This window comes from Pelobacter seleniigenes DSM 18267 (assembly GCF_000711225.1).
Classification (GTDB): Bacteria; Desulfobacterota; Desulfuromonadia; order Desulfuromonadales; family Geopsychrobacteraceae; genus Seleniibacterium; species Seleniibacterium seleniigenes.
Map to the genome: position 1 here is coordinate 230,686 of NZ_JOMG01000001.1, position 115,343 is coordinate 346,028.

A 115,343-nucleotide genomic window follows, 5' to 3' on the forward strand; every position below is an offset into this window, starting at 1 on the left:
CAGCGATTCCAGATAGTAATCCACCCCGTCCACGGCCCCGGAACCGGCCAGCAGCGAGCGCACCGCCCGGTTATGGGAGAGGACATAGGGGAGATAGGCATAGCGGCTCAGTGCGGCCCGCAAGGTACTGGAATAAAGGGTCAGCCGTTCCTCACCGGTTTTGACAAAGGAATCCAGCGCTTCACCATAGGCCCAGGTTGAAACCCGCCAGACAATAACGGCAGCCACCAGCAGGCCCGCCAGCACCAGCCAGACCGGTCTGATCCGGTTATGCAACTGAACTTTCCGCTTTTTTACCATGCTCACCCTGTCGCCAAGATCACCACCGGTCAGTTGTTCAGCGGCATCCGTTTTCTCCTCAAAGCCCTTTGACATTGATCACGAATTTGAGATAACGCCCTTCCGGGAACGTCACCGGACAGGGAAAATCCTCCGGCTGTCCGCCGACAAAAATCGTCCGCAGCTCGTCATGGCTTTGTAAAGCACCCCGGCGCAGTTCCTTCAGATAATCTTCGATAGACACCTTCTGATGGTTTGACGAACTCACCAGCAGACCGCCGGGTTCCAAAAGGGGCAAGGTTGCCGCCACCAATTTCGCCGTCCCGCCCTGGGTGGAAAAGCGGCTCTTTCGGGTGGTAGAGAATGAAGGCGGATCAAATAGAATAACATCGAACCGGGTTCCGCTTGCCTGCATTTTCGCCAACTCGGCGAAAACATCGGCGACAATAAAGCGATGTCGACCGCTGGCCAGCTTGTTGAGTTTGAAATTATCCTCGGCAATGCCGAGATATTTCGCAGAGACGTCGACACTGGTGACCGCAGCGGCGCCGGCCGCCGCAGCCGCGACCGAAAAAGCCCCGGTAAACGCGAACAGGTTCAGCACCCGCTTGCCGACAACCCGCGGCATGAGCTCAAGACGATTTCTGCGCTGGTCCGGGAAGATGCCGGTGTTCAGCCCTTCGCTCAGATCAACCAGATAGGAAATGCCGTGCTCCTGCACGATCAACGGCACCGGGGCCGCTGCTCCCCAGCACAGGCTGCTGTATTTCTTACTGTTTGCCTTGGCCTCCAGGGCACGGGTTTCCTGCGGCCGCAGCTTACGGTAGATCCCGCGCGGGGTAAAAACCTTAACCAACGCCGACGTTATCAGCTCCCGATAACGATCCCAGGCGCCGGTATAGAGCTGCAGCATCAGATAGTCGCCGTAGCGGTCGACGGTCAATCCGGGCAGACCGTCGCCTTCGCCGTTGACCAGCCGGTAAACATCGGTTTCCGTCAGTTGGGCGTGTTCCCGCAGAGCCTTTGCCGCGAGAAATTTCTCCTCAAACCAATGGGCTGACAGCTTGACCTGGCCACGCGCCAGCACCCGGGCAATGATCCGGTCGCCGGGGTCGAGCAGAGCCGTTGCCAAAGGCTTGCCGGCCTGGTTCTGCAACAGCACTAGGTCTCCGCTTGCGCCTTTTGTCCAGCCCTTGGTGTAACGATCCGCAATAATCCACGGATGGCCCAATTCCAGCATTCGTTCCGTCTCCGGGCCAACCCGGTATCCGTCCATACATTCTCCTTGAATTTGAGGATCGCCAATTTTGCAATCGCAACCCTCAGAGTAACAGAAATGCTATAGTAGCATCTTTGGCCAGGCGCACCGCATCCTTCTCACTACGGAATGAGGCTGGTCCCTGACCAGGATCCTGATCCGCTCCAAGCTGGGCATCGGCAGCTTTTTTTCGATCGCCTCTTGACTTTCGCGGTAACAGACAAAAATACTGTAAAGGTAAAAAATTGCCAAAACTTTTATTTTTAAATGTATACTACCCGCAAAATCTCTTGAGGAGTTTGCATGGATAGCAAGTTTAAAAACCAGGTCCGCGAACAGTTCGGTAAGACTGCCGCCGCCTATGTCGAAGCAACACATTTTTCAGGTGGCAAAGACCTGGAAGAGGCGGCCAGGCTGCTCAAGCCGACCCACGACGACAACTTGCTGGACGTTGCCTGTGCCGGTGGTCACATGGCGCTATTTTTCGCCCCCTTGGTCAGGCAGGTGGTCGCATCGGACCTGACCATGCAGATGCTGAAGAAGGCGCAGGAACACATTGCGGAAGAAGGTCGCGTCGACAACGTTATCTTTCGCGAGGCCGACGCCGAAGACCTGCCCTTCCCGGCCGGTTCTTTTACCCTGCTCACCTGTCGCATCGCCCCCCATCACTTTCCGGATGTCCCCAGGGCCTTGCGTGAGTTCCATCGGGTGCTCCGGCGTGGCGGTCGAATGGCGATCATCGATACCCTGATGCCTGCCGATCCCGAAATTGCCGATTTTTTCCAGACCATGGAAAAAATGCGCAACCCGACCCATATCAGGGCCTACAGCGAGCAGGAATGGCGGCAAATGGTCGAAGATGCAGAATTGATCCTGCAGGAAACCATCATCATCTCGAAAACCCATGATTTTCAGGAATGGGTCAAAACCGCCGGACTCAACCGTGCCCGGGTTCAGGAACTGAACAAATATTTCATGGATGCCCCACCTAAAGTCCACGATTTTTTCCAGATCGAATCTTTTGCCGGCGAAGTGGAAAGCTACACCGACCAGAAACTGCTGATTTATGCCACCCGCAAAGAGAAAGAGAAAAAATAACCCGGCAGCCGCGCCCGTTTCGATGTGCAATAGGCTCGGCATCAGACCTTCTCCGTTAACTGCATGTGCCTGATTCTATTTGCCTACAAAGCCCACCCGCGCTATCCGCTGGTGGTGGCGGCCAATCGTGACGAAGCCTACAGCCGTCCGACGCAACCGGTCCACTGGTGGCCTGACCGCCCAGCGCTGCTCGCCGGCAAAGATCTTGAAGGTGGCGGCACCTGGCTCGGCATCACCCGCAGTGGCGACTTCGCCGCCCTGACCAATGTCCGCTCAGGCACTCCACCGACCGGAAATTTCCGCAGCCGTGGCGAGCTCCCCCTGCTGTTTCTGGATCAACAACTCTCCACTCTCCGTTTCGTCACCCGGTTGCAGGAATCCCGAACCGCCTATCGTGGTTACAATCTCCTCTTCGGCCATTACACTCAGCTGCAGCATTATTCCAATGCTACCGGCACCGTCACTCCCCTGCAGGCCGGAATTCACGGGCTTAGCAACGCGACCCTGGATACGCCCTGGCCAAAGGTCGCCAAAGGCAAAAAACGCCTTGCCGAAACGCTCCGCAACCCGGAGCCAGACCCTGCAAAGCTGCTGGCCATCCTTGAGGACCGGGACATCGCGCCGGACCACCAGCTCCCCGCCACCGGCATCAGCCTGGAATTGGAGCGTCAGCTATCCCCAGCGTTTATCCACACGCCCAATTACGGAACCCGCAGCTCCTGCCTGCTCCTTATCGACCGGGACGGCCAGGTCAGCCTGCTGGAAAAAGAAAGAGCCCCGCGCGAGGGCTCTCTCTTGAAGCATCAGTTTCGGATAACCAGCAAGTCTGCCGATTAATTGGCTCCGGCATTTTTATTCGGGACCACGAAGATTTCCACTCGGCGGTTCCGGGCTCGTCCATCCGCGGTATCATTACTGGCGATCGGCTCCATTTCACCGTGACCTTCGGTCCCCATCCGCTGTTGTGCCACACCATGGCTGATCAGATAGTTAGCGACCGCATTGGCCCGACGCAGCGACAGGTCGAGATTATACTGTTCGGAACCGACACTGTCGGTATGGCCGACCACCAGGATCTGGGTCTGCGGATAACGGGCCATGATATCGGCAATTTTATTCAGGGATGAGTAAAATGTCGGCTTCAGGCTGGCCGAGTTGAAGTCGAATGAGACCTCACTGCTCATGGTCAGCTTGAGGATTTCATTCTGCTGGCGCTCGATTTCAATCTGATGCTGGGCCTGTTCGGTGGACAGTTGCTGTTCAAACTCGGTCTGTTGCTTGTCCATATAAGCGCCAGCCCCGGCACCAAGAGCGCCACCGGCGGCACCGCCGATCAGAGCCCCGCGCAACGCGCCGCCGGAATGATCGTTCTGGTAGCCGATAATGGCCCCGGAGAGAGCCCCGACCAGAGCGCCGATGCCGGCACCTTTCTTAGTATTTTCATGAGTCGTATTGGTAGCACAGCCGCTCAGACCGACGACAAGAAACAGCACGACAACTAACAGCAATGGATCACGTTTCATTTTTTTACTCCTGAAAACAGATTAAGATGAAAATTCTTTCAAGATTATATCCGGGTTAAGGGAAAATCAACAGCCAAGGAATAAAAAAAGGGAGGCCCAAAGGACCTCCCCATTAGCAACAACAGAAAACAGTAACTTCAAAAGATTGCCATCATTTGATCCCGACAGCGTCTTCCAGCATGGCTGTCGTCACCGACTTCGGCCGCTCGATACCATAACCGAGTGCGCGGTCCCAGGTAATATTGGCCAAGCAGCCAAGGGCGCGGCCGATACCGAACAGGACGGTGTAAAATTCATATTGGGTCACCCCGTAATACCACTGGATAACACCGGACTGAGCATCGACGTTCGGCCAGGGGTTCTTGGCTTTACCATGTTCCTGCAGGACACCCGGAGCAACATCGAAAATCATGCTGATCAACTTGAACAGCGGGTAATCTTTCAACCCCGGAGTCTTGAGGCAGAATTCGCGTTGCGAAGTATACCGCGGGTCGGTTTTGCGCAGCACGGCATGCCCGTAACCCGGAATAACCTGCCCGCTGTTCAGGGTCGCCCAGAGCGCTTCTTTCAACTTCTCCTCGGTCGGAACCTCTCCACCCAGATGGAACATGAAATTCTGGGTCCAGCGCAACACTTCTTCGTTGGCCAGACCGTGTAACGGACCAGCCAGACCGTTGATCCCGGCGCTGTAGGCATAGTAGGCATCCGACAGGGCGGAAGCGACAAGGTGCGTGGCATGGGCCGACACATTGCCGGACTCATGGTCGGAGTGGATGATGAAATACATCCGCGCGACATCGTCATACGGCTTGTCGATGCCCATCATCCGGGCGAAGTTGCCGCCCAAATCCAGATCCGGGTCAGCCGGAATATGGGTGTCGCCTTTGTACTTCATCCGGTAGATGTAAGCACCGATGGAAGGCAACTTTGCCATCAGGTTGCTGGCATCTTCAAACATATCTTCCCAGCAGGTCATTTTGTTGAATTTACCTGAGGAATAGGTGTGGGAGAACACCGAATCCCGCTGCATAGCCAGAATTGCGGAGGAGAACATGGCCATGGGGTGAGAGTCGCGCGGCATGGCACGCAGCACATCGATGACATAGGCCGGAACCTGAGAGCGTTTTTTCCAGTCCTCGACGACCTCAAGAGTCTGCTCCATGGTCGGCACATCGCCGGTCAACAGCATCCACCAGAAGCCCTCGACATAGGGATAATCGCTCCCCGGCACCTTGGGCAGGGCCGCAAAGGTTTCCGGAATCGTTTTGCCACGGAAACGAATCCCCTCAAAAGGATCCAGATAGGAGATATCGGTCACCAGGCACTTGATGCCGCGGGCGCCGCCGATGGCCTGACCAACCGTAACCTCGCCGAGACTGACATCGGAATATTCCTTGACCAGCTTCATCGTACGAGGGCGATGTTCAGCAATCTTTTGAGCCAGTACTTTTTTTAATGACGACATAATCTCTCTCCTTTAAAATGGGTGTTGACACAGTCATTGGCCCTGTCGAGCCGAAATGAAAAACCTGCAACACCGGTAAATGTTGCAGCAATACAGGAAATGATAAAAACAAAAAGCGCCCGCCCGAACGTCATTTTATTTTCATCCCTGCAAACAGTGCCGGGATAGTAAGAAATAGGGGAAAAACGATCCTTAAAAACCTTCCTTCTCTTAAATTTCCAAATATCGTTCTAGCAACTCGAGCCCCTGTTTGTCAAGCTGTAAATTGTATACAATATCCCAGAAGAAAAACTCAGCCAGGGGAATAAAACAGGCCCGATAACGCCATTTTTTCCTTGCTCTTCAGCAAGATACTGATAAGATGCCTAAATATTATGCAAAAAAAGTCTCTCCAGATAAAATCATTAAAGTTAACCAGTCCGGTTATTTTAGCTCCTATGGCAGGAATCAGCAATCTCCCCTACCGTAGAATTATGAAATCTTTCGGAGCAGGATTGGTCTATACGGAGATGGTGAGCGCCAACGGCATGATCCGGGAAGGCAAGAAAACCAGGCAGTTACTAGAGTCTCATGCAAGTGAATTTCCGTTAGGAATTCAGCTGTTCGGGGACGATCCCGAGGTTCTTGGCGAAGCGGCGCAGCTGATTGCCGATGCCGGAGCCCTGCTCGATATCAACATGGGCTGCCCGGTCAAAAAAGTTATCCGCAGTGGCGCCGGAAGTGCCCTGTTAAGGTCTCCGGAGCGGGTTAAAAGGATCATCGGTACGGTTCGCCGGGCCTACTCCGGCCCCCTGACCATAAAAATTCGTTCCGGCTGGGACGAAGAATCCATCAATTTTTTGACGATCGGCCGCATCGCCGAAGCGGAAGGTGCGGATGCCTTGACCCTGCACCCCAGAACCCGCAGCCAGGCCTTTACCGGGCAGGCCCATTGGGAGTTAATTGGCGAGCTGAAAAAAACGGTCAGTATACCGGTGTTTGGAAGTGGCGACATCACCACCCCGGAAGAGGCCCGAAAGATGTTCTCCGAAACCGGTTGCGACGCGGTGATGATCGGCCGGGGCGGTTACGGAAACCCCTGGTTGATCGAGCAGATCAATCAGCTGCTGGCCAACCAGCCGGTGCTGCAGCCGGGCGTCACCGAGAAACTCCGGGTGGCCCTGTTGCACCTGCAGTATCATCAGGACCTGTTCGGCGACCGGAAAACCGTTCTCGACATGCGCAAGCATCTGTGTTGGTATGCCCGCGGACTGCAGGGCGCCAGCCAATTTCGCAAGGAACTGCAACAGTGTGACTGTCTGACCAATGTGATCAGACTCACCGAAGCGTTTTTCACCCAGACTGAAGAAGCGGCATGAACAAAGCAAAAAAACTGACCCAGAAAGAATACCTGATGATTCTGGAGAATATCGACGATGCCGTCATCGCCGTTGACCAGAACGGAGTCATCAACCTGTTTAATCCGGCGGCGCAGAGTTTCACGGGCCGCTCCGAAAAAACCAGCCTGGGCAAATCTTTTTTCGAATGTTTTGACTGGCAGGAAACCCTCTGTTATCTGACCCGCAAGGCGCTTGATGAAGGACGGTCCATTTCCGACCACGAAACAGTGACCCTGAAGCCGACCGGAACCCGGCGGGCGCGGCCGGTCAGTGTCACCGTGTCACCTATTTTTTCGACCCCGGGACCGCAGCAGGGGGCCGTGCTGATCATGCATGATCTGACCCAGGTCAAATCCCTGGAGGACGCCGTGCGCCACGCCGATCGCCTGACCATGGTCGGTACCATGGCCGCCGGTCTGGCCCACGAAATCAAAAATCCCCTCGGCGGTATCAAGGGGTCTGCCCAACTGCTGCAAATGGAACTGGGACAGACCAATGACCTCCATGAATATACCAGCCTGATCGTCCGCGAAACGGAGCGGATCAACCGGATCATCGAAGAGCTCCTCGACCTGGCGAAACCGCGCAAGGCCTGCTTCCAATCGGTCAATGTCAGCAGGCTGCTTGATGAAATCGTGACCCTGCAGAAGAATTCGGTCCGCGAGCGCGGGATTCAATTCAAATGGCAGCTTGACCCCAGCATCCCGGAAATTCCCGGAGACCCGGACCTGCTCACCCGACTGTTCCTGAACCTGCTGAAAAATGCTTGCGAGGCTACCCCCGACAATACGGAAATTTTACTTGAAAGCCGCATTGATGCTGAATATCATCTATCTCTCCCCGGCTCAAGGCCGACCCCGATGGTTCTCATCAGCATCAGCGATCAGGGACCCGGAATCGGCCAGGAGGAACTGGAACAAATTTTCACCCCGTTTTATACGACTAAAACCGGAGGAAACGGTCTCGGTTTGCCGATTTGCCAGAAGATTGTCACCAATCACGGCGGATTGATGCATTTCGAAAAACGCCCTGAAGGCGGCACGACCGTAAATATCTCCTTACCCCTGTTCAATAATCGTTCGTAAGAACTTGGTCAACAACCGGATGATCATGGGAATCCGGTCGCCACTGGTTGCCCGCCTGCGAAATGCGCAGCCGGTGCTTGCTTGCGACATCTGCTGAAAGAGGAAAACTACATGGCAATAGAACGCATCCTGGTTGCCGATGACGAAGAAAGCATTCGCTGGGTCCTGTCCAAAGCTCTTAAAAAACAGGGCTTTTCCGTCGATCTGGCGGAAGATGGGGCGCAGGCCCGCAACATGGCCCGGCGGCATCATTACGACCTCGCGGTCCTCGACATCAAAATGCCGGGCATTCAGGGGCTTGACCTGCTCAAACAGTTTCGTATCGAACATCCGGACACCCTGGTAATCATCATGACCGCTGAAGCCACCATGGAGCATGCGGTGACTGCCATGAAGAACGGGGCCTATGACTACCTGACCAAACCTTTCGACCTGGCTGCTCTCGATGCGATCATTCTCAAGGCGGAAAAAGCCGCGGAAGTCACTGAGCAGATTGATCAGCTCAAGGAAGAACTGCAGGGGCAATTCAGCTTCGGCCGCTCCATTATCGGCAACAGCCAACTGATGCAGGAAGTTTACAAGACCCTGGGGCGGGTTGCAGAATCGGATGTAACCGTGCTGGTCACCGGCGAAAGCGGCACCGGCAAGGAACTGATCGCCAGGGCCATCCACATCAACAGTAAGCGTATCGGCAAACCCTTTATCGCGATCAACTGCGCCGCCATCCCCCATGAGCTGCTGGAAAACGAACTGTTCGGTCACGAACGCGGGGCCTTTACCGGGGCAACGGATCGGAAGAGCGGGAAATTCGAGCAGGCCGACGGCGGTACCCTGTTCCTTGACGAGATCGGCGATATGCCGCTGGAACTGCAGGCCAAACTGTTGCGGGTGTTGCAGGAGAAAGAGATCACCAGAACCGGGGGTAGCCAGACGATCAGGGTGGATGTGCGGATTGTTGCAGCCACCAATCAGGACATCGCCGAGCTGGTCAAGCAGAAGCAATTTCGGGAAGATCTCTACTATCGCCTGAACGTGGTTCCCATCAGCCTGCCACCGCTACGAAAAAGACAGGACGACATTCCGATGCTGGCCGAGTTCTTTCTGCAGCGCGCCAAACAGGATCTCGGCATCGATGCCATGGAGTGCAGTCCGGAAGCGATCAAAATGCTCCAGGCCTACCACTGGCCGGGGAACGTCAGGGAGTTGGAAAATGTCATCAAACGCGCCGCCCTGCTCTCTCCCAACCACGTCCTGACGCCATCCGACTTTCCCGGGCTGATCAATACGGAAGAAAAAGTCCAGAGTCAGGACGAATCACTGGAAGCACTGGTTTCACGGAAGCTGGAAAATTCGCTGGTCCAGATGAACCTGCTGGAAATGAATAATCTCTACGAGATGGTTCTGCATCAGGTCGAGCGGCCGCTGATCAACATCGTCCTCAAAAAAGCCAAGGGCAACCAGGTCCGCACCGCAGAGATTCTCGGCATCAACCGCAACACCCTGCGCAAAAAGATCACCACTCTGAACATCCCGGTCAAACGCGGCAACGGTGAGTAACCCGCCCCCCCCCAGTGGGGAGCGGGATTTGAAATTTATGATCTGAAATCTGAGCTCCCTTGGGGGGCTCAGTATCCCTCTTCCCGTTTCGCCTGGTTCTCGAAGCGGGTGAATTCACCGCGGAAGGTCAGATGAACAGTGCCGATGGGGCCGTTCCGCTGTTTGCCGATGATGATTTCGGCATCTTTGTCATGCCCTTTATCACAGGTCTTCTCACGGCTTTTGCAGTCATCACAATAGACCGCGTCACGATAGACAAACATGATCACGTCGGCATCCTGCTCGATAGCACCGGATTCACGCAAGTCGGCCATCATCGGTCGCTTGTCGGTCCGGCTCTCCAAAGAGCGGTTCAACTGCGACAAGGCCACCACCGGCAGGTCCAGTTCCTTGGCCAGGGCCTTCAGAGACCGCGAGATTTCCGAGATTTCCTGCTGCCGACTTTCCGGATTACTGCCACGCATCAACTGCAGGTAGTCGACGATGATCAGCCCCAGTCCGTGTTCAGCCTTCAGGCGCCGGGCCTTGGAGCGCAGTTCAAGGACGGTGATGGCCGGGGTATCATCAATAAAGATCTGCGCCTCGGTCAACTGCCCCGCAGCCATGGTCAATTTTGGCCAGTCCGACTCGCCGAGGTGGCCGGTCCGCAAGCGACCGGCATCCACCCTTGCGATGGAACAGAGCAGCCGCTGAACCAGCTGTTCCTTGCTCATCTCCAGGGAGAAGATCGCCGCGGTCACCGGCTTTTCTGAGTGGGTGGTGGCATTTTCCAGCAGGTTCAGGGCAAAGGCGGTCTTCCCCATGGAGGGGCGCCCGGCCAGAATGATCAGGTCACTCGGCTGCAAACCGGCGGTCATTTTATCCATATCGTGATAGCCGGTCGGCACCCCGGTCACCAGCTCCTTCCGCTCATAGAGCTTCTCGATCGACTTGAAGGTATCCTTGAGAATGTCGCGAACGGGGTAATAGGATGGCCGAATACGGTTTTCGGAGATCTCAAAGATCGATTTCTCCGCATGGTCGAGAATTTCTTCCATATCGCCGCCCTCGTACCCCCGGGTGGCAATATCCGTGGAGACCTCGATTAACTTCCGTGCAACCGACTTTTCCTTGACCAGTTTGCAGTAGTAGGCGATGTTGGCCGCAGTAGGGACATAATCGACCAGGGTCGCCAGATAGGTACTGCCGCCGACATCGTCCAGTTCCCCCCGGTCCTTGAGGGCCGCGGTCAGGGTTACCAAGTCGGCGGGCTCATTTTTTTCCGAAAGAGCCAGTAGAGCCCCGAAAATTTTACGATGGCTTTCGCGATAAAAATCGCTGACAGTAAGAAACTCCAGCGCTCGACTCAGGGCTTCATTTTCAAGCAACACGCCGCCGAGCACGGACATTTCCGCTTCCAGGTTCTGCGGTGGCAAACGATGGGTATGATGTTCCGACATAGACCTCTTTCCAATCAATCGTGGTGAGGGGAAAAGATAGCAGAGTTGCGCCGGTACGGAAACAAAAAGCCGCTGAAAAATACTTCATTAACTCGCAAACGGATACGCGCCTCACAGGCTCTTGTGGCACTTGCCCCTGGCCACCGAAAAGAAGGGTCCCCGACATTCAGCGTGGCAGAGAAAACAGTTGCATTCAAAAAAAAACCGTTTATACCTGTATCCTTTTGTTAACATTTCACAACAGCATGACCAATTCCAGCAAGCGCTGTTTTTGACAAGAGGCAGAAAATCATGACTTTTTTGACCAATAACCCGTACTTCCCGCTGCTGATACTTCCGCTGCTGGTCTTTCTGGCGCGGATCATCGATGTCTCCATCGGCACCCTGAGGATTATATTCGTTTCCAAGGGGCTTAAAAACTTTGCTGCAATCCTGGGCTTTTTCGAGTCGTTGATCTGGTTGCTGGCCGTAACCCAGGTCATGCAGAACCTCAACTCCTGGCAGACCTATGTCGCCTTTGCGCTGGGTTTTGCAGCCGGAAACTACGTCGGAGTCGCGCTGGAAGAGAGAATTGCCATCGGCAATATGCTGATCCGGGTGATCACCCGCAAAGAGGCGGATGAGCTGGTCAATGTTCTCTGGCAGGCCGGATACGGGGTCACCAGCGTCGACGCACTGGGTGAGTCAGGCCCGGTCAAGCTGATTTTCACCATCGCCAAGCGGAAAAATCTGGCTAAGATTCTCGCGATTATTAAAAAATATAACCCGAACGCATTCTACACCATCGAAGATATGCGCTTTGTGAATGAAACCTATCTGCCAGCGCTGACCAAACGCACCCTGTTCCCGCGTCTGGCCCTGGGCAAACGCAAATGATCCTGACTCCGGCCGGGGGGCCGTGCCGGACTGAGCGGAGCTGAAGCTCCTGCCCCGAGAGGACTGATGACCAAAGAAATTACCATTATTCTGTATCGCAGAAACTTTACCAGCGCTTGGCGCTACGCCATCTGCAGTGAGGAGCTGGCGGCTCTGGCCACCGAACTGGACGCGGAATTCAGGCTGGCCGGGGTCGGCGTCAGCTTTGCCGGAGAAGCGGAAACCGGCGTCGATGTGCGTGGCTACGGTGACCTGTTGAATGCCGTGCGCCTGCGCTCATCCGAACCGGGCAGCGGCACCCCATGCCTGGGGCACATCATCGGCGCCAGCACAGACTGTGAGCTGCTTGCCGACATTCGCAAAGGCGTCAGCAGGTTGGCCTTTGCCCCGGAAACCATTCGGCCCGAAGACGCCCACCGCAAGGTTTGCCACAACTGTGGCTGCGGCTGCTGAACGGCAGGCCTGCGTCCACTTAGCAGGGTGTTGAAAAACGTTTTCGAGGCAGTAAGTACAAGGCAAAAATTGCCGAAGAAGCACAGTTTACATTCAGTAAATGAGCATTTTGAGGCTATTTTTAACGCAGTAATTGCAACGCAGATAGTTTTTCAACAGCCTGTTAGGCGTTCCCCTTTTCCGGCCGCTGGTCGAAGGAGGGAAGTGCCGTAATATCTTTGACCCAGGGCAGCATCGTTTCGCAGAAAACGTTGATGGTTGGTTGCACGGCTGTCGGGTCGCTCAAGGAGCCGAGCTGTAGCAGGCAACTGGCCGGGAATTTTTTATGCAGGACATAGACGGCCGAGCCGCAGTTGCGACAGAAATGTTTGCGGGCATTCTCGGTCATCTGATAGCTGCTGAGGATCTCTTTTCCGGCCGTGATCTCAAAAGCATCGCGGTCAACAATGACCACGGTCTGAAACGCCGCCCCGGATATTTTCTTGCAGGTATTGCAATGACAGTTGGCCACCGCCTTGACCGGCTGATTCAATTGATATTGCACCGCCCCGCACAGACATGCTCCTGTCATGGTCTCCGCCATAGGTCCTCCCCGTCAATGTCACTGGTAAGCGTTCACGATGGTTTATTTTAGCAGAGTGGAGCGTTTTTTTCTGTTCCCCCGAGCAGGGGCAAACCGTAGGGTCGTCGCCTTGCACAAGAGCACGACATGAGGAGAATAAAGAAGAGAGAAGAAGTGCCGGGTCCGGCGGGAAGTTTCCTCCCCGCCGAACCCGGCCGATGGTTATTGCCAGATGAAGGCTCAGCAGGCCGGTTGCCGGCAGCTAAGCTTTTTTCCGGGCCTTTTGCGCCCGTTTAATGGAGCGCTCGTAAATCTCCACCACCGGGTGGGTGGTCTGCAGCCGATTGCCTTCGGTCAGGTTGGCGTCGGTCAGGTTCATCGCACAGCCGGGGCAGGCGGTGAACAGGTTGGCGAAGCCGCGCTGCTTGATTTCCTCGGCCTTCAACTTGCCTATCTGCTTGGTGTGGGCATAATTCTTCATGGAGAAAGTCCCGCCGAACCCGCAGCAGCTCTGGTTTTTCAGCTCCTGAAAATCGGTGTCAAAGTTGGCCCGGATGAAGTCACGCAGGACCCCTTCTTTCCCAGTTTTGTAATGACAGGGGACATGCAGGGAAGAACCGCCGACCAATGGTATTTTTTCCGGCAATTTGACTTTCAACACCTCGGCCAGATAGAGCACGACATCCATGACCTTTTTACCGCCGGAACGGCCGGTTTCCTGCTCACCCATGGTGCCCAGTCCGTATTCACAGGTCGGGCAACACATCAACACGGTGTCGGCATCGCTGATCGAATCGAAGTAATCGAAATTGCTGTTGACCTGATCGCGATAGATGCCCATTTCGCCCATGGTTGCCGAAGGGATCCCGCAGCATTTGTTGGTCTCCGGAACATAAACCGACACCCCGTAATGGAGCAGGGTTTCAACGATGGCCACACCCCAGTGCACGTAAATCAGCGTGGTTGCACAGCCGGGGTAGAAGATGACCCGGTGTTTTTCATTTTCCGCCTGATTGAAGCCGCCGTAGAGGCTGGTCAGGGCCTTGCTCGGCATGTCCACCACATGCCGCTTGGTCATATCGCCGATAAACGGGCTGTAGAGGCCGTAGGGCTTGAAGACTCCGTTATCAACCTTGCGGGTTCCCAGACGCAGACCGATATGAAAAAGCGGACTCATGGCCGCCAGGAACTGGGGCTTGCCCATGGCTATCTTCAGGGCCAATTTCTGCCACGCCGGCATCTTCTTCACCTGCCGCAGAATTCCCTTGGCCTTCAGGAAGATCTGATCGGTGGCCACCCCGGAAGGGCAGTTCTTTTTACAGCGTCCGCAGAGCAGACAATAATCGATATATTTGAAGATTTCCTCGGCTTTATCGAGCTTCCCTTCGTAGAGAGCCTCAATGAGATACATCTTGCCGCGGGCAACCGCAGATTCCTGCCAGTCCTTCTTGTACAGCGGACAGACCGACTGACAGGTTCCGCAGCGACTGCACTGGATCAGCAGGTCCTCCAGTTCCTTCAGCTCTTCGACACATTTTGCTACCGCATCACGATTCATGGCTCGATCCCCTTAAATGGACTGCTTGTGCGGATTCAACAAATTCTTCGGGTCGACCCCACGCTTGATGGACTTCATGTAATTGATGGTCCCTTCACCGACTTCATCAACCATGAAACGCTGCTTGGCCAGACCGATGCCGTGCTCGCCGGAACAGGTGCCGTCCAGGCGAAGCGCCGCGGCAAACATATCGGCAACCGCGGCATGAACCCGCTGCATCTCTTCAGCATCGCGCTTGTCACACAGAATGGTCGGATGCAGATTGCCGTCCCCGGCGTGACCGAAGGTGCCGATATCGAGCTTGTACTTGTTCTTGATCTCATCCAAGGCCATGAGAAAGTCGGGGATCTTGGTCCGTGGCACCGTGGTGTCTTCCAGCACCAGGGTCGGGCGCAAGCGGGCCAATGACGACAAGGCTTTACGCCGCCCTTCCCAAAGCGCTTCCCGCTCCTCAGCGGTGGCGGCAATTTTGATCTCGCCGTTATTCGCCGCGCAGACTTTCTGCACGATGGCATACTCTTCCTCGACCACGGCGGGATGGCCATCGACTTCGATCAGCAGCAACGCCGCAGCATCCGTCGGCAACGGTACGCCGGTAGCTTCATGGACGGTGCGAATGGTGAAATTGTCCATCAGTTCCATGGTCGCAGGAAGCACATGGCCACGAATGATTCCGGACACCGTATTGCCGGCATCAATGATGTCCTTAAAAGAGACCAGCATCGCTTTGTGGGCCTTGGTCGGCGGCACCAGCTTGAGGATACACTCGGTCATTACCCCCAGTTGGCCTTCGGATTGTGACATCAGCCCGGTCAGGTTGAACCCGGTACAGAGTTTGACCGTCTTCCCCCCGGCCTTGACGATGTTCCCGGCCATGTCGCAAAAGGTCACGCCCATCACATAATCTTTGGTAACCCCGTATTTAAGCCCGCGCAGGCCGCCGGCATTTTCAGCCACATTGCCGCCGATGGTGGACATTTTCTGCGAGCCCGGATCGGGCGGATAAAATAACCCGGCTTCCTGTACTGCGGTTGCAAAATCCAGGGTAATCACCCCCGGCTGCACCACCGCATACATGTCATCGGTATTAATTTCGAGGATCTTATTCATTTTGGTCATCAGCAGCACACAGCCGCCGGCGACGGGGATGGTTGAACCGGCCAGGTTGGTGCCGGAACCGCGGGTAATCAGGGGAATATCATAATCGCTACAGAGCCGACAGATAGCGGCAACCTCGTCCGTGCTTTCCGGACGCACGACAACATCAGGTAGGGCCGGATTTTCCACCGAAGAATCAAAACTGTACAGCACCAGGTCGGTCGGCTGATCCCAATAATCCTCCTCGCCGACAATTCCTTTGAACTTTGCCAACACATCTTTCGCAATCATCCCAAACCCCTTTCTGTCGATAACTCTATCGTATTTATGCAAATAATTTTGCGTGAATGGCGAGTAGAAACCGAAGATGAAACCTGTTTGACGGCCTTATGTTTAGTGCTGTGCCCGCTCTGACCACAGCGTGATTGTGGTGGACATCCTTTACTTATGGTGTTCCGATTACCCTGCAAGACCGGGCTCGGCTAGCAACCGCTAACAACAAAAATTTACAGCGGTCCCGCTAAAATCGGCCGCGCCGCTCTGGATCCTGAATCAATGTCGTCACTGCAGCTATAGCAACCGCTAACTTTTGCTCTCACTTCACTCGCTAACCCCGTCAATCCGAAATAGTGAATCGAACATTGTTAGGCCCTAGCGTTTCCGGCCTTCGTCAGCACAAACGCTATTCGCGACAGCAAGGCAAGATCTCAAATAAACACCCAAAAAACCATGGTGTTGTTTTATTGGTCTGACCATTATGCTGGGCTATAAAATATGATTTTATCCAGGAAATTGTCAAGCTTTTATGATTTATTAAATAAATCAGCTATTTACAATAAAAAAAATGGTCAATCCATTTTCTACTAGCAATAAAATTCGCTTTCGTGTAAAAAATTCCCAGCTCAGTAATGGTATTTTATTTTACCAATGCGATAAGGTATTTTGTTTTTCAAGTATGGCAGGTCAGACCAATTTTTCATGATTTAAAAGGGCTTTTGGTCACCAGGGCTGGAGTGAACAATATTTGGGAAGCCTCGCGAATGGGGTTGGAATCAGGCATCGGCAAAGTGCTGTTTGAAAGATTTTCCCCTCTTCCTCATTTTCACGACACCAAGACACCTGCGGTAACTTCAGGGTTGAGTGAAAACATCTGTCTAGCAACGTAAGAGGTCACAAATTTCGCCAAACAAATTCATTCAGATCGTCCAGCTGATAGATAAGTTATGAAGGCTGTCTGCTTGGTCATGCCTTTCCCAGGGAGCACAACAGTGAAGCGGATGGCTGTTGTGGCCAGACACACCAGAGCAGGTTCAGGCGGCAACAGAGGAATTCTTTCCGATATTTCGGAAGAATGAATTAGGAATTAATGTAATTCAGGGCTTAGCACGAGCTTTGAATTCTTTTAAGTAACCGTTCTTGTTTTCAGTTTCTATAACCGTTTTCGTTGGTCGAATACGGTCGGAGGAAACCTTTTTTACCTTGAAGGAGCTACTTAATGGCAACCGCGATTTCCCTGTTCCCGATTATTTTGCTAATCTGGCTGATGACAAAAAAAAGCAGTATGCCTTCGTTTCAGGCTCTCCCCCTGGTCGCCCTGATCCTGTACGTTGTCAAACTGGTTTATTTTGACATTGACGCCAACCTCGTCAACGCGACAGTGGTCAACGGTCTGTTGACGGCCTGGGTGCCGATTTCCATCGTGTTCGGCGCCATCTTCCTGTTCAAAACCATGGAATATACCGGGGCAATGGACACCATCCGAACCTGGCTTAACGGTATCACCACCAACCAGGTTGCCCAGGCCATGATCATCGGCTGGGCCTTTGCTTTTCTCATTGAAGGTGCTTCCGGATTCGGCACCCCCGCTGCCATTGCCGCACCGATCCTGGTCGGCCTCGGCTTTAAACCGGTCCGGGTCGCGATCCTCTGCCTGATCATGAACTCGGTTCCGGTCCACTTTGGAGCGGTCGGCACTCCCGGCTGGTTCGGCCTCGGTAAAGGCGCCAACCTGACTGACCCGGAATTGTTGGCCGTCGGTCAGCAGGCCGCCCTGATTCACGGGGTCGCAGCATTAATTATTCCGGTGATCGCCCTGACCTTCGCTCTGAACTGGAAAATGGTGAAACGCAACCTCGGCTTTGTCTACCTGAGTATTTTCGCAACGATCATCCCCTACTATGCCTCAGCTCAGGTCAACTATGAGTTTCCGTCGGTTGTTGCTGGCGCAATCGGCACCGTTGCCTCGATCTTCTTTGCCGTCAAAGGTTACGGTCTGTGCAAGGAAGATGGAGTCGGCGCACCGCATAGTGCCATCTCCTTCGGCAAAATCTTCAAGGCCTCTTTCCCGCTTTGGGGAACGGTCGCCATGCTCCTTATCACCCGGATCAAACCCATCGGTATCAATGCCCTGCTGAAAAGCAACGCACCGATGTTCCACGCCGGCCTTGGTTCCTTCGGGGATCTGGATGTCAGCCGGGCCCTGGTGATTAATGTCAGCGGGATCTTCGGGACCGGGGTCAACTTTTCGTTCGCCAGTCTGTACATTCCCTTCCTGATCCCGTTTATCTTCATTTCGCTGGTGGCCTTCTGTGTCTTCCAGGCAAAAGGCGAGGTGATTCAGCGGGTCTCTTCCGAGTCCATCAGCCAGATGAGAAACCCCACCCTGGCCTTGCTCGGAGCGCTGGTTTTTGTCAAGCTGCTGATGCTCGGAACTCCTGAAGTCAAAGCCAACACCATCATTATCGGAACCGCCTTCGCAGACGTTTTCGGTGGGGCATGGTCGTTCCTGGCCGCTTACCTTGGGGCGCTGGGTGCATTTTTCTCCGGCTCCAATACGGTTTCCAACCTGACCTTCGGCGGCATTCAGGCCTCCATTGCCAACCAGCTGGGGCTCAATAAGATTACCGTTCTGGCCATGCAGTCGGTCGGCGGCGGCATGGGCAATATGACCTGTATTCACAATATCGTCGCAGTTTGCTCGGTGTTGGGTTTAAAGAACTCGGAAGGTTATATCCTCAAGCGGACGGCCATCCCCATGGTGATCTACGGGGTAATCGCCGGCGCCGTCGGTTATATCCTGTTATCCTTGGGCTAATCGATTTCTAAACCGGCCGGGCTCTCTCTGCCCGGGCCACAACAACAAAAAAGCAGAGCCATCCCCGAGGGTGGCTCTGCTTTTTCAGTTATGTCACTGCAAGTCTTGGTGTAACAAACAGATAGCTACAGCGGCTTTAACTCTTTGCTGGCCAGATCAAGGCTGCGGTAAAAACAACTCGGCCGCGTTTTTCCGCTGACCGGATCCTTGGTGTGACAGGCGCCACCGCCTTGTGGGGCGACTCGGTAAACCAGGGCATCCTGATCACAATCGGTGAGGATCTCGACAATCTTGAGAAAATCCCCGGAGGTTTCGCCCTTGGTCCAGAGTTCATTGCGCGAGGTCGACCAGAACGTGGCCATTCCTTTTTCCAGGGTCGTGGTCAAGGCCAGCTCATTGACATAGGCCAGCATCAGAATGCGACCATCCGCCACATCCTGAACCACGGTCGGCACCAGCCCGCCGCGCTTGACAAAATCGATCTGTAACATACTCCCCTCTTCCAGTGTTTTTTTATCCACTCTCAATCTCCTTGTTGAATTTCACGAACTCGCTAAAAACCTCAACGGCAGCCGGAGCGCCGCCACCTTCAGAAATGCCGCGCCCGGATCATATCCTGGGTAAAAACCTTCGGTGCGGGGATCGGCACGATGCCGTCCACGCCCAACCGTAACAGTTTCGGGGCAAGAATATTCAATTCCGATTCACGGATCACCACGGTCACGCTGACCCAGGCCGCATCGACCACCGGGCTCACCGTCGGCGAGACAACGGACGGCAAGAGTTGCTCCACTTCCTTCAGCACGCGGGTCGGGACATCCATAAACACCATGAATACCGGCTCGCGCTCGGCTTGCAGCACCGCGTCGATACAGATGCGGATATCCTCCATCTTCTCAAGTTTGGCCGGATTTTTGATGGCCTCCCGATTGGCAATCAGCTGGGGATTGGAGGTGAACAGCTCACCGACAATGATATTGCCGTTGGCCTTGAGAGTCGCCCCGGTCTCGGTAATATCGGTGAAGGCATCGGATTCACCCATCATCACCTTAGCCTCGGTTTTCCCTTCGCTTTTCAGAATGCGCAGATCCTCGACCCCGTACAACTCAGCCATCCGCCGACGGGTCAGGTTGGGCAGCTCAGTAGCAATGATTTTGCCCGCACAGTCGGGCGGATTGACAATGCCCGATTCCGGCCGGGTAGCCAGCACCAGCCGCGACGGCTGGTTGGTGTACTTGGAGAAGATAAAATCACCCAGGACTTCGACGTCCTGCTCCATTCCGGCTTCAAAAACGTAATCCTTGCCGGTAATCCCGCAGTCGACGATACCGTCCCGCACCTTCTGCGGCATTTCCTTGCGGTCCAGGACCCGAAAGACCACATCCTTGTCATAAGGCCCCATCATTTCGTACTGGCGCCCTTTTTTCAGCGGCCGCCCTGATTTTTCCAGCAGGCGCAGCACCTGCTCATTGAGACTTCCGGAAGGGATACCAAAATAGAGCACCCCGTCTTCTTTTCCATACGGCATGGCAACATCCTCTGTCATTGGCAAAGTTAAGGTGAATAGAATCCGCCACATTCTGCCAGCTTGCCGGCAAAACCACAACGACAGATTCCCCTGGACATTGCTTCGCCCGCACAGCAGCCCCCTTGGCCGCTGCCGACCGAAGAAGCTTCCCTGCGCCCAGCCACGGATTGGGGCAGGGTTCGCTTGACAAAGCGGCCGGTCCGTGGCACACCGGTAAAGGAACAGATATTCAGCCATTTAAACAAAGCAGCGGTTCTGTCAGCACATGTCAACATCTGATCACCATCCCCCGATAGCACCAATCAGCCCGGGCAAGCGGGCACTGTCCCTCCCGGTGCTCGGCTTCATCCTGGCCAGCCTGTTACTCGCCTCTGTGCTGGCGGTCCTGACCGGGCTCAATATGAACCGTGAACAACAATTCATGGAAAAATTCCTGCTCCAGGAAGCGGAGACCTTGGTCAGAGCCTTCGAAGCGGGGGCACGTGCGTCAATGATGATGGATTCTGCGAACGGCAACCTGACCACCCTGGTGAGGGAAACCGCTCGGGAAAAAAATGTTGCCTACATCCTGATTCTGGATGAACAGGGGCAGACCATTGCCAGCGCCGGACAGCCGCCGGACCGTGCCCACTTGCCGGCGGGCGCGACGATACTGGAAACAGACACCCCCCAGGTTCGTTTCCTGACCAGCCCGGCAGGCCAGCGGATTTATGAAATTGCCAAGGAATTCAATCCGCTGACCATGATGCCCCAGCGGATGGGCATGATGTCACGCTGGCAAAATTGGTGCGGCAATTCACCGGGCAACAGCAGCAGTGACTGCCGCCAGATCATCTACCTCGGGTTGTATACAGAAAGTTTTGATGCCGCTCGTAAAGAAGATATCAAGCAGAGCCTGCTCCTGCTGGGGATCCTGTTTTTACTGAGCAGCGGCGGCCTGTACGCCCTGCTGCTGGCCAATAAATCCCGGGCGGCCAAAGAAGCTCTGGAGAATATGGAACTCTACACCAACAATGTGATTAACAGCATGCCGGCCGGACTGATCAGTCTTGATCCTGAACAGCGGATCGTCACCGCCAACAGAGCCGCCCTGACGATCTTCGGTTACAGTGAGGCCGACCTTCGTGACAAGAGCATGACTCAGCTCGATGAGGTCGGAGCAGGCGCCCTGAGCGCCCTGCTGCGTTCCGACCGGGAACTTATCGAACAGCCCCTGAATTGCCTGAGCCGCAACGGTGAGTCGATTCCCTTGAAAGTAAGCGCGTCCCAGCTCCGTGATCGGGAAGGACGCCTGCGCGGGAGGGTACTGATTCTACGCGACCAGCGTGAAATCAAAGCCATGGAAGAAGCCTTGGAACGCTCCCGGCGCCATGCCGCCCTCGGCCGGATGGCAGCAGGAGTCGCCCATGAAATCCGCAACCCCCTCGGTACCCTGCGCGGTTTTGCCCAATACTTTTCCCGCAGTGCCAAAGAGGATCCCCAGGCCAAAGAATATGCGGAACTGATGGTTGGCGAGGTTGACCGCCTCAATCGCACGGTTTCTGCCCTGCTGCAGTTCTCCAGGCCACGCGAACCGGAATATGCGCGAATCGACCTGCTCAGGATAGCTGAAAAATCATTGACCTTCATCCAGGAGGAAGCGGACAGTCAAGGGATTGCGCTGGAGCTGCAGATAGCCGCCCCGGACCTGCAGCTTTATGCGGACCCGGATCTTTTACAGCAGGTGTTGTTCAACTTACTCCAGAACAGCCTGGCGGCTACCGACTCCGGCGGCAGAATTGTGCTTGGCGGACAGGAGACGGCCGACATGATTCAGCTGTGGGTCGAAGATTCCGGCAAAGGTCTTTCCCAGGAGGAGCAGGCAAAAATGTTTGATCCTTTCTATACCACCAGAAAAGATGGCACCGGCCTCGGCCTCTCTCTGGTACAGCAGATCATTGAACAGCATCAGGGGCATATCGAGGTCGTCAGCGAACCCGGCCAAGGTTGTCGGATTACCATTATGCTGCCCCGGCGGAAGGAACAGTCATGAAACAGGTTCAGCCGACTCTGCTGCTGGTCGATGACGATACCGCTCATCGGACTATGCTGAAAGCTCACCTCGCGGGATCGGGATATGCCATCATCGAAGCGGATGACGGCGATGTCGGCGCCCATCTGGCCAGGGAGCTAGCGGTTGACCTTGTCCTACTCGATCTGAAAATGAAACGCATGGACGGCATGGAAGCGCTGGTGGAAATCCACCAGCACAAACCGGAGCTGCCGGTCATTATCATCACCGCCTTTTCTTCGGTGGAGAATGCCGTAGCGGCAATGAAGCAAGGAGCCTTCGATTATGTCACCAAACCGGTCGACAGCGACGCGTTACGAATGACGGTCAAGCGGGCCCTCGACTTCAAGTCCCTGGAACAGGAAAACCTTTCCCTCCGCCAGAGGCTGGGAGAAACCTTTGATCTCGGCAACCTGATCGGCAGCAGTCAACCGATGCAGGAACTGGCTGAAACCCTGGCCCTGGTCGCACCTTCCGACGCGACCGTGTTGATTACCGGCGAATCGGGAACCGGCAAAGAGCTGGTCGCCGGAGCGGTTCACCACAACAGCCGGCGCAAGGACGCTCCCTTTATCAAGGTCAACTGCGCGGCCCTGCATGAGAACCTGCTGGAAAGCGAACTGTTCGGCCATGAAAAAGGGGCCTTTACCGGTGCCGCCGAACAGCGCAAAGGGCGCTTTGAACTGGCCGACCGGGGAACCCTGTTCCTGGATGAAATTGGCGATATGAGCCCGACCACCCAGGCCAAGATCCTGCGTGTGCTCCAGGAAGGAGAATTTGAACGGCTTGGCGGCAGCACGACCATCAAGGTCGATGTCCGCCTGCTGGCTGCCACCCACAAGGACCTGGAGCAGATGGTCGCCGCCGGCAGCTTTCGCCAGGATCTCTTCTTTCGCCTCAGCGTTGTGCCCCTGCACCTGCCGCCATTGCGGGAACGTACCATGGACATCCCGGCCCTGGCGGAGCATTTCCTTCACCGCTACAGTCACAAGAACCGCAAGGATATCCGCAGCATCCAGGCCGACGCCATGGAGGCCCTGCTGGCCTATCAATGGCCGGGCAACATCCGCGAACTGGAAAATGCCATCGAACGTGCTGTCATCCTCTGCCTGGAGGAAAAAATCGCCCTGCAGCACCTGCCGCAACAGGTCCGCCAGGCCTTTGCCGAAACGACTGAGCGCCCCTTTGCCATCCGTCCGGGCTTGACCCTGAAAGACATGGAGAAAGAACTGATTCTCTCCACCCTGCGGCAAACCGGCGAAAACCGGACTAAAGCAGCCGAAATCCTGGGCATCACCCGGCAGACCCTGCAAAACAAACTCAAGGAATACGGTCTGACCTGAAGTCGATCATTTTTTCGCCCACCGGCCAGCAAACCGACCCGGCCCCAAAACATCCCCCTTCCCCACCAACCTGAGCAGCGCTCGTGGCTCTTTGCGGAGAAATATCCGACCAGTAAGCGCTACAAAAAGAGGGGCCTGATGTGTCGTTGCAATAAATTCTCCGTCACATTTTGGGAAACTCTGGGCGCGGCCTCGTCCAGGGCCGTCAGGTAAGCAGCGCCCATTTCCGCTGCGATCTTGAAGCCGACATGCAACAACTGGCGCAAATGCGGATTATATTCGGGGCAGGTTTGGTCATGCCGCAACGCGGCTGCAAACCGCTCGCCAGACCAGGATTGCACCACGCTCGGCAGCGGCAGTGCCGTGGATTCAATGGCAAGCACCGCAGCGTAAGGTGCGCATAATTCGGTAGAACGGGTGTAAGCAGCGGCATAGATCTGCTTGACAAGATCGAGCCCTCTCCCACCATGTTCAGCCAGACCGAGCAGTTCCTCGAGCCAAGTTGTCCCCGCTGTTTTGATATGCAGGCCGACATCGTGACAACGGATCAGTTCCCGAATCGGCCGGTAGATGGAAAACTTATCACTGCCTGAATGAACGCTGAGTTTGAGCGTCGGCGGCAGACCGAAGGTCTTGATTGCGTATTTGACCACACAGATATCGGCTTCGAACTCATCCCTGAACTGATGGACGTTACCGCGGTAATCGACCCCCTTGTTGAAACGCCCGGAAAACTTCGGCGCGATAGTCTGCAGCGGAATGTGTTCATCAGCCAGCGCGGCCAGGATGAAAAGCAGTTCGGCAGGGCTTTGCGGATCATCGGTTTCATCGATGGAGACTTCGGCAACAAAAGAACCGGCGCCTTTTCCGTGGCGAATATGCCGGTAAATTTCGCCAGCCTGCTGCGTGGCGAACAGGTATTTCTCGGCCACATGACGCAGCAGGTCAAAGCTGATCGACAACGGCCGGGGCAAGCCGGGGATGGCGAGGTCTCCGCTGAAGGCCCGATATTTGTCAACAAACGCGTTCAGGTCGGACTCTGCCGCTGGCTGGCCGATGGCATCGGCGACATCCAGGGTAAAAAAATCACAATAAGGAAGAAAATGGTCGACGGTTTCCAGGCCGATATGGTCTGCATCGACCCAATACTGCCCTTGCCAACCCAGGGCTTGCACGGCCTGCTCGGCAGCTTCGCGCTGGGCGCGGGGGTCGGTTTTGATAAGCTGATGCTCACGGTGGGATTTATTCCAGGCAATGGCCAGTTCCACCCCGCCTGTGCAAGCCTGCTGCACGGCGGCCAACTGGGCCGGACCTTGGCGCCCGAAACGATCTCCGGTACCGATTGAGTACTTGGCCAGTTCCATAAGTTCTTGCTCCATATTCATTATCAGGCGGTTAAAAACAACCTGCTACGCGCACGGACGGACGATCAAAATCGCTGTCAAGCGGCTCCCGCATTGATTTTGGGAAACAGTGAAAAACTCTCTTTCTCGCTCTGCTTGAAAAAACCAGGATTTTTTGTCAAGCACTTGCCAGATCAACTTTAATTGTCGCATGCCTGACTGGTGCAGGAAAAGGGGGCAGCCAGCCCCTCCCCCCCACGCTTTCCGGTTGTTCTCAGCCATCCGGGGCCACTGCTTCATTCGACCTGACCATTGAGCTCCTGAAAAATCAGCTTGCGGCGGCGACTGAGGATATCGACATGGTCGTCCTCGGCAAAGGCGTGAAACACGATCTTTTCCGGGTCCAGTTGAGCCAGTTCCCGCCCCATGGCGATGGGCAGAGTGGTATCCCGTCCGCCATGTAAGATAATAATCCGCGGAGGCTGCGGCTCGGCCAGCAGCTGTCTGATCAGTAGGCGGTTATCGATCTGGCTTGGCATAAGCAGGGAGAGCAGCCAGGACTGTCTCCTGACGGCTTGTTTCAGGTCGTTGAAAGGGGCAACCAAAACCACCCGTTCCGCTGGCCGCAGACAGGCGAACTGCAAAGCTGCACCGGTCCCGAAGGAGTGCCCCAACAGGCGGAGGGAGGCCGATAGTTGCGTCACGCCAAAATGTTCGGCCAGGGCCTTGAGGGCACCCAGGCTGTTGCGATAATTCTCCTCCGGCCGCATCACCCCTGCCGATAAGCCGCGCCCCGGATAGTCGATGAGCAGATAGGCGGTGTTCGGATAGTCCTCCAGATTGATGAAGCGCAACCAGCCGAGGGCCAGGCTGTTGATCCCCGGATAAAGGATGGCAATGCGCTGCGGCGGAGCATCCGGATTCTGCAAGGGGGGGAGATAATAGGCGACCTGGCGACCTTGCTCGGTGGTAAATTCCAGCCTCAGGTTTTGCGGCCGCTGCTGAAATTGTGCCAGCAACTGCGGATCATTGGGCAGCGGCTTCAAACAACCGCCCAGGGGCAAAATCACGACCAACAGAAGCAGGGTTGCAATACGCATCATACCACCTTGGTGATTGGAGCGAGTTCAACGGCACCGCATTGGCCGGATCGCTCTGTCAGGGGATCAGGGCAATGCGGTGCTGGCGGCAACCCCGCCAGCGCAAACCAGATGCCGAATGTGCTAAGCTGAAACAAGAAATATAGTTCGCCGTTCAAGCGTTGGTTAAAACTTACCACGGAACCCGCTTCCCCGCACAACCGGGCCGAGTGCGCTATGCTGTTAGGAACAGCAGGTAAAGCGTTCTTGCCCAGCAACGACATAAAAGGAGCACAAGATGGTGCGAAGGATGACCGCAGGACTGATCTTTCTGGTAGCCGGACTCGTTCTGGCATCGCCGAGCCTGGCCCGGGAGGTTTACGTCAAGGACTGGGGAATGGTGGAGGTGGATACGGAACATTTCGTCGATCTGCAGGACCAGATGAAATCATCCAGTCAGATTTCCAGAATGTTTTACGACCCGACCAACGCATATCTGCTGGTCAGCTTCCAGGGCAATTTCTACCAGTACTGCGGCATCACCTCGGACACGATCGATACCTGGCTGGCCGCCCCGTCGCTCAGCCAGTACTATCTCGATGAGGTGCAGAACAACTATGACTGCCGGACCAATCCCGGCCCCGACTATCGAAAATAACAGCTGGCGAAGACCTCCCTGCAAAAACGCCGGGCAGCCGCCTGAGCAACAGGCCCTTCCCCTGGTCAGCAGAGATTCAACAGCCCAGCCACGATTGGGCATAATATAAACAAAACGGAGAGCCTCGGGCTCTCCGTTTTGTTGTTGCTACGGTAAATGTGCGGTTCAGTGGCCGGCCATGATGGCAGCCACATCGCTTTCGACATCGCCGACCGGCTTGATGTCAAAGTTTTCCACAAGAACTTTGGCCACGTTGGGCGACAGGAAGGCCGGCAATGTCGGCCCCAGGCGGATGTGCTTGACTCCCAGGGAGAGCAAGGCCAGCAGAACCACCACTGCCTTCTGTTCGTACCAGGCGATATCGTAAGAGATTGGCAGGTCGTTGATATCGTCCAGGCCGAAGACTTCTTTCAGCTGCAGGGCAATATAGGCCAGCGAATAGGAATCGTTGCACTGACCGGCATCGAGCACCCGCGGGATTCCGCCAATGTCGCCCAGAGCGAGCTTGTTATAGCGATACTTGGCGCAACCGGCGGTCAGGATAACCGTATCCTGCGGCAGGGCTTCGGCCACCTCGGTAAAATAGCTCCGATTCTTCTGACGACCGTCACAGCCGGCCATAACCACAAAGCGCTTGATGGCACCGGATTTGACTGCGTCAACCACCTTGTCGGCCAGCGCCATGACCTGGGCATGGGCAAAGCCACCGACAATTTCCCCGGTTTCAATTTCCACCGGCGGCGCACAGGTTTTGGCCTGTTCGATCAGCGCGGAGAAATCCTTGCTGCCACCTTCGGGACGCTCGCCGATATGCTTGGCGCCCGGCCAGCCGGCCATGCCGGTAGTGTAGATGCGCTCCCGGTAGGCTTCTTTAACCGGGGTGATACAGTTGGTGGTCATGAGAATCGGCCCGTTGAAGGAGGCGAACTCTTTGTCCTGCAGCCACCAGGCATTGCCGTAGTTGCCGACAAAATGGTCGTATTTTTTGAAGGCGGGGTAATAGTTAGCCGGCAGCATTTCACTGTGGGTATAGACATCGACGCCGGTCCCTTCGGTCTGCTTGAGCAGTTCTTCCATATCCTTGAGGTCATGACCTGAAATCAGGATGCCCGGATTATTGCGCACGCCGATATTGACCTTGCTGATTTCCGGATTGCCATAAGCGGAGGTGTTGGCCTCATCCAGCAGAGCCATGGCGGTCACGGCCACTTCTCCGCACTTGAGGACCTGTCCGACCATCTCCTCGACACTCAGATCGCGGGTGGTGGTGGCCAGCGCAGAGATCATGAAATCATAAATGTCCTGGTTCTGCTTACCGAGCATAGCGGCATGATCGGTATAGGCGGCCATCCCTTTCAGGCCGTAGATCAGCAGTTCACGCAATGAGCGCACATCTTCGTTGGCTTGGGAAAGCACCCCGACCTCGGCCGCTTTGGCGGCGTAATCGGCTTCGCTGCCGTTCCAGTTAACACAGTCGAGGTCACTGCTGAAGCCCGTGGCCAGTTTGAGGCCGTCGCGACGGCTGATGGTGGCCTTGATCAGTTCAACCATCCGGGTGTTATCGAAATTGGCGTTGGTAATGGTGGCAAACAGAGCCTGGCAGACGAACAGTCCGGTTTCCAGATCAAAGCGTCCCTGCTGGCGAGCGGCATCAGCGACCACGGCGAGCCCTTTGAGATTATAGACCAACAGATCCTGCAACCCGGCGGTGTCTTCCTTTTTGCCGCAAACCCCGGCGATGGTGCAACCGGTACCTTTGGCGGTTTCCTGACACTGAAAACAAAACATGCTCATAATCGATCTCCTTGGATAATGAATGATTAAGGTTCCTGGGATGCCCGACTGTCGCACAGGTGGTTGCTGAAAAAATTGACCTAGATCAAATCGGAGAAAAAAAGTAATATTTTCTCCTTTCCGACCGCTGTCTAATTGGCAACAAGTTACGCGGCCAATATGACGGTCCGCCAGACCGACTTCAAAATATCCAACCATAAAAGTTACAATTAAAATGTCATTTTTGACCTGGATCAATTTAAATACTACCACAGGGCTTTATAGTCAGCGTCACAAGCAAGGAGAGAAACCATGACAACCGAAACCATTCATAAAGACATGACTGTCAAAGAGGTGCTTGACCGCTGGCCGGAAACCCTCGATGTATTTATCGCCAACGGTTTTGCCAATTTCCGCGATGAACGGCAGCGCAATGCGGTTGCCACATTTTTAAAACTGGAACGAGCCGCCCAGACCAAAAACTATGATCTGGACAACTTCCTCGGGCTGTTGCAGCAGAAAATTTCTGAACAGCTGCACCAGGCCGATGTCACCATGAAGCAGACCCAGAAGGCCGGCAGCCAGATCAATGTCAGTGGGCTGCTCCCCTGCCCGGTGCGCTTGCCGCTGCTGGAAGGGTTCGATGCCTTTATCGAAGACTTTACCCGGCAGACCGGACACCAGGTCAGCTACAAACTGGAAGCGGCTTCGGTCGGTGCCGACTGGATCGAGGACAATATCAAGGGGATCGAAGACGCCGAACAGCTGCCCGACATCTTTGTCTCGGCCGGTTTCGAAACTTTTTTCGACCGCCAGACCATCGGCCGTTTCAAGGAACAAGGTGTCTTTACCGACATCACCCCGACCGAGGTCAATAGCGATTTCAGCGGGATCGACATCAAAGATCCGAAACGGGACTATTCCATCATTGCGGCAGTCCCGGCGGTGTTTATGATCAATCATGAGGTTCGCGGCGACTTGCCGATTCCTCGCCGCTGGTCCGATCTGCTGCAGCCAGAGTTTGCCCAGCAAGTCGCCCTGCCGGTCGGCGATTTCGACCTGTTCAACGCGATTCTGCTGGCTCTGCATAAGGAGCATGGCCAGGCTGGGGTCGAAGCCCTGGGGCGCTGCATGCTGAAATCGATGCACCCGTCGCAAATGGTCAAGAACGCCAAGCGGGTCGCGGAAGAGAAGCCTTACGTCACCATCATGCCCTACTTTTTCACCAAGATGGCGCGGATGGTCAAAAGTCTGGAGATTATCTGGCCCGAGGACGGGGCTATCGTCAGTCCGATCTTCATGTTGACCAGGCAGGACAGTCTGGCCCGGGTCAAACCGATTGCCGAGTTTCTGTGCGGCCAGCAGGTCGGCGAGATCCTTGCCCAGAAGGGGCTGTTTCCGTCCCTGCACCCTGCGGTCGACAACGGGCTGGATTTCCCCCACCCCTGGAAATGGATCGGCTGGGACTACATTTACAACAACGATATCGGGGCCTTGATCAGGCAGACCAATGCCCTGTTCGAAGCTTCCATGAATGCCGCCTGAACGGCTCTTTGCAAAAGGATAGGCTCATGCGTTTTCTGACTGTCTCCGGACCACCGTCGTCCGGTAAAACTTCCGTCATCCTCCGGGTCATCGAAGCCCTGCAGGCCCGCCAGCGCAAGATCGGCGTGGTCAAGTTCGACTGCCTGCTGACCGAAGACGACCAGCGCTATGCGCAAAAAGGAGTGCTGGTCCAGAAAGGGCTTTCCGGTGCGCTCTGCCCCGACCATTATTTTGTCAGCAATATCGAATCTTGTGTCAAATGGGGAATGGAGCATGAATGCGAATACCTTATCAGCGAGAGCGCCGGTCTCTGCAATCGCTGCTCTCCCCATATCAATGAGATCACCGCGGTTTGCGTCATCGACAACCTCAGCGGCATCAATACGCCACGCAAGATCGGTCCGATGCTCAAGTCGGCGGATATCGTCGTCATCACCAAAGGAGATATCGTCTCTCAGGCAGAACGCGAAGTGTTCGCTTCACGCGTCAAGCAGGTCAACCCCGGCGCGGTGATTATGCACGTCAACGGGATCACCGGACAGGGAGCATTCGAACTGACCAGCCTCTTTGAAGAAGCCTCGGATATCGCCACCCTGAAGGGAAAAACGCTGCGCTTTTCAATGCCCTCGGCGCTCTGTTCCTACTGCCTCGGGGAAACCCGGATCGGTGAAGAGCACCAGACCGGCAATGTCCGCAAAATGGATATCTGACAGGAAAGAAAACCATGAAACAAACCTCTATATATCAACAATCGCTCCAGCAACTGCTGGCAGATCATCCTTATATCGAAGATTTCCTGACCTCTTTCGGCCTGGAGGTCACCCCTGGCCCGGAAAGCCTTGAGGAATATCTACGCGGGCTCGATCTGGACCAGCTGGAGGACCTCGGCATTGATCAGGCCCGCCTGCGCCAGAGCTTGGACGATTTTCTTACCGGCATGCTGGCCCTTCAAGAGCCTCATGATCGAGTCGATGCCCTGACCATCATCGGCGGCCAGGACAAATCAGGGCAGCCCGAAGCCCTTGAAATCACCCTTAAACCGGGTCAGGTGATCTGCATCGTCGGCCCAACCGGGTCCGGCAAGAGCCGGTTGCTCGCCGATATCGAGTGGGTTGCCCAAGGCGATACCCCGACCGGCCGAAGAATCCTCATCAACGGCGAAGTTCCGGACAGTAAATGGCGGTTTTCCACCGAGCACAAGCTGGTCGCCCAGTTGTCCCAAAACATGAACTTTGTCATGGACCTGAGCGCGGAAGAGTTTATCCGCATGCACGCGGAAAGCCGCCTGGTGCCGGACCCGGAAGAGAAAGTCCGGCAGATCCTCGCCCAGGCCAATGAACTGGCCGGAGAACGCTTTACCCCGCAGACCCCGGTGACCTCGCTCAGCGGCGGCCAGTCCCGCGCCCTGATGATCGCGGACATGGCTTTTTTGAGCAAGTCACCCATCGCCCTGATCGATGAGATCGAAAATGCCGGGATCGACCGCAAAAAGGCCTTGGATCTGCTGGTCAAGGAGGAAAAAATCATCCTCATGGCCACTCACGACCCGATCCTGGCCCTGATGGGGGACCGACGGTTGGTGATTAAAAACGGCGGCATCGCCAAAATTATCGAATCGAGCCAGGCGGAACGGATCAACCTGAAACAGCTGGAAGAATTGGATAACCGTCTGTTGGCGCTCAGAAACCGGATTCGTGCCGGCGAGACGCTGGAACAGCTTTGAGCGAAAAAGGAGAAAAACAGGATGCATGAAGGATGCGCAGGAAGTTTTAGCGGTGGCGAGCAGATCGTCGATAAACTGAGGCAAATGGGGTTCGGCCGGATGGCCCTGCCGGTTCCGGTCGAGATCGACTGCGAGGGCTGTGGCGAAACCTTTCCCATGGCGACCCTGGAGGCCCGCTGTCCCCAGTGCGGGATGGTCTACGGCGTAACCCCCTGCCATGCCCACGATCGCGCCAGTATCCGGGCCGCAGGCATCGATTATTGAACCGGAAAAATACAGCCCGCTAACCCCTGAAGGGGCTGTTCAGTAAAAAGTTAAACGGATACTTTGGTGGCCACCTGGGAAATATAGAGCCATAAATCGTTGCGGGTTACCTGATCCAGCGGCGCGAAATTGATGCCAACCCGGTGGCCGTCTGCAGCTTTCTCCTTGGCGGTTTCGGTCCAGCAAACCCGGCCGCCCAGCTCATAGCTGCGCTCCTGCCCCGGCAACTGGAACTTCAGCTGCATTTGCCCCTTGACCCGCGGCAGCGGCTGGGACGGCGGCAATAAGACACAGGCACCGGTCATGCTGAGGTTATAAAAAATACAGCTCGCCCGGTGCTGTTCATATGCCAGATGAACCTTGATCGGATCAGCAAACAGGCAGCGGAAATTATCCCTGGCGCCGGTCATCATCCCCTGCAGAATCGTCAGGAACTGCTGCATACTGCGCTTGCTCTCAGCAGAGACCGCGGCGCTCTCAGCCAGGGTGTTTCGCTCATCGATCACCTCGTCGAGGAGCTTACGATAGCGAAAAAAGCGCTTCAGCAGATCATCGCGATCGAAAGTGAAACCATTGGAGGAGACCAGGATGTTCTTGACCGCGACCTCGCTGCCACAGTGTTCGCAGACAATCCTGGGGATTTCCGCCAGCAGGGCCGAACTGATATATTTCTGGCATTCGGGGCATTTCATGATCAACATATCCTGCTCCTGCAACGATAGTCAGCAAAGTGTTTACAAAGCCCCCCTCCGCGGGCTACTCCGCTTGCAGCTTCAAGCCGGGCCGGACAACTTTTAGTGTTGCGGTTCCACCCAGCCATCATAAACCTCAGTATCCAGATAGGATGCTTTGATCTCCAGGATCTCCGGCAGGTTGGCGATGAAAAGCTCCACCAAGGCCGGTTCAAAATGTTTACCTGATTCCTCTTCCAAAACGGCGACCGCTTGCTCCACGCTCCAGGCCTTCTTATAGGGGCGCTCTGAGGTCAAAGCATCAAAAACATCGCAGATTGCGGCGATTCTGGCCGCGATCGGAATGGCGTTACCGGCGATGCCGTGAGGATAACCGCTGCCGTCCCATTTTTCGTGGTGAAACAGAGCTGTCTCCCGTGCCAGGGAAATCAGCTTGGCTTTATGATCGCCGATGATCCGCGCCCCGATCAACGGATGCTGTTTCATAATCTGCCATTCTTCAGCACTCAGTCGCCCGGGTTTGAGCAGGATACTGTCGGGAATGCCGATTTTACCGACATCATGCATGGTGCTGGCATAGAGTAACAGTTCCGCAAACTCTCGGCCGAGCTTTCGTTTGGACGCCAGCAGCGAGCACATATGGCTCATCCGTTTCACGTGGGCTCCGGTCTCATTGTCGCGCAGTTCTCCGGCCGCGCCGAGCCGCTGTACGATCTCGAACTGGGTTTCCCTGATTTCCTGGGTGCTCTTGATAATTTCCCGTTCCAGCAGATCAGCCCGCATCACCTGGCGGGTATAGAACAGCCGCGACTGCAGGGTGTTTTCAATCCGCAGCAGGACCTCCCAATCTTCGAAAGGCTTGGTCACAAAATCCTTGGCCCCGGAGGCCAGAGCCTGCTGCCTGGTTTCCTGGTCGGTCTGCGCGGTCAGGACAATAACCGGCACAAAATCATCACTAAGAACCTCGGTCAACTGCTCCAGGACTTCAATACCCGACATCTCCGGCATGCGGATATCGAGCAGGATCAAATCAAAATGATGCTGCCGGTAGAGTGGCAGAACCTGACGAGGGTCGGTGGTAGAGAACAACTGGGTGAAATCATCCTCTTCCAGAATAGCTTCCAGCAGGGCAACATTGGCCATATTATCATCCACAATCAGGATTTTTGCATCATGGATATCGGCCAGAGCATTGACTGTGCCGAGCCCGCTTAAATCGACACTAGTGTTTAACATACTGCCTCCAATAAATCGGTCACGGTTTTTCTGAGGATATCAACATCAACAGGTTTGGTCAGGAAACCTTTGAAACCTGCTTTTTCAGCTTTTTTAGACGTACTCTCCATGGCATCGGCGCTGATGGCGACAACCGGAATACTCTGCGTCGCCCGGGTCGTTTTAAGCTGACTGAAGGCTTCAAAGCCATTCATTCCTGCCATGTTTAAATCCATTAGAATCAGATCCGGTTTTTCCCGGACAGCTATTTCAAGACCCGTGGCAGCGCAATTTGCCACCAGTAATTCATAGGCCGACATCTCTGCAAAGACACCCTCCATGAACACTGCATTGACAATATTATCTTCAACATAGAGAACCCTCTTGGCAACAGAACCCGATTGAGAAAAACCAGGCCTGCCGCCATCTGTTGCAGCAGGCGAGGCCACCTCAAGCTGCTGGCCGTCCTTTGCAACGGGTAATACAAACCAGAACGAACTACCTTTCCCGGGCTCACTGGCGAAACCGATACTGCCGTTCATCGCTTCAACCAGCTGTTTGGTAATGGTCATCCCGATCCCGGTTCCCTCAATCTCTTCGGGATTCTCCAGGACCCGGGTAAACGGGGTGAAGATATCCTGCTGCTTTTCCAGCGGGATGCCGATACCGGTATCATTGACAATAAACTTGAGATAGTCATCGTTTTCAGGCTGGGTTTTGATTTCAACCCTGCCGCCGGGACAATTGTATTTGATGGCATTTGACAGCAGGTTCAGCAGTACCTGCTTCACCCGCGTCAAGTCCGCCTGCAACTGCGGCAGGATCTGGTCGCCGCAGTAAATCAGCTGCACATCGTACTGCTCGGCCTGGGGACGTGACAGTGCAAGGCAGTCTTCAATCAAAGAACTGGGCTCGACATTTTCGATGGACATGGAAAACTGCCCCGATTCAATACGGGCCAGGTCCAGAACCTCGTTGATCAGCTGCAACAGATGCTGTCCGGCGTTATGAATCTGCTCCACCATACCCTGCTGTTTGTCGTTAAGGCTGTGCTTTTTACTTTTCAGCAGCAATTGGGAAAACCCATTGATGGCATTCAAGGGGGTTCTCAGTTCATGGCTCATATGGGACAGGAAGACGGACTTGGCGCGATTAGCCTCTTCGGCCTGCTGCCGGGCCAGTTTCAGCTCGGTGACATTTTCCTTGACCGCCACAAAATGAGTAATATCGCCGTTAAAATTGCGAATCGGGATAACCAGAACGTTTTCAGAATAGATTTCACCATTTTTTTTCTGGTTGATAAATTCACCCTGCCAGATATGTCCTGCGCTGATGGTAGTCCAGAGCTGCGCAAAGATCCCCGCCGGATTTAATCCTGAATTGAGAATTTTGGGATTCTGACCAAGAGCTTCACTGATACTGTAACCGGTAATTGCAACAAACGCCGGATTGACATATTCGATCCGCCCCGCAGTATCAGTGATCACGACGCTACTCGGGGATTGTTCAACAACCATTTTCAATTTATGCAATTCTTCTTCGGCATGTTTGCGTAATGAGATATCGCGCGAGCTGAACAGATACCGAACCTCCTCCGTATCGTTTTTGAATTGCTGAATCGAGGATTCCAACACCCGGTAGCTGCCATTGGCCATCTGCACCCGGTATTCGAAAGGCCCGGTTTGTGCGTATTGCTGTGCCAGCTCGGCAATGGAAATATCTTGCAGATCGTCCTGACACACCAGTTCGCGGATGTTCCTGCCGACCAGAGCGCCGGGTTCCATGCCAAGGGTTCTATTCACCGCCGAGCTGATTTCAAGAATCGTCCCCTGCGCGTCGGTAATGGTAATCACATCAGAGATGTTTTCCATGAGGCGGCGATAATGCCGTTCGCTCATCCTCAGCTTGAACCCGGCTAGTTCCCCTTGGGCCTGCAGCTCCGCCAGGGCGGTGGCGTGTTCCGCGGCCTGGGCTTTAAGTTGATCGTAAACCTGGGTCAGTTCAAGGGCCTGGGCACTGGCCAAGGCCTCAAGAGAATTCCGGGCCAAAGAACCTTGCCCTTTTGGGGTGCGCTGCCAGCCAAGCAGCGAAAGTAGAATCATAGTGGCAACGATAATACTGAGTTCGACATGACTGACCAATTCATTCAAGGACTTGGCGGATTCACGGGTCTGCTTCAAGCGCAGCGACTGCTGCCGGTACAGTCCGGCCAGTTTGCTGGTGAGGTCGTGAAAAATGGAATCAACACTGCGCAGGTATCGCTGCGCATCGGCAGTTGCGGCGTGCATAGCGGCGACCGACCCGGAGTCCTGAGCTTGAACCAGAGCTCTGGCCAGGGGCTCAAATTGCTTGATCAGCCCCTGAGTGGCGATTATTTCAGCTTGCAGTTCCAGGCCGGTATGCGGCCTTTGTTCCTGCGTTATTGTACCCGGAGAGTCTTCTGGGGAATCGACATCGATCATCTCGGCCCAAAAACCGGCGAGGTCCCGGCCCGACTGCTCCAGGCTGCTGACCCGGGCATCGATTTCGACGCTGGACCGGACCCTGTCGAGCAACTGTAAAGCGAGACTTATGTTAAGAAGTTTATTTTGCAGAGAATGCAACGATTCCAACCGGCTTTGCCCGGTCCGCTGCTGGTAGTGAAAAAGTTCTTGCCGCTGAGTGGCCAGGCTGTGGCAGGCGGCCAGGGTTATAATCGCGATAAAAACTAAAGCCAGGACAAGAATGTTGTGCAGACTCATCCGATTTTTGGAGGAATTATTCATCAGGGAATCAATCCGAAAAACGGTTCGGCCGGAAAATTATCGGACATTTCAATTAGCGAGTTGCCATCCGGAAACTCCGCAGGACAACGGCTAAGTTTTCAGATTGGAAACGAGAAATTTTCCGTTGTGGCAAGGAAATCAAGGGGTTGCGCGAAGGCGTAGTCCTTTACGCCGCACGAGAAACCCACAGATTGACACCGCCACAGCGGAAAAGGGCCATTTCCGGATGAAAACTAGCTAAATAACCTGTTGTGAACAGACACAGTCGCTCCGGGAGCGATCACCGACCTCAATAGTTAGCCTATTCAAATAAACAATACTATTAGCAGTAATTTATTACAACTCTTAAATTTTCATTACAACAGCGACAAACGCAGTCACAACAAAGTTTCCATGTAAAACGAAACAGACAGATGAACAACTGCCGAGGGACCATCGATAAAAAAAGGCGGCAAAGCTCCCAAAGGAATTCTGCCGCCTTTATTTCAACTGAATAACCGCTTAAAAAACGATTATTCTTCTTCTTTGTTAACCACCACTTTGAGCTCTGCAACCACTCCGGCGTCAAGTTTGACTGAAATTGTATGCTCACCAAGGGATTTTACCGGTTCGCTCAACTGAATTTTTTTACGGTCAATGTCGATACCGGCAGCATTCAATTTGGCCTCGATATCCATCGAAGTCACGGAACCGAAAAGCTTTCCTTCTTCACTGGCGCGCTGAGTAAACTCGCAGGTCACTTTTTCGATGCGGGCTTTGACAGCTTCGGCATCCTTGGTGACTTTTTCAAGCTTCCGAGCCAGTTGGCGTTTTTGATGCTCCAGTTCCTTGACATTGCGGTCATCAGCAATACTGGCAAATCCCTGGGGGACAAGGTAATTACGGGCATAGCCGACCTTGACGCTGACGACATCGCCGATCGTTCCCAGACCATCGACATTTTCTCTTAAAATAACATTGGTATTCATCTATCTCCTCCGTATCGGATCGAGTTTCAAATTTGTTTTTGCCTGGGCCGGCGAAAATCGATCCAAAGATCGAAGACCCCGACGCTGGTGACAATCACTGGCAACGGGTTAAATATCAGCAGCAGCAGATAAATAACCCCTTTAACCGGTGAGGGATACTTTTTCCGTTGTAAAAAATGATGAACAACGGCCATCCCTTGAAAAAAGTACAACGGCAAAACCACCACCAGCAGGTTCCAACCGACCACAGACAACCCGGCCAACGGAACCAACTGGAGAAAGCCCCCTGCGATCAGAACCCAGATCAACGGTGCAGGCAAACGCCAGCGCGCAAATGATGGGCCCACAATCTGCTCTTTGCTCTGTTTGAAGCGCTGCAAAAAAACCATGGTCAGCGCCTGGACACCAAACAGCACCGCCAGATAAAGACCGTAAAAGCTTCGGCTGATAAAACCAGCCATGCTCTCGACGGCCGCCTTCATATCCTGAAGTTGGCTGCCGTTAAAGCCAGCGTCACGATAAACCTGCATGGCCTGATCAACTTCGGAACGGACCATCTGGTCGACAAGCGTCGCCATATTGAGATCCTGAGCGACAACCGTTCCGATCATCATCACGGCAGTTACCACGGCTGCGCCCAGCGTGGCGTAAAAAACAGCCCGATCCCAGGGAATGCGACGCAACAGGCAGTACGGTAACAGCAAAGAGCCAACCCCGAATAACCCGAGGTAGGCCATCAGGGTATAGGTCGTGGTCAGTTGCGCCAGAATCAGGCAGACCACCGTGACCACAACCATACCACTGCGAATTCCAAACCGTAGCGTGAGATAAGCAGCAGGCAGTGCACTGAAAAGGTTCAGAAAAGCCCCCATCGGTCCAAGCCAACTGACCCCCAGCAGGCAAAACAGGGTGATTCCGATACCAATTGCGGTAAATAAAACTGCCTGTGCTTTCATCTCTTCGCTATTGAAACCACAAATTTACAGGGAATGCGACGCGGTATAAGGCAACAGCGCAATTTGCCGGGCGTTTTTAATCGCTTCTGCGATCTGCCGCTGATGTGCTGCACAGGTACCGGAAATCCGCCGCGGAACAATCTTGCCCCGTTCCGTCAGATAATAGCGCAGGTTGTCGATATCCTTGTAATTGATCTTCTGATTTTTATCAGCACAGTAACGACAAATTTTACGCCGGCCAAAACGACGACGGGGTGCCGCAGATGACGCTGAAGGACGACCTGAATTTTCATATGCCATGGTAATTATCTCCTGATTGTTATGTAGTTATTCTTCTTCATCCGCGATTTCGTCATCGTCATCCTCGACCCGGGCAGAAGCCTCGGTAGAAGGCTCGGCACTGGCGAAATCCCCTTCGATCTTAACGGTCAAAAAGCGCAGGATATTTTCGTCCAGACGCAAGCGCCGCTCATATTCGGCAATGACCTCCGGCTCAGCGGAAAAAAGAACCTGAACATAACAGCCACGTTCAACTTTTTTGATGGGATACGCCAATTTACGGACGCCCCAGTTATCCAGCTTATAGATTTCAGCCGCTTGATCGGTCAAAATCGTCTGGAATTTTTCCACCACGGCTGTCAGGCCATCGCCGACAATATCCGGGTGAATGATATAGAGTGATTCATAGTTTCTCATCTGTGATTCTCCTCGTGGGTATGCAGCCCCGAATCCGTTCCGGAGCAAGGACGATACATCTGGAATCCCATCGATTCCAGATCAAACCAAAGTTTCTAGCATAAGAGTTAAATTGTTTCAAGCTTTTTAGCAGCTTTTTAAAACTGTGCCGACCGACCGGAAAGAAGCATGCTAAGGGTACTTTCAAAAGGCTCAGACGTTGAACCGGAAATGCATAATATCCCCATCAATGACTCGGTAATCTTTCCCTTCCAAACGCAGCAGGCCTTTCTCCTTGGCGCCCGACTCACCACCGGACTTGAGATAATCCTCGTAAGCAGTCACTTCAGCGCGAATGAAACCTTTTTCGAAATCGCTGTGGATCACACCGGCAGCCTGGGGGGCCAGCGCCCCATCGGGAATGGTCCATGCTCGAACCTCTTTCACCCCGGCGGTGAAATAGGTAATCAGACCGAGAAGTTTATAACCGGCATGGATCATCCGGTCGAGTCCTGATTCATCCAACCCAAGCTCCTGCAAAAATTCAAGCTTTTCCTCATTGTCGAGTTCGGCGATTTCCGCTTCGATCTTGCCACAGATGGTGACCATTTCCGCCCCCTCGGCAACAGCGTGGGCACGAACCTTGTCAACAAAGGGATGCTCTCCGGCCAAGTCGTCTTCAGCGACATTGGCAACGTAGAGCACCGGCTTGATGGTGATCAGGTGCAGATCGGAAATGGCCTTGCGCTCCTCAGGCTCCAGCTGAACGGCACGCGCCGGCAGCCCTTCATTCAGTGCGGCAGCGATTTTTTCCAGCACTTCCAATTCGGCCTGGAGCTTCTTATCACCGCTTTTGGCCTGTTTTTTCCCGCGCAGGATGCGTTTGTCGACGGTATCAAGATCAGCCAGATTAAGTTCGGTCTGAATGACCTCAATATCGCGCAACGGGTCCACGGAGCCGTCCACATGCACAACATTGTCATCATTGAAGCAACGTACAATGTGGGCAATGGCATCGACTTGGCGGATGTGGCCGAGGAACTGGTTTCCCAACCCCTCCCCCTTGCTGGCTCCCCGAACCAGACCGGCGATATCGACAAATTCCATGCTGGTCGGCAAGATCTGCTGAGGATGCACAATCTCGGCAAGCCGATTAAGGCGCTCGTCAGGCACGGCCACCACGCCGACATTCGGCTCGATGGTACAAAACGGGTAGTTGGCCGATTCCGCGCCTGCCGAAGTAATAGCATTGAAAATTGTCGATTTCCCTACATTCGGCAGGCCGACGATTCCACATTTGAAGCCCATAAACGTCCTTTAAAAAGACCGATAGCCGGGGCAACTGCGCCCCGGCTATCGGAAACAGAAGATGTCAGTCGCGCCGATCAGACAAGGAGCGGTGCGATGACCAAAGAGACAACACTCATCAATTTGATCAGGATATTCATTGCCGGACCGGAAGTATCCTTGAAGGGGTCGCCGACGGTATCGCCGATAACCGCAGCGGCATGTGCTTCGCCACCCTTGCTTTCGCCTTCCAATTGGCCACTTTCGATGTATTTTTTAGCGTTGTCCCAAGCACCGCCACCGTTGGACATCATCAGCGCTAACAGGACCCCGGCCAGAGTTGCACCGGCCAGCATTCCGCCCAGAGCTTCTTTCCCAAGCAGGAAGCCGATCAGCACCGGAGCGACGACGGCAACCACACCCGGCAAGACCATCTCCCGCAGGGCAGCTTTGGCCGAAATATCGATACATTTCTGGGAATCCGGCTTGACGCCTTCTTTACCTTCCAGTAATCCTGGAGTTTCCCGGAACTGGCGGCGGATCTCATCAACCATGGCACCGGCGGCACGGCCGACGCTGGTCATGGTCAGCGCACCGATAAAGAACGGCAGCGCACCACCGATGAGCAGACCGATGACAACCATGGGGTTGATCAGGTTGATCGAGTCAAGACCGACAGTGGTCGCATAAGCGGAGAACAGCGCCAGGGCAGTCAGGGCAGCGGAACCGATGGCAAAACCTTTGCCGATCGCTGCAGTCGTATTGCCAATCGCATCCAAGCCGTCGGTAATTTTACGGACATCCGGACCAAGCCCGGCCATTTCCGAGATACCACCGGCATTATCGGCGATGGGACCATAGGCATCAACAGTCATGGTGACGCCAACAGTAGCCAGCATCCCGACGGCAGCGATGCCGATTCCGTAAAGGCCGGCAAAGTAGTTCGCCACAAAGATACCAATGGCGATGATGATGATCGGCAGAGCGGTCGATTCAAGACCGACAGCCAGGCCATGAATAATATTGGTCGCGGGACCCGTTTTACTGGCATTAGCAATCCGGGCAACCGGTGCATGGGCAGTGTAGTATTCAGTGACCTGCCCGATGGCGATACCGGCCAGGGTTCCGGCGAGAATTGCCCAGAAGATTCCGTTATCCAGATGAGCAAAGCGGATATAAATAAAAGCAGCCACCAGGAAGCCGGCAGCGGCAACAAAGGTGGTGTAATGCAAAGCCTTGGCCGGGTCCATGCTTTTGAGCAGCTTCATGGAAGCGATCCCGAGCAGGGAGAAGACCAGCCCGACCATGGCCAGAGCCAGAGGCAAAAGCATGGCATTGGCCTGGACAGCGGCACCGACGCCCAGTTTGCCAAGCAACTCGGGGCCTGCCGCAGCAGCGATAGCAATAGTGGCAATAATGGAACCGACATAAGATTCAAAGATATCAGCACCCATCCCGGCGGTATCACCAACGCAGTCGCCGACATTGTCGGCAATAACACCCGGGTTACGCGGGTCATCTTCCGGAATCCCGGCTTCGACCTTACCAACCAGGTCAGCGCCAACATCAGCCGCTTTGGTATAGATACCGCCACCGACCCGGGCAAACAGGGCGATAGAAGAGGCCCCCATGGCAAAACCGTTGATATATTTGGCAGTCTCCGGGTCTCCACCGAAGAAGATGAAAGCAACGCCAACCCCGACCAAGCCCAGCGAAGCGACGGCCAGCCCCATAACAGCACCGCCGTTAAAGGAAACTTCCAGCGCCTTGGCCTGACCATGGGCACGAGCAGCTTCAGAGGTCCGCACGTTGGCACGGGTTGCAGCTTTCATGCCGATGAAACCGCAGGTCATTGAACAAATGGCGCCACCCACAAAGGCCAGAGCGGTTTGCAAATTCATGGCAATGGCGATCAGAGCGAACACCAAGACAATGAAAATGGCCAGGACGCGATATTCACGGCCCAGGAACGCCATAGCACCAGCATGGATATCATCAGAAATCTCATGCATTTTCTCATTACCGACCGGCTGTGCCTTGACAATGTTGTAAAGCACAAGCGCGATCACAAATCCGACCACCCCAAAGATAGGAGCCCACATTTGCAGTTGCATCTGTTCCCTGCCTCTCTGTCTGTTTGTGTTGAAAGTTAGTCGATCAGGCTAAAGCCATTAAATATATTCATCGCCTCCAAAACCCCAGCGGCGATAATCTTTTCTACCGCATCGGCCCCGGCATCCAGAAGCTGGGGCAAATGTTTTTGTTCCAGAGCATTAAAATTGCCGAGGACATGACCGGTCACATCACCGAATTCGGGTCGGCCGATCCCGACGCGCAGCCGGATAAAATCTTTGCGGCCAAGAATCGCCAGGATATCGCGAATACCATTGTGGCCACCATGACCGCCCTCCTGCTTGATTCTCAGTCGCCCGAAAGGAAGATCCAGGTCATCGTAAATGACAATCAAATCCCCCGGCACGACACCGAGGGATTGATAGGCAGCATTCACACTGGATCCGCTATTGTTCATGAATTCCTGAGGCAACAGAATTGTGGTTTGTTTACCAGCTACGGTTCCGACTCCATAACGCCCCTGGTAGCCTTTTTTTTTCAAGGCCACCCGATGTCTCTGCGCAACCGTTTCAGCCACCATAAAGCCAACGTTATGGCGCGTCGCCTCATACTTTGCACCGGGGTTTCCCAGCCCGACCAGTAATTTCACTTCAATCCCGAAAATCAGCTCGCTTATTCAGCGGCACCTTCTTCCTCTTCAGAACTGTCAGCATCGTCCGCGGCCTTATGACCGACAACAGTCACGACCGTGAAATTGACATCAAAGACCAATTCCACATTTTCAGGAGCCTTGACTTCCTCGATGTGAATCGTATCACCGATTTCCAGGGCGGAAACATTGATTTCAAGAGCCTGAGGCACGTCGCCCGGCAAACAGCTGACTTCAAGTTCATGACGAATCAGTTGCAGCGAGCCACCCATTTTTTGTCCAGCAGCAGTCCCGACGATATGAACCGGAACCATAAAGGTGGACTTTTCCTGGAGGTTGATCACATGGAAATCAGCACAGATCATCTCCCGCCGCAACGGATGGAGATCGGCCTCTTTCAGAACCACGACCTTGCCTTCAAGACCATTAGCCCCTCTCAGCGTGAGCAGAGTATTCCAACCAGCTTCACCGGCAATCGCGTCTTCGAGCTGACGGGGGTCGACCACGATATTTTTGGGCTCCAGACCTTTGCCATAAACCACCGCCGGGATTTTACCTGCTGCCCGTAGTTTTCGTGCAACGCCTTTACCAGTTTTCTCTCTTAACTCAACATTCAATTCAGCTTCTGGTGCCATCTATTTTTCCTCCATCAATGGGTATTTAAAAATCGGCTATTAATTTATTCTGCTACACAAACAAGGAACTGACCGATTCCGCATTATGAATGCGCCGGATCGCTTCTGCAAGCAAATGGCTGACAGAAAGCATCTCCATCCGATCACATTGCTTCAGTTTATCCGCCGTGGGAATGGTGTCGGTCACAAATACTTTTTTTAATTCACTGCTGGAAATACGGTCCAACGCAGGCCCGGAAAGGACACCATGGGTGGCGCAGGCGTAAACATCGGTTGCGCCTTTTTCAATCAACGCCTTGGCAGCCGTACAGAGGGTCCCTGCCGTATCAATCATGTCGTCAATAATAACACAAGGTTTATCCTTGACATCACCGATGATGTGCATCACCTCCGAAACATTCGGTCCACTCCGGCGCTTGTCAATAATGGCAAGGCCCGCATCCAACCGTTTGGCAAATGCCCTGGCCCGCTCGGTACCCCCTGCATCCGGAGAAACAACCACCATCTCGCCAAGGTTTTGCCGCCGGATCTCTTCCAACATGACCGGTGCGGCATACAGATGATCAACCGGGATATCGAAAAACCCCTGGATTTGTCCAGCATGGAGGTCCATTGTCAGCAGTCGATCAATCCCCGCGACCGACATCAGATCTGCGACAAGCTTTGCCGTAATCGGAGCCCGCGGAGCAACTTTGCGATCCTGCCTGGCATAACCGAAATACGGGACAACGGCATTGATCCGCGCTGCCGAAGCTCTTTTGAGAGCGTCAACCATGACCAGCAACTCCATCAGGTTGTTGTTGGCCGGAGAGCAGGTGGACTGAATGACATAAACATCCCGGCCGCGCACGTTCTCGCCCAACTCCACCATCACTTCGCCGTCGGAGAATGTTCTGACTTTTGCACTCCCCAGAGCAACAGACAGATGTTGACAGATTGCTTGAGCGAGAGGCTCATTGGAATTGCCGGTAAATATTTTGATCATACCCACAGATCTCATACCTTCTCTGGTTTTAAATCGGTTTGCGAATAGTAACGCAACATAAAAAGGCCGGACTGCATTGTTTCATATAGCCGCCCAACCGACGAAAATTTTCAATAACAAACGAACCGCGTCTATCCGGTCCAACCGGTCGCTCTTCTGCAATCCAGTCAGCGCTCGTTCCGCTTCGAATCCTGGGAAGCAGTTAGGTGCTAGTCCTTGTGGCTGGGGCGCCAGGATTCGAACCTGGGGATGCCGGAATCAGAATCCGGTGCCTTACCGCTTGGCGACGCCCCATCAAACAACTAAAACTTTTATTTTTAAATCTAAGCTTTTCTGATACTCAGTCAGCGCTCGCTCCGCTTCGAATCCTGGGAAACAGTAGTTACCAATTATTGTGGCTGGGGCGCCAGGATTCGCCCACTCCGTCACCGCCATCCAGGCGGTTCCTGCGTCGGCTCCCCTGCGCTCGCTGCCGCGGCCATCCCGGCCGCTCTTCTGACATCCAGTCAGCGCTCGCTCCGCTTCGAATCCTGGTGAAACAGTAGTTGCCAATTATTGTGGCTGGGGCGCCAGGATTCGAACCTGGGAATGCCGGAATCAGAATCCGGTGCCTTACCGCTTGGCGACGCCCCATCAAACTTGTTGCCTTAAAAAATTTCCTCTACTTATTTATATGGAGGTCAGAGCCTCACGCAATATAATAAGTAAGAAAAAATACCATCAAGCTGTTTTCATAACGGGCGTACAGGAGAAACAAACCAGTCCGTGTTCTTCGCCAGAACCTCCGCAACCCGACAAGCATCAGGATAATCGGCAAAAACTCCGAAAACCGTTGCCCCACTACCGGACATCAAAGTGCCCGCCGCCCCCAACTCTGCCAGTCGCTGCTTCGCCTCTGCCACTACCGGAAACCTCGGCAAAACAACCTGTTCCAGATCATTATGCAAAGAATCACACAGACTCTCAAGGGTCCCCGCTGAAAACCTCGGAAGGTTAGCCAGTTCACCCCCTTTTGTCAACCGTAAACTTTGGTAAACATCTGCAGTAGATACCGCTATTCCGGGGTTGACCAACACAAAAGAAACCAGCGGAAGCGGTGGAAGAGCCTCCAACTGCACGCCAGTCCCGGTTGCCCAGGCCGGCCGCGCAAAGATAAAAAATGGCACATCCGAACCCAGCTCTGCTCCCATCTCCCGCAGCTGCATTTCACTATAGCCGATAGCAAGCATTTCATTCAAAGCAATCAGAACCGCAGCAGCATCCGAGGACCCACCACCCAGACCAGCGGCCACCGGGATCCGCTTAACAATCGAAATTGTCACGCCGACATCAAGACCAGCCCGCCGCAAAATCAGCCGCGCGGCACGAGCCGCCAGATTCTCCTCCCCCGCAGCCAGTTCCAGACCGGCACAGCAAACAGAAACCCCTCCCGTCGGGCGCAACTCAACGACAACATCATCACAAAGATCCACCCGCTGCATAGCCATTGCCAGCTCATGATAACCGCTTTTCAAGCGACCGCGAACATGGAGACAAAGATTTATTTTTGCCGGAGCATGAAACAGTTTTTTCACTTCCAAGCGACACCCCCCTCAATAGCAACCCCAATCCAAGACACCTCACGCAAATACAAACAGTTTTTCATATTTAACCACCCAAAGAAACACATCAAAACCAGAACCAGGTTATATCAATTCAAAAAAGCACCTACAAAGTGGCCGCTTTTAGCCGCAAATTGGCCAATATTGGCCACACTCCACATATGGAGAACCCCTTAAAATGGAGCACACATCCGAGAAACGCCCAACAATACTAGGTCTACGTAAAAAAATAACAGCATTATAGATATGGCACAGCATTTGCCAGTAACGTTATAATATCGACAAAAACAGCTTTTCTAAAAAATACAAAAACAACCATTTGCGAGACTTTTTAAAACAATGGACAAGCTTTTGATATTTTTCATTCTGCTCGTGCTGGCCACTTCCGTACAGGCCGCCCAGCCCATCCAGATAACCATCAGCACCATGACAGAGGCCTCTTCAACCAAAGCGACGGTGACGGCTTATCTGCAAAAGCTACTGGAAGAAAGATCAAACAAACGGATTCAGGTCCACTTAATCAATAATCCCGCTCTGACCGCCGATCAGCTGGTGCAGTCCCTGCAGACGACTGAAACCCAACTGGCCATCCCGGAGATCAACAAACTGCATGATCAGGCAGTGGCGTTAAAAGCCCTAGAGCTACCATTCCTTTATCGCAGTCGGCAACACCTTCACCAAATTATCGATAGTAATATCGGGACACAGCTGTTGTCCAGCTTAGAGCAAAACAACCTGAAGTTTCTCGGCATCTGGGACGAAGGACCTGAGCAGATTGCCGGAAATCGCGAGCTGCCGGCGGATTCGACCTTGTTTTTCTCTGACCCCGCTGAAAAATGCTGCCTCACCAGTCAGCGCCGGTCACCGGAAGCCGGGCATCAAGTTTCCGGTAGTTGGCAGGAATTGACCCTCGGCGAAATCGAAAGCGCAATCAGCAGACAGGCTTTTTCAGACATTACCCTGACCAATCACCGGCTATCCGGACATGCTTTATTGGTGCAACGCAGCTTCTGGAACGGCCTGCCGGAAGATTTAAAAATCATCATCCAGGAGGCCGTTGTCAATGCAACGGAATACGCCACGGAAATGGCAGACAAAGCCGATCAGGATGCCTATGCCAAACTCCGGCAGCAGGACCGGATCAATATCCATCCGGTCGGCAAAGACTCTCGCAAGCTTTGGCAGAAAAAAGTTTTGCAATACATCGCAGAATGCTGCGGTCCGACCGATACAAACTTGCTCTACCAGGCTGTCTACTGAGCCAGGGAGGCGTTTTCCCGGACCGGCATTCCAGGTCGTCGAAACCACTTATGTTTCCCATGTCACCATGGTGGTGACATTGCACACTTAACCGATTAAAGAGGAGAGCAAGATGAAAAAAAGTCAACTGGTACTGGTAAGTCTGTTGGTTGCAGTCGCCTTTGTTGCGACAGCAACGCTCGCTTCGGCCGCACCGATCGTCATTAAATTCTCCCACGTTGTCGCCGAGAATACCCCAAAAGGACAAATGGCCAACAAATTCAAGGAGCTGGTGGAAAAACGTTTGCCCGGAAAAGTCGTTGTTGAGGTTTTCCCCAACTCCCAGCTGTTTGGCGATGACAATGTTCTTGAAGCCATGTTGCTCGGAGACGTTCAACTGGCAGCGCCGGCCCTTTCCAAGTTTGAAAAATACACCAGTTCCCTGCAAATCTTCGACCTGCCGTTCCTGTTCAAAGACATGGCCGCGGTTGAGCGCTTCCAGCAAAGTGAAGATGGTCAGAAAATGCTTTCTTCGATGAAAAAAAAGGGCCTGATCGGACTAGGTTACCTGCATAACGGTCTCAAGCAGCTGTCCTCCAGCAGTCCGTTGCGGGTTCCGGCCGATGCCGCCGGCAAAAAGTTCCGTATCATGACCTCCGACGTCCTGGCTGCCCAGTTCGAAGCGGTCGATGCAATGCCGTTGAAGAAGCCGTTCTCGGAAGTGTTCACCCTGCTGCAGACCAAAGCCATTGATGGCCAGGAAAACACCTGGTCCAATATTTATTCCAAGAAATTCTATGAAGTTCAGCCCTATATCACCGAGTCCAATCACGGCGTTCTCGATTACCTGGTCGTGACTTCGAGCGAATTCTGGATGGGTCTGCCTGACGACATCCGTGCAGAAGTCAAAAAATCCCTCGACGAGGCAATCGCTTTCGGCAACGACGTCTCCGAGAAGAAAGCCATTGAAGATCGCCAGAAAATCATCGACTCCAAGCGCTCGGAAGTTATCGAACTGACCGATGCCGAGCGTCAGCAGTGGGTCGAAGCCATGAAGCCGGTCTGGAAACAATTCGAAAACGCCATTGGCAAAGATTATATCGAAGCCGCCGCGGCTTCCAACTAAACCGTAGCTCGCTTCACGGGCCTCACTCATGAGGCCCGTGATTGTTTATTTAATTTGATGAGGTCTGACTATGTTCTACCGGATAATCAACAGTCTGGAAGAGTCGATCATTGCTCTGCTTCTGGCCGCCATGACCTTGCTGGTTTTCGTGGAAGTCGTGCTCCGTTTCGGCTTCGGCCAAGGACTGATGTGGGCCCAGGAGTTAACCCTGCACCTCTCTGCCTGGATGGTGCTGTTCGGCGCCTCCTACGGCATCAAGGTCGGTTCCCATATCGGCGTTGACGCTTTGGTCAAAGTGCTGCCGTTAACCGCCCGCAGGATCGTCAGCGGAATCGCGGTGCTGGCCTGCCTGACCTACTGCGGCCTGTTTTCAAAGGGGGCCTGGGTCTATCTCGCCAAAATGTACAAAATCGGAATTGAATTGGATGACATGCCTGTTCCCAAGTGGATAGCCCACAGCATTTTGTTGATCGGGATGATCCTGATGGCCATCCGCCTGATCATCCTGCTTTGGGCCATCATCACCGGCAAGGCCGACGGCTTCAACCTTGCGGATGAGGCCAAGGAAAGCATGCATTTGATCCAGCAAGCAAAAGCTGAAGCAGACAACGGAGGTGACCCGGCATGACGACTGCAGCCCTGTTTATTATCCTTCTGCTTTGCCTGCTCATGGGCATGCCGATCGCTTTTGCACTGGGACTCTCCAGTATTACCACGATCCTGATTTTTTCCAACGACTCACTGGCGTCCATCGCCTTGAAACTGTTTTCGGCGGAGGCCGGCCACTATACCCTGTTGGCCATCCCGTTTTTCATCCTCTCGTCGACCTTCCTGTCCACCGGCGGCGTCGCCACCAGGATCATTAACTTTGCCATCGACTGCGTCGGCTGGATTCGCGGCGGATTGGCCATGGCCTCGGTCCTGGCCTGCATGATCTTTGCCGCGGTTTCCGGGTCGTCTCCGGCAACGGTCGCCGCCATTGGCTCCATCGTCATCGTCGGCATGGTTAAAGCCGGCTATCCCGAAGAACTGGCGGCCGGGGTCATCACCAACGCCGGCACCTTGGGCATCCTGATTCCGCCGTCCATTGTCATGCTGGTCTATGCCGCGGCAACGGAAGAATCGGCGGCGCGACTGTTTATGGCGGGTTTTTTACCCGGCCTGATGATGGGCTCGATGCTGATGGCGGTTATTTACGTCGTTGCCCGCGTCAAAGGGCTTCCCGCGCAACCCTGGGTGGGCTTTAAAAGCCTGGTACAATCGAGTATCAGCGCCGGCTGGGGCCTGATGCTGATCGTTATCGTGCTCGGTTCGATCTACGGCGGCATCGCCAGCCCAACCGAAGCGGCGGCCGTCTCGGCGGTCTATGCCTATTTCATCGCCATTTTCATCTATCGCGACATGGGGCCGCTGAAGGGAATCCCCTGGCGCCAGAGCAAGGATGAATCTATTGGCAAAATTGCTGCCCGCAACCTCACTCTGTGCCTGCTGGCCATCCCCAAATCCGTGGTCCATTCGGATACCCATAAGGTTTTTCGGGACGCCTCCAAGGTGTCGATCATGTTGCTGTTCATCATCGGCAACGCCATGCTCTTCGCCCATGTCCTGACCACGGAACGGATTCCTCATCACCTGGCGGAAATCATCGTCGGTTGGGGATTGCCGGCCTGGGGCTTCCTGATTGTGGTCAATATCCTGTTGCTGATCGCCGGAAACTTCATGGAACCTTCGGCAATCCTGCTGATCATGGCGCCGATCCTGTTCCCCATCGCGGTCAAATTGGGAATCGACCCGATTCACCTGGGCGTCATCATGGTGGTCAACATGGAGATCGGCATGATCACCCCGCCGGTCGGTCTCAACCTGTTCGTCACCGCCGGGATCACTGGCCACAGCATCACCTGGGTCCTCAAGGCGGCCCTGCCCTGGTTGCTGATCCTGCTGGTGTTCCTGATCCTGATCACCTATATCCCGCAGATTTCGCTGTTCCTGCCGGAGTATATCGACTATCTCAAAGGGTACTGATCGCTATCATTAGCGGGCTGTTGAAAAACAGCCCGCTACACCCATAGCTGCACATGTTCAACAACCCGGTAGCGTCAGCTTCCAGAATGACATCACCGTAACCATTTCATCAAGGGTGCCGAAAGGCACCCTTTTTTCAGGCAACAAGGGCGGAGCTACTCTTTTGGAATCACCAGGGGCTGCCCTTCCCCGCCCATGAAGACGGCTAGAATCCTGACTTCATCCGAACCGATATTATGTCCCTGGTGGAATTCCGTCATCGCTTCCATAAAATTGTCCCCGCTGTGATAAATCCGTTTTCCGGCCGGTCCGTAATCCAGTTCCAGATCGCCGGCCAAAAGATAAGCATACAAGGGAACACCGTGCCGGTGCCAAACGGTTCTTTCACCGGGTTCCAAGACCACAACCATGGCCTTGATCCTGGCTTGTCCTCCGCCGGGATAAAGAATGTCTTCCCCGATCACCGTCTGGCTGGTATCAAGCAGGGTTTTGGTCGTTTTGTAGTCAGGAGAGGCGGCTCCAAAAACAACAGTTTGAAATAACAACCCCACGAGCACAAGACAGACAATGGTTCGAATAGAAAATCTCATGGCGAATCCTTTCAAGCAGATATGAAAAATGCACGTTCCATTGGAATAAAACCCGCCGCCGGAGCAGGAGAGAGAACAAACAATCCATGGTGGTTACGGCAAACTCAGGAACAGTTCCTTATCGGCTTCGATCTGGCCGACAATAAAATCGATGGTCGTCCTGACCCGGGCCAATTGTCGGGAATCGGGATTGACCTGCAACCAGAAACCCCGCTGAATGCTGTACTCGGGCAGGACCGGCACCACCTCCTTTTGGCCATGGGCAAGAAAGTACGGGATCGCACCGATACCACCATCGGCGAGCAGCGCGTTGACCTGAGCCAGCATGGTGGAACTGCGAAAATTGGTGGTCAGTCCCGGGGCGACTTCAGTCCAGAAGCTCAAATCCTGATCAAAAAGCAGATCATCGATATAACCGATCAGGCGGTGCTCATGCAGGTCCTCCCTTTTGGTGATCGGTTTGCTCTCAGCCAGGTAATTTTGCGAGGCAAACAGACCGAATCGGTAATTGGTCAGCTTGCGGACAATCAGATTGCCAACGGTCGGCTTTCTGACCGTAATGGAAATATCGATTTCACGCTTGGCCAGACTGTAATACATGGGCACGGCGATCAATTCGATGGCCAGCGAGGGATGACGACTCTGGAACCTGCTCAGCCGCGAAGCCAGATAGCTGTTGCCGATCCCGTCCGGAGCGCCGATCCGCACCGCCCCGGCCAGTTGGTTATCCTTTCCCGAAACTGACTCCTCCAGCCTGATGACCGTACTCTCCAGTTGCTCGGCATAGGGCAGCAGCAGTTCTCCTGCGGGAGTCAGCCTGCACCCCTTTTCGGTCCGCTGGAACAGGAGGGTGTGGAGAGATTCCTCCAGGGCGGTGATCCGCCGGGCCACCGTACTATGAGTCACTTTCAATTCATTGGCTGCGGCCACAAAAGAATTGGTGCGACTCAGGGCCAGAAAATACCTCATATCGTCCCAGTTTTGATTCATATCGACCCCCGGCTCCCCTCCAATATGAACAATCCCTGCGGCTGAACATAAATGCACAGCACGTGACCTCTTTTTCCTGTTCCTGACGAATAATACTTATTCTAAATTGAATAACAAAAAAACAGAACGACAAAGATCGTCCGCAGGTTGGCAAAGGAGAAGGCCATGAAGATGCAACCCAGCGCAGCATCGACCGCTCAGCCCTACGAAAGTCTGGAAGAACGCCTGGAACGCGGCAGACAATTGCAGTCCACAGCCGTTTTTGACGGGCTCGTCCGCCTGTTCGGCAAAACCAGTGTGCCGGCCGCGGCGGAACAATCTTTTCCCCGGGCCAGCCGCAAGCTGAAGCACTCCTGACGATCTGCGTCACCGGTTCCCGCCCGACCCTGTTCCGCGGCCACCTCGATGCCGGGGTCGGGCATGGGATAATCTACAGCCATCAACCAGGAAGCCAAAAACACCCCCGCTTTGTCCCCTGCAGAATCACGTCCTGGCTTGACATTCCTTAGACGCAACCGTCTGAAAACAGGCAACCTGGTCCGGCATCGCCAACCGGCTCAATCCTCAGCGGCTTAAATACAGAAAAATCATTTGCCCGCAAGCGCCGATCAATGCTACAACCAGCGCGCACCCACCACAGGGACCTTCCCTGTGGTTTTTCTTTGTTTTAAAGGACATTATATCAATGATCAGTGCTCATAACGTGGCCCTTGCCTATGGCAAACGGGTCATTTTCAAAGATGTCAATATCAAGTTTATCCCCGGCAACTGTTACGGACTGATTGGCGCCAATGGTGCCGGAAAATCAACTTTTCTGAAGATTCTCGCCGGAGAAGCGGAAGCCGACAAGGGGGAAATCTCCGTCGGCCCCGGCGAACGCATCGCCATGCTCCGCCAGGACCACTTCGCGTTTGATGAACACAGCGTCATCGACACGGTCATGATGGGGCATGAACGCCTCTTCCAGGTCAAAGCCGAGCGCGAAGCGATCTATGCAAAAGCTGAGTTCACCGATGAAGACGGGGTCCGTTCCGGGGAACTGGAAGCCGAATTTGCAGAACTGAACGGCTACGAGGCCGAAGCCGAAGCGGCCGTGCTGCTGAACGGCCTGGGGATTCCGGAAGAGCTGCGCCATAAACCGATGAAGGAACTCGAAGGGGGAGAAAAAGTTCGTGTCCTGCTCGCCCAGGCCCTGTTCGGCAACCCCGACATCCTGCTCCTTGACGAACCGACCAACCACCTTGACCTCAAATCGATCAACTGGCTGGAAGATTTCCTGGCCCGTTTCCAAAATACCGTGATTGTGGTCTCCCATGACCGGCATTTTCTCAACCAGGTCTGTACCCATGTCGCGGACATCGATTTCGGCAAGATCACCGTCTATGTCGGCAACTACGATTTCTGGTATGAAGCCAGCCAGCTGGCCCTGAAGCAACGCCAGGAGGAAAACCGCAAGACCACCGACAAGGCCAACGAGCTCAAGGAATTCATCCAGCGCTTCAGCTCCAACGCCTCCAAGGCCAAGCAGGCGACCTCACGCAAAAAGCTCCTCGAAAAACTGACCATCGAAGACATGCCGGTCTCCTCGCGCAAGTACCCCTTTGTCATCTTCAAACCGGAGCGGTCCTGCGGCGATGTCATCCTCGAGATCAAGGACCTGTGCAAAACCGTGGACGGGGTTAAGGTGCTGGACAACTTCAGCCTGACCCTCAACAAGGGGGACAAGGTCGCCTTTATTGGCGCCGACAGCCTGACCAAAACCACCCTGTTCCAGATCCTGGCCGGGGAACTGCAGCCCGACAGCGGCAGTTTCCGCTGGGGAGTCACCATCACTCCGGCCTTTTTCCCCATCGATAACAGCAGCTACTTTACCAAGGACCTCAGTCTCATCGACTGGCTGCTGCAGTTTGCGCCGACCGAAGGGGAAAGTTTCGCCCGCGGCTTTCTGGGCCGGATGCTGTTCTCCGGCGATGAAGCCAAGAAGAACGCGACGGTCCTCTCCGGTGGCGAGAAAGTTCGCTGCATGCTGGCCAAGATGATGCTGACCGAAGCGAACGCTCTGGTCTTTGACGAACCGACCAACCACCTGGACCTGGAATCGATCACCGCCCTGAACAACGGGCTGATGGCCTTCTCCGAAGTGGTCCTGTTCACCAGCCATGACCACAAGTTCCTGTCCACCGTCGCCAACCGGATCATCGAATTCACCCCGGCCGGTTTTATCGACCGGATGCTGACCTTTGACGAATACCTGGCCAGCAGCGAGGTGGAGCGCATGCGCGCCGAGCATTATCAGGGCGAAGCGGATCTGAAACTCTAACCGGTCGACAGGAGAAGAGCCTATGGCACTACCCTGGCAGGTCCTCGACCGGGTTACGGTTGCAGGCGAAGGGGATCTTGAATTGCGGCGTCGCGGCAAAGACGATTTCCTGATCAGCATCGGCCCGCAGATCCTGATGAACAGCAAGGCGCAACGTTCCGAGCTGGCCCTTGGCCGACTCGGCTGCAGTAAAATCGGCCAGCATCCCGCGCCGCAGGTGCTGGTCGGCGGCCTGGGCATGGCTATCACCCTGCGCGCGGTGCTGGATGCGCTGCCCGCCAGTGCCGCAGTCACGGTTGCCGAATTGAACGCGCAGGTCTACCAGTGGTGCCTCGGTCCCCTGGCCGAACTGACCGACCATGCTTGCGCTGATCCCAGAGTCAAGGTGCAGATCACCGATGTCGCCGAGTTGATCAAAACCGCGCCCGCCGGCAGCTTCGATGCGATCATCCTCGATCTCTATCGCGGGCCCCACCCGCGGACCGACCAGCGCAACGACCCGCTTTACGGCAGCCGGGCCATCGAATATTATCGAACCAGGCTGAAGACCGGCGGAGTCCTTACCGTCTGGGGCGAGAACCCCGATGCCGGCTTTGAACGACGCCTGCGTGCGGCCGGATTTGCGGTGCGCTGTGAACGTCCCGGCAAGGGTGGCTATCGCCATGCCGTCTGGGTGGCGGAAAAGAAAACCGCCTGCAAGCACCCGGGCAACCCCGACAACAATTAACTTCATAACCCTTTTTCCAGTCAGGCCATGAACAAAGAAGCCCTGCGTCAACAAATCATCGACAAACTCCAGGCCGATCGTGCCCTGCTGCTACAGGCGGCCAGAACCGCCCATGCTGCAGCGACTCACGAAGAAAACATTCCTGACAATAAATATGCCACTCTGGCCCTTGAAGCATCGTACATCGCCCAAGGGCAGGCGGATCGGGCCAATGAAATCAGCGCAGCCCTGACCCTGTTCAAACAGTTGGAACTCAAGGAATTCAGCGCCGAGTCAAGCATTCGCCTGAGTGCAGTGGTCACCCTTGAAGACGACGCCGGTCAAACCCGAACCCTGTTCATCGCACCCGCGGCCGGCGGACAGCTGCTCTCCTGCCAGGGAACCGAGGTCAGGGTTATCACCCCAGACTCCCCGCTGGGGAAAAAACTGCTCGGCCGCTGCTGCGGCGATGTGGTCACCATGCCCGGCAATCCACCCCGGGAGTTTGAAATCATCGCAGTTTGCTAACCCGGACCGTGCCGAACCGGGCAAAGGAGCATTTTTTGTTGTTGAGGGAAAAACTCATCAACTGCTCACAATCTGCTATTATAACCAGCCACAAAGATTGCTTCATGCTGTGCTATGGGAGTCATAAATGAGTATTCGTGTCGGTATTAACGGCTTCGGCCGCATGGGCCGGTTGGCACTACGTGCCGCCTGGGACTGGCCAGAGATCGAGATTGTCCATATCAATGAAGTCAAGGGCGGACCGGAAACGGCGGCCCACCTTCTTGAATTCGATTCGGTCCACGGGCGCTGGGACCGGCAGATTACGGCTGCTGCCGACAGCATCAGCATCGCCGAACGGCGAATCGGTTTTTCCGCCGCAGCCATCCCTGGCGACGTCCCCTGGGCCGACTTCGGTGTGGATATCGTCATTGAGGCGTCCGGAAAATTTCGCACCCCTGCCACCCTGGAGCCTTACTTTACCGGCGGCGTCAAAAAAGTGATCGTTGCCGCACCGGTCAAAGAGGGCGCCCTCAATATCGTCATGGGAGTCAACGACCACCTCTATCAACCGGCCGAGCATCACCTGCTGACCGCCGCGTCCTGCACCACCAACTGCCTGGCCCCGGTGGTCAAGGTTCTCCACGAGCAGATCGGTATCGAGCATGGGGTGATCACAACGATTCATGACATGACCAACACTCAAGTTGTGGTTGATGCCCCTCACAAAGACCTGCGCCGGGCTCGCGCCGGCAGCATGTCCCTGATCCCGACCACTACCGGCAGCGCCACCGCCATCACCCTGATCTATCCGGAGCTGAAGGGAAAACTCAATGGCCACGCCATTCGCGTCCCGCTGTTGACCGGTTCCCTCACCGATGCGGTTTTTGAGATGACCAGGAAAGTCAGCGCCACCGAGATCAACGCCCTGTTCGAGCAGGCCGCCGGCAACGAACTCAAAGGGATCCTCGGCATCGAGTATCGGCCCCTGGTCTCCATCGATTTCAAAAGCGATCCCCGCTCCTGCATCATCGACGCACCATCGACCATGGTGGTGAATGAGACCCAGCTGAAAGTTTACGCCTGGTACGACAATGAAATGGGCTACGCCAACCGGCTCATGGAGTTGTGCCGCAAAGTGGCCTTGAGCCTTTAGCACATGACCAGCGACATCCGCAATTATAGCCTGGTGACCGGCGCCTACTGGGGGTTCACCTTAACCGATGGCGCTCTGCGCATGCTGGTATTGCTACATTTTTACCGGCTCGGCTACAGCCCGACCCAGATCGCCCTGCTGTTTCTGCTCTACGAATTCTGCGGCGTGGTCACCAACCTGATCGGAGGCTGGATCGGCTCCCACCTGGGTTTGAAAGTGACCCTGTTTGTTGGCCTGGCCCTGCAGATTGTCGCCTTGGGCGCCCTGGCCCTGCTTAATCCGGCCTGGCCGATAACCTTCTCGGTCGCCTACGTCATGCTGCTGCAGGCACTCTCCGGGATTGCCAAAGACCTGACCAAAATGAGCAGCAAAAGCGCCATCAAGGTTCTGGTTCCGGGAGATCAGGACAATATCCTGTTCAAATGGGTCGCCCTGCTGACCGGCTCGAAAAATGCCCTCAAGGGAGCCGGCTTTTTCCTGGGTGGATTGCTGCTCTCAACGGTCGGATTCCGACCGGCGCTGTTGCTGATGGCCGCCGGGCTCGCTTTCGTGCTGCTGGCCACGGTGCTGGCACTGCCCGGCAATATCGGCATGGCCAAAAAGAAGACCAAATTCAGCGCCATCCTGTCCAAAAGCCGCGACATTAACCTGCTCTCTGCGGCGCGCCTGTTCCTGTTCGGCTCCAGGGATATCTGGTTTGTGGTCGGACTGCCGGTTTTTCTGTCCGTCACCCTTGGCTGGAACAATACCCAGGTCGGCGCTTTTATGGCCCTTTGGGTGATCGGCTACGGCGGCGTGCAGGTCCTGGCTCCCAGGATTCTGAAGCGCTTTTTAAAAGGAGGTACCCCCCAAGGCGGCACAGCCAGTGGCGGAGCCTTTGCTTTAAGTGTTCTGACTGCGGTTATCGCTCTCGGTATTTGGTTCGAGCTATCACCATGGTTGACGGTGGTGACCGGTCTGACGTTGTTCGGGATGGTGTTTGCCATCAACTCCTCGGTCCACTCTTACTTAATCCTTGCCTACAGCGAGACGGATAACACCACCCTGAATGTTGGCTTCTATTATATGGCAAACGCCGCCGGTCGTCTGATCGGTACACTCTTTTCGGGATTGATGTTTCAGGCGGGCGGTCTGGTAGGCTGCCTCTGGCTGTCAGCCGGTTTTCTGGTGATAGCCAGCGGGTTATCTCTCAACTTGCCTCGTGGCAGCAACAGGGTAGGAATTCAGAGAGCTTGAGCTTTCTCACCGGCACAGAAAGATGCCCCAGAACTTCCCCCCTCCCCTCAACCTTTTGCACAATCAATGGAGCCGAGGGGAAGGCGCAGAGTAAATATCGTCCCCTTTCCCAGTTCACTCTCGACAAATATTTCGCCATTGTGCTGTTTGATAATATCATAAGCGATACTCAGCCCGAGTCCGGTCCCCTGGCCGACGTCTTTTGTCGTATAAAAGGGTTCGAATATCCGCCCCAACAGATGCTGAGGGATGCCGGACCCGTTATCAGCAATACTGATATAAACATTCTGTTCAGCAACAGATGTTGATATCTTGATTTCACCATTATTCTCAATAGCATGCGCGGCGTTGATCAGCAAATTCATCACCACCTGATTCAACTGCCCCTGATTACAATAGACTTCAGGCAAAGAGCTGAATTCACGGGTCAGCTTCGCTTTATATTTCAGTTCATTCCAGACCACTCGGATAGTGCTTTCCAGCCCTTCGTTAATATCAGCCAGCTTAAATTCGGCCTCGTCGATTCGAGAAAAGCTCTTCAGGCTTTGCACTATTTGCTTCACCCGCTCGGCGCCATCCAGTGATTCATCAATCAGTTGCTGTTGATCCTCCACAATAAAATCCAGTTTGAGCTGTTTGCGCTGCTGCGCTAAATCCGCAATGATTTCATCCGTGGCACTGTTCGCTGGTAAGGTATCAATAGCCGCACTTTGGGACTGAATAAAATTCTCGGTTTTGCTCAGATATTTTTTCAGCGTGTTAAGATTACTGATGATAAACCCCATTGGATTATTAATCTCATGAGCAACGCCTGCTGCCAGTTGGCCGATAGATGCCATTTTCTCCTGTTGCAGAACCTTTGACTGGGCGGATTTTAGTTCAGCCAAGGTCTTTTCCAACTGAACCGTCAGAGAATGCAATCCCCGATTGGCGGCTTCAAGCTCACTGGTGCGGACTTTAACCCTCTGCTCCAGCTCTTCGTTAAGACTCTGCAATGCGGCTTCAGCCTTCTTACGTTCTGAAATATCCAGAAAAATCCCATCGACCGAAAGAATGTTACCTGTTTCGTCAAGAACAGGTCGAGCCCCGATCTGCACCCAATGTCTGGAACCGTCCCAACGCCAAAGTTCTGCTTCGAAATTATGGACGTTCCGGCCCTGACGCAATTCTACAAAAAGCTCATTCTGTCGTTGCGGGCGAACAAACATCCGCTCTAAAAAATTCACTTTACCGATAACGGCTTGGGGGCACGAGTAGCCGAGAATATTCGCCGCAGCCGGGTTACAACTCAACACCTCACCTGCCCCGGTAATCTGAACAATACCTTCCGAGGCATTTTCAAAAAGATCCCGGAATTTGAGCTCGGCACGGCGCTCCAGCTCAAGAGCTTTTTCCATATTGCCGAAAGAGATAAAATTGTCTACCCGGGACGACAGCAAACCAACCAGATTGCCCAACCGCAACAGGTCGTCTTCACTCTCCTCGACAGGCTGATAGAACCCTGAATTTTCACCTGAGTTGCCGACGACGAGAAAAGCGAAAAACGGCGACTGTGATCCGAGAGGAAAAATAAAAAACTCCTGCATGCAAAATTTTTCCCGGTATGATGCGAGGTCCGAGGAGTCTTTTTTACAGAAATGATACTCGGCTCCAGCCAAAAGGGATTGAAACAGCACATCGTCGTCACTCAGTCTGAGGTTCATCAGGCGCTGTTCATCTGCGGCTTCGTAATAGCCTTCAACGGCAAAGGCACGATAAACACTGTTTTGTGTATCGTGCCTCAGGAAAAAGACTCTTTCGTGTTCGAGATTGTGGACAACATGGTCAACGGCAAACTCGAAGATCTTACCAATATCAAATGTCGAATTGATATTCCGATTAAGCTCATACAACAATTTATAATTTTTTAGCTGAACATCAAGCTTTTCCTGGAGTCCATAAAGCTTTCCCTCAGCCTTGATCAGCATTTTGATCTGCTGCTGAAGAGCATCATTCTCCTGACGCAACTTGATAATTTCGTTTTTCTCGTTAATGCCTTGATCCGTCATCGCTTCTCTCAAATGACAGCAAGAATGACCGAGGTAAAATTATGAAAACAATTCAATCCGCCGACCGGAGCAATCTCTCCGTAGGTGTAAAAACCGAGCCATGGCACATCGGCGCCCACCTCCTGTTGCAACGAGCGAATCAGATCATTTTTCTCCTGTTCGCGGAACACAACCTTGCCCCGTCCGCTGCATTCGAACTGGAGAATAAATTTCGGTTTCTGTCCGGAAAAATCCTGCCTGATTTTTTCTGATACCTCACACAATTCTTTACGAATCAGCTCCTTATCCCGCCGAACGATCCAGAAACGGGTCCCTTCGGCAACCTCCGACTGGATTGTCACGCTGCCGTCCTGATCATTTTTACTCGGCATATAGCGAATAACATACTCGCCATATTCACCTTTGATCTCCGTCGGAGCCGGGAACCCCAGGCATAGATTCAATGATGCTTTACTCCATTGCTCCTGCCAGTCTTCACTTAAATACCCCTGAAGGGCGGAAAGCGCCGGAGTCCCATCAATTTCCTGAATGACATTTTCCCGGCACCTGGTCACCATCCGCTCGCTTCCAACCGGGATACAACCATGACTGACCCCCCAGGAAAGGCGCCCCTGCCCGGAGATAAGAATGCAGGACAGCCCGTTGGACAGGACCAGGTCATCATGATATTGATAGGTCTTTCGGGAGGTCCAATTATCAGCGGCCAGCCCGCCAAAAACAGGGAGCGGCAAGGTCAGGCATCGTTTAAATGAATTGATAAAGGGGTCGAAATTGAACGTCAACCCATCGGCGAACAAAAGACAGGCCAGGGAATCCCGGGCGGCTACAGAATTGAGCTGGCCGGCCAGGGTTTCCCCGGCCGCCGCAGAGTCGGAAATATCTTCAATCAGAAACCGCTCAAAGCGCAGCTCATCCGAGCAAAAAACCATGACGGAAACGCCAAAGTTTGATTCAGTAGCGGTTTCGTGAGTGATGACCCCTTCACCCGAGCAACCACTCACCGGAGCTCCGCCGCTCGCTTTACGGATAGCATTAAGAAGGGCTTCCTGTTTATATCCAACCGTCGCAAAGACCAGGACAAAATCAGGCTGGATGATTGCTGCCTGGGTCAGTGCTCGTTCAACAGCCTCTTCACCAGCTTTAAGCGGGTTCCTGTGATCACTGAAGCCGACACCAACAGTTGTTCCCATTGACAGATTCCTTTGTGAATCGAGTCTATTTCGAGTCAGCGTTAGCAGAGAAGAATCGGCTTTTTTAACCAATTTTCAGCAAAAATAAAGAACGCTTATAATTAGTCAACATTAACATAAAGCCTTTTTTATTTCATCTTTTTTCTGAGCTGCTTGCGTCGCTCCAAATTAAGCTATTTACATAGAGACCGCATGTAATATTCGAACAGCCTGAAATCGTTGCAAGGGTATTTGAATCTTGCAAAGATAAAAAGCTGAAAGTATTGTCTAAAACAAAAGCTTCAATAAATACTGACGGTTCTTTTTATTGATAAAAACTGAATTCCATGTTTCACATCGCTTTTTCAAAGAGGAATAAGTCTATGGAGCATGAATATCGTTTTTCCGGGTACGCTCTTTTCTGGTGGGCCTGCTTGTTGCTGGTTCTGGCCGGACCGGCAGCTGCTGAACCGACCCGGAATCTCACTATTCTAACCTCCTTTCCGCCGCGCTTTTACACCCCTTTTGTGGAACAGTTCGAACGTCTTTACCCGTCCATTCAAGTCTCGGTCCTGAATAAAAAAACCACCGCGGCCCTGGATGAAATTCATCGCGGAAACGCCCGCAACCTGGACATTTTCTGGTCTTCTTCGGCGGATGCCTTTGATCTGCTGAAGTCGGAACAGGCCTTGCAAAAAACCGTTCACCGGCGCGATTTCCCGTTGGTCTCCATCAATAATATCAAGCTTGACGACCCGGACGGCTTCTTTTACGGGTTCGCCCTCTCCGGCGTCGGTTGGATGTGGAACAATCAGTACCTGCGCAAGGAGAGCCTGCCGATCCCGCAGCGCTGGAGCGACCTGACCCGGCCGATCTATTATGGCCACCTCGCCATGTCGACCCCGGCGCGCTCCGGCACCACGCATATGATTGTCGAAAATTTCCTGCAGGAGTTGGGCTGGGAGCAAGGCTGGCAGCAATTACTGCTGCTGTCCGGCAACTTTGCCACGGTCACCGCCCGCAGCTTCAGTGTTCCGGAAGGGATCAGCAGCGGCCGATTCGGCATCGGCCTGGTTATCGATTTCCTGGCCCTGGCCAGACAGTCAGATAATATCCGCTTTCGCTATGGAGCACCGGTTTTCCCGGTGCCGGCCTCCATTGCCCGACTTAAAGGCGGCAGGAATGAGCGGGAAGCCGATCTGTTCATGGACTTCATCCTCAGCCTGGACGGACAACGCATCCTGCTGCAGCCCGATATCAGCCGCCTGCCCGTTGCGGAAGAGCTTTTTCCTCCGGCCGGCGCACGGACTTCGAACCTGCTAGAACTGTTAGGGCACCAGCAAGTGCGGGCGTTTGCGGTGACCCTGTCCCGTCAGCGCTATCACCTGGTCAATGAGCTGTTCGACCGCATGATCACTTTTAAACTGCGGGAAAGGCGGACCCTGTGGCGTCGGCTGATCGAGCTGGAAAAAAATTGGCAGCGGGATCACCAGCAACTGCAAAGCCTGAAACAAAAGGTCTTAGCTCTGCTCGTCGCCCTGCCGGTCACTGCCGCACAGAGCCGTGATCCGGCCTTCATCGCCGGGCTCGGTCTGGAGCAGGACGGAGAGTCCTCCCAGGCCGACCACCGCGCCACCATCCACCGTTGGGACGCTTTCATCGAACAGAACCTGGCCCAAGCCAAAACGCTGCTCGAGGCTGCGGAAAATACTCCGCAGCAACAGGCGGACCGCCCATGAAGCGAACCATCCGATTCGGCATCTGGACCCGTCTGCTGCTGGCCTTCGGGACTATTTCAGCCATCACCATTGTCACCGGCCTGATCAGTTTGCTGATCCTCAATCATTCCAACGACCTGTTCACTTCCATCATGGACAAGCACCTCCCCGAGGTGATTCAGGTGGCCGACTTCTCCGAAATCGGCGGGCAGATCATCGCTGTTGCACCCAGTCTGATTTCCGCGGCCGATGTCCCCAGCCGGGATCGCATCGCCAGCGATCTGGATGTCCTGCTGCAACGCATCAATCGGCAAATCGGCAAAATGGAAATCAATTCGCCACAGCTCAGACACAGTATTGAAGTCCTGGTCGAAGGGCTCAAAGCCAACCTCGCTGCGTTGCAGAGCACCGTCAGCAGACGCCTCACCGATGAGCAGACCCTGACCGAAAAAATGGAACGGTTACGCTGGCTTTATGCAGATCTGCTCGATGAAATCGAACCCCTGAACCAGGATCTGAGCTACAACCTGGATGCAGAAATAGAGCGCCTGATCGGCGCATCCTTAAGCGGCGACAAAACCTTTTCCGCCCGGCGACTGAGGGACAATCGTCTGGACAAAGAAGCGATTGAACGGATCGGCGACAACGGTGTGCTGCTGGTCAGCCTGCTCTTGCAAGCACCGACTTCGGTTAGTAAGGACCAGGTCGATTATCTGCTGGCGCTCTCTGACGATGCCCTGGGCGTGCTGCGTGACAGCATGGAACGGCTGACCAGTCAGGCCAGCTCGGTCACCCTGCGCCAGGTCCTGGCTGAAATCTTCGCCCTCGCCGAAGGGGACAGTTCGGTATTCGGTATCAAAAAGAAAATCATTGCCGAAGAGACCAGCGGCCAGATCATCCTGGCCGAGAACCGGGTGTTGGTCAATCAACTGCGCCAGGTCATCGACCAGGTCGTCAACCAGACCCGAAGCGATGCCTTCGCCGCGGTGACCGGAACCAAAAACACCCTGGGCAGAGCCCGTCTGCTGCTCATTCTGCTCGGGATTTTCAGCCTGCTGACCGCAGCCTCGGTGTCCTGGTTTTACGTCCGCGGCAATATTGTCAAACGCCTGAATCGGCTGGGCACCAGCATGCAGGCCATTGCCGGTGGCAACCTGCAGCATCCCATCCCCCCCATTGAAGACGATGAGATCGGCCGCATGACCCGGGCCCTGGCCGTGTTTCGCGATACCGCCCAGGCCATGGAGGACGCCCAGGCCCAGGCGATTATCGATAACGCCGATGTCGGACTGATTATTGCCGATGCCGGGGGCACGATCCGTTTTTTCAACGCCATGGCGGTCAAGCTGTTCGCTGTGCAACCGGAATGGATGGTCGGCCGCAGCTTGTTTACCCTGATCCTTGCCGACGGTCACGAGCAGTTGCTGCGCATCTGCAGCGATGTCTATACCGGCAAGCTACAGAGCGCGCCGGCGCAGACCTTTCAGGGCTTAAGAAGCGACGGCACCAGTTTTCCCATCGATGTGTCGATCCATCCGGTCCGGCAACGCAACCAGCGCAGCCTGATCATTACCGTCCATGACGTCAGTGAGCGGGCCAAAGCCCAGGAACTGCTGAAAAAACGGGTCCGGCAAAAGACCGATCACTTAAGCCGCATCAACGTCAAACTCAGACAGGAGGTCCAGGAACGGAAAAAGGTTCAGGACGAACTTGTCCAGGCCGGCAAACTGGCCGCGCTGGGGCAGCTGTCGACCGGGATTGCCCATGAGCTGAACCAGCCGCTGGCGGCAATCCGTCACTATCTGCATAACGCCCGACTGCTGCTGGAGCGGGACGACCTGGCGACCCACCAGCAAAACCTGGGCAAGGTCTCCGAACTGATCGAACGCATGGCCAAGATGATCAATCACCTGAAAACCTTTTCCCGCTGGACCACCAACACCCTGGAACCTGTGGTCCTGGCGACCGCGCTGGAAAAAGCGCTGGCCCTGCTCGCCACCCGGATCGACAATCAGCAGATCCGGCTGGATCTTCCCCCCATCGACGGCCGCTGGAAAGTCATGGCCGAGGCGATCCGCCTGGAACAGGTCTTTGTCAACATCATCGGCAACGCGATCGACGCGGTCAGCAGCATGCCCGAAGATCAGCGCAGCATCGCCATCGCCGCCAACATCGCCGGGGACCGGCTCATCATTCATATCAGTGACAGTGGGCCGGGCATTCCGGAGGACTCCATTGATTCGATTTTCGACCCATTTTATACCACCAAGGAAGTCGGCCAGGGGCTGGGCTTGGGCCTCTCCATCTCTTACAATATCATCAAAGATTTCCAGGGGCATATCGAAGCCGGCCCGGCCCCGGGCGGCGGAACCAGGTTCAGCCTGACCCTGCGCAAAGCCGAGGGATAAGACCATGACCGCACCGATTGGAGAAATTTACCTGATTGACGATGAAGTCGAAATTCTGGAGGCCTGCCGGCAAACCTTCGAGCTGGAAGGGTACGCCATCCGCACCTTTAACAAGCCGCATCAGGCCCTTGCCCAGATCCGCCCGGACTGGCTCGGGGTGGTCATTACCGATGTCAAGATGCCGGAGATCGACGGCATTACCCTGCTTGGAAAAATTCACGCCACCGCCCCGGAGATCCCGGTGGTCATTCTGACCGGACACGGTGATGTTCCCATGGCGCTGCGGGCCATGCGCGCCGGAGCCTATGACTTTTTGGAGAAACCGGCCCCGCCGGAATATCTGGTCGATGTCGCCAGGCGGGCTCTGGAAAGCAGACGCCTGGCCCTGGAAAACCGGGCTCTCAAGGAACAGCTGGCGACCGGTAGGAATATCGAAGCCCGGCTGCTCGGCAATGCCGCAGCGACCCGCGAGCTGCGGCAGCGGCTGATTTCGCTGGCGACCATCGATGTCGATGTGCTGTTGATCGGTGAGACCGGCGTCGGCAAGGAGCTCGCGGCCAGGTGCCTGCATGATTTCGGCCATCGCAGTGCCGGCCAGTTTGTCGCGCTCAACTGCGGCGCGATCCCCTCCAGTCTGGTGGAAAGCATGCTCTTCGGCCATGAAAAAGGCTCCTTTACCAGCGCCTCGGATAAGCAGATCGGAAAAATCGAGTATGCCCAGGGCGGCACCCTGTTCCTCGATGAGGTCGAGGCCATGCCCCTCGACACCCAGGTCAAGCTGCTGCGGGCCCTGCAGGAACGGACCATCGAACGGGTCGGCAGCAACCGGCAGATTCCCGTCGATTTCCGGGTCATTGCCGCAACCAAGGTCGAGCTGCGCCAGGCGGTCGATGCGGGCAGTTTCCGCGCCGATCTGTTCTATCGCCTCAATGTGGCCCCGGTCCGCATCCCGCCACTGCGGGAACGCCGTGAAGATCTGCTGCTGCTCCTTGAACATTTCATGGTGCGTTGGGCGGATAAATTCAATTGTGCCGTCCCGAACGTCACCGAGGACCAGCAGCAGCGGCTGCTGGAATACTCCTGGCCGGGAAATGTTCGTGAGCTGAAAAATATCGCTCAGCAATTACTCCTCGACCTGCCCCTCGACCTGCAGGGCGACGCCGCGCAGGGCACCGTGCCAAACGGCGAACACGGGCTTGACGAACAGCTCTGGGCCTTTGAGAAAAAGCTGCTCACCGACGCTCTCGCCGCCAACCACAGCCGCATCGAGAAAACTGCCGAGCAGCTGAAAATTCCCCGCAAGCGCCTCTATCTGCGGATGCAGAAGTTTAACCTCCGCCGCAGCTGAGATCCCTGCTCCCGGTCTGAGCCGACAGACCGGGTCAAACCAGGAACAAAATGGGTCAAAACTGACTCAAAGATCCCGGACCCATCTCTTCAGCATCCCCTCATCCGCCCATAATCCAGACGATTCTCCAGGTTAGCGCAGTTGGTACGATCCTTGTTAATGAATAAGGTCAGGTGTCGACAAGGGGGTCGCTCCGCTGGACTCTCTCTGTGCGCTCTTGTTGCTCCATTGTGTTGCTGCCGGTCAGGCAGGTCGTCAAACCTTTCATTTGGAACAGGAGAAAAAAATGCGCAAGATTATCGTTCTCGCCATGGCCCTCAGTCTGATTGTTCCCGTTTATGTCTTCGCCGCTTATCCGGAAGAACCGATCACCATCATCGTTCCTTCCAAAGCGGGCGGCTCAACCGATGCCTCGGCCCGGCTTTTTGCCAAAGCCGCCAAGAAATACTGGCCGAGTGCCGACTTTGTCATTAAAAACGTCGGCGGTTCCGGCGGGCAAAAAGGATTTGAAGAAATCGCCCGGGCCAAGCCGGACGGCTATACCATCGGCATGGTTTTCACAACTCAGATCGTTGCCCACATCGTCGCCAAACGGGCTCGCTACACCCTGGACAGCTTTCACGTCATGGGGAACTCCATGCAGGACCCGCTGATCGTCGCCGTCCCCGCGGATAGCCCCTATAACAGCCTCAAGGATTTCATCGCTGCCGCCAAACAGAACAGCCTGACCGCAGCGGTCAACGGGATCGGCTCCGATGACTTCGTTGCAGCCAAAAAGTTCGAACTGCAGACCGGCGTCACCTTCAACCTGATGCCGACCAAAGGCTCCACCGAACAGAAAGCCATGATCCTGGGGGGCCATATCGACGCCAGCTTCATGAACCTCTCCCAGCTCCAGGCCCAGCATAAATCCGGCAAGGCCAAGATCATCGCCATCCTCGACACCAAGCGCTCGGACATTCTGCCGGATGTGCAGACCGCAACAGAGCAGGGCTATCCGGTCAGTATGACCGCGACCCGCGGTTTCGTGGCCCCGGCCAAGGTGGACAAGACCATCCTCGCCAAGCTCGATGACCTGCTGCAGAAAGTGAACAGCGATGCCGAATTCATCGCCGATTGTGACAAAGGGGTGATGTTCCGCCTGCCCATGAGCGGTCCCGAGTACCTGAGTTATTTGACCGACCTGCAAGCGGAAACCCAGAAATTCTACGACAAGACCCCCTGGTAACCGATCATGACCAAACGACTTGCTGAATTCTTGATTCTCAGCCTGTTTCTGGTTCTTGCTGTGCTGCTTTACCGCAGCACAGCAAGCTACCCGGCTTCAGTACAAGGCTCCACGGCAATGTACGTCCGCTTTCTGGGGATGGCCCTGGGCCTGCTATGCGCGTTGGAGTTGTTGCTCTGGGTGAAAAACCGGGCCCGGGCTAAAGCGGAGAAAATGCAGCTGGCCGTTGCTCCGGTCAAGTTCTGGGGCCTGCTGATTCTGCTGGTGGGGTATGCCTTCAGTCTGACCCTGGCAGGGTTCTATCTCGCCTCGGCCATCTTTCTGCCCTTGACCATGCTGCTGCTGGGATCACGCAAACCGCTCTCCATCAGCCTGACCACAGCGGGCGTGCTGCTGTTTGTTTTTCTGGTCTTCGTCAAACTGTTGGAGGTTCCGCTGCCTGAAGGCTCCTTGTTCTAAAAGGTCTGGAAGCTATGATTCTACAAGCTCTGCAGGAGTTATTCACTCCGCTTTCACTGTTGGCCATTTTCATCGGCACCACGTCCGGGGTCATCGTCGGCGGCATGCCCGGATTGACTGCGACCATGGCCGTAGCGCTGCTGATCCCGATCACCTTTGCCCTGGAACCGTTGACCGGCCTGCTGCTCATGGGCGGGGTCTACTGCGGCGCCATGTACGGTGGGTCGATTCCGGCCATCCTGCTCCGCACCCCGGGCACCCCGGCAGCCGTGGCCACGGCCATGGAAGGCTACCCCATGACCCAGAACGGGCGTGGCGGACTGGCGCTGAAGGTCTCGGTGGTCGCCAGTTTTACCGGCGGGATTTTTTCAGCCTTCGTCCTGCTGCTGATCGCCCCGCTCCTGGCAACTTTTGCCCTGACCTTCGGCCCTCCGGAATATTTCCTGTTGGCGATTCTCGGCCTGGCCGGCATCGTCTCCATGGCCGATGATGAAAACCGTTTGGTCAAGGCGCTTATTTCCGGGTTGATCGGCCTGATCCTGGCAGTGGTCGGCACCGATCCCATGTCCGGGATGCTGCGTTACACCATGGGGCTGACCGATCTGTTTGACGGAGTGGCTTTCATGCCCGCCCTGATCGGCATGTTCTCGATCTCGCAAATGCTGGAACTGACCGGCGCCGAGAGCATCGTTGCCGATACCTCCAAGATAACCCGGATCAAGAGCGAACCGCTGCCGAAAGGGATCTTCAGACCCATTGGGCTGGGTTCAGTGGTGGGGACCATCGTCGGCATTCTGCCCGGCGAAGGAGCGACTATCGCGGCATTCCTTTCTTACAATATCGCCCGCCGCCGCTCCAAGAACCCGAAACTGTACGGCAAAGGCAATCCGGAAGGGATCGCTGCGGCCGAAGCCGGCAACAATGGCTGCGTCGGCGGCTCGCTGGTCCCGACCCTGACCCTCGGTATTCCCGGCAACAGCGTTGCCGCCGCGCTGCTCGGCGGCCTGCTGATCCACGGCCTGATTCCCGGGCCGGAACTGTTCACCAAGTACGGCGTCATGACTTATGCCTTCATTCTGTCCCTGTTCATCGCCAACCTGGTGTTCCTGGTGCTGGGACTGTTCATGGCGCCTTATTTCGCCAGAATCGCCTTAACTCCCATTGCCCTGTTGATCCCGGTGGTGTGCCTGTTCTCGGTGTTGGGTTCCTATGCCATGAACAACAGCGTATTGGATATCTTTGTCGCCCTGATCTGCGGTTTTGCCGCCATCCTGTTGCAAAAAACCGGCTTTTCCCTGGGCGCGCTGATTCTCGGGCTGATCCTCGGGCCTATTGCCGAGACCGGCTTCGCCCAGGCCCTGATCATGGGACACGGCAGCTATGCGATCTTTTTTGACCGGCCACAGGCCATCGCCCTGTGGGTGATTATTCTGCTGCTGCTGGTCCCGCCGGTTTATCAGATTTACAAACGCCAGCGGACCGCAGCAACAACCGGCACAGCGCCCGAAAAGAGCAGGGATGAATAAACCGTAAGAGAAGCTTGAACCAACGGAACCATGCTTGCCGAAGCGGTGGCGGCGGCCATTGAGTGACAATTCATGGTTTTTAGCGGCGCAATCACTTTTGCCCGTAACAATGACAAAATTGAGGTGCTTATGCTATTCAGTCCGGAACTTTTTGGCAGTTATGAACTCGTCATTCTGATCAAACTTTTACTGGCCGCTGCTGCGGGCGGGATTATCGGGCTCGAAAGGGAGTGTCACGGCCGCCCGGCCGGGCTGCGCACCCACTTGCTGGTGGCGGCAGGGTCCTGCCTGATGATGATCGTTTCCGAAGCGTTTTTCCTCAAATACGGCGACCTGCCCGGCACCGGCGTGGTCCGCCTCGATCCCGGCCGGTCCGCGGCGCAGATCATCACCGGCATCGGTTTTCTGGGCGCCGGGGTGATTATCAAGGAAGGCTTTATCGTTCGCGGGCTGACCACCGCCGCCAGCCTGTGGATGGTGGCCGGCATCGGGATGGCATTCGGCATGGGGCTGGTCAGCGGCGGGGTGACCGGCACCGTCATCGCCCTGTTTTCCCTGCTGATTCTAAAAAAACTCGAGCCTCATATCAATAAGGACCGCTACCTGCATCTGAACATCACGGCCGCCGCCGAACCGGACCCCTTCCCTCAGCTGCAGGAGATTTTCAAAAGCAGGGCATTGCGCATCTCAAGTATCGAGGCTGATTACAACCTCAAAGATAAACAGATTCAGTATAACTTTGTCCTGACCCGCCATAAACGACGAATCGGCCGCGATCTCAGCAGCGAGATCGCCAACTTGGACGGAGTACAAAAAATACATTTTAAATAATTCCGGGTTCCCACCAGCGGCCTCTGGCCGGAACCGCCATCCTTGGCGGAGACGGTTGAAAAACCACTTGCTGAGCCCATGGAGGAGAGAGCAAAATTGTTGGCACTTTTCTCGCTTATTAATTTTTACAGGAGAAAAGCGCATGATTTCCAGCTGTGTTAAAAATCTCAGGACGGAACTTTCCTTCAACCGACATGACCCTAGCGAGCTACTTATGCCTCTCTCCATCATGGCCATCGTTCTCTGCGCAGCTCTGCTCCACGCCGCCTGGAACTTCATGGTCAAAAGCCTCCCGGACAAATTCATCAGCATGAGCGCGGTGGTTCTCGGCCACATCCCTTTTTGCCTGGCGGCCATCGGCTTTAATCCGTTGCCGGAGTCTGCCGCCATTCCTTATTTATTACTCGGCGCCCTGCTCCACACCGGTTACCAGTTGTTTTTGCTCAATGCCTATCGCATCGGCGATCTGACCCAGGTCTATCCGCTGGCCCGTGGAGTTGCCCCGCTGCTGGTGACGCTGACCTCAGTGCTGTTGCTGGGCGTGAGCCTGTCCGGGACGCAACTGACAGCGACGGCGATGATCGGTTTGGGGATCATGAGCCTCTCCGCGCTGCGAAAAGGTGATGGTCCAAAAGATCTTAAACCGGCTCTGCTGGCTTTGCTGACGGGAGGCTTTATTGCCGCCTATTCCCTGACCGACGGGCTGGGCGCCCGGATGGCCGGAACCGCGGTCGGTTATTACGGCTGGATGTCACTGTTGAATGCGCTCATTTTCGGCGCGCTGGTAGCCAAGGCCAAGCCCGGGATTATCAAAAAGGTCACCCTGCAAAATCTGCCTCTGGCCCTGCTTGGCGGCGGTTTGTCCTTTGCCGCCTATGCGGCGGTGACCTGGGCCTTCACCCGCGCCCCTATTGCCCTGGTCACGGCCTTGCGCGAGACCAGCATCATCTTTGCCCTGTTGCTGGGCAGCATTTTTCTGGGGGAACGCCTGAGTAAAGGAAAGGTCGTCGCTACGTTATTGACCCTGAGCGGGATCATCCTGCTGCGGCTCAGTTACGGCAGGTAAGGTCCAGACTTCGCCTGAAATCAAAATATGCCGGAGCTTCAACCGGCAGGCAGTTTCAAAATGCCGCCAGCCTCCCCGGGTCGGTTACTCGGCGTAGATCATTTTCCGGGTCATGCCGCCGTCAACGATGAAGTTTTGTCCACTGATAAATCCCGCAGCGGGCGAAATCAGGTAGCTGACCATGGCGGCAATGTCACGCGCCTCCCCTACCCGACCAACCGGATGCTGCCGGTGATCTTCGGCAGAGAGCTGCACCGTTTGCCGCCGACTCTGTTTCTTGAGTCCAGTCACCTCGATCCAGCCCGGGCTGACGCAGTTGACGCGAATCTCCGGGCCGAGGCTGACCGCCAAGGCATGGGTCAGAGCGACAATTCCCCCCTTGCTGGCCGAATAAGCCTCGGTATTGGCTTCCGACTGCAGCGCCCGGGTCGAGGCGATATTGACAATGACGCCGTTATTCTGCCGCAGCAGGGGGATCGCATGTTTGCTGCACAGAAAGGTCCCGGTCAGGTTGGTGGACAGCATCCGGTTCCAGTCGGCCAGGGCGAGTTCAGTCAGCGGAACCCTGGCGGTCCCGGTCAGCCCGGCATTGTTGATCAGTGCATCGAGCCGGTCGAAGCGCTCCCCAACGGCAGCAAAGACCGCTTGAATCGCCGCTTCATCGGCCACGTCAGCGCAAAAGACTACGCTCTTATCACCCAGCTCCTGCTCCAGCTCGGCCAGCGCCTCGCCATCGATATCCACGGCCACCACCTGCCGCCCTTCTGCAGCCAGCTGGCGACAGATCCCTCTGCCGATCCCCTGCCCGCCACCGGTCACCAGGACCACCTGCTCAGCTCTATTCTTCATCGCATCATTCCTTCAGGATGGGAAAATTCGTTATACTTAACGAATCAAGGCCCTGCGCGCAGCACAGCACGGGCATGACCGCCAACGACAAGGATTCGACATATGGCTGATTCCTTTTTCCAAAACCGTCCCGCACACTCCGGCCACCCGGTTCTCTGGCGCATTGCCAAAGCAGCTCTGCTGCTGAGTTTGCTGCTCCCCTTGGGCTGCGCCAGTCACACGGCCAAAACCAACGCACTCCTGGAGCGCGAATATCAAACCATGACCGATCAGGACCTGACCCTCTACTATTATCAGCTGCAGGATCAGATTGAAATCGTCGACAACAGCGCCGGCAGTCCGCGGGTCAGCCTGGGTTTCGGTTTTGGCAGTTACGGCCGCCACAGCGGCACCGGGGTCGGCCTCTCTTCGGACCTGCCCCAGCCGGCGCCAAGCCAGGATCTGCGCGAGCGCCGCAATCAGGTTCGCCTGGAAATGCAGCGCCGCGGGCTGACTCTGCCTCAGTGACAGATGCCGCAGCGTCGGCAACCGGGGCGGCAGGGGGGCGTTAGCAGCCCCTGCCGGGCACGCTGGTACTCCTGCCACAGATAGCTGCGACGAACGCCCTGGTCAATGATCTCCCAGGGGAACAGCTCTGCTTCGTCCCGTTCCCGGGTCACATAGAAACCACTGTCGAGGCCGGCCTGCTGACAGACCGGTTTCAGTTTCTCTCCTTGCGCCAGGGTCGGCAACAGCGTTGCGATCCGGCGGTCGCCACGGGACAGGAAGGCCTGCAGGACAGCGGCACGGATTGACTCATGATTGAGCCGGGCATTGGGAATACGGGCGATTCCGCTCTGCAGACGACGGAGCTTTTTCTTCAGCTCCTTTTCACCGGCCATCCCTGCCCACTGCAGCGGCGTAAAGGGTTTGGGGATAAACGGATTAACACTCAGAATCACGCTGCCCAGGCGCCCGCGAGCCCGTCCGGCTTCACGCCAGAGATCATTGATCCGCCTGGTCAGGGTGATGATCGCATCGATGTCCGCATCGCTTTCCGTCGGCAGGCCGATCAGAAAATACAGCTTCAGGTTGATGATCCCGCCGTTCGCCAAGAGCTCGACCGCATGGAGGATCTGCTCTTCATCGATCCCTTTGTTGATGAAATCCCGCAAGCGCTGACTCCCCGCTTCCGGGGCGATAGCCACGGTTTTGTGCCCCGATTGCCGCAGTTGTTCCACTTCCGTGGCGGTCAGGGCGTCAAGCCGCAAACTGGCCACGGAGACCTGCCCACCGCGCTCGAGAATCCCCTGCTGAAGCTGCGTGATAGCGGAATGATCGGCCACTGCCGCTGCCACCAGGCCGATCCGCCGGCGTTCGCACAAGCCCTGTTCGACCTGCTCAAGGAGGTTCTCCAGCCCGCGCTCCCGCGGCGGCTGATAAACATAGCCCGCGGCGCAGAACCGGCAGCCGCGGGAACAGCCGCGGGAAATCTCGGTCAGGGCCATATCCCCGAATTCAGTCGCCTCGGTCTGGATGAAATTACGACTCGGCGAAACGTCCAGATCGACCAGGTACTGACGCCTGACCCGAGCCGGGGCGGCAGCACTCCTGGTGACTTCGGCAACGGTCCCGTCCTCGGCATAGCGGGGCTGATACAGACCGGGGAGATAGATTCCGGGCAGCCGGGCCAGTTCGGCCAGTTGCTCCTGCCTGCCGAGAGCTGTGTTGCCCAGCACCGCCAGCAAGCCCGGCAACAACGGTTCAGCCTCCCCCACCGCCACGACATCGACGACCGGGGCCAGGGGCTCGGGATTGATAAAGGCACACACTCCGCCGAGCAGCACCAGCGGGTCCTGCTCGGTCCGCTGCTCGGCCAACCAGGGAATCTCCCCGGCGGCAAAGATCGGCGGCAGGTTCAGGTAATCATTTTCAAAGGAGATGGACAGGGCCAACACATCGAAGGCCCGCAGCGGCTGACCCGACTCCAGGGAAAGCAGTTGCGTCGGAACGCCCTGCCCCGCTTGCCGGTCAGGCAGAAAAAAACGCTCACACAGACAGTCGTCACGCTGATTCAGCAGTTGATAAACGGTCTGGAAGCCGAGGTTGCTCATCCCCGCGTGGTAGCTGTTGGGATAGATCAATGCCACCCGCAAGCGCTGCTCACGCCAGCTGTGGTTCATGACTCCGGTTTCCAGGGGGGATGAAGTTGTCGTTTTGTGATGTTTTTTGGTTGCCATATGGGCGCCATTTAAACACAGGCGCTAGGCTGCGGCAGCAAAAAAAAGCAGCAGTGGGTTGTCCGCCGAGGTGGCGGAGCCCGCTTTAAGATGGGAACAACGGCGTCAGCTCATCAGCAAAGGCCAGAGGATTGAAATCCAGATAGTGGCGCATAGGAGCAGGGCCAGCAAAACAGCGGCCGAACCGATATCCTTGGCCCGCCCGGACAGTTCATGGCGCTCAGCGCCGATCCGATCAACCACGGCCTCGATGGCCGAATTCATCAATTCGGTGATGAGCACCACAAACAGCGCGGCGATCATCAGCAACCGCTGAGTCGGCTCAACATCGAGCCACAGGGCCAGAGGAATCAGCACCAACGCCAGAAACAGCTCCTGGCGAAAGGCCGCTTCATTGACAAAAGCGGTCCGCAACCCTTTGGCAGAATAACCCGCGGCCAGAACGATCCGCTTGAATCCGGTATTCCCTTTCACTTTAGTTCACTTTGCTCCATGCGTTCAGATGTTGTTTAAAAACCGCCGCCGCCCCCTGATAGTAGCTGATATCGCTTCTAACCAAAGGATCGTCCTTGCTGACGGATTTTTCGTCGACCTGCCCCTGCGCCAGACCGGATTGTTCGCGAATGATTTTGCGCGGCTCCAGAATAGCCATCTTCCGGCCGTTAAACAGCCCCAGGTTCTGGTAGTTGGCAATAAAGGCCCGCCCGTCTTGCGGCGGCAGCCGCCGGATATCCTTACCGAAAAAGACCGACTCATAGCTCATGTTCAGGAGACCGAGCAGAGTCGGCGGCAGATCGATCTGACTGGCCAGGGTATCGATTTTCCCGGGCTGAATCTGCTCTGGAGCATAGATCCACAGTGGGATATGGTAACGCTCAATGGGCAGCGCGCTTTTCCCGGCACTGCCAGCCTGATGGTCTGCGAGAATAACAAAAAGCGTCTCCTTAAACCAGGGCTTTGCCCGGGCCTGACGTAAAAATTCCCCGATCGCATAGTCGGTATATTTGACCGCCCCCTTGCGACCGCTCCCGGAGGGGATATCGATTTTTCCGTCTGGATAGGTATAGGGCCGATGGTTCGAGGTTGTCATCAGATGCATGAAGAACGGTTGTTTTCGCAGAGCGGCCCGGTCAGCGACCTGCAGGGCCTGGTTATAGAGGTCGCCGTCGGACATCCCCCAGGCGTTGGCGAATTCGACCTGGCCACTCGGGACGCTCGACTGATCAACGATCTGGTAACCGTTACCACCGAAAAACGCATTCATGTTCTCAAAATAGCTGCGCCCGCCATAGACGAAATAGGATTGATACCCCTTTTGGTCAAGGACATTGCCGAGGGACCATTGATTGGTTTCCCGGCCGATCCGTTTGACGATAGAACGACCGGGGGTCGGCGGGATCGACAGGGTGACGGCCTCCAGGCCACGGGTGGTGCGGGTTCCGGTCGCGTAAAAGTTGGTAAAAAACAGACTCTTGTCGATCAGCCCGTCCAGCACCGGCGTCAAGCCATCCTGATTGCCGAAATAGCCGAGGAAATCGGAACTCAGGCTTTCGACCATGATCAGAACAATATTCAAATGCTTTTCCGGTCCGGGGTTGTTCACCTCCCGCTTGATATCAAACAGGTCATCACCGATATAGGCACTGTTCGGTTCAGCAACATTCAGGCGCAGCAGCTCTGACGCTTGCCGGGGTGGCAAGGTGGTATAAAATTGCTGATAATCCAGTTCATTATTCCGAAATGCGGCCACAAACTGATAGGGACCGTTGCTGGCCAATTCGTTCTGATAGACATTTTTGGAGATCTGCCGTAACGGCTGTCCCAACAGCACATAGCTGAGAACCGGCAGGCAGAGCAGGACACCAGCAACCAGACTGCGTCGGGGAAAAGATTCCTGGGCCAGCAAAGCCCGTTTGAGCGGCCGCCGCAACAGGTAAAAAATCAGCATGGCAACCACGAACATGCCCGCGAACAACGGCACAACCGGGTAGGATTCCATGATATTGTCCGTCACTTCGCGACGGTAAATCAGGTAATCGATGGAGATGAAGTTAAAACGAACACTGAATTCATCCCAAAACAGGTATTCTGCGACAGCGATAAAACAGCCAACATAGAGGGTTATGAAGAGAGACAACCTGACCCAGCCACGATTAAGCTTATGCGTCCACAGCTTCTGCGGACACAGCCAGAGGTAAAGGGTCGGCACAATCAGGGCATAGCTGAAAAAACCGCTGTCGAAGATCAGTCCGGTGGTGAAAATTTCCAACAAGCTGCCGGCGGAAACCTGAGCATCGGACCAACTGATCAGAAGTAAACCGAGCCGGGTGAGGGTGAAAAATCCCAGGGCCGTCAGGTAGGCCCAGAAAATCAGTTGAAATCGAGAGGTGCGCATAATAATCCATTGTAAATTAAAGGGAAAGAACCACTTTCTATTCAATCCGATATTATGCATACTCAACCTTAAGCCCAGCTTAAGGCGCACCTTGCGCTGTATTTTCACTCTCCACCGCGCCATACCTGGGCAGAAGCCGTGGCGGTCTCCGGAGCGCGGCCCCTGCTTGCGGGACAGGCCTGTGGCTGAGGCGGGAAAGGTTCTCGACAAAAGCGCCGAAACTCCGGATGATGGCGACGCTGCAATAGACTATCTCCATGGATATTAGTGTCCTTAACGTTAACAAGGTTCCTCGCCCAAGGTTGTGACAGATGAACATCCTGTTGGTTGAAGATGATGAAATGATCGGCGTAGCCGTAAAAAAAGGCCTCAGCCAGGAGGGGTTTGTGGTCGATTGGGTCAGGAATGCCGATGAAGCCGGCCTGGCTCTGGAAAGCAAGCGCTATGAAGTCCTGCTCCTTGACCTGGGCCTGCCCGATCGATCCGGGTTGGAGGTGCTGAATGAATTACGGAAAAGAGGCGATACGATTGCCGCCATCATCCTGACTGCCCGCGACGCGGTAGCGGATCGGATTACCGGCCTGGACAGCGGCGCCGATGATTATCTGGTCAAGCCTTTTGATCTGGATGAGCTGAGTGCCCGCATCCGGGCGGTGCAAAGACGGAAACTGGGGCGGGCCGAACCGCTGCTGGAGTCAGGTCAGCTGAGCCTGAACCCAGCCTCCAGAGAATGTTTCTGGCAGGGCCGTGCGGTGATTCTGTCCGCCCGCGAGTTCTCTCTGCTTGAAGCCCTGATCGAGCGGCCCGGTGCGGTGCTTTCCCGTGCGCAGCTGGAAGAACGGCTGTACGGCTGGGGGGAGGAGATTGAAAGCAACACCATTGAAGTCCACATCCATCATCTGCGGAAAAAGCTGGCTGCCGAAGCGATCAAAACCGTCCGTGGGGTCGGCTACATGCTGGGAAATCTGGAATGAATTCAATCCGCAAACGCCTCTTACGCCTGCTTCTGATCGGCCAACTGCTGGCCGTGCTCTTAACCGGGACGATCATCTTCTTCTATGTCCGCGGTGAACTGGAAGCCATCTTTGATGACCGTCTCTATCAGCTGGCCCACAGCGTTCATATGGACAGCGATTCCATCTCCCAGGCTCCCCTGCCCCTGATCAAGGCCCAGGAGAACGATGACGATTTCGTCATTCAGGTCTGGCGGGATGACGGCACTCTGCTGTTGCTGCTCAATAGTGAAGAAGGGACTCCGGCGCGGGCAGCGGAAGGCTTTAGCAATCATATCGACAAGGGCGTCAGCTGGCGCAGTTTCGTGCTGCGCCGCGGGGACCGGCTGATTCAGGCCAGCCAACCCTTATCCGACCGGCTCGAAGTCAGCAGCAGCGTGGCCTGGGGAGCCACGGTCCCGGTCATCATCCTGGTGATTGTACTCGGTCTGCTGGTCAGGGTCAGTATCAATTACGGCCTTGGTCCCCTGAAAAAACTGACCGAGTCCCTGGAGAAAAGACGCCCTTATGCCATGGAGCCCTTGCCCACCGAAGGTTTGCCCGATGAAGTGCTCTCATTGGTCCAGGTCCTGAACAGTCTGTTGCAACGGCTGGATGTCGCCTTGCAAAGCCAGCGCAAATTCGTCGCGGATGCCGCCCATGAACTGCGCACCCCGTTAGCCGCGGTGCAACTGCAAGCCCAGCTGCTACAGAAGATCGACGACCCGGACGAACGACGGCAGGCCTTGGACCAGATGCGCGCCGGAACAGTTCGCGCCAGTCACCTGGCCCAGCAGTTACTGACCCTGGCCCGGCTGGAGCCGGAAGATTGGCAGCGCCCCTTAACCGCCGTGGATCTCGGCGAGTTGATCAAAACGGTGGTTGCCGAATTTGCCCCGGCAGCGTTAAAACGGCAGATCGATCTGGGAATAGCGGAAAATGAACCGGCAACAATCATGGGTGATCAGGAAAGCCTGCGGATCATGCTCGGCAACCTGGTCGATAACGCCCTGCGCTACACACCGCAGAAGGGACGGATTGACCTCGCTCTGCAACGAGCAGGCCGCCTGGCCCGCCTGGAAGTCCTTGATAACGGGCCGGGAATCCCCGCGGCAGAACGGCAGCAGGTCTTTTCCCGCTTCTATCGCTGCCCGGGAACCACCGCCTTGGGCAGCGGATTGGGATTGGCGATTGTCCGGGAAGTGGTCACCCACCATAATGGTGAGATCAGGCTCGCCGCAAGAGTTGGCGGTCCGGGATTGCGCGTCACGATCAACCTGCCCCTGGCAGAGGACAACCCTGCACGGCAAAAAAAGAGCGCGGCTTGAACAGCTTTTCCGGGATGATTCCCTGCCCCGCCCGATCGCTCAATCTTGATCATCCTCAAAAAAATCCGCTTTACTTTTCACGATTCCTGGGAGGTCCTTCAGGATACCGCGCAGATGAATCCTCATCGCCTGCTCCGCGGCAGCAGCGTTTCCTACGGCGATGCCTTCAACAATGGCGCGGTGTTGCTCTACGACATGGGTTCTGGAAAAACAGCGGACACTGATATGGCGGACCCGGTCCATCTGCATTTTGATATTTTCCACCACCTCCCATGCGTAGGACTTACCAGCGGCATCTGCAAGGGTATGGTGGAACAGTTCATCCAGGGCCATAAAAGCATCAGGATCGCTCTCGGCAACCCGCCCCTGCTCGACAATCTGCCATTGCAGCTCGGCCACCAACGCCGTATTGTCCTGGTTCTCAAGCACGGCCCTGACAATATCGGCCTCGATCGCCTCACGCACAAAGCGCGCGTCCATAACCGCGGAAATAACTATCCGGCGAACAAAGGTTCCGCGCTGGGGACGAACCTCCAGCAGCCCCATTTCCACCAGGCGGATAAAAACCTCACGTACCGGTTGCCTGCTGACGAGATATTCGAGGGCAATCGCAGATTCGGAAATCTTCGTCCCGGGTTCCAGATCGCCACGGATAATACGATCACGCAACAGGCGATAAATCTGCGGCCTGACCGCAGCGGAATGATCCAGCCGGTATTCGCTTCGATTGTCTGTCACCTATCTCATCTCCATCCAGGTAAAGGGTTTTCCTATACCATACGTCCATACTTATCAACCAGCCCTCTTTCTTCCTGGCTCTCTCCGCAACTCCGCCGTTGAGCAAGAGAACTTCCGACTGCATCCTGCTTGGGCTTGCTTTTTGCTAGTTCTGCAGGCTGTGCTGCAAAACGACACAACCAACGACCCCAGCCGGGCGAGGTAAGCTGCGTAAGAATGCCGATTCAGTCGCCGGCGAGCTCTTTTCTCGTTTTGCAACAGACTAAGATGATAGTGGAAATTCTCATTTCCATGAAATAAGCTGGGGCGCCGATAACGTCCCGGCCTGTACAGAAACAACGAGCGCGGCCGCTGTCTCAAAATGAGATTAAGGGCCTGCTCATGGCATCTTTTTTCAAATCACCTATTCAAAGCAAGGAGCAACCAATGGCGGTCAAACTGTTAAAATCCAGCGCGGAAGAAGCGGTCTTTACCATCGAAATTGATGCCGTGACGATTGAAAATGCGATCATGGAAGAATTCACCAAAGCGACCAAAGGGCAGCAGCAAAGTCCACATATCCCTTTGAGCAACCGGGCCATGTTGGCCAAACACCCGGAGTTGGACAAAATCGCCGGCCAAGCGCTGAATAATATCCTGCCACGCTATTATATGCAGGCCATTAAGGAACTGGGGCTGACCCCGATGACCTTCCCCCAAATCAAGCCGCGGGAAACCAAACTGGGCGAACCCTGCCTTGTCGAAATCCGCGTCGCCCTGGAACCGAAAATCCCGCTGCAGCAGTATGAAGGATTGCAGGCAACCTACGCGCCGGTGATCGTCACCGAGGACGATGTCACCCAGCAGCTCGCTGGAATCCGCCAACAGCGCGGTGCCGGAGACGATGACGCCAAACTTCTGGCCACCCTGCCCTTTGACTCCATCGAAGCATTCAGCGCCGAAGTGCGCAGTTCGCTGCAAACCATGGCCACGGAAAAAACCGCCGCCAACAAACGGGAAGCCGTCCTTAACAAGCTGGTCGAAGTCAACCCCTGCAGCGTCAGGGAAGAAGTCATCGAACAGCAGACCATGATGATGATCAATCAGTTCCGTCAGCAGGTGGGGGCCAACAATTTCGAGGGTTACCTCAAATCTTCGGGCCGCACCATCGACGATGCAAAAAAGGAGATCCGCCCGGAAGCCGAGGCTGCGGTCAGAAAAAACCTGCTGCTGTCGGCTGTTGCTGACAAAATAGCACCTGAGATCAGTGAAGAAGATATCAAGGCGGTCATCTCAAAGCAGGAAAACTCCATCATGGAGGTTGGAATGAGCTACGCCGACCGGCGCAAACGGATCGAGGAGACCCCCGGCGCCCTCGAACAGCTGACCCATGCCATTCGGCTTGAGAAAGCAGTCGACTTCATCGTTCGGAAAGCGGTCCTGACAGAAACTGAGCCGATGCGAATTCTGGATCAGCTGCCGGAGCATATGAAATAAACCCGAGCCCAGCCGAGCAACCTGCCATGGACCTGAAACCCTGGAGCATGGCGGGTTGTCAATATCCGCAACCGGACTGTTCCTATCTGCTAAATCATTCTCCGATTAAAGAAGGTCTCTTTTTCAAATTCGTCAATACTCATGGTGATGTGCTGAATATCCGGGAACATTTCGGCTAGTTTCACCACGACAGCTTTGCTTAACTGTGCCCGCTGGTCGACGGTGCGACCCGGCATGATCGTTGTGAAGAGATGAATAAAGGCCTCATGTTTGCCGCCGACAGCATAGTCATTGTATGACTTCACGCGTATTTTTATATCCCGCTCATTGAACAGCTGAGAAGCCAGGACTGTCGCATGAACCTGCCTGATCAGTTCTTCTCCGGAATAGCGGGCCAAAATGTCTTCTGCGCTCTCAAGGACAATATGCGGCATAGTTCCTCCTGGTTGCTGGGATGTGAAGGGTCTTTCCAAACGGCACCACTGCAGCGGGCCGACAACGTTGAATGCGGAATCGATGCTCCAACTGGCCCGGGTAGGCTCTTATTTTAGCAGGGTTCCCGCCAACAAAGAGACTGCTCCCCGGGATTTCCTCCACGATCCTTATTTTTCTTCCCCGACACCTGCCGGAGCCGGGTTCGTTTGCCGTAATTGGCGCAGGAACAGCCAGACCACCGGCGGCAGGACCAGGATAAAAGCGTAGCAAAGCAGCAGGAAGGTCTGCTGAACGCCGATGCCGTCCGCCAGTTTGCCAATCAGCGGACCGGTGCAGACAAAGACCAGGCGGAAACAGAGGGACTGCAGCGACAGGATGCCGGCGCGATTGGCCGAGGGGATTTCCCGCTGGGCAAAGTTGAGCAGCATCGGCCCGCGCAGGCCGCGCATACTGGTCAGCAGGTAATAGAAGAGGAATCCCCACAACCCGCCGGCCAGGCCCAGCCCCAGATAGCCGCCGACGATCAGCAGGGCAAACAAAATCACCATGCGCCCGTCCCCCAGTTTCAATTGGGAGCGGTGACTGGCAAAGGCAAACAGAGCCACGCTCAGGTTGGCGACGGCCCAGATCGGTCCAAACCAGGAGACCGGCACCCCACCATCCTGCATATAGGGCTGGATCAGCCAGACCGGGTAAAAAGAGGACAGACCCAGCACCAGATTCAACAGAATGGTATAACGCAGCCGTTTATTGTCCAGCAAGGCGTAGCGGGTCGACCGCCAGGCCTCGGCAACATGGCTGGCTGGCGGATTGCCGGAGCGTTGTGGTTCGACCAGGGTCCGGGTCAGAAAAAAGAGCAGAATCCAGACCAGCACCTGAATAATAAAGGGCAACAATGGTGCCGCCGCGTACATTACCCCGGCAAACAAAGCACCGCAGGCTTCACCAATCTGCCCGGCCCCGCTCATCCGCCCCTGATGGCGGGCGTAAAAAAGCTCCTCGTCGGTTCCCTTAAGGCTTTCGAACAGCAGCGCACTGTCTGAGCCACTGATAAAGGACATGGAAATGCCCAGGAAGATTTCCGCGATCAGCACCCCGCTGAAGGTTTCGGCAATGGTGTACAGCCCCCAGCCGATCACCCCGAGCAGAGCCGCGTAATTGAGCGCTTTACGGTAACCGATCCGGTCGCTGATATAGCCGGATGGGTATTCCATAACCGCCATGGCCACGGCAAAGATACTCTGCAAGAGCAGGATCTGCGTCAGGCTCATCCCGATCTGGTCTTTCCAGAACAGGGTGATGATCGCCATGGGGAACAGACTCATCTCGAGAAAGGAAAAGGCGTAGAGTTTTTTGATGTTGGAGTGGAGTGTCGACATGGCGGAAGCATAGCCTGAAGCGGCTGGAACCGCCATACAGAAATGACTGACATCCCGACAAACAACAGGTGATCCGCCTTATCCATCCTCCCTATCGGAACCGGGTTTAGAAACTGTTACACGTCCAAACAGACCATTCATTATACCCTAACCTCAAATTAACAATATTTCTCTATTGGTTGCCCTTCGTCACGCGCCCGTTAACCGGCGCAACTCGTTTGGCCGGTCTGGCAGGTGGTTGTTCAACAGCCCGCCGGAGCGGGTTCCAGCAATATTTCAGGAGGTAGTCCACATGAGGTATGTAAAACAATTATCAACCCTGTTCCTGGCCCTGGTCCTGGCTGCCGGTATGGCCGGCTGCGACGGCAGCGACAGCAACAACAAAGACAGCTACAGTATCCCGGCCGAGCCGGGCGGTCTCGGCTACGAGCAGACCGTCGCCAATCCTGCCGTCGATTTCCCGTTGCCGGTCGTCGACTATGCCGAAAACAACAGCCCTTCCGATACGAAATACAGCACTCTGACCAACCCGATGGCCTATGCGCTGCGCGGGATCAACCATATCTGGAAAGGCACCACTGACAACTGGCAGGAGAATGCCAGCACCTACAGCGATGCCGTCAACGGCTATGATGGCGGCGACGGTCCTGGGCCTGACGACTATGTGACAGGGAATCCCATCATTGATGCCGAGGCCTGGAAAACCAATATCGAATACGTTGTCAAAGTCACTCGGAATCGGAGCGAAGATCAAGCCCTGCTGGCTTTCCTGGACGATCGCCGCAGCAAAAACTACAGTGTCATCGACGGCTTCGGCCCACTGACTGAAGATTTTGTCGCAGCATCCGGTGCTTATTATAATTTTACCCCGATGAAATTAAGCGATGTCCTGACCAACACCACCTTCCACCCCGAGGACAATGATGATGTCGGCTACGGCGGCTACACCGATTCCGAGTTGGGCGATGTCGTCGACCTGGCCCAGAAGTTCCGCTGGACGGATGCCTCCACCAGCGGCGCCAAATATGTCTTTGGCACGCCCCGGCCATGGCGGATGAACGACGCTGGCGAAATCAATTTCTACGGCGTCACCGCCTATACCTGTTACGACGCCAACGGTGATATTGTCAGCAACGGCGGCGAGGATGTGTTCCGCATCGACAGTTATGAAAGCAGTGTCAGCGTGGTTCCCGGCCTGGCCTGCGCCCGTCGCGCCCACAGTCTCTCCAAAGAAGCTGCCGGACTCTATTCGGCGACTACAGAAAACCGGCGCAAGGATAACGGTTATCCCAGCGGCCACACCAACGCCGGGGTGTTGGCCTCGTTGGCCTATGCCTATGCTTTTCCCCAGCGCTACTCCGAAATGCTGATGCGTGGTTCCGACCTGGGAGAAAATCGGATCATCGCCGGCATGCACTCGCCGGTGGATGTAATCGGCGGCCGGATGCTCGGCCTGATGGTTGCAACCCATACCCTGAATACTTACCCGGAAGTCGCGGCGGCCGCCTACCAGCAGGCCGAGGAATACTTCGGCGCCAAGGCGGAAACAGCAGGCATGGAATTGTACGATTATGCCCACCGCAAGGTCAGCGAAACCGGCAGCTATAAAGACGGCGCTTACCTCAATATCGATGTCTTTGACAACAATTTCTACAGCGATCACACGGCAATCAAAGACCTCTACCTGGAACGGATGACTTATGGCCTGCCGCAAGAAGGCACTCTGGGCCTGGACCCCATTGTTCCGGAAGGCGCGGAACTGTTGCTGGCCACCCGGCTGCCTTACCTGACTGCGGCCCAGCGCCGCGCGGTCCTGGCCAGCACCGAAATCGAATCCGGCTATCCCCTGCTTGACGATTCCAACGGCTGGGGACGAATCAACCTGATGGCAGCTGCCGACGGTTACGGTGCTTTCAACGGCGATGTCACAGTTGAGATGGATGCCAGCCAAGGGGCTTTCAACGCTCGGGACTGGTGGCGAAACGATATCAGCGGGGCGGGCAAACTGACCAAAACCGGCACCGGCACGCTCACCCTGACCGGTCTTAACAGTTATAGCGGCGGAACCGTTATCAACGCAGGAACCCTGGAAGCAGCATCGGCAACGGCCTTCGGAAGCGGGGATGTTTACATGACCGGCGGAACGACCTCCGTCAAAACTCCGGCCGCCCTGGAGCTTGCCGGCAAATACACCCAGCTTGATGGAACCTTACAGCTGCTGATCGGTGCGGATGGACAAGGAACCCTCGCTGTCGGGGGGACGGCGATTATTGTTGATGGTGAGCTGGTGATTGATTTTGCCGCTGACTACACCCCGACAGTCGGTGAACGGATCAAAATCATGACCGCCAACCGGGTTCATGGTGAATTTGCTGAGGTTTCTGCAGCAGGCTACGACATTTCCGCAGATTACGGGAAAAACTCGGTGACCATCACTATCGACGCCATTCTTTAACAAGCGGTTGAAAAACAGCTTGCCGAGCCCAGGGATGGGCGACCAAAATCGATGACGGTTTTCTCATGCATTGCTTTGCAAGGTGAAGGAAATCGGGCATCGCTTCACCGAGCTTGCAAAAGGCCAGGATGGACTTTTTCAACGACCTGAATGTCCTCAACAGGCGCTGAGCCTGTCTTGTTATCAACTTCCCCTCTTGCTTCCCGCAGGAGGGGAAGCCCTTTCCCGGTTCCGCCCCGCTCCTTGCTGCGCTGTCTTTGCTGGTACCTTGATCAGTCTTCAAAAGGCACTTCGGTGAGCTGCTCGCCCAGGGCCAGCTTCAGGGAATTGTCGAGATGGAACGCCAGCGCCTCACGGGCGGCAGCGACATCTCCCTGCTTAAGAGCCTTGAGAATCCGCAAATGCTCTTTGGCAACGCGGTGGATATTCCCCGGCGTCACCTTGATCCGGGACTGAACAGCCATCCGGATCTTGATAGCGGTCACCCGGTAGACATTTTCGACCAGTGCATTCTGCATGGCGGCAACGAACCGTTCATGCATCGACCAGTCAAAACTTTGAAAGTCCTGGGCCAGCGACTCCAGGTCGTCACTGCTGCTCCAGGTCAATGCGTCGCAGTGTCTGTCGATCCATTCTTCCAGGGTGTGCTGATCAAGCCGCCCGAGCAAATCGGGGATGGCGGCCAGTTCGATCATCCGGCGCATCTGATAGGCATCACGCACAAACGACACGTCCAGACTGGGAACCAGCAACCCCCGTTTGGGAAAGGTCTGCAGCAACCCTTCCGCTTCCAGGCGTGGGACAGCCTCCCGCACTGCTCCCAGGGTCAACCCGGTCAACTCGACCAGGCCACGCTGGGTGACCAGTTGCCCCGGCCGCAAAGTCCCGGTGTTAAGCAGTTCTTCAATGCTTTTATAGGCAGCTTCGCGCATGGACATATTCATTGTGTCTTTTTCCGTTGCACCGAGCGTCGGCATGAAAAGCTCCATATAAGGAGATAGCTGTTGACAGTATCCATCTAACATGTTAGCAACATGTTTAAATAAAAATCTCGATATGTCTTCTGTATATCACTGCGTCAAAGCAATGGCAAGCGTCAGGAAACGGCAAGCTTAAGGCTGCGCCGAGTCACCCATAAAAGGAGGAAGTCATGTTGAACAGATCCATCCGCTTTTCCGTACTCATCCTGTCGCTGGTCGGCGTCATGGTCTGCGTTTCCCCGGCCCTGGCCAAAGATAAAGCCAAACTGCGCATGTCGACACCGGCCTCGGCGACTGATCAGCGCTGCATTGCCCTGGCCAAGGTTTTTGGCCCGGCGGTTGCCGATTTTGCGGTCTATGAGCCCCATTACAACGCTTCACTGATCGCCCAGGGGTCCGAACTCGAGTCCATCGCTTCGGGCGATCTGGAAATGTCCATCACCTCGGCCCAGGAACTGGCGACCTTCTTCCCTGAATTTTCCATCTTTGCCACCGGTTACGTCCATCAGGACGCTGCTCATCAGGTGCGCGTTTTCAACGATCCGCTGATGGCCCCCTTCAAGCAGAAGGTTGAAAAGGAGTTGGGTGTCAAACTGCTCACGGTCATGTATCTGGGGCGGCGCCATGTCAACCTGCGCATGCCGAAAAGTGAATTGACGGTCATGAAGCCTGAGGATCTCGCCGGGGTCAACCTGCGCATGCCCGGCAGTGACGCCTGGCAGTTCCTCGGCAAGGCGCTGGGGGCCAATCCCACACCAATGGCCTTTACCGAAGTTTATACCGCCCTGCAGACCGCTTCGGTCGACGGCCAGGACAACCCGTTGCCGACCGTGGTTGATGCCAAATTCTACGAAGTCACCAAGCAGATCGTGCTGACCTCGCACTTGGTCGACCTTAATTATATTGCTTTCTCCAAAGCGGTCTGGGACGAACTGACCCCGCAGCAGCAAACCGAACTGCAGGCCGCCGCCGATGCCGCAGCCGAAAGCAGCCGCAAAAATCAATTGCAGAAGGAGGAAGAACTGGTCTCCTTCCTGCGCCAGCAGGGCCTGGAAATCTACACCCCGGATCTCAAAGCATTCCGCGAGCAGGTTCAGGCCCAATATGTCGGCTCCAAATTCGCCGCTTCCTGGCCGAAAGGGGTCCTGGAAAAAATCAATGCCCTGGGCAACTGAGCGCGGAGAGGATTGAGCTGGTTTTTACTGCACTTTAGGGTAACTCCAGTCGGGAAAAGGTCTCTTTTCCCGACTGGACAAACAGAACCACCCAGGGATCCTGGCGACTCAGCTGTTCCAACGGAGCTGCTGCCAGGCCTCAGGTAAAAGACCTTGCCGAGGAAAGCAATGAAGCAGATCTCTCAATGGTTTATCCGGGCGACGGAAGGAGTGGCGGCCATCATGATGGCTGCCATGTTTCTCACCTTTATTCTGCAGATAACCATTCGTTACACCGGCCACAGCCAGTGGATCGCCGAACACCTGCCATTTCTGGAGTCTTCCCATTTCGGATGGACCCTTGAATTCTGCCTCGCCCTTTGGGTCTGGATCATTTTTTTCGGCAACTCCTTCATTGTCCGCGAGCAGGACCATGTCACCTTCGATCTGCTCTATATGCATGTCAATCCCAAGCTCAGAAAATGGTTCGCCATTATCACTTCCATCCTGGTCTGTGTCGGTTTGCTGTGGTCACTCGAACCAACCTGGGGGAAATTTTATTTTCTGCGCCTGAAAAAAACCGCGTCGCTGTCCGCGTTGTTTGGCGATTGGATCCGCATGCGGCACATTTACCTGGTGTATATCCTGTTTCTGGTCATTGTTGCGCTACGCTATGCCTGGCGCGCCTTGAGTATATTCCGCCTGGGCCCGGAAGCTGACCGGATTCCCCAACAGGGAGAAGTCAGCAAGCATCCTGATACCAGCAGCGGGACGGATGCCTCATGACCCCTGAATTCACCTTTTGCCTGATATCACTTTTCGTACTCGCCGGGATCGGTACGCCGATTGCCTACTCGATTCTGCTCTCCGCCTTTGTCTATCTTGCCGCAGGCGGGCAATCCATCGGTGTCGCCGGAAAAATTCTTATGGACGGCCTCAACCAGAGCTTTGTTCTGCTGGCGGTGCCGCTCTTCATCGTTGCCGCCAACATCATGAACTCAGGGACCATCAGCGATCGGTTGTTGAACTTCTGCGTCGCGCTGGTCGGCAGGTTTCGTGGCGGCCTCGGTCACGTCAATATCGTTGCTTCGCTGATCTTTTCGGGGATGTCCGGGTCAGCGGTCGCCGATGCTGCGGGGATCGGCAAAATCATCATCGACATGATGACCAGGGACGGGCGCTACCCGCGCGGCTACGCTGCAGCCATCACTGCGGCCTCGGCAACCATCGGACCAATCATCCCCCCCTCGATTCCCATGGTGCTCTATGCGCTGGTTTCCAACGCGTCCATCGGCTATCTGTTTTTAGGGGGGATCATTCCCGGGCTGTTCATGGGGCTGGTGCTGATGATCATGAACGGCTGGATTGCACATAAGCGCAACTTTGCCCTCGAGAAGACCGTGCCGTTGCGTGAACTGCCCAAACATACCCTCGACGCCTTCCCCGCGCTGATCATGCCGGCGATTCTGCTTTACGGAATCTACGGCGGGGTGGCCACCCCCACCGAAGCGGCAGCCATTGCCGCCGCTTATGCGTTGCTGCTGTCGGTCTTCCTCTATCGGGTCATGAAGGTCAAGACACTCTACCGGATCCTGGTCGAAAGCGCCCGTTCATCGGCGGCGGTGGGCATTGTCATCGGTGGCGCCCTGATCCTGAATTACATTGTCGCCTCCGAGAACATTCCCGACCAGGTCGCCCATACCATGGTCGGCCTGAATGTGCCGCCCCTGGCGTTCCTGATCGGGGTTAACATTCTCATTCTGTTACTCGGCTGCGTGTTGGATGCGTCAACCATCATCCTGGTCATCATTCCGCTGTTTTTACCCACCTGCACCAATCTCGGTATCGACCTGGTCCATTTCGGCGTGGTTGCCGTGGTCAACTGCATGATTGGTCTGATCACCCCGCCCTACGGCATCCTGCTGTTTGTGCTCAATGCGATTACCCGGATTCCGCTGGCGGAAATCATCCGCGAGGTGTGGCTCTTCCTGGCCGTGCTGGTTCTTGCCCTGCTCGTGCTGATCCTGTTTCCAAGCGCAACACTCTGGTTGCCACGGGTGTTCGGTTATGCAGGTTAAATCGATTGCAACAAGCTTTATTAAAGGAGTTTCAAGTGACTGGTTCCATTACCGGCATCATTCCCGTCATGATCACCCCATTTACGGCGGACAATCACATTGACTGGCCCGCTTACGAACGTTTGATCAACTGGTATATCGACAACGGTGCAGAGGCCCTGTTTGCAGTCTGTCAGTCGTCGGAGATGTACTATCTCTCGCTGGAAGAGCGTCTGGAACTGGCAAGATTCACGGTCAAAACCGTACAGAACCGGGTCCCGGTCGTCGCCTCCGGCCATATTTCCGAACACCTGGCCGAGCAATGTACCGAACTGGCCGCCATGGCTGACAGCGGAGTCGACGGCCTGATTCTGGTCACCAACCGGCTGGCTGCTCCAGACAGCGCCAGCCAGCAGTTACGCACCCATCTCGACAGGCTGCTGGCTGCTTTGCCGAAGGATTTACAGCTCGGCCTTTACGAATGTCCAGCCCCTTATCGGCGCCTGCTGACCGATCAGGAACTCGAATACTGCGCGCAGACCGGCCGTTTTGTCCTGCTTAAAGACGTCTCCTGCGACCTGTCGACCGTTAAACGCCGGATCGCCTTGACCAAGGACACGCCCCTGACCATCAACAACGCCAACGCCGCCATTGCCTGGCCCGCTCTGCAGGCCGGCGCAGCAGGATTCTGCGGGGTGATGAACAATGTTCACCCCGATCTTTATCGCTGGCTGCAGGATCATGGCTCCCGTCATCCCAACCTGGCTGAGGAATTGGCTACTTTTTTGGTCCTGGCAGCAATGAGCGAAACCATGGGTTACCCGAAACTGGCCAAGATTTATCACCAGCGCATCGGCACCTTCGAGCACGATCACAGCCGTGCAGTTCCCTATGATGTCCGCGAAAAGCACTGGGCCTTTGATGAAATTCTGACCCGCATCGAGCTGGGCACGGAACATTTCCGTAGTCGTATCAGCAGGCTTGGAGGTTCAAAATGAGTATCACGGTATTCGGCTCACTCAATATGGACCTGACCGCTTATGTGGCAACACTGCCCCGGCCGGGGGCCACCGCCCATGCTCAAAACTACACAATCGGCCTGGGCGGCAAAGGGGCCAACCAGGCGGTCGCCGCGCAGCGTTTGAGTGAACAACCGGTCCGGCTGGTGGCTGCAATCGGCGCCGATGCTTTCGGAATCAGGGCGCAAGAGCTGTTAGCCGGGTTCAAGGTGTCCACCGAACAGCTCCGCATTATGCCGGAAGAAGACACCGGGATCGCGCTGATCCATGTCGACGCAAATGCTCAGAATACCATCACCGTGGTCGGCGGAGCCAATCTGGCCTGGCCCGACGAGGGGCCTGATCCGGCGGTTTTCAGGGCAACCAGGATAGCTCTGTTTCAATTGGAGACGCCGCTTCCAGCCACTCTTGCGGCCATGCAGCAGGCCCGCAACGCAGGGGCAGGAATTATCCTTGATCCGGCACCTGCTCCGGATCAAACCGGGGACGCTGAGATTCAATCCTTGTTGGAGCTGGCCGACATCGTGACCCCAAATGAAAGCGAAGCGGAATCACTGACCGGGCTTACAGTGGCAGATCGGCGCGGGGCGTTGCAGGCAGCCCACGCCCTGCGTGCCCGTGGCGCTGCTGCGGTTGTTGTCAAGCGCGGTGTCCAAGGGCTGGTCTATGTCGACAAGGATTGGCACGAAGGCGAGATATCGGCATTTAAGGTTGCAACGGTCGATTCCGTTGGTGCCGGCGACTGTTTCAACGGCGCCCTGGCCGTGGCCCTGACCGAAGGTCGCCCGTTCCAGGAGGCTTTGCACTTCGCCGCGGCGGCAGCCGCCCTGTCCACGGAGAAACCGGGCGCAGCGGCAGCCGCCCCGGAACGCACTCAGGTTGAAAGCCTGTTGAGAAAAAAACTGTCCGTTTAATAGTGCAATTTTCCGAGGATCAGGCCGTGACAGTCTCCAGCTCTTCGACCTGGCTCTCTTCATCATTGATCAGTCGTTCAATATTCAGCAGGATCGTGACATTCTGTGCCATTCTGCCCATTCCCTGAATATAAAGGTTCTTGCGATTTCCGTTCGTCGGCGGCGGTTCGATGTCGCTTGCCGGAATATCAACCACTTCATTGACCTTGTCGACCACCAGCCCAACCGAGTTCCCGTCAATGTTGACGACAATGATACAGGTTCGGTCATCAAAGGCCCTCGGCTCCATCTGAAAACGCAGGCGGACATCGATAATCGGAAAAACTTTGCCACGCAGGTTAAGCACCCCGATAACATGTTCCGGCATGTCGGGGATCCAGATGACCGGCTGAACGCCGATAATCTCGATAACATGGCGGATTTCCAGGCCGTAATTCTCCCCGGCCAATTCAAAGGTCAGATACATCCCGTCCATGCTGTCCTGATCGATAGACAGCACTTCGGCCGCCGCTGGTATTGTCGTCATTGTCTGTACTCCCCTGGCACTAAAAAAGCCGTGGTTGAGCAAACTCTCCTGAATCTGTTCAACCACGGCTCTCATTTTCATTTTATTAAGCAAAATTATAATTTGTAAGATATATGAAGTCGCTGCCGACAACAAGCATAATTTTCGGGAAAATGGCATGGCGACAGCGCGACAGGCTGTTTTGCAACAGCCTGTCAGGCCGGTCCTTCAGTTTATGAACTCATTATCTCTCCGCCAGTTGCCAGCAATTCAGTGTCAAGCTGGCTTTTCGGTCTGGCTCTCAGGCTCAGTAACCTCGCCAAGATATTTCGGCAGTTCAATGCCGGCCATCCCGGCGACCTCATGCAGTGGCGGCAGGCTCTTGACCAGCCCGGAAAGAAAGTTGGCTGTGGAAGAGCCATCTTTGCCGCCATCCCAGACCGTGACCTTGTCGATCTTTATATTTCGGATCGCTTCGACCTGCATCTCGACAATTTTCTCAATCTTCTCGGTCATCAGCAGGGTTGCGACAGCCTTGGCGTCGCCGTTGCACCCCTTCACCAGTTCCAGATAACCGGCGGCCTTGCTGTCGAGCACCTTGCGGATACCTTCGGCTTCGGCCTGGTACTTGAGCAGAATAGCGTCGGCAACCCCCCTGGCCTCGCGGCGAGTCTTCTCGGCCTCGGCTTCGGCCGCAATCTCCACCTTCTGTTTGTCGATGGTCTGCCGCACGATCTCGGCGGCGGTCAACCGTTCCTGCTCGGCCTTGGCCTGAGCCTTTTGAATCTCCACCTCGGCCTCGCGTTTAGCCACCTCGCCGCGCTGCAACGCCTCGGCCTGCTTGACGGCAAGTTGAGCGTTATAAGCAGCGATATCCGCCTTGGCCTGGTTTTCACCTTCGATCGCCTGGGCTTCCTGACTCTGCACATAGATCCGCTGGTCAGCCTCGGCTTTCTTTTTACCTTTTTCCGACTCGGCAACATTCTCAGCAACGCGGATCTCTTTCTCCCGATTGGCCTCGGCCTCGCCGATGGTCGCGTGAGTCTCCTGCTGCTGCACAAAAACCCGCTGATCCGCCTCGGCTTGTTTCTTCCCTTTTTCGGACTCAGCGACATTCTCCGCCACCCGGATGGTTTTCTCGCGGGTCGCTTCGGCCTCGCCGATAGCACCTTTTTTATCCTGCTCGGCGACATCGACTTTGGCCTGATTGATCGCCTCAGAGGCCGCTTTTTTACCGATCGAATCAATATAGCCCGACTCGTCGGTGATATCGGTAATATTGACGTTGATCAGGTAGAGGCCGATTTTGTTCAGTTCGGGCGCGACATTCTTGCGAATCGACTCGAGAAAGCTCTCCCGGTCCTGATTGATCTGCTCGATGGTCAATGATGCAACGGTCAGCCGCAGTTGGCCGAAGATGATCTCCCGCGCCATCTCCTCGATCTCCCCCTGGGAGAGATTGAGCAGCCGTTCTGCAGCAGCGTTCATGATCTCCGGTTGGGTGCTGATGCCGACGGTAAAAGTCGAAGGGACATTGATGCGGATGTTCTGCAGGGACAGCGCCTTCTGCAGAGGAATGGGAATCGTCATCGGCGTTAATGACATGTAGGAATAATCCTGAATCAACGGCCAGATCAGCGCGCCGCCACCGTGGACGCAACGGGCCGACTGGCCGACTCCAACCTTTCCGTAAATCACCAGAATCTTATCGGACGGACAACGTTTATAGCGTGAGGCCAGAAACATCAGGGTCGATACGACCAGAATTAAGAACGCGATGACCGGGAGAACCCAGTAATCAAAGACAAAAAACGACATAATCCCTCCTTGAAGTGTTAACTGTTTTGTTTAAAGTGGCTCAACAACCAGAACATTGCCATTGACCCGCACCACCTTGATCGCTATGCCAGTCGGGATTGCCTGGCCATCAGCCGAAACGGCATCAAATTCGCGCAGGCGGTTTTGAAAACTGACACTGACCCGCCCAGAGCCCTGCGCCGGAATGGTCAAATAGACAGATCCGGTACTGCCAAGCGCCATGACCGTCGGCAGAGTGCCGCTCGATTGCAGTCGAGCGGCCGCCCGGAAGAGCTTACCGATCACCCAGACGGCGGCCAGCCCGGCAACCGAACCACCAACCACAGAAAAGGCAAACCCCACCTGGCTCTGCCGGTAAAGGGCCAATCCGACCAAGCCGAACATCATCAGAAATGAGGACAGGCTGTGCAGAGAAAGAACTTTGAAACCAACATCCGAATCAACGTGACCGCCACCTTGATCGATCTCGATATCGGTATCGAAATCCGTCTCGACATCACCACCGAAAAATTGCAGGACCAACTTGACCCCGACAAAGAATCCACCGATCACCGCACAGATCAAAAAAAACAACTCGATGCCGTTAAAATGACTCATCTCAGCCTCCTCATGGTCGGCGCAAGCAGCCCCTTGCCAGGCAAAAACACACAGGCAGCAAAAACGCCCGCCCCGGAAAGATCCGCGACGGGCGAAAATTTAATACACTGCTGACTTCAATCATTGCATTCCTCATCCCGAAACAAATCGAAACGACCTTGTATTACCAAGTTTTGCCATTCTCACAATGCTGCAAATTCCTCTCGAAAAGAAAGGGTCCTTGCACTAACACTTATCAGTAACTCACATTGACATGGTAGCCATTGGCAACATAGACATATTCAGGACGATATTTGAAAGAACCTTTAAATGGAATTATATCGTCAGCAACATTGCCGTCAGTATTTACAAAAATATTTTCTTTAGTGAGGACGACTTTCTCATTGTCGAGAAATAAAAAATATAAATTAATACTGTCAACATCCCACGTAGCAGTAAATTCGGTGCTACTTAGTTGTACGGTACCCACAACCGTCATAATTTTTTGTTTATCATCAATTGAAATATTGTAGTCAAGTAATACCTCTCCGACGCGCCCTTCAATATGTCCTTGATCAATTTTCGGAAGGTTACTATCTGGATACTTGTTACCAACATAAGGAGATGTACAGGCAGTCACAGATAACAAAACGCAAAGACTCAGGGCAGATAAGATTATCTTTTTATACATCGCTCCATCCAATTCTTTTATTAAATGATTAGTCTCAAAAATAGAATTACGAATAGTGATATTCCAGATGTTCAATTAGCGGCATATTTCCCATCAGCTTGAATATATGGGTCGACTTTTTCAGTAGGGAAGATTTGACCGCATAAACCTATGGTATAATTGACAAATTGTTTAACAGTTTCCCTATTTTTCTCTTTCCACAGTTCCTTTGAAGGAACAATACCAACGTTATGATAAATATTCACCCTGATTAATTGCTTATTGTTTATATATTTTCTAGCTTCAACTTCAACAAAGCTGTAAACTTTATCCTTTATAAGATTTGTTGAACAGTAGCCTTTCTTAAATTTTTCAATAAAGAAAGGCTGTTTTTTCAAGGCATCGTCAGTTCCCAAAAAAACATAACCTCCTGAAAAAATTTCTTCTTTTCTTATATAAACCTCTATGGAGGCCTCATCTGTTTTCATCTTATAAAAAGACGCCTTAACATTATCTCCAAACTGAACTTGAGAATCGTCCAAATAAATATTAAATGGAAATATGAGATGAATTTGGGGGTAATTATTATCGGTGAAGCTGTTATTTTCGACTATTGGGGGGCTATTTTTTAAACTAATACAGGCGGGAAGAGTTGAGACCAAGAGCATCAAACTGAGTGCCAGCAACTTCATTAAGACCCCCCCTTGCTAAATTTTGGAGCTACCTTAGTGGCGGTTAGCTACGAGCTGATTTTTTCAGACAGAGCCCATCTGCATACAAGACGAACTATCGCAACGTCCCGGTTACCCTGCTAAAAAATAACATATATCTAACTTATCCTTTGATTTTTAATACTTCAAGAATAAAATGAAATTCTCTCTGAAGTTTGCTCTTCCCCAATAGTCAACAGTTGTTTTCGTACAGCTGGCCACAAAAACCGCTTACTCCAAAGGTTTATGACAGAACCACCAGTCGTAACAATCCGCAGATTGTTTCGCCTCGGCTGCGCCGCTGACATCCAGAGGTGGCGGAATTATGATGCGATCGCCGATCAGGCTGTTGTTGGGCCAGTCGGCCGGCACAGCCCCCTGCTGGTCAGAGATGCGCAATGCTTTGACCGCCCGTAGAATTTCATCAATATTGCGACCGATTTCCATGGGATAGTAGAGCAACAAACGTACATATCCCTGTGGGTCAACGATAAAGACCGCCCTGACGGTCTGGGTTCCCATGCCCGGATGGAGCATTCCCAGTTGCAGGGCCAGGGAATCATTGGCGGCGATAACGGGAAACTGGATCTCCACGTCCAGGTGCTCCTGAATCCATTCGATCCATTTGATATGACAGAAGATCTGATCGACGGATAGTCCAATCAGGGCACAGTCCAATTTCCGAAAGGCCTCATAGCGTTCCTGAAAAGCGACAAACTCAGAGGTACAGACCGGCGTGAAATCTGCTGGATGGCTGAACAGCACAAACCACTGCCCGGCAAAATCATCCGGCAGCGTCATAGGTCCCTGAGTTGTCTGGACCGTCAAAGAGGGGAACTGATCACCGAGCAGGGGGAGCTTGGGTACGTCCATAAAGAAAAACTCCTTTCCGGCCCAAGCGGGCCAGGTTTAGCCAGTTGCGTCACATAAAACGAGGACAGTCTAGAAAATCGGCAATAGGCCCGAGGGGGACTTGTCTGATCCAACCACAGAAAGAAGCAATATATGTTCCCAGGAAAGCTTGGATACATCATGAAAACAACCATCCCATAACTTCCTGTAAAAACAAGTTTTTTATGGACCTAAGAGACAGGAAAACAGCAGGAGCGGTACAATGTAGGGTCTCAATTTAATAACAGTCGTATTTTTTTGAGATTTACGACAGGCAGGCTGCCACTTCTGGGATTGTCATGCAGAAAGTAGCAATTATTGCAATTCCGGGCCTATCGCTGATGTTGTCGGCTCCATGGGCCACACATGGTAAGGCCTTATTGTACGGCGGCGCAGGCCAGGGAAAAGTGATATTCGACGGTCAGCTGCACGCCGCGAAAGGAATGGTTTGTAAACCTTTATTCCCCCTCATAGTTTGCGATCTCAACAAGGTTCCCGTCTGGATCGCGGCAGTAAACCGACAGGATCGGCCCCACGGCTCCGGTTCTGCGCACTGGGCCCTCCAGAACATCGATGTTTTGTGCGTACAACTGCTCCAAGACCTCAGGGATCGGTGTGGTGGTGATAAAACAGAGATCTTCCGAACCGGGGGTCGGAACTTGTGCTTTCGGCTCAAACTCCTGGTGATACTGATGCAGGTTGATCTTCTGCCTTCCAAAGGCCAGAGCCTTGCGCCCGGCCCCGAAGATGACAACCTCCATCCCGAGCACCCGTTCATAAAAAGCACAGCTGGCGTCAATATCCCTGACCGTCAAGACAAGATGATCGATGGACTCGATTTTCACGCAAGACCTCCTCTGGCAGGTTGTTGAAAAAGCCCACCCGGGGACTTTTCAAGCAGAGTGGGGAAAAGACGCTGCCCCACCTGATCAAGTGAGTAGAGAGTCACAATTGATTTTGATCGCCCTTCTATGGGCTTGGCAGGCTGTATTTCAACAGCCTGCCAACTTTGAAGGCAGATTCTTGAGCTCAGCAGACAATTACTGCCGGGACAAAACCAACTCTTTGCCGTTAAGAAGCAGTTTGCGGTCCTTGATTTCCGCCTTATGCACCAATTTGTCGCCGCTCTGTTCAAAAAAGCCACCTTGCATACCGGGAATCACCGGCACCAGAAGTGGGTTCTGGTTCGCAATCAACCCGTCAGGAAGAGACAGGTTCGAAGCAAAGGCAAACTGGTCGACGATCATCTGCGGCTGCTGGCCCAGGGCGATAAAATCGACCATGGACAGATCTTTTTTCAGCCCGAGGGCAAAATTACCGTCGATCTCTCCTTGCGGCAAAGTCACATGCAGCTTGTCGATTGTAATCTGCAGATCCTTTTTCAGCAGTTTTTCAAATTCGCCGGCCAAGCGCATCCCGGCAAAGGCCATCTGCTGCTGCATCATGGCTTTTGCCTGTTCCGGATTGCCCTGAACGGTGGCGAGGTTTGCCATGGCGTCGCTGAGGACCTCCACATAAACCCTGTAGAAATTTTCGAAGGCAGCGGCATCAAGATGGTTAACGCCCATGTCGAGACGCAGATCGGCGATTTTATCTTCACCGGTCGTGATCTGAGCAACGCTCACTTCACTTTTAACAGACATGTTCCTGGTTGTCTCATCAAAACCGATGGCTGAGCGTCCTTTCAGGTCGGAAACGATCACGGGTTCGGGCCCATTGACCGCAATCTGTTCAATGCCATATGACGAGGTCCCGGCCATGAAAAGACTGGAGGTTTGCTGCATATTGGAATGCAACGATATATTTTTCACCTCAACGACATCGGCTACAATAAACCCCTCAAAGATGCCATCCGTTTCGATATTATCTATATTACGATCGCACTTGACGACCAACTTAGCGGGCTTGATGGAAAGATGGGTATCCTGACTGTCAACCAGCTCAAAAGGCTCGACTGACATGGTCACAGTCCCCCCGCTGAGCAACTGATATTCGGTACTGATGGTCAGGGGGTCTTTGCCATCCAGCTCTTTGCTGACAAAATCGTGATACCAGCCGTTCCGGTCCAGACTGGTCGTAGAAGATGCTCCCAGATAGCCATGCTTGACCTTCTCGACAAAAACCAGCGGAGAGATGCCCTCAACGCCCTGAAGATCCGGCAAGACCATGGTCCATTCGATTTCCGATGAGGAGAAACCGCGATCGTAACGGGTAATGACAATTTTAGGGGCAAAGGGATGATCAGCGTAGCGCGCATTGAGATGATCCAGCTGGTTGTAGAGCGTATTTTCTACAATCAGGCCGCTGATAAAAGGAGCGCTCACCAAGCCGATGACGATAATAATCAGGACGCCGAGAAGTACTTTTTTCATTTTTAGTCCGTTCGAAGCTTCAAGGTTGACGATATAAATATAAGAACGCTGTAATTCAGCTTAATTTGAGGGGGGACTGTGGTCCAGCCATGAAACTGTAACGGTTGGCACCGTAAAGGCCCGGGACTGTCCCGGTTCTGCTGCCATTTCTGCTTCGTGGCCAACAAAAAAACCGCACCCTGCAGACTCCCCCAAATCTCACAAACTACGGTTATTTATTTTTTTAAATCAAAAACAATAGGTTACATTCCTACACCTAAATGTGTCCCTTGACAAGGTTTTTATTTGGCCTCATTTCATCAGGAAAAGAATCTGCACTGGCAAACTGTATTCAGTCGACTACAACGTCACTCCGGTTTTAAAGATGGCAATGTCACGGCTATTGCGGAATTCCGCCGAGGTTGGCTTACCATTAATGATGGCAACGATCTCGGTCAAAAAATCACTCAACACCTGGTCCGGATCAGCGGTCGGGTCAGCCAGGGCGCCGGCATTGAAGTCGATCCAGTTCTTTTTCTTCTCAGCCAGGGGGGTATTGGTCGCAATCTTGACGGTGGGGATAAATCCGCCCAAAGGCGTCCCCCGGCCAGTGGAAAACAGGACCAGCTGACACCCGGCCGCTCCGAGAGCGGTCGTCGCGACGATATCGTTGCCCGGCGAATAGAGCAGATTCAGCCCCGGCTCGACCACCCGCTCATCCATTTTGATGACATCGACCACCGGTGATTTCCCGGCTTTGCGGGTGCAACCCAGGGACTTGTCTTCCAGGGTGGTAATACCGCCGGCCTTGTTCCCCGGTGAAGGGTTTTCGTAAATCGGCTGGTCGTGCGCCAGATAGTACTCTTTGAAATCGTTGATCATGGCTACGGTTTTTGCAAACACCTCGGCGTTCCGGCACTGTTCCATCAGGATGTGCTCGGCGCCGAACATTTCCGGCACCTCGGTCAGCACGGTGCTGCCGCCACGGCTCACCACATAATCCGATACCCGGCCGATCAGGGGATTGGCGGTCAAACCGGAAAAGGCATCGGAGCCGCCGCATTCAAGGCCGATGACAATATCCTCCCAGCTGCCGGCTTCGCGCCGGTCCTGAGTGGCCAGCGCATAAAGCTCTTCAAGCAGGGCCACCCCGGCGTCCACCTCATCGCTAACGTCCTGCGCAATCAGATAGCGAAAGCGGCTTTCATCCGCTCCTGCAGGCAGGGTTTTGCGAAAGGTTTCAATCTGGTTGTTCTCACACCCCAAACCCAGGATCAATACGCCGCCGCAGTTGGGATGCAAGGCGATATTCTGCAGCATGACCTTGGTCCGTTCATGGTCGCCACCTAGCTGGGAACAGCCGTAAGGGTGCGGAAAGTGGTAAATCCCGTCAACTCCGCTACGGTCGGCTTCGGCTTTGAACGCCTTGATGATGTTATCGGCAATGCCGTTGACGCACCCGACCGTCGGGATCACCCACAATTCATTACGGATCCCTACCCGGCCATTGCTGCGTCGGTAAACCTGCAGCGGTTGCGCCTGTTGCCACTCGAACTGCTCGGCAACGGCAGCGACTGGCCGATAATGATAGCTCTGCTTATCGGACAGCCCGGTTTTGACATTGTGGGTATGAACATGCCCGCCTTTGCTTATTGCCTGGCTGGCAAAACCGATGGAAGCGCCATACTTGGTGACCTGAGCACCGACCGGGATCTCCTGCAGGGCCAGCTTATGCCCCACAGGAATATCATCGTTCACGGCAAAGGGTTCCATCCCGGGCACCTCGACCAGGGTCCCGGCAGGCAACTCAGCGTAGGTCACAGCCACATTGTCGGCGCTGTCAATTCTGGTGATCTTAACCATCACAGAACCTCCGCAAGCGTCTCCCGCATGCCTTTGCCGGTCATGCTGACGATAAAGGCGGCCACCTGTTCGAGCAGGCCATCGACCTTCAACAGTTCGGCTTCCCAGTGCTGATCAAGGCTCAACACCCGTTTGGCAATGGCCGTTGCGGTAGCGAGGTCGACCGCGCCCATGCCGGCTTCGCCCCAAAGCTCCCGGTACATGTCCAAAAACGGCTGATCGTCCTTGGTCGGGTAGCTGGCGCCATTCAGTTCACCGCGGTAAAAGCAGATCAGGGCCGCCATGGCCAGGCTCATTAGCGGCGGAACCGTGCCGTTGTCCTGACTGTAGCGCAGCAGCTGCGGTAACAGCCGGGTACGGAACTTGGTCATGGAATTCAACGAGATATCAAGCAGTTTGTGTTTGATAAAGGGGTTCTTGAAACGCCCGATAACACTATCGGCAAAGGGTTTCAGTTCCTCCACTGGCAACGGCAGGCAGGGAATAATCTCTCTATCGAGCAACTGCGACAGATAATTTTCCAACTGGGGATCGCTGGTGGCGTCCTTGACGAACTCAATGCCGCATAGCCAGGCCACCGGCGTCAGGGCGGTGTGACAACCGTTGAGAATGCCGACCTTGCGTTGTTTGTAAGGTTTGAGATCGTCGATTATCTCGACATGCAGACCGCTGCCAGCCAGCTTGAGCTCCTCCCCGACCCACTGGGGAGCCTGAATGACGAACAGATGGAAGTATTCACCAGTCACCATAAAACGATCATGGTAGCCCAGCTCCTGCTCCAGTTCGGCCACTTCATCACGCGGATAGCCGGTGACGATGCGGTCGACCAGGGTCGAGCAGAAGGTGTTGGCCTCTTCCAACCAGCTGGTAAAAGCGGCGGACAGGTTCCAGAGTTTGGCATACCTGAGCACATACTCCTTCAGCAGTTCACCGTTGTAATCGAGCAGTTCACAGGGGAAAAGGATGAAGCCCTTGTCCTTGGCACCGCCAAAAGCCTCAAACCGCTCATACAGCAGCCGGGTCAGCTTGGCCGGATAGGTCGCCGGCGGGGTGTCTTCGAAACGGTCCTGATCGCTGTAGGCGATCCCTGCTTCGGTCGTATTGCTGAAAATGAAGCGCAGTTCGGGGTTATGCGCCAGCTGTAGAAATTCGGCGTATTCGCGATAAATGGAAATCTCGCGGGTGACGCTGGAGACGATGCGCTTTTCGTTGCGCAGCTGGTTGTCCTCATCATAACCGCGCAACAAAGTGGTGTAGAGCCCGTCCTGCACGTTGAGCGACGGCGGCAGTTCGCTATCGATGGGCCGGGCGACAACAATCCCGGCGTTGAGGCCGTGTTTTTCATTGAGGATATCCACCTGCCAGCCGATAAAGCAACGCAGGAAATTCCCTTCACCGATTTGCAGAATCCGCTCCGGGTAACTCGGCAGATCCATCAAACTTCTATTCAAGTCATTCATGTGGATATCCTCTCTTTTGGGCAATTTTAGTCGAAAGACACAAGAATTTTTGTGATTGCAGCCGGATTATCACTCCCACAAAAGCCGCCCTTTTTGATGGGCACCAAAATCTGAGTAGCTTTTATCTCCGGTTTCTCTAAATTCCACTTAAGACTAAAACAACCTGGTGTGTCGATAACAAAAGCATGCATCTGCCAAACTCTTCCCAATTCAGTTAACAGGGATTTCTCCCCTTTCATGTAAAACACTCTTCGAGGGACCTGCTACTTAATATCGAATTTGTCAAACAAACCTCCCCCAAAGATTTCGACCTGGCAATCTTAGGAAGATCAACATTGTCTGTCAATTAAAAAACCAACACTAAATTGACAGACAAAAAACATATTATCCCAAAAAAATCATCACCAAACGCGCCAATCCTGCGTGGAAAGCTGTCTTGGGGGGCATTTTTCTTGGAGTGGATGTGAGATTACTAAGTTATTGTCTGATAATTATCGGTAAAGACAATCAATACAAAACCACCAGCCAGGACCAGGCGAAACACTGTCTTAGCTATTGTCAGATTATAATGGCCAAGGTTGCCAGAGGGGAGCCAGACACACGAATAAACAATCCGCAGCAAGGGACAGAGCGAGATTTTTTACCTCAGAGCTTGATTTTGATCAGCAATATCGTCTAGAACCTTCATTTCCGTTACAGTGCAGGAGCAGGACATTGCAGATCGTATTCGCTATCGACTTCGGAACCAGTAATTCAGCCCTTTCGGTCTATCGCAACGGCCAGGTTGAGCTCGTCAATGTCGATGCCGGCAGCAAAACCGCCGGGTTGATGCGTTCAGTGCTCTATTTCAATGAAGACCGTGAGATCTTCACCGGAACCGAAGCGATCAACCAATATGTCGAAGAGGGTGGCAGCGGCCGCTTTATGCAGTCGATCAAAACCTTTCTGCCCAGCAGCAACTTCAGTGGCACGGACATTTTCGGTAAACGCTATGCCATCGACGACCTGATCGCTATCCTCCTTAAAGAGCTAAAAGCAAAAGGTGAAGAACATGTCGGCTGCCAGGTTGACAGTGTTGTTCTTGGCCGCCCGGTGGTTTTCTCGGAAGACAGCAGCAAAGATGCCGCCGCGGAAAAATATTTGGAAAAAGCCGCCCGTAAAGCTGGCTTCAAAAACATCTGCTTCCAGTATGAGCCCGTCGCTGCGGCACAGGCCTACAAGGACAGCCTTCAGCCAGGCCACGAAAAGATCGTCTTTATCGGTGATTTCGGTGGCGGGACATCCGACTTTTCTGTGCTCCGGGTTAACGGAAATTCAGCCGGAAAAAAAGACGGCCACAGTGAAGTTCTTGGCCTTGGTGGGGTTTATATTGCCGGGGACAAATTGGATTCACAGGTCATGTGGGATAAGGTCGCTCATCATTTTGGCCGGAACGCCAGATACAAAGCGTTTGCCACCGAGCAGTGGACAGAAATCCCGGACAGCCTGATCTACACTCTGAGTCAGTGGCACCGTATTCCGCTGCTGCGCACTCGCCAGAACCGGGAGCTGATCCGCGTTATCAAGCGCAGCACCGACAACCCGCAAGCGATTCAGAATCTGGAAAACATCATTGAGGAGAACTTCGGCTTCGCCCTGTTCCAGGCCATCGAACAGGCCAAGTGCGATCTTTCCAGTGCTACGCAAACCAACATCCGTTTCAACGAAACCGATCTGGAACTGGACGAAGCTCTGAGCAAAAGCGAATTTGAACAACTCAATCACAACAACTTCAAAAAGATCGAAGACTGCATCGACGAGGTCTTCAGCCAGTGCGGCTTAAACGCTGCGCAGATCGATACCGTCTCCCTGACCGGCGGCACCTCAAAGATCCCCTACATCCAAAAGCTTTTCACCAACCGTTTCGGCTCAGACAAAACCATAAACCGAAACGCCTTCACCAGTGTCGCTCATGGTTTGGCTCTTAGCGTACCGCTGCTGATTTCCTAGCCGTTAGGAACAGAGCTATTCATGTTCCGTCAGAGAAAGGTAGTGCCCAGCCGTGACTTTTCCAGCAGTCACATTCAACTGCGTTTTCGTTGAGCACATCAATCTTCAACTTTCCGCCAAACCTCCTTCCCGCTGATGGACGACTCCACGGAGACTGAAACCATCGACCATAGCAAGATAAAATCTGTGCAATGAAACTTTTCTATGATATTGAATTTAAGCAGAGGGACTTCATTCGTGAAAGAAACAGGACAAGACTCAAAATTCTCTCTACTTACTCTCTAATCCTGATCGATATATCTAGCTTTAATAGTTAAGAAAATATACATTCATGCCCGAATTACACATAAATAGTCTACCATCGTTCGCTATCCTTCTTCTTATTATTGCCGGTTTTGAGGTTTTCTTTACAGCCCTGGCATTCCATCATCGTAGAGCGGTTGGGGGTCGTTCTTTTTTGTTTCTGATGCTGGCAATGATTGTCTATACAGTGGGGTATGCTTTTGAAATAGCTTCAGCAGATCTACAAACAGCCCTGTTTTTTTCCGATATTCAATATCTTGGCATACCATTTATTCCATTTTTCCTCTATTCTCTTATCAGGAAATATCTGACCAACACAAATACTATTCCCTTAAAATTAACAGCCTCCCTCCTTATCATACCTATATGCACTTTCTTCATGCATTTAACGACTTTTAAGAACAATCTTTTTTATGTTAATCCAAGCCTTATCTTTCATGAAGGAAACTCTATCCTTCTGTTTAAAAAAGGACCATGGTATTACGTCGATTCAGCATATACTATAATTCTTGTTCTCATGTCCTTGGCTTATAGCATTTTCCGTTTTATAAAAAATAAAAAGTATAGAAACAATATTTCACTAATCATTTTAGCAACAGCTTTTCCATTTTTTGGATACATCTTATATCTTTTAGAATTAGCACCTACAAACTTTGACATCAACCCACTAGCGTTTGGTGCATCATGCCCTCTTTTAGCTATAGCAATCTTCCAGCTATCTCTCTTTGAAATTGTTCCTGTTGCAAGAGACCATATTTTTGAAAATTTTGATCAAGGGATTATAGTAACAAATTCAGAAAATAAGCTTGTCGATTACAACAAATCCATACAATCAATTTTTCCAGAAATTGAAAAATATCGCATAGGATCTGATATTAACCATATTCCTCTACAAAATAGAGAACGACAAACAAGTCTTTATAGACTTCTCAATGAAGAAAAGACATTCATTGTCAAAAAGAATGAAGAAGATCATTATTACAATATAAGAAAAAATATCATATCTGACACAAATAAATCTTACGGAGGGATAATTTATATTCTTTCCGACATAACAGAGGAGAAGAAACTCGAGAAGCAACTTCATGCTATGGCCACGACCGATTCGCTAACTGGCATAGAAAACAGGCGAAACATTCTTGAGATTGGAGAAAAAGCACTTGAATATGCCACAAGATACAAGCGAGAGCTGAGTATTATCATCTTTGATATCGATCATTACAAAAAAATAAATGACACCTGGGGACATCAGGCCGGCGATAGCGTGTTGATTGAAATAACTCGACTCTGCAGACGTCAAATTCGTGAAAGCGACTCTTTGGGACGCTACGGTGGTGACGAATTTATTCTTATTCTACCGGAATCTTCCCATCCAACAGCCCTGGTTGTCGCCGAAAAGCTACGTAGCGCAATCGCGGAAACGACCATCTCTCTGGAAAAATGCAAAATCACTGTGACCGCAAGTTTCGGAATCGCGACCCTGAATAAGGGCGAGACCTTCACTGATCTTTTTAATCGCGCTGACCAACGATTATATCAAGTCAAAAAATCGGGGAGGAACCGCGTCTACTAGCAGGTTGTTGAAAAAGTCCATCCTTAGCCTTTTTCAAGCCCGGTGGAGAAAAGTGCGATTTTCTCCACCTTACAAAATCAATGACTTACAAGGCCGCCATTGATTTTGATCGCCCGTCCATGGGCTCATCAGGCTGTTTTTCAACAGCCTGCTGATATGGCTGACAATTACAAGAGTAAACGCACTGCTCCTTGAAAACTGTGGTTAAATCTCTGTCACGAAAAAACGGGGCCGCTTTTTACGACGGTAGATCACGCTGATATTCGCGGGTTGGTTACCGCCTGTCTTGGCTACGTCGTGGAGCTGCCTCTCGCTAGAGCCGGGAGTTCGGCAAATGCCTGATCCCATAACAGGCCCGAGGATTCTCCGTTACCGGGACCGCGCTTTTTCACGACAGAAGCTGGTTCCGTTGTTCCTTGACTCCTTCGCTATGCCGGGCGTGGCACCGTTTGGGCGATGGCCCAGATAAATGCTGATAACTCACGGGCGATGGCCGCAATGACCACCTGACTGCGTTTCCCCTTGGCGGTCAGCAGTCGATAGCGGGAGCAGAGCCTCAATTGTGCTTTCCAGGCGATCTCCCAAACAGCCTGCGGTAGGTGCCTCTGCCGTTCAAGCAGCCGACGACTGACCCGAGCCGGAAGTCGATACGACCAAGCCGCTTCGACCAGCATGCGCCGGGCATGTCCGTTCCCGGTTTTGGTGATCCCGCCACGCTTGACCGTCTCGCCGCTGGAGTGTTCCGAGGGAACCAATCCCAGGTACGCCATGAGCTGTCGAGGATGATCAAAGCGGGTCAGGTCTCCCAATTCGGCAACCGTTGTTGTCGCAACAATCAGGGAGACGCCTCGCAGGGCCTGAATCGCCTCGACGACAGGATTCATGCGCCACTGCTCGGCAAGTTGGCGAATCTGTTCGGTCATGCGTTCAACTCGTTCTGTGCAGGAACGTACGGCATCAATATATTCCTGCAAGGTGATCTGCTGGGCCGGGTGCGGCATCTTGATGCAAGAGATCCAGTTCCAGTGAGCCTTGCTCCAGGGTGTTTTCCCGCTGTAGCGGAACCCGCTGCGCAGGAGAAAGGCCCCCAGTTGTTGGCGCGCTTTGCGTTCAGCACTTTTGCTGTCGATGCGGGCTCTGCACAAGTCGCGCATCGCCTCATCTTCGAGACAAGGGACATAGACCGGAGTCAGTTCTCCAGCACGATGCAGCCGCGCCAGCATCTCAGCGTCGCGGCGATCATTCTTGATGCGGTCGCCGCTTTTTCGCGGAATCAGCGATGGGGCAACCACCTTGCAATCGTATCCTTGCTGTGTCAGATGCCGATAGATTTCATAGCCACAGGGTCCGGCCTCGTAAACAAAGGAGGGTCTGGTTCCCCGTGAGACCAGTTTACGGATCACCTTGTCCAGTGAGGCAAGATCTCCGTTAATGGTGCCGTAATAGCGGATCTCACTCTCGCGGCCAGCATCGGCTAACGCGACATCGATCGAGTTTTTATGAACATCGAAACCAACATAAGTGATAGACTTTGTCATGACCTGTCTCCTTGGTTATGGCTCTGTGCCGGTTGTTTCAACGACTCCAGCATAACCCATGTTTGCAAGGGGCAGGTCTTCTCTTTTTTAACTGTCAGCCATGATGGCTAGTGTCTTGTTCGGTTAGTTGTTTGTATAAATTCTGAGTCATTTTTTCTGCTGCCAAGGCGTGCCACCGCAGGCCTGGCCGAAGCCAAGCCGCGAAGCCAGAACGTAGACAGCAGTAAAAAGGGCCAGGATTGGACTATAGAACTAACCGCACAGGACACTAGGGATAATTTGGCCGATTGAAGGCAGATCTGCCCAAAATAGTCACCCTAAAATTCCATCCAGCTGCCCCAAAGGGTGGCCGGATGGCATAACAGCGGCACAAAATCCAGCGTTGGCTGCGTTACCACTGTGTTGGTTTGGGGTTACGCTGATCGAATCCTTTCTGGTGCCAGTAGGGATAAGTGGGCTCGCGGTGGCTGGCCGCGTCAAGTTTGGCAATATGCGCCTCGTCCAGTTTCCACCCCAGTGCGCCAAGGTTCTGCTTCAACTGGTCGGCATTGCGCGCGCCTACGACCACATTGCAGACCGTGGGCCGTTGCAAAAGCCAGTTGAGCGCCACTTGCGGGATGCTTTTGCCGACCTCGGTCGCCACGTCTTGCAGCGCATCGACCACCCTGAACAGGTATTCGTCTTCCACTGACGGACCGCCCGCAGCGCCACCTTGGGCGATGCGCCCCTCCTTGGGCGGGCTGTTGCGGGTGATTTTACCGGTGAGGCGCCCCCAGCCCAGGGGGCTCCACACCATCAGTCCCACGCCCTGGTCAAGCCCCAGCGGCATCAGTTCCCACTCGTAATCGCGTCCCACCAGCGAGTAGTAGCCCTGGTAGACCACATAGCGTGCCAGCCCGCGTTTTTCAGATATGGCGAGCGACTTCATAAGGTGCCAACCCGAGAAGTTGGAGGCCCCTATGTAGCGCACTTTGCCTGAGGTTATGAGGTTATCAAGTGCGGCCAAGGTTTCTTCGACTGGGGTTAGAGCGTCGAAGCCGTGCATGAAGTAGATGTCGATATGATCGGTGCCGAGCCGCCTCAGGCTGTCTTCCGCTGCGCGAATGATGTGGTAGCGCGACGAGCCGCACTCGTTCGGCCCCTCTCCCATGGGGAAAGTGGTCTTGGTGGAGATGAGCACGTCGTTGCGCCGGTTGCCCACCGCCTTGCCGAGGATTTCTTCGGCTGCGCCGGTGGAATAGAGATCCGCTGTGTCGAAAAAATTCATGCCGTGCTCAAGGCAGATATCCACCAGTTCTGAGGCTTCCTTCACGTCGATGTCGCCCCATTTTTTGAAAAATTCGTTATTTCCCCCGAAGGTCCCCGTGCCCAGGCTGAATGCCGGCACCATAAGGCCCGAGTTTCCAAGTTGACGATATTCCATGGCCATAATAGCTCCCTTCTTTTTGTTATGTGGATGGATCTTATCCAAGACTATAACCGCACGCGCCGTGCGCGCAAGGGGCCGCCGGTTGGCCACCATCAGAACAGGAGAAAGGCATTTTTCCGAGGATAAGGTGAGAGAAGGATGAGAGGCGATCGGAGCAGGCCTGACTTTTTCTTTCGGCAAAGCGCAGATCTTCGTTACGGCCGCGCCCACTTTATCCTGAGAAGGTTTGCTGACAGCCACTGACTCTGCATGCAATTTTTCAGGCTAGCTCCGAACGCCCCATCAGCTTCAAAGGACCAGGAAAGGGTATTTATAAATTGCCCCTTTCCTGGTGAGTTATTTAGATAGCCTGGCCGCCTGACGCTTCTATCCGCTGACCATTGATCCATCCCGCTTCGTCGTCAAGAATGGCCGCGACAACGCCGCCAATATCATCAGGCAAACCGACCCGGCCTAATGCTGTTATGGCTGCGATTTGGGCATTTACATCTTTATTATCGCGCACGGCCCCGCCTCTGAAATCTGTCTCGATCGCGCCTGGTGCGAGAGTATTGACCGCAATCCGCCGTGGCCCCAGTTCTTTGGCCAGATAGAGGGTCAACGCCTCGACCGCCGTTTTCATGATGGCATAAGCCCCATAGCCCGGGTGGATGATGCGGGTCAATCCTGAAGAGACATTCAGAATCCGACCACCATCCGCCATCAGGGGAATCAGTCTTTGAGACAGAAAAAACGGGGCCTTGATGTGCTCATTCATCATTTGCATGAATTGTTCTTCCGTCGTCTCCATCAAATTCTGATGCAGCCCCGAACCGGCATTATTAATGAGGTAGTCAAATTCGCTCCGGTTAAAGGTGTCCCGCAAAACCATTTTGACGGTTTCAGCAAAAGATGAAAATGTTTCCGCTCTGGCTACATCCAATTGCAGTGCGACGGCCCTTTGACCCTTGGCTTTAATCGCCTCGACGACCTCGTCGGCCGAGGCTTTGTCACGCTGATAAGTCAGGATAATATCCCGGCCTTTTCTGGCCAGGTGTAAAGCCATGCTTCTTCCTAGGCCACGACTGCCACCTGTGATTAATGCAAGTTTCGTCATTGTCTGTGTCCTTTCTATAAGAAATATTCAGGTCGGTCGATATCGGCAATCAATCCGACCTCTTTGGGCATCCATCCCAAATCTTTTTGTGTTTTCCGGCTCGATGCCGGCATATCCCTTTGGGCAAAATGGCTGAACCAGCCGAAATGTTCTGCCGCGTCCTGCGGCGTCTTACTCACAACAGGGACATTAAGACGCCGCCCAATGACTCCTGCGATCTCCCGAAAAGCGATTCCTTCTTCGGCAACGCCATGATAAACGCCTCCTTTCGACCCCTTTTCGAGGACAAGTCGATACAACACCGCCGCATCCAATCTGTGGACAGCGGACCAGCAATTTTGTCCTTCTCCAACATAAGCAGACACGCCTGTTCGACGCGCCATATCAATCAGCATGGGAATGAATGCATGATCGCCATTGCCATGCACGGAAGGAGGCAGCCGAACAATGGACGCATTCACCCCCCGAGCGACCGCCGCTGCGACGATCTCTTCCGCAACGGCACGAGGTGGTGCGCCGGAAGCAGGGGTCGGCTTGGCATCTTCATCAAGCAGGCCTTTAGCCTGGATCGCCCCCGTGGCAGAGGTCACAATCAACGGGATGGAGGAGCCGGCCAACGCGTTAACAAAGGTCTCGATAGAGCAGCGGTCTTGTTCGCAACTTTCTTTGATCTTGGAAAAATCATGATTAAAGGCAGTATGGATGATGCCGTCGGCAGAGGCAATCCCTGCGCGCAGGCTAGCCGGATCACCCAGATGACCGAGGAAAACCCCGACACCTGCCGCCCGCAACGATTCAGCTGCCTTGCCGGAACGCGCCAGACCGCTGACCCGGTATCCGGCGGCAAGCAGTTCCTGGGCGACAGCAGACCCGATGAACCCTGTCGCACCGGTGACAAATATATGCATTTTGAAATCTCCTTAAAGATGTTGACCATGGACTCGTTCATCGGTTGCAGTATAAGAAAATACCAGACGATCTGAAATGCACAGGACTCCAGAACACTTGCCTGTTTCTCTAAATGCCTGGACGTTTGGTAGACATACAGCAAGATTCGCCTCTATATTGAGAAAATGGACAAGAAGCGGAGCATGAAGACGATGAGTGAACAGCAAAGAAAAGAGCTGGCTGCTTTAATAGACACCTATGCGCAAAGTGAAGGTTTGTCCAAAACCGCAATTCCCGGGGTATCCCTTTATCGGGCAACAAGAACAGACAAGATCATACCTGGTCTCTATAATCCAGCTTTGTGCTTTCTGGCGCAGGGCCGCAAACAGACAATGCTGAATCAGGAGATTTATCAGTACGGACCATCGGAATATCTGATTGTTTCTGTGGACTTGCCAATCATGGGGCAAGTAACCCAGGCCTCACCAGATGAACCCTATCTTGTTATCAAGGTCGATATCAGTTTGCCACTGCTTACCGACCTCCTGAGCCATACCGAATATCCGCTGCGCTCGAATCGAAAAGCGGAACGAGGGATTTTCGTCGGCAGAGCCGACGCAACCCTGGGAGATAGTGTGCTACGCCTGGCACGGATGCTGGCAACGCCTGAAGATATCCCCGTGCTCGCAACACCAACGATACGGGAGATTTTCTATCGGATTCTACGCGGAGAACATGGCGACAAACTGGCGCAGGTCGCATTTAAAGGGAGTCACACGGAGAGGATCGCCAGCGCTATCCACAAAATCAAAGCTAACTTTCGGGAATCAATCCCGGTAGAAAAACTGGCCGATCTTGCCGGCATGAGCGTCTCAGGCTTTCATGCCCATTTTAAATCCATCACGGCCATGAGCCCGCTGCAATTCCAAAAAAATCTGCGCCTGATCGAAGCGCGAAATCTGATGCTGGCAGGCGATCTGGATGCAGCCACCACAGCCTACCAGGTCGGCTATGAAAGCCCCTCGCAGTTTAATCGTGAATATACCCGCATGTTCGGCAATCCGCCCAGGCGGGATATCGATCTGGTAAAACAACAGAATCTGGCAGCAATGCAACCCTGCATCTAGTTCTCTTCCATCGGTAAAAATTACGCGGGAATTTGTTGACTGGATTTCTTCGGAGTCAAGGCGGGACCAACTGCGTAAAAGGAGAGTTGCCCGAGCCAATGAGGAGCCCTGAGGAGGGGAGGCTTAATGATTCACTGCGATGTGTTATCGCAGATCTTTTTCAGGACGGTAAAAAACGAGGGAGCCCTGCTTGCGGCTCCCTCGTTTGCTGGTTTGTAGCGGATTATTTTTTCAGAGCATATTCCGCAGCATGGGCGCCTGCCCGACGGCCGAAGACAACGGTATCGGCAATGGCGTTACCACCAAGACGGTTAAAGCCATGAACGCCACCGGTTACCTCGCCTGCAGCATAAAGACCGGGAATCGGCCAGCTTTGCAGATCCAGAACTTCGGAGTCGGGGTCAATGGCAACCCCACCCATGGTGTGGTGAATTCCCGGCGCAACCCGGACTGCATAAAATGGCGGTTTGGTCAGGTTCAGCGGCATATCGCTCCGACCAAAGGCCAGATCTTTTCCAGTCGACTGATAAGCGTTATAGGCTTTGATGGTTTCCGGTAAAGCGGACATCCCGGTCATTTTGGCGAGCCCTTCAACCGTATCGGCCTTTTTCAACATCCCCAGGTGTTCGTAGCCGCGGACCATTTTTTTCTTGGCGATCAACTGTTCATCAAAAACCAACCAGGCATAACCTTCCTTTTGCTTAAGGATGGCATCGGAAGCGCGGTCGCGGGTGGTCAGTTCATTGACGAAACGTTTGCCATCGGTATTGACCATAATAGCCCCAACGCCACGGACCGTCTCGGAAATGAGAATACGGCTGTCCTTGCCAACGGTCGGATGGGCCTGAACCCAGTCAATATCCGTCATGCTGGCGCCGATTTCCTTGGCCATGATGATCCCATCGCCGGTTGCGGTAATATTGTTGGAACTGGTCATCTTGGCAAAGGTGGGACGATACCAGGCGATCATCTCTTTGTTCATCCCGTAACCACCGGTGGCAAGGACCACGGCATCCGCAGCAACCATGTAATAGCCGCTGTGCTTGCCATGAACGACCACCCCAACAACCTCTCTATTGTCGTTCAGGACCAACTTTTCAACTCGAGAATTGAGCCGGGTATCCAGATGCTCACGTTTGGCAACTTTCCGCAACGTCTGAATAATCTGGGGACCGGCACTGGCTCCGTTGGCCGGCGCATGGGTGCGTTGAACCCGTGCGCCACCGGAACGCTTCAACCCGTCCAGGTTTACCCCTAAGGATTCCAGCCATTTAACGGCATCAGCAGATTCTTCCGCCATAATCCGCACCAGTTTTTCGTCATTTTTATAGCGACCACCCTTCATGGTGTCTTCAACAAACCAATCGACGCTGTCTTTAATCCCCTTCTTGGCCTGCTGCGGAGTCCCAACAGCATTGATCCCGCCGGCAGCAAGCATTGAATTCCCACCGGTAAAGGGAGCTTTTTCAAACAGAATTATTTTGGCCCCTTTCCGCTCAGCAGTCAGTGCAGCGTTGAATCCGGTACTGCCCGCCCCAACAACGACAACATCGGTCTTTTCGACAGGACCTGCTGCGATGGCTTTTTGAATAGCCTCCTGGTTCCAGTCCCGGTCCCAGGCAGCTTTTTTAGGAACATCGGCAAAAGGCATCGCCTCAATGTTAAAGGAGTGGCAATTGTTGCAATAGAATTGTGGAGCATCGTGGCCTTTATGGCAGGTGGTGCAGTTGATATCCCCAAGATGGGAGGTGTGCGGATCAAACTCCAACGCAGCATTGGCCATTTTTTCGTAACCGCCATGGCAGCTGACACATTGCTCGTTCTCATGATTTTCACTATCACTGACGGTGACTTTGCTCCCGTCAGCGTGACAGGTCTGACAACCGGACATTTCGGCATGAAAAGCCGCCATGGTGGTGATTTCAGCCGCTGGCTCTGT

Annotated in this window: 101 protein-coding genes and 2 tRNA genes (2 of these 103 only partly in view); 46 read left to right on the forward strand and 57 right to left on the reverse strand. The window is 54.4% G+C overall.

Features of this window, described 5'->3' with window-relative positions:
• Both N909_RS0101005 and N909_RS0101010 read right to left on the reverse strand, forming a co-directional pair.
• On the reverse strand, nt 1-375 hold the 5' end (the start) of the coding sequence (locus N909_RS0101005; protein ID WP_051689422.1) for a sensor histidine kinase. The gene continues 1,482 nt to the left of window position 1, outside the view; 375 of the gene's 1,857 nt are visible here — the first part of the coding sequence; its start codon is at nt 373-375; the stop codon falls past the left edge of the window.
• Nucleotides 359-1,555: a class I SAM-dependent rRNA methyltransferase gene (locus N909_RS0101010; RefSeq protein ID WP_029910019.1), complete on the reverse strand. Its 1,197-nt coding sequence runs from the start codon at nt 1,553-1,555 to the stop codon at nt 359-361. Before N909_RS0101010 ends, N909_RS0101005 begins: the two co-directional genes overlap by 17 nt.
• Nucleotides 1,556-1,840: 285 nt before the next feature.
• Here N909_RS0101010 and N909_RS0101015 point away from each other — a divergent pair, with 285 nt between their 5' ends.
• Both N909_RS0101015 and N909_RS0101020 read left to right on the forward strand, forming a co-directional pair.
• A complete protein-coding gene (locus tag N909_RS0101015) occupies nt 1,841-2,635 on the forward strand; it encodes a class I SAM-dependent methyltransferase (protein WP_029910021.1) in 795 nt (264 codons plus the stop codon).
• Nucleotides 2,636-2,698: 63 nt separating this feature from the next.
• Complete coding sequence (locus N909_RS0101020) at nt 2,699-3,472, forward strand: NRDE family protein (RefSeq protein WP_029910023.1); 774 nt, start codon at nt 2,699-2,701, stop codon at nt 3,470-3,472.
• Here the strand turns inward: N909_RS0101020 and N909_RS0101025 are convergent.
• Nucleotides 3,469-4,158 (reverse strand): YiaD family glycine zipper/OmpA-like lipoprotein, encoded by a 690-nt coding sequence (locus N909_RS0101025; protein ID WP_029910024.1) that lies wholly within the window; start codon nt 4,156-4,158, stop codon nt 3,469-3,471. The genes N909_RS0101020 and N909_RS0101025 overlap by 4 nt on opposite strands.
• Nucleotides 4,159-4,309: 151 nt before the next feature.
• Complete coding sequence (locus N909_RS0101030; protein ID WP_029910026.1) at nt 4,310-5,623, reverse strand: citrate (Si)-synthase; 1,314 nt, start codon at nt 5,621-5,623, stop codon at nt 4,310-4,312.
• 374 nt (nt 5,624-5,997) lie between these two features.
• Here N909_RS0101030 and dusB point away from each other — a divergent pair, with 374 nt between their 5' ends.
• From dusB to ntrC, 3 genes are all read left to right on the forward strand, one after another.
• On the forward strand, nt 5,998-6,981 hold the full coding sequence (gene dusB / locus N909_RS0101035; protein WP_029910028.1) for a tRNA dihydrouridine synthase DusB: 984 nt from the start codon (nt 5,998-6,000) through the stop codon (nt 6,979-6,981).
• Nucleotides 6,978-8,087, forward strand: coding sequence for a two-component system sensor histidine kinase NtrB (locus tag N909_RS0101040; RefSeq protein WP_029910030.1), 1,110 nt, complete (start codon nt 6,978-6,980; stop codon nt 8,085-8,087). The genes dusB and N909_RS0101040 overlap by 4 nt, the downstream gene beginning before the upstream one ends.
• A 111-nt stretch (nt 8,088-8,198) precedes the next feature.
• On the forward strand, nt 8,199-9,644 hold the full coding sequence (ntrC, locus tag N909_RS0101045) for a nitrogen regulation protein NR(I) (RefSeq protein WP_029910032.1): 1,446 nt from the start codon (nt 8,199-8,201) through the stop codon (nt 9,642-9,644).
• A 68-nt stretch (nt 9,645-9,712) separates the two neighbouring features.
• Here ntrC and dnaB read toward each other — a convergent pair whose 3' ends face one another.
• A complete protein-coding gene (gene dnaB / locus N909_RS0101050) occupies nt 9,713-11,083 on the reverse strand; it encodes a replicative DNA helicase (RefSeq protein WP_029910034.1) in 1,371 nt (456 codons plus the stop codon).
• Nucleotides 11,084-11,374: 291 nt separating this feature from the next.
• Between dnaB and N909_RS0101055 the strand changes: the two genes are divergently transcribed.
• The gene (locus N909_RS0101055) at nt 11,375-11,959 is read left to right on the forward strand and encodes a DUF2179 domain-containing protein (protein ID WP_029910036.1); all 585 of its coding nucleotides are present in this window, start codon (nt 11,375-11,377) and stop codon (nt 11,957-11,959) included.
• 66 nt (nt 11,960-12,025) lie between these two features.
• Nucleotides 12,026-12,412, forward strand: coding sequence for a hypothetical protein (locus tag N909_RS0101060; RefSeq protein WP_029910038.1), 387 nt, complete (start codon nt 12,026-12,028; stop codon nt 12,410-12,412).
• 163 nt (nt 12,413-12,575) lie between these two features.
• On the opposite strand, the gene N909_RS0101065 is transcribed toward N909_RS0101060, so the two are convergent.
• From N909_RS0101065 to N909_RS0101075, 3 genes are all read right to left on the reverse strand, one after another.
• Nucleotides 12,576-12,995, reverse strand: coding sequence for a GFA family protein (locus N909_RS0101065; protein ID WP_051689423.1), 420 nt, complete (start codon nt 12,993-12,995; stop codon nt 12,576-12,578).
• A 241-nt stretch (nt 12,996-13,236) separates the two neighbouring features.
• A complete protein-coding gene (locus N909_RS0101070) occupies nt 13,237-14,532 on the reverse strand; it encodes a (Fe-S)-binding protein (RefSeq protein WP_029910042.1) in 1,296 nt (431 codons plus the stop codon).
• Nucleotides 14,533-14,544: 12 nt separating this feature from the next.
• Nucleotides 14,545-15,921: an FAD-binding oxidoreductase gene (locus N909_RS0101075; RefSeq protein WP_029910046.1), complete on the reverse strand. Its 1,377-nt coding sequence runs from the start codon at nt 15,919-15,921 to the stop codon at nt 14,545-14,547.
• 1,204 nt (nt 15,922-17,125) lie between these two features.
• Between N909_RS0101075 and N909_RS0101080 the strand changes: the two genes are divergently transcribed.
• Nucleotides 17,126-18,724: an L-lactate permease gene (locus tag N909_RS0101080; protein WP_029910049.1), complete on the forward strand. Its 1,599-nt coding sequence runs from the start codon at nt 17,126-17,128 to the stop codon at nt 18,722-18,724.
• 125 nt (nt 18,725-18,849) lie between these two features.
• Here the strand turns inward: N909_RS0101080 and N909_RS0101085 are convergent, their stop codons facing one another.
• The 3 genes from N909_RS0101085 to N909_RS25890 form a co-directional block, all read right to left on the reverse strand.
• Nucleotides 18,850-19,245, reverse strand: a complete 396-nt coding sequence (locus N909_RS0101085; protein WP_211253902.1) for a phosphoribosyl-AMP cyclohydrolase — start codon at nt 19,243-19,245, stop codon at nt 18,850-18,852.
• Between the two features lie 68 nt (nt 19,246-19,313).
• The gene (gene hisG / locus N909_RS0101090) at nt 19,314-20,252 is read right to left on the reverse strand and encodes an ATP phosphoribosyltransferase (RefSeq protein WP_029910055.1); all 939 of its coding nucleotides are present in this window, start codon (nt 20,250-20,252) and stop codon (nt 19,314-19,316) included.
• A gap of 26 nt (nt 20,253-20,278) precedes the next feature.
• Nucleotides 20,279-20,527, reverse strand: a complete 249-nt coding sequence (locus N909_RS25890; protein WP_029910058.1) for a hypothetical protein — start codon at nt 20,525-20,527, stop codon at nt 20,279-20,281.
• Here N909_RS25890 and N909_RS0101100 point away from each other — a divergent pair.
• Both N909_RS0101100 and N909_RS0101105 read left to right on the forward strand, forming a co-directional pair.
• Nucleotides 20,518-22,284: a two-component system sensor histidine kinase NtrB gene (locus tag N909_RS0101100; RefSeq protein WP_084167323.1), complete on the forward strand. Its 1,767-nt coding sequence runs from the start codon at nt 20,518-20,520 to the stop codon at nt 22,282-22,284. The genes N909_RS25890 and N909_RS0101100 overlap by 10 nt on opposite strands.
• On the forward strand, nt 22,281-23,645 hold the full coding sequence (locus tag N909_RS0101105) for a sigma-54-dependent transcriptional regulator (protein ID WP_029910064.1): 1,365 nt from the start codon (nt 22,281-22,283) through the stop codon (nt 23,643-23,645). Before N909_RS0101100 ends, N909_RS0101105 begins: the two co-directional genes overlap by 4 nt.
• A gap of 119 nt (nt 23,646-23,764) precedes the next feature.
• On the opposite strand, the gene N909_RS0101110 is transcribed toward N909_RS0101105, so the two are convergent.
• Nucleotides 23,765-25,030, reverse strand: coding sequence for a tagaturonate epimerase family protein (locus N909_RS0101110; RefSeq protein WP_342672674.1), 1,266 nt, complete (start codon nt 25,028-25,030; stop codon nt 23,765-23,767).
• A 254-nt stretch (nt 25,031-25,284) separates the two neighbouring features.
• Nucleotides 25,285-26,091: an alpha/beta hydrolase gene (locus N909_RS0101120; protein WP_084167325.1), complete on the reverse strand. Its 807-nt coding sequence runs from the start codon at nt 26,089-26,091 to the stop codon at nt 25,285-25,287.
• A gap of 274 nt (nt 26,092-26,365) precedes the next feature.
• Between N909_RS0101120 and N909_RS0101125 the strand changes: the two genes are divergently transcribed.
• On the forward strand, nt 26,366-26,725 hold the full coding sequence (locus tag N909_RS0101125; RefSeq protein WP_029910075.1) for a KTSC domain-containing protein: 360 nt from the start codon (nt 26,366-26,368) through the stop codon (nt 26,723-26,725).
• Between the two features lie 165 nt (nt 26,726-26,890).
• Here the strand turns inward: N909_RS0101125 and hcp are convergent, their stop codons facing one another.
• Nucleotides 26,891-28,513, reverse strand: a complete 1,623-nt coding sequence (gene hcp / locus N909_RS0101130) for a hydroxylamine reductase (RefSeq protein ID WP_029910078.1) — start codon at nt 28,511-28,513, stop codon at nt 26,891-26,893.
• A 297-nt stretch (nt 28,514-28,810) separates the two neighbouring features.
• On the opposite strand from hcp, the gene N909_RS0101135 reads away from it, so the two are divergent.
• From N909_RS0101135 to N909_RS0101150, 4 genes are read left to right on the forward strand one after another with little or no spacing between them, the layout of a single operon-like run.
• Nucleotides 28,811-30,043, forward strand: a complete 1,233-nt coding sequence (locus N909_RS0101135; RefSeq protein WP_029910081.1) for an ABC transporter substrate-binding protein — start codon at nt 28,811-28,813, stop codon at nt 30,041-30,043.
• 26 nt (nt 30,044-30,069) lie between these two features.
• Nucleotides 30,070-30,753, forward strand: a complete 684-nt coding sequence (locus N909_RS0101140; protein ID WP_029910085.1) for a GTP-binding protein — start codon at nt 30,070-30,072, stop codon at nt 30,751-30,753.
• A gap of 14 nt (nt 30,754-30,767) precedes the next feature.
• Nucleotides 30,768-31,766, forward strand: a complete 999-nt coding sequence (locus tag N909_RS0101145; protein ID WP_029910088.1) for an ATP-binding cassette domain-containing protein — start codon at nt 30,768-30,770, stop codon at nt 31,764-31,766.
• A gap of 21 nt (nt 31,767-31,787) precedes the next feature.
• Nucleotides 31,788-32,030 (forward strand): hypothetical protein, encoded by a 243-nt coding sequence (locus N909_RS0101150; protein ID WP_029910090.1) that lies wholly within the window; start codon nt 31,788-31,790, stop codon nt 32,028-32,030.
• 50 nt (nt 32,031-32,080) lie between these two features.
• Here the strand turns inward: N909_RS0101150 and N909_RS0101155 are convergent, their stop codons facing one another.
• From N909_RS0101155 to ispE, 15 genes are all read right to left on the reverse strand, one after another.
• Nucleotides 32,081-32,731: a PilZ domain-containing protein gene (locus N909_RS0101155; RefSeq protein ID WP_029910093.1), complete on the reverse strand. Its 651-nt coding sequence runs from the start codon at nt 32,729-32,731 to the stop codon at nt 32,081-32,083.
• Nucleotides 32,732-32,824: 93 nt separating this feature from the next.
• Complete coding sequence (locus N909_RS0101160) at nt 32,825-33,958, reverse strand: HD domain-containing phosphohydrolase (RefSeq protein WP_084167327.1); 1,134 nt, start codon at nt 33,956-33,958, stop codon at nt 32,825-32,827.
• Entirely contained in the window at nt 33,952-36,702 is a 2,751-nt protein-coding gene (locus N909_RS0101165) for a hybrid sensor histidine kinase/response regulator (protein ID WP_029910097.1), read from the reverse strand. Before N909_RS0101165 ends, N909_RS0101160 begins: the two co-directional genes overlap by 7 nt.
• Before the next feature lie 512 nt (nt 36,703-37,214).
• Nucleotides 37,215-37,670: a 50S ribosomal protein L9 gene (rplI, locus tag N909_RS0101170; protein WP_029910099.1), complete on the reverse strand. Its 456-nt coding sequence runs from the start codon at nt 37,668-37,670 to the stop codon at nt 37,215-37,217.
• Between the two features lie 26 nt (nt 37,671-37,696).
• Entirely contained in the window at nt 37,697-38,626 is a 930-nt protein-coding gene (locus N909_RS0101175) for a YybS family protein (protein WP_029910101.1), read from the reverse strand.
• 24 nt (nt 38,627-38,650) lie between these two features.
• On the reverse strand, nt 38,651-38,926 hold the full coding sequence (rpsR, locus tag N909_RS0101180) for a 30S ribosomal protein S18 (protein WP_029910103.1): 276 nt from the start codon (nt 38,924-38,926) through the stop codon (nt 38,651-38,653).
• Between the two features lie 27 nt (nt 38,927-38,953).
• Nucleotides 38,954-39,322: a 30S ribosomal protein S6 gene (gene rpsF, locus N909_RS0101185; RefSeq protein ID WP_029910105.1), complete on the reverse strand. Its 369-nt coding sequence runs from the start codon at nt 39,320-39,322 to the stop codon at nt 38,954-38,956.
• 192 nt (nt 39,323-39,514) lie between these two features.
• Nucleotides 39,515-40,609, reverse strand: coding sequence for a redox-regulated ATPase YchF (gene ychF, locus N909_RS0101190; protein ID WP_029910107.1), 1,095 nt, complete (start codon nt 40,607-40,609; stop codon nt 39,515-39,517).
• A gap of 77 nt (nt 40,610-40,686) precedes the next feature.
• Entirely contained in the window at nt 40,687-42,702 is a 2,016-nt protein-coding gene (locus N909_RS0101195) for a sodium-translocating pyrophosphatase (protein WP_029910109.1), read from the reverse strand.
• A 35-nt stretch (nt 42,703-42,737) separates the two neighbouring features.
• On the reverse strand, nt 42,738-43,310 hold the full coding sequence (gene pth / locus N909_RS0101200) for an aminoacyl-tRNA hydrolase (RefSeq protein ID WP_029910126.1): 573 nt from the start codon (nt 43,308-43,310) through the stop codon (nt 42,738-42,740).
• A gap of 23 nt (nt 43,311-43,333) precedes the next feature.
• Nucleotides 43,334-43,945: a 50S ribosomal protein L25 gene (locus N909_RS0101205; RefSeq protein WP_029910128.1), complete on the reverse strand. Its 612-nt coding sequence runs from the start codon at nt 43,943-43,945 to the stop codon at nt 43,334-43,336.
• 52 nt (nt 43,946-43,997) lie between these two features.
• On the reverse strand, nt 43,998-44,930 hold the full coding sequence (locus N909_RS0101210) for a ribose-phosphate pyrophosphokinase (protein ID WP_029910131.1): 933 nt from the start codon (nt 44,928-44,930) through the stop codon (nt 43,998-44,000).
• Nucleotides 44,931-45,149: 219 nt separating this feature from the next.
• A tRNA-Gln gene (locus tag N909_RS0101215) sits at nt 45,150-45,224 on the reverse strand.
• A gap of 264 nt (nt 45,225-45,488) precedes the next feature.
• Nucleotides 45,489-45,563, reverse strand: a tRNA-Gln gene (locus tag N909_RS0101225).
• Between the two features lie 98 nt (nt 45,564-45,661).
• The gene (ispE, locus tag N909_RS0101230) at nt 45,662-46,504 is read right to left on the reverse strand and encodes a 4-(cytidine 5'-diphospho)-2-C-methyl-D-erythritol kinase (RefSeq protein ID WP_029910133.1); all 843 of its coding nucleotides are present in this window, start codon (nt 46,502-46,504) and stop codon (nt 45,662-45,664) included.
• A gap of 378 nt (nt 46,505-46,882) precedes the next feature.
• On the opposite strand from ispE, the gene N909_RS0101235 reads away from it, so the two are divergent.
• The 4 genes from N909_RS0101235 to N909_RS0101250 all read left to right on the forward strand — a co-directional run bounded on the left by N909_RS0101235 (nt 46,883) and on the right by N909_RS0101250 (nt 50,921).
• Entirely contained in the window at nt 46,883-47,791 is a 909-nt protein-coding gene (locus tag N909_RS0101235; protein ID WP_029910135.1) for a type 2 periplasmic-binding domain-containing protein, read from the forward strand.
• 112 nt (nt 47,792-47,903) lie between these two features.
• A complete protein-coding gene (locus tag N909_RS0101240; protein WP_029910137.1) occupies nt 47,904-48,896 on the forward strand; it encodes a TRAP transporter substrate-binding protein in 993 nt (330 codons plus the stop codon).
• A gap of 70 nt (nt 48,897-48,966) precedes the next feature.
• Nucleotides 48,967-49,524 carry a TRAP transporter small permease gene (locus N909_RS0101245; RefSeq protein ID WP_029910139.1) on the forward strand — a complete coding sequence of 186 codons (558 nt, stop codon included), beginning with the start codon at nt 48,967-48,969 and terminating at the stop codon, nt 49,522-49,524.
• The gene (locus N909_RS0101250; protein WP_029910141.1) at nt 49,521-50,921 is read left to right on the forward strand and encodes a TRAP transporter large permease; all 1,401 of its coding nucleotides are present in this window, start codon (nt 49,521-49,523) and stop codon (nt 50,919-50,921) included. The genes N909_RS0101245 and N909_RS0101250 overlap by 4 nt, the downstream gene beginning before the upstream one ends.
• Nucleotides 50,922-51,076: 155 nt before the next feature.
• On the opposite strand, the gene N909_RS0101255 is transcribed toward N909_RS0101250, so the two are convergent.
• Both N909_RS0101255 and N909_RS0101260 read right to left on the reverse strand, forming a co-directional pair.
• Entirely contained in the window at nt 51,077-51,511 is a 435-nt protein-coding gene (locus tag N909_RS0101255) for a cupin domain-containing protein (RefSeq protein ID WP_029910143.1), read from the reverse strand.
• 93 nt (nt 51,512-51,604) lie between these two features.
• Nucleotides 51,605-52,501, reverse strand: coding sequence for a LysR family transcriptional regulator (locus N909_RS0101260; protein WP_029910145.1), 897 nt, complete (start codon nt 52,499-52,501; stop codon nt 51,605-51,607).
• Nucleotides 52,502-52,666: 165 nt separating this feature from the next.
• Here N909_RS0101260 and N909_RS0101265 point away from each other — a divergent pair, with 165 nt between their 5' ends.
• The 6 genes from N909_RS0101265 to arsJ all read left to right on the forward strand — a co-directional run bounded on the left by N909_RS0101265 (nt 52,667) and on the right by arsJ (nt 58,426).
• Complete coding sequence (locus tag N909_RS0101265; protein WP_029910149.1) at nt 52,667-52,858, forward strand: hypothetical protein; 192 nt, start codon at nt 52,667-52,669, stop codon at nt 52,856-52,858.
• A 328-nt stretch (nt 52,859-53,186) separates the two neighbouring features.
• Entirely contained in the window at nt 53,187-54,821 is a 1,635-nt protein-coding gene (locus tag N909_RS0101270; RefSeq protein WP_029910151.1) for an ABC-F family ATP-binding cassette domain-containing protein, read from the forward strand.
• Nucleotides 54,822-54,843: 22 nt separating this feature from the next.
• Nucleotides 54,844-55,548 (forward strand): spermidine synthase, encoded by a 705-nt coding sequence (locus tag N909_RS0101275; protein WP_029910156.1) that lies wholly within the window; start codon nt 54,844-54,846, stop codon nt 55,546-55,548.
• Nucleotides 55,549-55,575: 27 nt separating this feature from the next.
• Nucleotides 55,576-56,055, forward strand: coding sequence for a GreA/GreB family elongation factor (locus N909_RS0101280; protein WP_029910158.1), 480 nt, complete (start codon nt 55,576-55,578; stop codon nt 56,053-56,055).
• A 127-nt stretch (nt 56,056-56,182) separates the two neighbouring features.
• A complete protein-coding gene (locus tag N909_RS0101285; protein ID WP_029910161.1) occupies nt 56,183-57,190 on the forward strand; it encodes an ArsJ-associated glyceraldehyde-3-phosphate dehydrogenase in 1,008 nt (335 codons plus the stop codon).
• A 3-nt stretch (nt 57,191-57,193) separates the two neighbouring features.
• Nucleotides 57,194-58,426, forward strand: coding sequence for an organoarsenical effux MFS transporter ArsJ (gene arsJ, locus N909_RS0101290; protein ID WP_029910165.1), 1,233 nt, complete (start codon nt 57,194-57,196; stop codon nt 58,424-58,426).
• 47 nt (nt 58,427-58,473) lie between these two features.
• Here arsJ and N909_RS24270 read toward each other — a convergent pair whose 3' ends face one another.
• Together N909_RS24270 and N909_RS0101300 are read right to left on the reverse strand one after the other, a co-directional pair.
• Nucleotides 58,474-60,393: an ATP-binding protein gene (locus N909_RS24270; protein WP_162179096.1), complete on the reverse strand. Its 1,920-nt coding sequence runs from the start codon at nt 60,391-60,393 to the stop codon at nt 58,474-58,476.
• Between the two features lie 89 nt (nt 60,394-60,482).
• Nucleotides 60,483-61,664: an FIST signal transduction protein gene (locus N909_RS0101300; RefSeq protein WP_029910171.1), complete on the reverse strand. Its 1,182-nt coding sequence runs from the start codon at nt 61,662-61,664 to the stop codon at nt 60,483-60,485.
• 362 nt (nt 61,665-62,026) lie between these two features.
• Here N909_RS0101300 and N909_RS0101305 point away from each other — a divergent pair, with 362 nt between their 5' ends.
• From N909_RS0101305 to N909_RS0101340, 8 genes are all read left to right on the forward strand, one after another.
• Nucleotides 62,027-63,382: an ABC transporter substrate-binding protein gene (locus tag N909_RS0101305; RefSeq protein ID WP_051689425.1), complete on the forward strand. Its 1,356-nt coding sequence runs from the start codon at nt 62,027-62,029 to the stop codon at nt 63,380-63,382.
• Nucleotides 63,379-65,769 (forward strand): ATP-binding protein, encoded by a 2,391-nt coding sequence (locus N909_RS0101310; RefSeq protein WP_029910179.1) that lies wholly within the window; start codon nt 63,379-63,381, stop codon nt 65,767-65,769. The genes N909_RS0101305 and N909_RS0101310 overlap by 4 nt, the downstream gene beginning before the upstream one ends.
• Before the next feature lie 4 nt (nt 65,770-65,773).
• Nucleotides 65,774-67,117 (forward strand): sigma-54-dependent transcriptional regulator, encoded by a 1,344-nt coding sequence (locus N909_RS0101315; protein WP_029910182.1) that lies wholly within the window; start codon nt 65,774-65,776, stop codon nt 67,115-67,117.
• Between the two features lie 286 nt (nt 67,118-67,403).
• Nucleotides 67,404-68,345, forward strand: a complete 942-nt coding sequence (locus N909_RS0101320) for a tripartite tricarboxylate transporter substrate binding protein (RefSeq protein WP_029910196.1) — start codon at nt 67,404-67,406, stop codon at nt 68,343-68,345.
• Nucleotides 68,346-68,351: 6 nt separating this feature from the next.
• Nucleotides 68,352-68,804 (forward strand): tripartite tricarboxylate transporter TctB family protein, encoded by a 453-nt coding sequence (locus tag N909_RS0101325; RefSeq protein ID WP_029910199.1) that lies wholly within the window; start codon nt 68,352-68,354, stop codon nt 68,802-68,804.
• Nucleotides 68,805-68,818: 14 nt separating this feature from the next.
• Nucleotides 68,819-70,330, forward strand: a complete 1,512-nt coding sequence (locus N909_RS0101330) for a tripartite tricarboxylate transporter permease (protein WP_063336372.1) — start codon at nt 68,819-68,821, stop codon at nt 70,328-70,330.
• Nucleotides 70,331-70,459: 129 nt separating this feature from the next.
• Entirely contained in the window at nt 70,460-71,161 is a 702-nt protein-coding gene (locus N909_RS23515) for an MgtC/SapB family protein (RefSeq protein ID WP_036682715.1), read from the forward strand.
• A gap of 214 nt (nt 71,162-71,375) precedes the next feature.
• The gene (locus tag N909_RS0101340; protein WP_029910207.1) at nt 71,376-72,227 is read left to right on the forward strand and encodes a DMT family transporter; all 852 of its coding nucleotides are present in this window, start codon (nt 71,376-71,378) and stop codon (nt 72,225-72,227) included.
• Between the two features lie 84 nt (nt 72,228-72,311).
• Here the strand turns inward: N909_RS0101340 and N909_RS0101345 are convergent, their stop codons facing one another.
• On the reverse strand, nt 72,312-73,076 hold the full coding sequence (locus N909_RS0101345; protein ID WP_029910210.1) for an SDR family oxidoreductase: 765 nt from the start codon (nt 73,074-73,076) through the stop codon (nt 72,312-72,314).
• A gap of 102 nt (nt 73,077-73,178) precedes the next feature.
• On the opposite strand from N909_RS0101345, the gene N909_RS0101350 reads away from it, so the two are divergent.
• Nucleotides 73,179-73,583 (forward strand): hypothetical protein, encoded by a 405-nt coding sequence (locus tag N909_RS0101350; protein ID WP_029910213.1) that lies wholly within the window; start codon nt 73,179-73,181, stop codon nt 73,581-73,583.
• On the opposite strand, the gene N909_RS0101355 is transcribed toward N909_RS0101350, so the two are convergent.
• The 3 genes from N909_RS0101355 to N909_RS0101365 all read right to left on the reverse strand — a co-directional run bounded on the left by N909_RS0101355 (nt 73,577) and on the right by N909_RS0101365 (nt 77,690).
• Nucleotides 73,577-75,295 carry a radical SAM protein gene (locus N909_RS0101355; protein ID WP_051689428.1) on the reverse strand — a complete coding sequence of 573 codons (1,719 nt, stop codon included), beginning with the start codon at nt 75,293-75,295 and terminating at the stop codon, nt 73,577-73,579. The genes N909_RS0101350 and N909_RS0101355 overlap by 7 nt on opposite strands.
• Nucleotides 75,296-75,400: 105 nt before the next feature.
• A complete protein-coding gene (locus N909_RS0101360) occupies nt 75,401-75,769 on the reverse strand; it encodes a diacylglycerol kinase (protein ID WP_029910220.1) in 369 nt (122 codons plus the stop codon).
• 1 nt (nt 75,770) lies between these two features.
• Nucleotides 75,771-77,690 (reverse strand): LTA synthase family protein, encoded by a 1,920-nt coding sequence (locus N909_RS0101365; protein ID WP_051689429.1) that lies wholly within the window; start codon nt 77,688-77,690, stop codon nt 75,771-75,773.
• 311 nt (nt 77,691-78,001) lie between these two features.
• Between N909_RS0101365 and N909_RS0101370 the strand changes: the two genes are divergently transcribed.
• Together N909_RS0101370 and N909_RS0101375 are read left to right on the forward strand one after the other, a co-directional pair.
• Nucleotides 78,002-78,664, forward strand: coding sequence for a response regulator (locus N909_RS0101370; RefSeq protein ID WP_029910225.1), 663 nt, complete (start codon nt 78,002-78,004; stop codon nt 78,662-78,664).
• Nucleotides 78,661-80,010: a sensor histidine kinase gene (locus tag N909_RS0101375; RefSeq protein WP_051689430.1), complete on the forward strand. Its 1,350-nt coding sequence runs from the start codon at nt 78,661-78,663 to the stop codon at nt 80,008-80,010. The genes N909_RS0101370 and N909_RS0101375 overlap by 4 nt, the downstream gene beginning before the upstream one ends.
• Before the next feature lie 39 nt (nt 80,011-80,049).
• On the opposite strand, the gene N909_RS0101380 is transcribed toward N909_RS0101375, so the two are convergent.
• A complete protein-coding gene (locus N909_RS0101380) occupies nt 80,050-80,748 on the reverse strand; it encodes a GntR family transcriptional regulator (RefSeq protein ID WP_051689431.1) in 699 nt (232 codons plus the stop codon).
• A gap of 426 nt (nt 80,749-81,174) precedes the next feature.
• Here N909_RS0101380 and N909_RS0101385 point away from each other — a divergent pair, with 426 nt between their 5' ends.
• Nucleotides 81,175-82,224 carry a trigger factor gene (locus N909_RS0101385; protein WP_029910236.1) on the forward strand — a complete coding sequence of 350 codons (1,050 nt, stop codon included), beginning with the start codon at nt 81,175-81,177 and terminating at the stop codon, nt 82,222-82,224.
• Nucleotides 82,225-82,313: 89 nt separating this feature from the next.
• On the opposite strand, the gene N909_RS0101390 is transcribed toward N909_RS0101385, so the two are convergent.
• Together N909_RS0101390 and N909_RS0101395 are read right to left on the reverse strand one after the other, a co-directional pair.
• On the reverse strand, nt 82,314-82,658 hold the full coding sequence (locus tag N909_RS0101390; protein ID WP_029910237.1) for a 5-carboxymethyl-2-hydroxymuconate Delta-isomerase: 345 nt from the start codon (nt 82,656-82,658) through the stop codon (nt 82,314-82,316).
• A 168-nt stretch (nt 82,659-82,826) separates the two neighbouring features.
• Entirely contained in the window at nt 82,827-84,038 is a 1,212-nt protein-coding gene (locus tag N909_RS0101395) for an MFS transporter (protein WP_029910240.1), read from the reverse strand.
• Nucleotides 84,039-84,330: 292 nt separating this feature from the next.
• On the opposite strand from N909_RS0101395, the gene N909_RS0101400 reads away from it, so the two are divergent.
• Complete coding sequence (locus N909_RS0101400) at nt 84,331-86,493, forward strand: phosphatase PAP2 family protein (protein WP_051689432.1); 2,163 nt, start codon at nt 84,331-84,333, stop codon at nt 86,491-86,493.
• Between the two features lie 272 nt (nt 86,494-86,765).
• Here the strand turns inward: N909_RS0101400 and N909_RS0101405 are convergent, their stop codons facing one another.
• Nucleotides 86,766-87,470: a GntR family transcriptional regulator gene (locus N909_RS0101405; RefSeq protein WP_063336373.1), complete on the reverse strand. Its 705-nt coding sequence runs from the start codon at nt 87,468-87,470 to the stop codon at nt 86,766-86,768.
• A gap of 227 nt (nt 87,471-87,697) precedes the next feature.
• Here N909_RS0101405 and dctP point away from each other — a divergent pair, with 227 nt between their 5' ends.
• The 5 genes from dctP (at nt 87,698) to N909_RS0101430 (ending at nt 92,617) form a co-directional block, all read left to right on the forward strand.
• Entirely contained in the window at nt 87,698-88,648 is a 951-nt protein-coding gene (gene dctP / locus N909_RS0101410) for a TRAP transporter substrate-binding protein DctP (protein ID WP_342672675.1), read from the forward strand.
• Between the two features lie 168 nt (nt 88,649-88,816).
• Nucleotides 88,817-89,413, forward strand: coding sequence for a TRAP transporter small permease (locus tag N909_RS0101415; RefSeq protein ID WP_051689433.1), 597 nt, complete (start codon nt 88,817-88,819; stop codon nt 89,411-89,413).
• Nucleotides 89,410-90,705, forward strand: a complete 1,296-nt coding sequence (locus tag N909_RS0101420; protein WP_029910253.1) for a TRAP transporter large permease — start codon at nt 89,410-89,412, stop codon at nt 90,703-90,705. Before N909_RS0101415 ends, N909_RS0101420 begins: the two co-directional genes overlap by 4 nt.
• Before the next feature lie 35 nt (nt 90,706-90,740).
• Nucleotides 90,741-91,682: a dihydrodipicolinate synthase family protein gene (locus N909_RS0101425; RefSeq protein ID WP_029910255.1), complete on the forward strand. Its 942-nt coding sequence runs from the start codon at nt 90,741-90,743 to the stop codon at nt 91,680-91,682.
• Nucleotides 91,679-92,617 (forward strand): ribokinase, encoded by a 939-nt coding sequence (locus N909_RS0101430; protein ID WP_029910268.1) that lies wholly within the window; start codon nt 91,679-91,681, stop codon nt 92,615-92,617. Before N909_RS0101425 ends, N909_RS0101430 begins: the two co-directional genes overlap by 4 nt.
• A gap of 19 nt (nt 92,618-92,636) precedes the next feature.
• Here the strand turns inward: N909_RS0101430 and N909_RS0101435 are convergent, their stop codons facing one another.
• From N909_RS0101435 to N909_RS0101485, 11 genes are all read right to left on the reverse strand, one after another.
• Nucleotides 92,637-93,143, reverse strand: a complete 507-nt coding sequence (locus tag N909_RS0101435; RefSeq protein WP_029910272.1) for a chemotaxis protein CheW — start codon at nt 93,141-93,143, stop codon at nt 92,637-92,639.
• A gap of 255 nt (nt 93,144-93,398) precedes the next feature.
• Nucleotides 93,399-94,940 carry a flotillin family protein gene (locus N909_RS0101440; RefSeq protein ID WP_029910274.1) on the reverse strand — a complete coding sequence of 514 codons (1,542 nt, stop codon included), beginning with the start codon at nt 94,938-94,940 and terminating at the stop codon, nt 93,399-93,401.
• 30 nt (nt 94,941-94,970) lie between these two features.
• Entirely contained in the window at nt 94,971-95,537 is a 567-nt protein-coding gene (locus N909_RS0101445) for an NfeD family protein (protein ID WP_029910277.1), read from the reverse strand.
• 235 nt (nt 95,538-95,772) lie between these two features.
• Nucleotides 95,773-96,207, reverse strand: a complete 435-nt coding sequence (locus tag N909_RS0101450; protein WP_029910280.1) for a hypothetical protein — start codon at nt 96,205-96,207, stop codon at nt 95,773-95,775.
• 71 nt (nt 96,208-96,278) lie between these two features.
• Nucleotides 96,279-96,878 (reverse strand): hypothetical protein, encoded by a 600-nt coding sequence (locus N909_RS0101455; protein ID WP_029910283.1) that lies wholly within the window; start codon nt 96,876-96,878, stop codon nt 96,279-96,281.
• 249 nt (nt 96,879-97,127) lie between these two features.
• Nucleotides 97,128-97,769 carry a peroxiredoxin gene (locus N909_RS0101460; RefSeq protein ID WP_029910286.1) on the reverse strand — a complete coding sequence of 214 codons (642 nt, stop codon included), beginning with the start codon at nt 97,767-97,769 and terminating at the stop codon, nt 97,128-97,130.
• A gap of 476 nt (nt 97,770-98,245) precedes the next feature.
• On the reverse strand, nt 98,246-98,632 hold the full coding sequence (locus N909_RS0101465) for a VOC family protein (protein WP_029910288.1): 387 nt from the start codon (nt 98,630-98,632) through the stop codon (nt 98,246-98,248).
• Between the two features lie 195 nt (nt 98,633-98,827).
• Entirely contained in the window at nt 98,828-100,159 is a 1,332-nt protein-coding gene (locus tag N909_RS0101470) for a YdgA family protein (RefSeq protein ID WP_029910291.1), read from the reverse strand.
• Nucleotides 100,160-100,498: 339 nt separating this feature from the next.
• Nucleotides 100,499-102,001, reverse strand: coding sequence for a UxaA family hydrolase (locus N909_RS0101475; RefSeq protein ID WP_029910294.1), 1,503 nt, complete (start codon nt 101,999-102,001; stop codon nt 100,499-100,501).
• Complete coding sequence (locus N909_RS0101480) at nt 102,001-103,461, reverse strand: tagaturonate reductase (protein ID WP_029910297.1); 1,461 nt, start codon at nt 103,459-103,461, stop codon at nt 102,001-102,003. The genes N909_RS0101475 and N909_RS0101480 overlap by 1 nt, the downstream gene beginning before the upstream one ends.
• A 26-nt stretch (nt 103,462-103,487) precedes the next feature.
• The gene (locus N909_RS0101485) at nt 103,488-103,700 is read right to left on the reverse strand and encodes a hypothetical protein (RefSeq protein WP_029910302.1); all 213 of its coding nucleotides are present in this window, start codon (nt 103,698-103,700) and stop codon (nt 103,488-103,490) included.
• Nucleotides 103,701-104,175: 475 nt separating this feature from the next.
• On the opposite strand from N909_RS0101485, the gene N909_RS0101495 reads away from it, so the two are divergent.
• Both N909_RS0101495 and N909_RS0101500 read left to right on the forward strand, forming a co-directional pair.
• Entirely contained in the window at nt 104,176-105,450 is a 1,275-nt protein-coding gene (locus N909_RS0101495; RefSeq protein ID WP_029910308.1) for an Hsp70 family protein, read from the forward strand.
• A gap of 331 nt (nt 105,451-105,781) precedes the next feature.
• Nucleotides 105,782-107,326, forward strand: a complete 1,545-nt coding sequence (locus N909_RS0101500; RefSeq protein ID WP_029910313.1) for a histidine kinase N-terminal 7TM domain-containing diguanylate cyclase — start codon at nt 105,782-105,784, stop codon at nt 107,324-107,326.
• A gap of 428 nt (nt 107,327-107,754) precedes the next feature.
• On the opposite strand, the gene N909_RS0101505 is transcribed toward N909_RS0101500, so the two are convergent.
• The 4 genes from N909_RS0101505 to N909_RS0101520 form a co-directional block, all read right to left on the reverse strand.
• The gene (locus N909_RS0101505; RefSeq protein WP_029910316.1) at nt 107,755-108,864 is read right to left on the reverse strand and encodes an IS110 family RNA-guided transposase; all 1,110 of its coding nucleotides are present in this window, start codon (nt 108,862-108,864) and stop codon (nt 107,755-107,757) included.
• 391 nt (nt 108,865-109,255) lie between these two features.
• Nucleotides 109,256-110,287 carry an aldo/keto reductase gene (locus N909_RS0101510; RefSeq protein ID WP_029910319.1) on the reverse strand — a complete coding sequence of 344 codons (1,032 nt, stop codon included), beginning with the start codon at nt 110,285-110,287 and terminating at the stop codon, nt 109,256-109,258.
• Nucleotides 110,288-110,633: 346 nt separating this feature from the next.
• Entirely contained in the window at nt 110,634-111,389 is a 756-nt protein-coding gene (locus N909_RS0101515; protein ID WP_029910322.1) for an SDR family NAD(P)-dependent oxidoreductase, read from the reverse strand.
• Between the two features lie 14 nt (nt 111,390-111,403).
• Nucleotides 111,404-112,297 carry an SDR family oxidoreductase gene (locus N909_RS0101520; protein WP_029910327.1) on the reverse strand — a complete coding sequence of 298 codons (894 nt, stop codon included), beginning with the start codon at nt 112,295-112,297 and terminating at the stop codon, nt 111,404-111,406.
• A 183-nt stretch (nt 112,298-112,480) separates the two neighbouring features.
• Here N909_RS0101520 and N909_RS0101525 point away from each other — a divergent pair, with 183 nt between their 5' ends.
• A complete protein-coding gene (locus N909_RS0101525) occupies nt 112,481-113,404 on the forward strand; it encodes an AraC family transcriptional regulator (RefSeq protein WP_036682628.1) in 924 nt (307 codons plus the stop codon).
• Between the two features lie 223 nt (nt 113,405-113,627).
• Here N909_RS0101525 and N909_RS0101530 read toward each other — a convergent pair whose 3' ends face one another.
• Nucleotides 113,628-115,343 carry the 3' portion of a flavocytochrome c gene (locus N909_RS0101530; RefSeq protein WP_029910332.1) on the reverse strand. Its footprint extends 78 nt past the window's final position, so only the last 1,716 of its 1,794 coding nucleotides appear in the window; its start codon lies beyond the right edge, outside the window; its stop codon occupies nt 113,628-113,630.

Coding starts and splice junctions, on each gene's coding strand:
- N909_RS0101010 (WP_029910019.1), bottom strand. CDS start 1,555: ATGGACGGATACCGGGTTGGCCCGGAGACGGAACGAATGCTGGAATTG.
- N909_RS0101015 (WP_029910021.1), top strand. CDS start 1,841: ATGGATAGCAAGTTTAAAAACCAGGTCCGCGAACAGTTCGGTAAGACT.
- N909_RS0101020 (WP_029910023.1), top strand. CDS start 2,699: ATGTGCCTGATTCTATTTGCCTACAAAGCCCACCCGCGCTATCCGCTG.
- N909_RS0101025 (WP_029910024.1), bottom strand. CDS start 4,158: ATGAAACGTGATCCATTGCTGTTAGTTGTCGTGCTGTTTCTTGTCGTC.
- N909_RS0101030 (WP_029910026.1), bottom strand. CDS start 5,623: ATGTCGTCATTAAAAAAAGTACTGGCTCAAAAGATTGCTGAACATCGC.
- dusB (WP_029910028.1), top strand. CDS start 5,998: ATGCAAAAAAAGTCTCTCCAGATAAAATCATTAAAGTTAACCAGTCCG.
- N909_RS0101040 (WP_029910030.1), top strand. CDS start 6,978: ATGAACAAAGCAAAAAAACTGACCCAGAAAGAATACCTGATGATTCTG.
- ntrC (WP_029910032.1), top strand. CDS start 8,199: ATGGCAATAGAACGCATCCTGGTTGCCGATGACGAAGAAAGCATTCGC.
- dnaB (WP_029910034.1), bottom strand. CDS start 11,083: ATGTCGGAACATCATACCCATCGTTTGCCACCGCAGAACCTGGAAGCG.
- N909_RS0101055 (WP_029910036.1), top strand. CDS start 11,375: ATGACTTTTTTGACCAATAACCCGTACTTCCCGCTGCTGATACTTCCG.
- N909_RS0101060 (WP_029910038.1), top strand. CDS start 12,026: ATGACCAAAGAAATTACCATTATTCTGTATCGCAGAAACTTTACCAGC.
- N909_RS0101065 (WP_051689423.1), bottom strand. CDS start 12,995: ATGGCGGAGACCATGACAGGAGCATGTCTGTGCGGGGCGGTGCAATAT.
- N909_RS0101070 (WP_029910042.1), bottom strand. CDS start 14,532: ATGAATCGTGATGCGGTAGCAAAATGTGTCGAAGAGCTGAAGGAACTG.
- N909_RS0101075 (WP_029910046.1), bottom strand. CDS start 15,921: ATGATTGCGAAAGATGTGTTGGCAAAGTTCAAAGGAATTGTCGGCGAG.
- N909_RS0101080 (WP_029910049.1), top strand. CDS start 17,126: ATGGCAACCGCGATTTCCCTGTTCCCGATTATTTTGCTAATCTGGCTG.
- hisG (WP_029910055.1), bottom strand. CDS start 20,252: ATGCCGTATGGAAAAGAAGACGGGGTGCTCTATTTTGGTATCCCTTCC.
- N909_RS0101100 (WP_084167323.1), top strand. CDS start 20,518: ATGTCAACATCTGATCACCATCCCCCGATAGCACCAATCAGCCCGGGC.
- N909_RS25890 (WP_029910058.1), bottom strand. CDS start 20,527: ATGTTGACATGTGCTGACAGAACCGCTGCTTTGTTTAAATGGCTGAAT.
- N909_RS0101105 (WP_029910064.1), top strand. CDS start 22,281: ATGAAACAGGTTCAGCCGACTCTGCTGCTGGTCGATGACGATACCGCT.
- N909_RS0101110 (WP_342672674.1), bottom strand. CDS start 25,030: ATGAATATGGAGCAAGAACTTATGGAACTGGCCAAGTACTCAATCGGT.
- N909_RS0101120 (WP_084167325.1), bottom strand. CDS start 26,091: ATGATGCGTATTGCAACCCTGCTTCTGTTGGTCGTGATTTTGCCCCTG.
- N909_RS0101125 (WP_029910075.1), top strand. CDS start 26,366: ATGGTGCGAAGGATGACCGCAGGACTGATCTTTCTGGTAGCCGGACTC.
- hcp (WP_029910078.1), bottom strand. CDS start 28,513: ATGTTTTGTTTTCAGTGTCAGGAAACCGCCAAAGGTACCGGTTGCACC.
- N909_RS0101135 (WP_029910081.1), top strand. CDS start 28,811: ATGACAACCGAAACCATTCATAAAGACATGACTGTCAAAGAGGTGCTT.
- N909_RS0101140 (WP_029910085.1), top strand. CDS start 30,070: ATGCGTTTTCTGACTGTCTCCGGACCACCGTCGTCCGGTAAAACTTCC.
- N909_RS0101145 (WP_029910088.1), top strand. CDS start 30,768: ATGAAACAAACCTCTATATATCAACAATCGCTCCAGCAACTGCTGGCA.
- N909_RS0101150 (WP_029910090.1), top strand. CDS start 31,788: ATGCATGAAGGATGCGCAGGAAGTTTTAGCGGTGGCGAGCAGATCGTC.
- N909_RS0101155 (WP_029910093.1), bottom strand. CDS start 32,731: ATGTTGATCATGAAATGCCCCGAATGCCAGAAATATATCAGTTCGGCC.
- N909_RS0101160 (WP_084167327.1), bottom strand. CDS start 33,958: ATGTTAAACACTAGTGTCGATTTAAGCGGGCTCGGCACAGTCAATGCT.
- N909_RS0101165 (WP_029910097.1), bottom strand. CDS start 36,702: ATGAATAATTCCTCCAAAAATCGGATGAGTCTGCACAACATTCTTGTC.
- rplI (WP_029910099.1), bottom strand. CDS start 37,670: ATGAATACCAATGTTATTTTAAGAGAAAATGTCGATGGTCTGGGAACG.
- N909_RS0101175 (WP_029910101.1), bottom strand. CDS start 38,626: ATGAAAGCACAGGCAGTTTTATTTACCGCAATTGGTATCGGAATCACC.
- rpsR (WP_029910103.1), bottom strand. CDS start 38,926: ATGGCATATGAAAATTCAGGTCGTCCTTCAGCGTCATCTGCGGCACCC.
- rpsF (WP_029910105.1), bottom strand. CDS start 39,322: ATGAGAAACTATGAATCACTCTATATCATTCACCCGGATATTGTCGGC.
- ychF (WP_029910107.1), bottom strand. CDS start 40,609: ATGGGCTTCAAATGTGGAATCGTCGGCCTGCCGAATGTAGGGAAATCG.
- N909_RS0101195 (WP_029910109.1), bottom strand. CDS start 42,702: ATGCAACTGCAAATGTGGGCTCCTATCTTTGGGGTGGTCGGATTTGTG.
- N909_RS0101205 (WP_029910128.1), bottom strand. CDS start 43,945: ATGGCACCAGAAGCTGAATTGAATGTTGAGTTAAGAGAGAAAACTGGT.
- N909_RS0101210 (WP_029910131.1), bottom strand. CDS start 44,930: ATGATCAAAATATTTACCGGCAATTCCAATGAGCCTCTCGCTCAAGCA.
- N909_RS0101240 (WP_029910137.1), top strand. CDS start 47,904: ATGAAAAAAAGTCAACTGGTACTGGTAAGTCTGTTGGTTGCAGTCGCC.
- N909_RS0101245 (WP_029910139.1), top strand. CDS start 48,967: ATGTTCTACCGGATAATCAACAGTCTGGAAGAGTCGATCATTGCTCTG.
- N909_RS0101250 (WP_029910141.1), top strand. CDS start 49,521: ATGACGACTGCAGCCCTGTTTATTATCCTTCTGCTTTGCCTGCTCATG.
- N909_RS0101255 (WP_029910143.1), bottom strand. CDS start 51,511: ATGAGATTTTCTATTCGAACCATTGTCTGTCTTGTGCTCGTGGGGTTG.
- N909_RS0101260 (WP_029910145.1), bottom strand. CDS start 52,501: ATGAATCAAAACTGGGACGATATGAGGTATTTTCTGGCCCTGAGTCGC.
- N909_RS0101265 (WP_029910149.1), top strand. CDS start 52,667: ATGAAGATGCAACCCAGCGCAGCATCGACCGCTCAGCCCTACGAAAGT.
- N909_RS0101270 (WP_029910151.1), top strand. CDS start 53,187: ATGATCAGTGCTCATAACGTGGCCCTTGCCTATGGCAAACGGGTCATT.
- N909_RS0101275 (WP_029910156.1), top strand. CDS start 54,844: ATGGCACTACCCTGGCAGGTCCTCGACCGGGTTACGGTTGCAGGCGAA.
- N909_RS0101280 (WP_029910158.1), top strand. CDS start 55,576: ATGAACAAAGAAGCCCTGCGTCAACAAATCATCGACAAACTCCAGGCC.
- N909_RS0101285 (WP_029910161.1), top strand. CDS start 56,183: ATGAGTATTCGTGTCGGTATTAACGGCTTCGGCCGCATGGGCCGGTTG.
- arsJ (WP_029910165.1), top strand. CDS start 57,194: ATGACCAGCGACATCCGCAATTATAGCCTGGTGACCGGCGCCTACTGG.
- N909_RS24270 (WP_162179096.1), bottom strand. CDS start 60,393: ATGCTGATCAAGGCTGAGGGAAAGCTTTATGGACTCCAGGAAAAGCTT.
- N909_RS0101300 (WP_029910171.1), bottom strand. CDS start 61,664: ATGGGAACAACTGTTGGTGTCGGCTTCAGTGATCACAGGAACCCGCTT.
- N909_RS0101305 (WP_051689425.1), top strand. CDS start 62,027: ATGGAGCATGAATATCGTTTTTCCGGGTACGCTCTTTTCTGGTGGGCC.
- N909_RS0101310 (WP_029910179.1), top strand. CDS start 63,379: ATGAAGCGAACCATCCGATTCGGCATCTGGACCCGTCTGCTGCTGGCC.
- N909_RS0101315 (WP_029910182.1), top strand. CDS start 65,774: ATGACCGCACCGATTGGAGAAATTTACCTGATTGACGATGAAGTCGAA.
- N909_RS0101320 (WP_029910196.1), top strand. CDS start 67,404: ATGCGCAAGATTATCGTTCTCGCCATGGCCCTCAGTCTGATTGTTCCC.
- N909_RS0101325 (WP_029910199.1), top strand. CDS start 68,352: ATGACCAAACGACTTGCTGAATTCTTGATTCTCAGCCTGTTTCTGGTT.
- N909_RS0101330 (WP_063336372.1), top strand. CDS start 68,819: ATGATTCTACAAGCTCTGCAGGAGTTATTCACTCCGCTTTCACTGTTG.
- N909_RS23515 (WP_036682715.1), top strand. CDS start 70,460: ATGCTATTCAGTCCGGAACTTTTTGGCAGTTATGAACTCGTCATTCTG.
- N909_RS0101340 (WP_029910207.1), top strand. CDS start 71,376: ATGCCTCTCTCCATCATGGCCATCGTTCTCTGCGCAGCTCTGCTCCAC.
- N909_RS0101345 (WP_029910210.1), bottom strand. CDS start 73,076: ATGAAGAATAGAGCTGAGCAGGTGGTCCTGGTGACCGGTGGCGGGCAG.
- N909_RS0101350 (WP_029910213.1), top strand. CDS start 73,179: ATGGCTGATTCCTTTTTCCAAAACCGTCCCGCACACTCCGGCCACCCG.
- N909_RS0101355 (WP_051689428.1), bottom strand. CDS start 75,295: ATGGCAACCAAAAAACATCACAAAACGACAACTTCATCCCCCCTGGAA.
- N909_RS0101365 (WP_051689429.1), bottom strand. CDS start 77,690: ATGCGCACCTCTCGATTTCAACTGATTTTCTGGGCCTACCTGACGGCC.
- N909_RS0101370 (WP_029910225.1), top strand. CDS start 78,002: ATGAACATCCTGTTGGTTGAAGATGATGAAATGATCGGCGTAGCCGTA.
- N909_RS0101375 (WP_051689430.1), top strand. CDS start 78,661: ATGAATTCAATCCGCAAACGCCTCTTACGCCTGCTTCTGATCGGCCAA.
- N909_RS0101385 (WP_029910236.1), top strand. CDS start 81,175: ATGGCGGTCAAACTGTTAAAATCCAGCGCGGAAGAAGCGGTCTTTACC.
- N909_RS0101390 (WP_029910237.1), bottom strand. CDS start 82,658: ATGCCGCATATTGTCCTTGAGAGCGCAGAAGACATTTTGGCCCGCTAT.
- N909_RS0101395 (WP_029910240.1), bottom strand. CDS start 84,038: ATGTCGACACTCCACTCCAACATCAAAAAACTCTACGCCTTTTCCTTT.
- N909_RS0101400 (WP_051689432.1), top strand. CDS start 84,331: ATGAGGTATGTAAAACAATTATCAACCCTGTTCCTGGCCCTGGTCCTG.
- N909_RS0101405 (WP_063336373.1), bottom strand. CDS start 87,470: ATGCCGACGCTCGGTGCAACGGAAAAAGACACAATGAATATGTCCATG.
- dctP (WP_342672675.1), top strand. CDS start 87,698: ATGGTCTGCGTTTCCCCGGCCCTGGCCAAAGATAAAGCCAAACTGCGC.
- N909_RS0101415 (WP_051689433.1), top strand. CDS start 88,817: ATGAAGCAGATCTCTCAATGGTTTATCCGGGCGACGGAAGGAGTGGCG.
- N909_RS0101420 (WP_029910253.1), top strand. CDS start 89,410: ATGACCCCTGAATTCACCTTTTGCCTGATATCACTTTTCGTACTCGCC.
- N909_RS0101430 (WP_029910268.1), top strand. CDS start 91,679: ATGAGTATCACGGTATTCGGCTCACTCAATATGGACCTGACCGCTTAT.
- N909_RS0101435 (WP_029910272.1), bottom strand. CDS start 93,143: ATGACGACAATACCAGCGGCGGCCGAAGTGCTGTCTATCGATCAGGAC.
- N909_RS0101440 (WP_029910274.1), bottom strand. CDS start 94,940: ATGTCGTTTTTTGTCTTTGATTACTGGGTTCTCCCGGTCATCGCGTTC.
- N909_RS0101445 (WP_029910277.1), bottom strand. CDS start 95,537: ATGAGTCATTTTAACGGCATCGAGTTGTTTTTTTTGATCTGTGCGGTG.
- N909_RS0101450 (WP_029910280.1), bottom strand. CDS start 96,207: ATGTATAAAAAGATAATCTTATCTGCCCTGAGTCTTTGCGTTTTGTTA.
- N909_RS0101455 (WP_029910283.1), bottom strand. CDS start 96,878: ATGAAGTTGCTGGCACTCAGTTTGATGCTCTTGGTCTCAACTCTTCCC.
- N909_RS0101460 (WP_029910286.1), bottom strand. CDS start 97,769: ATGGACGTACCCAAGCTCCCCCTGCTCGGTGATCAGTTCCCCTCTTTG.
- N909_RS0101470 (WP_029910291.1), bottom strand. CDS start 100,159: ATGAAAAAAGTACTTCTCGGCGTCCTGATTATTATCGTCATCGGCTTG.
- N909_RS0101475 (WP_029910294.1), bottom strand. CDS start 102,001: ATGGTTAAGATCACCAGAATTGACAGCGCCGACAATGTGGCTGTGACC.
- N909_RS0101480 (WP_029910297.1), bottom strand. CDS start 103,461: ATGAATGACTTGAATAGAAGTTTGATGGATCTGCCGAGTTACCCGGAG.
- N909_RS0101485 (WP_029910302.1), bottom strand. CDS start 103,700: ATGAAAGGGGAGAAATCCCTGTTAACTGAATTGGGAAGAGTTTGGCAG.
- N909_RS0101500 (WP_029910313.1), top strand. CDS start 105,782: ATGCCCGAATTACACATAAATAGTCTACCATCGTTCGCTATCCTTCTT.
- N909_RS0101505 (WP_029910316.1), bottom strand. CDS start 108,864: ATGACAAAGTCTATCACTTATGTTGGTTTCGATGTTCATAAAAACTCG.
- N909_RS0101510 (WP_029910319.1), bottom strand. CDS start 110,287: ATGGAATATCGTCAACTTGGAAACTCGGGCCTTATGGTGCCGGCATTC.
- N909_RS0101515 (WP_029910322.1), bottom strand. CDS start 111,389: ATGACGAAACTTGCATTAATCACAGGTGGCAGTCGTGGCCTAGGAAGA.
- N909_RS0101520 (WP_029910327.1), bottom strand. CDS start 112,297: ATGCATATATTTGTCACCGGTGCGACAGGGTTCATCGGGTCTGCTGTC.
- N909_RS0101525 (WP_036682628.1), top strand. CDS start 112,481: ATGAAGACGATGAGTGAACAGCAAAGAAAAGAGCTGGCTGCTTTAATA.